Here is a 98,120-nt window from a genome sequence, read left to right as displayed (position 1 = left end):
TTGCAATGCTTGAAGAGTAAACATGGGGAGGGGGCTGCGTGCGGGAGGGGCTGCTGCGAGGAGGCGCGCGGGTTGGCTGCGCAGCCAGGGCTATGGGTCCTGTCCCGGGGCGGCCGCCCGCGGGGTGGTAATCTGCTGTCGAAACTGTGTTCGAGGGGGCGGCGGTGATCTTCCACGGTACTCCGGCGGCCCGGCCCGCGGATGGCGGCGACGGTGCGTCGGCCCAGGCGACGGGTTTTCCCTCGCCGGCGCGGGACTATTACCACGGCGGCATCGACCTGAACCGGCACCTGATCCGGGACCGCACCAGCACCTTCATCATGCGGGTGGCCGGGAACTCGATGGCGGCGGCCGGGATCGCGGACGGGGACGAGATCATCGTGGACCGCTCGCTGGTGCCCCGGGACGGGAACGTCGTCGTGGCCGTGCTCGACGGCGAACTGGTGATCCGGCGCCTGCGCCTGACCGGCCGCGGGGTCGTGCTGCAGGCCGACAGCGCGGGGCAGCCGGACGCCGAGGTGCCGGAGCTGGCGGATCTGACCGTCTGGGGCGTGGTCACCCGGTGCCTGCACCATGTCTGAGGACGGGGCCGGACCGGGCGGCCGCATTGCCCTGGTCGACGTGAACAACTTCTATGTCTCCTGCGAGCGGGTCTTCGACCCGTCGCTGGAAGGCCGCCCCGTCGTTGTGCTCTCCAACAACGACGGCAGCGTGGTGTCCCGTTCCGCGGAGGCCAAGCGGCTGGGGATCAAGACCGGCACTCCGTGGTTCCAGCTCGCGCCCTCGGCCCCGCGCTGGGGCCTGGTGGCGCGCTCAAGCAACTACGAACTGTATGGGGACCTGAGCGCCCGGGTGATGGAACTGCTCGCGCGGTTCGGCACCTGGCAGGAGGTCTATTCGATCGACGAGTGTTTCCTCGGACTGGCCGGGGACGAGGCGCAGCTGCGCGAGGCGGCCGGCCGGATCCGCAGCGCCGTCGGCCGGCACGTGGGCGTGCCGGTGTGCGTGGGGGTGGCGGCGACCAAGACGCTGGCCAAGTTCGCCAACCATGTGGCCAAGCGGAACCCGCATCTGCGCGGGGTGTGCTCGCTGGGTTCGATGCCGCCGGGGGAAGCGGAGCACATCCAGTCCCGGGTGCCGGTCACCGGGCTCTGGGGTGTGGGGGCCAGGACCGGCAAGCGTCTGAACGCCATCGGGATCGAGACCATTGCGGACCTGAAGGCCGCCGACCCGCTGCTGATCCGCAAGCGGTTCTCCGTGGTGCTGCAGCGCACCGTGCTGGAGCTGAACGGGACCGCCTGCATCCCGCCGGTGGACGAGCGCGCGGACCGGCAGCAGGTCATGTTCTCGCGCAGCTTTTCCACGCCGGTCTCGACGGCGGAGCAGCTGGACGAGGTGATGGCCGTCTACGCCCAGAAGGCGGCCTCGCGGCTGGCGGCCGAGGGGCTGCGGGCCTCGGTGCTGACCGTTTCCGCCGGGACGAGCAGGTTTTCCGGCGAGGCGGCCTTCCCCGCCGCCACCGTGCGCCTGCCGGCGCCGACCCAGGATCCGATCGCGCTGACCAAGGCGGCGGTGGCCGCGATGCGCGGGTGCATGGTCCCCGGCACGGCATATGTGCGGGCAGGCGTGGTGCTCACCGGACTGGAGCCGGCGGACGGCCAGGAGACGCTGGAGCCCTTCGCCGGGCCGCAGGAACAGCGGCAGCTGGGCGGGCTGCTCGGCAGCGTACGGGCGAAATTCGGGGAATCGGCCATCGGGCTGGGCGCCGGCGGCCTGGCCGCGCCGGCAGCCTGGTCCATGAAGCGGGAATTCTCTTCGCCGCGGTACACCGGCGAGTGGGCCGAGCTGCCGGTGGTGCGCGCCTAGGAGCGCTGGGGGTCACGTCCCCTGCGGCCGCTGCACCACCTCGGCCAGGGCGGCGGCGATCTTCTGGTGGCCGGCGGCGTTGGGATGGTCGCCGTCGGCGGCCAGGTAATGGGTTTCGTCGTAGCTGTAGTCGGGGCCTTTGAACGCCGCGCGCAGGTCGACGTACGCCGACCCGGTCTGCGCTGCGATGTCCTTGATCACCGTATTGACCTCGTCGGTGACGGTAGCCGCTGCGTCGACGTAGGCCTGACCCTGCTGGCTTGCGTACTGGCCGCCAAGCCAGACGCTCCAGTAGTCCAGCAGCACCACGTTCACCGCATGGCCGGCGGTGAGCTCGTGTACGCGGTCCACGATGTCGTGCAGGTTGGTCCTCAGATCCGTCAGCTTGGGCAGGTAGCAGGCCACCTCGGTGCCGCACGAGCTGGAATACGCCACGTCGTTCGCGCCCACTTCGATCTCCACCAGGCGCGCGGCCTTGACCGAGTCGATCGCGGCACTTGCGTCGGTGAGCTGGTGAAGCACGTCGACGGTGGTGAACCCGCCGACCGCCTCGTTTGCGGCCTTGACCGCCGGACCGTCCGGCGATGACAAGTCCGAGGCACTCAACTGCGGGTACGGCGTGCAATCACAGGCGACGCCCGCCGGCACGGAATCACCCAATGCGGCCAGCGACCACGCCCCGGTGGGCGTGGGGGACGAGCCACCGGTCGGCGAGGCACAACCCGCCAGCACGGCCGCAAGGAATCCCAGGGTGAGCAGCGCCAGCCATCGGGCCATCTGGTGCCGGCGCACGCCGCGCGTTGGTGCGGGGAGCCGGCGCCGGGAACGAAGCGAAGGCGGGCGAGCCGCAGTACCGGCCACAACACGAGTCTACGCGTGCGGCGGGTCCGCCTAGAAGGTAGTGGGGGGTGGGTGCCCACAAGCCGCCAGGTTATCCACAGCGGGCCATGGACGGCGTTCCGGAGAATCTGCACTACGTCCGGCAGCTGGCCAGGCTGGCCGATGGACTGGCCGGCTTTAACCCGCCGGACGAGCCGCTGGTCCGCGACCTCGCGCCGGTCTGCCGGCTGCGGGATAGGCTGGCCCCGGCAGCCTGGGGAACAGATCATGGCCGGGCGCGGCGTGAACTGGACCGGCTGGCACGCGACTACGCCGTCGCCCCTGCACTCGGGGAGGCGGGCCCGCTCCACTATGTTTCCGGGCTCGGGGCTTCGCGCCGGCATTGGCAGCACGGCTGGTGCCCGCGGCCATGCAGTTGCATGCCGGCGGCTTGGTCCGCCGGGCGCGCTGCTGCGCGGCGCCTGGCTGCCCGGCGTCCTTCATTGACACGACCAAGCGGGGACAGCGGCGGTACTGCTCCGGCGCGTGCTCGGCGCGGCTCAGGATGCACCGGAGGCGCAGCTCAGGCATCGGCGGCGCCGGTCCGGATCCTCTTCCGCTGCCCGGGAATCGGGCCTAGACTCGATTCACTTCAGCAACCCCCGGACAGGGGCGGGCGGACGCCCGCACGAGGAAGAACACCGACATGCGACTCGTCGTCGACCTCACCAAGTGCCAGGGCTACGGGCAGTGTGCCTTCCTCGCCCCGGACGTCTTCGCCATGCAGGGGGACGAGGCCCTGGTCTACGACCCGGAACCGGCGGACGGCCAGCGCCGCAGGATCCTGCGGGCCGCCGCCGCGTGCCCGGTGCAGGCCATCAGGCTCGACGGCGCGGACTGGGCGCCCGCGAGTACCGACGGGCAGACCGGCGCGGCGGTCGCCGCAACCGCGCACGACGACGCCGGCAGCTTCCGGCGGACCGGCCGGATCGTCATCGTCGGTGCCTCGCTGGCCGGGCTGCGGGCCGCGGAACAGCTGCGCGCGGAAGGCTTCGCCGGATCCCTGATCCTGGTCGGCGACGAACTGCACGAGCCCTACGACCGGGTGCCGCTGTCCAAGCAGGTGCAGTCGGGGTGGGTGCGGCCGGACCGCACCGCGCTGCCCCGCCGGCACGGGATCGATGCGCAGTGGCGGCTGGGCGTCGCGGCGGCCGGCCTGGACGTGGCCGGCCGGCAGGTGCACCTGGCGGACGGGACCCGGCTCGGGTTCGACCGGCTGCTGATCGCCACCGGCCTGCGGGCCCGGCCCTGGCCGGATCCGGCGGAGGCGGCGCTCGCGGGCGTCCTGACCCTGCGCACCCGCCAGGACGCCGCGCAGCTGCGGCGCCGGCTCGCGGCCAGCCCCGCCCGGGTCCTGGTGGTCGGCGCCGGCTTCATCGGCTCGGAGATCGCCTCGGTGTGCCGGGAACTCGGCCTGCCGGTGACCGTCGCCGAAGCCGGTCCGGCACCGCTGCGTGCCGCGCTGGGCACCACCATCGGCGCCATCGCGGGGGAGATCCAGCGGGACAACGGTGTGGACCTGCGCTGCGGGACCCGGGTTGCCGCCCTGGAAGGGGACGGCCGCGGCCGGCTGCGCCGCGCCCGGTTCGCCGACGGCACGGTGCTCGAGGCGGACATCGCCGTCGTCGCGCTCGGCGGCACCCCCAACGTCGAATGGCTGGCGGGCTCCGGGCTGGCCAGTGGTCCCTGGGGAGTGGCCTGCGATGCCGGCGGCCGCGTGCTGGACACGGACGGGCAGGTGGTCGAGGGCATCTTCGCCGCCGGGGATGTCTCCTGCGCCGCGCAGCCGCTGTTCGGCAACCGGTTCCTGATGCTGGAGCACTGGGGCGACGCCGTGTCCCAGGCCGGGACCGCGGCACACAACATGGCCGGCAGCGCGGCCGGGCTGCAGCAGCATCTGGCCGTGCCCAAGTTCTGGTCCGTGCAGTTCGGCCACGAAATCAAGAGCGTCGGGGTGCCCGCGCTGGCCGACGAAGTGGCGATCGCCCAAGGCTCGGTGCCGCAGCGCCGGTTCCTGGCGGTCTACGGCTGCCAGGGCCGGATCGTGGCGGCCGTGGCCTTCAACCAGAACAAGTGGCTGGACTTCTACGAGCCGCTGATTGCGCAGGGGGCGGCGTTCCCGCCGTCCTTCAGCCAGATCGACGGGCCGGCGCAGCTGCAGCCGGTCCCGGCGGGGTTCCGGCCCGCCGCCATCGTCCCACCCATCAAGGAGCCGCCGCCATGGCCGAGCCCACCGTCTGGGAACAGGTCCTGGACCCCGCCCACCGGGCCGATCCCTACCCGCTCTACGCCGAGCTCCGCCGCACCCCGGTGAGCCGCCAGGCGGACGGATCCTACCTGGTCAGCACCTACCCGGAGGTCCTTGCGCTGCTGCACGATCCGCGGCTGAGCTCGGACCCGAGCCACAACCCGCAGTTCGCCGCCGCCATGGCCGAGCAGCCCGAGGACAGGCCGCCGAGCTTCCTGCTGATGGACCCGCCCGAGCATGACCGGCAGCGCCGGCTCGCGATGCGGCACTTCGGGCCGCCGCAGGCCCCCCGGCGGGTCGCGGGCATGGAGCCCCGGATGCTGGAGATCGTCACCGGGCTGATCGACGAGATGGCGGGCAAGACCCGGATCGACGTGGTGGACGAGCTGGCGTATCCGTTCCCGGTTTCGGTGATCTGCGAGCTGCTCGGGGTTCCGGTCGAGGACCGGCCGCGGTTCCGGAAATGGGTGGACATGGCACTGGAGGCCATCAACCCCGGCGTGGATCCGCAGGTCCAGCAGCAGAAGCGGGAAGAGGCCGGCAACGAGCTGTTCAACTTCATCAGCGAACTGGTGGAACGGCACCGGCAGGCTCCCGGCGACGACCTGCTCTCGGCGATGGCCGCCGACGACGGTCCGGAGGGGAGGCTGTCCACCGAGCAGCTGGCGAGCACCGGCCTGCTGCTGCTGATCGCCGGGCACGAGACCACCGTCAACCTGATCTCGAACGGCGTCCTGACCCTGCTGCGCCATCCGGACGTGCTTGAGCGGCTGCGCCGCGACCCGGACCTGGTCATTCCGATGACCGAGGAACTGCTGCGCTACGAGCCGCCGGTACACTTCATCCCGATCCGGACCGCGCTGGACGACATCGAGGCCGCAGGCACCACCATTCCCGCCGGGTCCCCGGTCACGCTGCTGCTCGCCGCCGCCAACCGCGACCCGCAGCACGTGGCCGAGCCGGACCGCTTCATCCCGGACCGGCCGGACAACCAGCACCTCGGGTTCGGCAGCGGCATCCACCTGTGCTTCGGGGCGCCGCTGGCCCGGCTGGAGACGCAGGTGGCCTTGACCGAATTCGCCCGCCGGTTCCGCAACCCCCGGCTGGCCGAGGACCCGCCGCCGTACCGGCCCAGCCCGATCCTGCGCGGCCCGCGGCACCTGGCGGTCGACGTCGACGCTGGCTAGGGGATCAGCCCCGCTCCTCGAGCCCGCACCAGCTGGCGATGAACAGCGCGATGCTCTTGGTGATCCGGCGGACCGACTCCACCGAGACGCGCTCGTCGAACCCGTGGATCGCCTCCGAGACCGGGCCGTAGACCAGCGTCGGGGTGTCCGCGTAGAGGGTGAAGACCCGGCCGTCCAGATAGCCGGGGGTGGTGAAGCTTTCCAGCCCGGTGCCGAACACCTGCTCGTGGGTGCGTTCCAGCAGGGTCTCAGCGGCGCTGCCCGGTTCGAGCACGTAGCCTTCGGCGAAGAAGCCGGTCCGGGTGGCAACGGCATGGATCGGGTTCCCGCCGCGGGCGAGGCCGGCCAGGCAGTCCTGCAGTTCGGCCCAGGCCGCCTCGGCGCTGATGCCCGGGTAGATCGCCGCGCGCACGTCGAACTCGCACCAGGCCGGCACGCTCGAGGGCCAGTCGCCGCCGGCGATGCCGCCGAAGTTGAAGTTGATCGGGTGGTCCAGGTCCTCGAAGTAGCGGTGCTCCGTCCGGGCCACGTTCCACTTCGCTTCCACCTCGCGCAGCGCCGCCATCGTGGTGTAGGCGGCGTCGATGGCGTTGAAGCCGGAGCCCATTTCCCGCGGGTGCGTGGGGCTGCCGGTGACCCGCACCTTGAACCAGAGCACGCCCACGTTGGCGCGCACCAGCATGTCCTCCTCGGGCTCCGGGATGATCACGGCGTCGGCCCGGTAGCCGCGCAGCAGCGCGGCCAGCGAGCCGTTGCCGGTGCATTCCTCCTCGACCACGGACTGGAAGTGGATGCGTCCGGCCGGCTCGAAGCCGGCGGCGCGGACGGCGTCGAACGCGAAGAGGTTCGCCGCCAGCCCGGCCTTCATGTCGCCGGCGCCGCGGCCGTACAGCCAGCCGTCGATGATCGGCGCATCCCACGGGGAACGGGACCAGGCCTCGACCGGGCCTTCGGGCACGACGTCGACATGGCCGTTGAGGATCAGGGACCGGCCCCGCTCCGCGGCCGGCCGGTAGGTGCCGACGACATTGGTCACGTTCTGGTAGGACACCGTCACCGGGCCGAAGCCTTCGTGTGCGGCAAGCTCCGCGGGATCCAGCTCCCACCGGTCCAGCTCCAGGCCGCGTCCGGCCATCGCCGCGTAGAGCAGGTCCTGGGCGCTGCCCTCCCGGGTGCGCAGCGACGGATGTTTGACCAGTTCCTGGGTGAAGGCCAGCTGGGCGTCGAAAGCGGCGTCGACGGCGTCGAGGATCCTGCGGGACTGTGCGTCGGTGGTCATGATCTTCTCCGGAGACGGCGTGGGGGAGCCGTCCTGCGGGACGGCTCCCCCACGCAGATGGTTGAGCGGCTGGTGCCTGGCGGCACCGAGCGGGGCGCGGGGCCCCGGGCTTTAGGCGTCGGCGACGAGCTGCTTGTCCCGGACACGCATGCGTCCGCCGAGGAAACCGCCGACGGCGGTGAGCAGCGCGATGATGGCCAGGATCAGCGCCGCGCCCCAGGACGCGTTGCCGGAGACGCCCAGCATGGCAGTGGCGACCATCGGCATGAAGCCGCTGGTGGCGCCGGCGATGTTGTAGCCCAGGGCCACGCCGGAGTAGCGCAGCTTCGGCGGGAACAGCTCGGTCAGCAGGGCGCCGTTGACGGCGTACGCGACGGCGATGAGCATGATGCCGATGGTGATGGCCAGCGTGATCATCAGCGGGGACTTCGTGTCGATCATGGCGAACAGCGGGAAGGCCAGGACCGCGGTGGCGATGCCGCCCCACATGGTGACCTTGCCCGGGCCGACCTTCTCGGCCAGCCGGCCCATCAGGATGGTGACGATGATCTGGGCGACGGCGGCGACCAGGGTGGCGTTGACCATCACACTGCGTTCGACGCCGAGGGTGTTGGCGCCGTAGCTGACCACGAAGGTGGTGATCATGTAGAAACCGCCGACGCCGAGCAGGGCGGCGAGCACGGCCACGACGAGGCGGCCGCCGGCGTGGCGGAACACCTCAAGCGCAGGAACCTTGACGGTCTCTTCCTGGGCGAGCAGATCCTTGAAGATCGGGGACTCCTCGACCTTGAGGCGGATCCAGAGCGCGACGAGCAGCATCGGAATGGCCAGCAGGAACGGAATGCGCCAGCCCCAGGCGTCGAAGGCCTCGGACGGCAGGAGCAGCACCAGCGTGAACGCGCCGGAGGCAAGCAGGGTGGCGACCGGCGAGCCGATCTGGACCATCGCGGCGTACCGGCCGCGCTTTTCGGCCGGAGCGTGCTCGACCGCCATGGTCACGGCACCGCCCCATTCGCCGCCGACGGCCAGGCCCTGGACCAGGCGCAGCACCGCGAGCAGGATCGGTGCGGCCAGGCCGATGCTGGCGAAGTCCGGCAGCGCGCCGATCAGGGCGGTGGCGATGCCGATCATCACGATCGTGGTCAGCAGCGCCGGGCGGCGTCCGTACCGGTCGCCGATGTAGCCGAAGACGACGGCGCCGATCGGGCGGGCGGCGAAGCCGACGCCGAAGGTGGCGAAGGAGGCCAGCAGGGCCGCCGTCGGGTTCAGTTCGGTGAAGAAGAGCCGGTTGAAGACCAGGGCCGCGGCGGTGCCGAAGAGGTAGTAGTCGTACCATTCGAGGGCTGTTCCGACAAAGGCGGCGCGGGCGATCTTGCCGGCATCCTTGCCGGAGACGACCGGCGGGGCGCTCTTGGCGCCATGGAGCGTGGGCGACGTGGTCAAGGAGTGGGCCTTTCAAATTTGAGGAGGTCTGCAGCGCGGATTCCCGTGGCGGTCGTGGGGCCAGGGCCTGCGCCCCCTCCGGGGCACGTGCCGGAGGGAGATCACGCGAGCAGAACAGTAGTGCTCTATCAAGGGTAAGCGAGTGCTAATTCCCCGAACAATGACAATATCCACAGACTTGAGCGGAAAAACTTGGGCAAATCAATAATCTAGCCCTGCTTGGCTGCATAGCGGCTGAGCGCCACCAGCGCCCGGGCCGCCTGGGCCGGGACGGTCAGGTCCAGCCCGATCACCTCCTGGAGGCTGTGCAGCCGGTTGACCACGGTGTTCCGGTGGCAGTACAGCTCCTCGGAGGTTTCCTTGATCGAGCCGGTCCGCGCATAGCTGCGGGCCACCTGCAGCAGGCGCTCGCGCTCGTGCGGCGTGCACCGGTCCAGCGCCCGGTGTACCGGATCGGAGAAGCCCGGCAGGGTCTGCTCGAGCAGGCTGCCGGCGATCCCCATCCAGGTGTCGTCCACGGTGGCCAGCGTTGTCCCGGGGCCGCGGTGCCGGGCCAGCACCAGTGCCGACGCGGCCGCGGCCGGCACGGCCGCCAGCCCCGCTGCCCCGGGCACGTAGCCGGCGGCGAAACCGGGTGCCTCCTGGCGCCAGCTGCGTGCCTTGCGCTGCGGCCGGAACAGATAGAGGGCCCCGGTGTTCTCATAGGCGTACACGCCGGCCTCGGATCCGTACCGGGACTGGGCCTGGTGCACGGCGTCGTCGACCACCGCCAGCACCTCGAAGGTGTCCAGGGGCTGGATCCCGAGGGCCGCGGCAATCTCCTGCACCTCGGCGGGGTCCGCGGCGCCGGGATGGAAGAGCCGGGAGAGCAGGCGCTGCCGGTAGAGCTGCTTGTTGCGCGCCAGCAGGGCTTCCTCCTCGGCGAAAGCCTGCTGGATGCTGCTGACGTAGCCTTCGACGATGTCCAGGATACGGTCCATATTGGCGACCAGGATGCCGATGCCGTCCGGCCGGGCCACCCGCTCCAGCCCCTTCCACAGGACGCGGAAGTCGTTGCGCACCGCCTCCAGGAACGCCTCCAGGGGAACGCCCTGGCGGACCCGGCGCACGGCGACCTCCCGGGGCAGCGACCGCAGGTCGGGTGGCAGGTCCAGGCCGGCCATCTGGAACAGGAACATCTCCATGGTGTCCACCGCCGTCTGGTAGACGTCCTGCTCCGGGACCCGGGCCTCGCCATAGGACACGGCGGCGAACCGCTGCAGGAAGTCGCTCACCAGCAGGTCCCGCTCCTGCCACAGCCGCTCGATCAGCCGTGCCCACTCGGGCTCGGAGGAGGGCCCCGCCCGGAAGGCTCTGGGCTGTGCCGGCAGCCGTCCCGCGGCGTCTCCATGCTCTGCAGTCATGGACCCATATTATGCAAACGCCTAAGTCTTCGAGTTGAATCGGCGGCTTTTGTCCATTGAACGCGTCATTGTTCCAGCGTTGAATGGTCTGCAAGGCTGCCGTTCCCCCCAAAACGGTGGTTCTTACTCCCGGCGCCGGGAGACGCTATAACTTAGAAGGATTTATGCTCGTCGATCTGTTCATCCACCATGCCCGCATTCTGACCCAGGACCCGTCGTATCCGGTGGCCGGCAGCCTGCTTATCCACGACGGCAAGGTCCTGGCGGTGGATCCGGACCCGGACCTGGCCATGCGCGCGGCCCAGACCATCGACGCGCACGGAGCCACCTTGGTGCCCGGCTTCAACGACATCCACGCCCACAGCGTGTGGTTCGGCCTCGGGCTGCTGGAAGCCAACCTGGGCGCGGCGCGGAGCCTGGACGAGGTGTACCGCATCATCGCCGAGGCGGCGGCGCCGCTGGCTGCCGACGAATGGGTCATCGCCTCCGGCTACAGCCCGCTGCTGCTCGGCGGCCAGCAGCCGGACCGCGACCGCCTGGATGAGGCCGCCGGGGGCCGCCCGGTCTGGATCAAGCACTCCTCCGGACACGCCTGCACCCTCAACGGTGCGGCCCTGGACCGCGTCGCGGCCGGTGCCGACCTGTCCGCGCCGATCGACGGCGGCCTCGTCGCCACCGGCGACGACGGCCGGCCCACCGGGCTGCTGGAGGAAAACGCCATGCGGCTGGTCCAGGACATCATGCTGCCCTACCCGCTGGAGACCATCGAGCGGGCGCTGGATCTGGCCACCACCCACTATCTGTCCGAAGGCATTACCAGCGTCACCGACGCGGGCATCGCCGGCGGCTGGATCGGTTATTCGCCGCGCGAGTTCGCCGCCTACCAGAGCGCGCGCGACAAGGGGCTGCTCAGCGTCCGGATGCAGCCGATGATGGTCCTGGACGCCCTGCACGAGGTGCCGGGCCACGCCGCGGATCCGGCCTCCCGGGGCCTGGACGCCGGCATCCGCACCGGTCTGGGCGATGACTGGCTCCGGCTGGGGTCGGTGAAGATCTTCAGCGACGGGTCGCTGCTGGGCAGCACCGCCTATGTGACCGAGGAATACGTCGGCTGCACCCACAACCACGGCTACCTGCAGATGGATGCGGACAAGCTGCGGGAATCGGCGCTCGAGGCGTACCGGGCCGGCTGGGCGATCGCGATGCATGCGATCGGCGACCATGCCATCGACCACGCGATCGACATCATCACCGAGGCCCAGGACACCTACGGCCGCAACGCGCTGCCCAACCGGATCGAACACGGCGGGGTGGTCCGTCCCGAGCAGCTGGACCGGATTGCCGAGGCCGGCATCGTGCTGGTCCCGCAGCCGCACTTCATCACCGAGTTCGGCGACGGCATGGCCCGGCTGCTCGGCCCGAAGCGCACTGCCCTGTCCTATCCGGCCAAGAGCCTGCTGGCGCGCGGCGCCGTCCTGCCCGGCAGTTCCGACCGGCCGGTGTCCAACGGCCGGCCGCTGGACGTCATGCAGTCCTTCGTGGAGCGCCTGACCCCGTCCGGCGAGGTCTACGGTCCCGGCGAGCGGATCACCGCCGCCGAGGCGCTGGCCGCCTACACCACCGGCTCGGCCGCCGCCACGGGAGCTGCCGACCGCAAAGGCCGGCTGGTGCCGGGTTACCTGGCCGACCTGGTGTTCCTGGACCAGGACCCCACCGCGGTCCAGCCGGCGCGCATCGGTGCGACCGAGGTCCTGGCCACCATGGTGGGCGGGCAGCTGCGTTTCGGCGCCGACAAGTTCCCGGCCCGGGCGGCCGTTGCGGACCGGGCCGCAGTTTCGATCCACGAAGAAGTTAGAGAAGATGCCAAATGAGCACCACCAACACTGAGTTCCTGGCGGACTTCGCTGCGATGTCCGGCTTCGGTGCCACGCCCGGCGGCGGCGTGGACCGGCAGGCCGGCACGCCCGCCGACCACGCCACCCGGCAGTGGTTCGGCGGCTGGCTGGCGCAGCACGGCTACACCGAGACGGTGGACGAGGCCGGCAACCAGTTCGGCACGATCGAGCTGCTTCCCGGTGCCCCGTACGTGCTGATCGGTTCCCACCTGGATTCGCAGCCCCTGGCCGGCCGCTACGACGGCGCCTACGGGGTGCTGGCCGCGGCGCACGCCGGTGCCCGTGTGGCCGCCGAGCTCCGGGCCGGCACGGTGGAGCCGGCCTGCAACCTGGCCGTGGTCAACTGGTTCAACGAGGAAGGCAGCCGCTTCACGCCCAGCATGATGGGCAGCTCCGTGTTCACCGGCAAGCTGCCGCTGATGGACGCGCTGGCCACCACCGACCCGGCCGGAGTGAGTGTGGCCCAGGCCCTCGCCGCCGGCCACCGGGCCGCCGACGCCGGTGCGCCGGTGCTGGCGCACATCGCCCGCTACGCCGAAATCCACATCGAGCAGGGCCGGAACCTGGAGGAAAGCGGCACCCAGGTGGGGATCGTGGACCGTACCTGGGCCGCCAGCAAGTACCGGGTCACCGTGGACGGCGCACAGTCGCATACCGGGGCGACCCGGATGCAGGACCGCCGGGACGCCCTCTACGGGGCCGCGCTGGTGATTGCCGCGGCGCGGGACCTGGCCGCCGAGTTCGAGCCGGGACTGCTGCACACCTCGGTGTCCGAACTGTACGTGCTGCCCAACTCCCCGGTGACCATCGCCCGCCAGGCGGTCATGAACCTGGACCTGCGTTCGCCGGACGAAAGCGTGCTGGCCCGGGCCATGGAGCTGCTGGGCAAGGCGGTTGCCGACGCCGAGGCACGGTCCCGCACCGAGATCGGCCTGGAGCTGACGCACCGCTGGGGGCTGGTGGCCTACCAGCCCGAGGGTGTGGCGCTGGGCATCGCCAGCGCCGAGCGGCTCGGGTTCAGCCACACGGAGATCATGACGGTGGCCGGGCACGACTCGACGAACCTGAAGGACGTGGTGCCGACGGTGATGCTGTTCGTGCCCAGCGTCGAGGGTATCTCGCACAACGAGGCCGAATACACCCGCGACGAGGACGCGGTGCGCGGCGTGGAGCTGCTCACCGAGGTGGTCCGCCGGCTGGTCCGCGGGGAGCTTGCGGCCGGGTAGCGGCCGGGCGTTGTCCGCCGGGCCGCAGCCGGCTACTGGCTCAGGCCGGTCAGGAACGCGCCGAGGACGCGGTCGAACTCCTCGGGCTGCTCGAGGCTGGGGGTGTGGCCGGCGCCGTCGATCCGGGCGAAGCTGCTGTGCGGCATGAGCTCGTGCATCCGGGCCGCCGCGCCGCCGTCGAACGCGTCATCCGTGCCGGCGATAACGAGGGCCGGCACCTGCACGGCCCGCAGGGTGTCCGCGAAGCCGCGGCGTTCGGCCCGGCCGCGCATCGCGGCCGCGGCGCCGGCGGCGGGGGAGCGGCGGATCATCTGCAGCACCATCCCGGCGACCTCGGGCAGTTTGTCCACGTTGTAGCCGGCGATCATCACGCCCAGGACATCGGCGGCGTAGTCCTGCATGCCCTCGGCGATCAGGCGGTCCGCGGTGGTGTGGCGGCGGCGCCGGCCGGCGGCGTCCTCGGCCTGCGGGACCGTGTCCACGATGGCCAGGGCACGCACGCGCTGCGGGTAGGAGTGCTGGATTTCCATCGCGACCTGGCCGCCCATCGAGTAGCCGAGCACGACCGCCTTGTCGATCCCCAGCAGGTCGAGCAGCCCGACGGCGTCCGCGGCGAACTCCTCGGTGTAGACGATGCCGGCGGTCACCTCGGACTCGCCGAAGCCGCGCAGGTCAGGGGCGATGACCCGCCAGCCGTCGGCCGCGAAGCGCCGGACCTGGCCGTCCCACATGCTGCGGTCGAAGGCATGGCCGTGCAGGAGCAGCAGCACGTTGCCGGTCCCGCCGTCCGGATCTGAGTCGGTGTAGGCAATCAGGGCGTCGTTGATGGTGGCGGTGGGCATGGGCGGGCCTTTCTGATATTGCGGAGCGGTTGGGTTTATTCTTCCGTGCCGCGCTGCCGCCGGGCCAGTCGGAGGCAGTGGGCGGCGCTGACAGCAGCCGTGCCTAGGATGGAAGCGTGTCCGCCCCCGACCTTGAACTGACCGGCCCCGTCCCGTCCCCGGCCCACCGGCCGCTCCACCAGGAACTCGTCGTCACGCTTTACGGCCTGTACGGCGCCGGCGGTATGCTGCCGGTTTCGGCGCTGGTGGCCATGCTCGCCGACCTGGGCGTCGACGGGCAGGCGGCGCGGTCCACTATCTCGCGGCTGAAGGCCAAGGGCATCCTGCGCAGCCGGAAGCACGACGGCGTGGCCGGCTATACGCTGTCGCCGGACGTGCTGGACCTCTTCCGCGCCGACGACCAGCGCATCTTTGCCCCCGAACGCTCGAAGCCGGGGGATCCGTGGTCGCTGGTGGTTTTCTCGGTGCCGGAGGCCGAACGCAACCGCCGGTATGAGCTCAAGGCCGAGCTGACCAGCCTGGGCTTCGGCTTCGTGGCCGCCGGCGTGGCGATTGCGCCCAGCACGGTGATGGGCCAGGCGATGGGGCGGCTGGCCGAACGCGGGTTGGACGGCTACGCCGAGTATTTTTCCGGCGACTATCTGAAGTCCGGGGACATCCGGGCGCTGGTGCCGCAGTGGTGGGACCTGGGTTCCCTGGACCGGCAGTACGAGGACTTCCTCGAGGACTATGCCGGCCTGGCGGACTACTGGGAGCGCCGGACGGCCGGGGGCGGCCCGCTGCCGGCCTCCGAACACCGGCTGGCCTTCGCCACCTACGTGCCGCTGCTGACGCTGTGGCGGAAGTTCCCCTACCGGGATCCGAACCTGCCGCTGGAGTACCTGCCGGAGGGGTGGAAGGCGCCCCGGGCCAAGCAGGCTTTCCTGACCCTGCACCGGATCCTGTGCGATCCGGCTGCCACCTATGCCGGGGAACTGCTGGACGCCCGGAACTGATCCGCGGTCGTCTCCAGCCAGTGCCGCACCCGTTCCCAGGTGGGGGTGGCAGGATCGATAGCGGCCAGGTGATCCAGTTCGTGCGGTGAATAGAAGTCCACCTGGTCCCCCGCCCCGCGCGCGGCCACGAGGTAATCCTGCGAGTGCTCCACCGGGACGCGCTGGTCGGAGGCGCCGTGGACCACCAGCAAGGGCACGCCGACGGGCAGTTGCCAGACCGGTGAGGCTGCCTCATAGGTTGCCGGGTCCTGTCCGGGGGAGCTGCCAAAGAACTCCGCGGCGGCATTTTCGCCCAGGCCTTCGCGCCAGGTGCGGGCCGCATCGGTGACCGGGGCGAGGGCGACGACGGCGTCCAGGCGGCCGGCGGCCAGCAGCACCAACTGCCCGCCGACGGAGTGTCCGATACCGAGCAGCGGGCCACTCCAGCCGGCGCGCCACGGCGTGGCGGCCACGGCGTCGACGGCGGCCTGCACGTCTTCGAGGGTGGCAGGCCAGCCGCCGCCGTTGCCGCCGCGGCGGTATTCGACATTGGCCACCGCCCAGCCGTGCGCGGTGAGGTCGCGGACCAGCGGCTCCATCAGCGAGGCATCGAACCGTGCACGCCAGTAGCCTCCGTGCACCAGGACCGCGGCGCCGTGGCACGGCTGTCCCGGGTCCGGGTCCCAGCACTCGATGGTCTGGGGGGCGTGCGGCCCATACTGCAAGGTCAGCGCGGGCCGGGGGGCGGTGGTGTGCATGGGAATTCCTCTTACTGGGTCGGGCAGGCGCCCGGCCTCGGATGCCGGGCGCCCCACTGTCAGGCGCCGGGAACGGTGCCCGGCGGGAGGAAGTCGACGTCGTGCAGGGCCGAGCGGCGGACCACTTCCTCCGGGTCCTCCAGGTTGTGCAGCTGGTCGAAGAGCTGGGCCAGGCGGCCGGCGGGGCTGACCCAGAACAGTGCCTTGCCCGGGGTCTCGCCCTTGTTGTAGTAGGCGTGCGGCAGGTCCTTGGGCATCCGGACGGTGTCGCCGGGGCCGGCGGTGGTCCACTCGCCGTCCAGGTAGAGCGTGTAGACGCCCTCCATCACGTAGATGTGTTCGTCCTGGGTCGGGTGCACGTGCGGCGGCACGCCGGTGCCGGTCGGGTCGAGCGAGAGCCAGGCGAAGCTGGTGGCGCTTTCGACCTTGGCCAGGTACGTGTGGCCGAGCACGTTCCAGGTCTTGTTGCCCATCGCCTCGCTGGCGAGCGTGATGCCCTTCGGCAGGGCGCCGAGCACGATTTCCTGTTCCTGCTGCATGGGAAGTCCTTTCAGTGGTGTTCCGGGAGCTTGCGGTGCGGCCAGCATGGCAGAGCCGGAACAGATATGCAACACCTCTTGCGATCGCAAAAACTACTGCATATGATGTGGGTCACGTCCGGCCGATCGGTGCCGGTTGCGTCCATCCAGCCCGCTCCGCTTCTCTTCCGGCGCGGGTGTGTTTTGCCCATCCATCGAGGAAACGAGGGCCACAGCCATGAGCCATCCCCACCGGGGCATGTCCGTCCATACGCTGGGAACGGGAGGCGGTCCGATCGTCTCCAGCAGCCGTGCCGGCACCAGCACCGCCGTCAGGGTCGACGGCGCCACGTACGTCGTCGACTGCGGTATGGGAAGCATCCGCAACTACCGCTCCAGCTGCGCCTGGTCCGAGCTGCGCGGCATCTTCCTGACCCACCACCACTCCGACCACATCTATGACCTGGGCTCCTTCCTGGTCACCGGCTGGCAGGTGCCGGGCGAATCCTTCAGCCGCCCGATCCAGATCTTCGGCCCGGGCCGGCCGCCGCGCGTTCCGGCCCTCGACGCCGAGCATGCCGCCCAGGTGGACGCGCGGATCGGGAAGCGGGCCATGGCCGGAACCACCGAGGTGGTCGGCGCGCTGCTGGACCGCGTGTTCGCCTCCGATATCTGCATCCGGATGGCCGACGAGGGCCGCAGCGAGCCGCACGAATGGGTGACGGCGCACGACATCGGGATTCCGGTGGAGGCCGGGGCCGACCCGGTGGCTGCCCGGCATCCGCAGATGGAGCCGTTTGAGGTCTACCGCGACGAACTGGTGACGGTCACCGCCATCCTGGTGGACCACCGGCTGTGCTATCCGGCCTTCGCCTTCCGCTTCGATTCCGCCTACGGGTCCGTGGTGGTTTCCGGCGACACCGCCTATTCGGAGAACTGCATCCGGCTCGCCCGCGGGGCCGACCTGCTGCTGCACGAGGTGATGGATCTGGAAGCCATCCTGGCCACCTTCCCGGACGGGCCCACGCGCGACGGGATCGAGATCCACCTGCGCGAGTCCCACACCTCCTTCGACGAGGTCGGCAAGGTGGCCCGGGCCGCCGGCGTCGGACGCCTGGTGCTGCACCACATCGTGCCCAACACGCCGGGAACCGCTGACCTGCAGAAGATGGAAAAGGCCGCCCGCCGGGACTTCGGCGGTCCGGTGCAGGTGGCCGAGGACAATGACTGTTTCGTGGTCGGTGCCGGCACGGACCATGCCGGCCGCCGCGAGGAAGCGCAGGTGGGAGCATGACGACGCAGCAGCAGATCCCGCCGCACACCCTGCGGGCGGCCATCGCGACCGGCCGGATGAACCGGCGGGCCTGGCTGGTGACCGGCGCGCTGGTGGTGTTCCAGATCATCAACTTCGCGGACAAGGCCGTGCTCGGCCTGGTGGCCGATTCGGCCATCCGGGAGCTGGGCCTGACCGCCGGCCAGTTCGGCTTCATCGGCAGCGCCTTCTTCTTCCTCTTCGCCGTCACCGCCGTCGCGGTGGGTTTCCTGGCCGGGAATGTGTCCACCCGCTGGATCATCCTCACCATGGGGATCAGCTGGGCCGTGCTGCAGTTCCCCATGCTGTTCGGCGGCGGGGCCGCGGTGCTGCTGGTCTCGCGCATCCTGCTCGGGGCGGCCGAAGGCCCGGCGACGCCGATCACCCTGCAGCACGTCCACGGCTGGTTCGCGCCGAAGGAGCGCGGACTGCCCAGCAGCCTGGTCGCCATCGGCTCCACGCTCGGACCGATCATTGCCGCCCCGGTGCTGGCCTGGATCATTGCCAACCCCGCGCTGGGCTGGCGCTGGGCCTTCGGTTTCCTCGGCATCGTCGGCCTGGTCTGGTCGCTGTGCTGGCTGCTGGTCGGCCGCGACGGACCGTACAGCCACACCGCGACGAAGCGCGGTGCGGCGGAAGCTGCCGAGGGCGACGGCGGCCCGGCTGCCGGCGCAGCCGGCGCCGGTGGGGTGGAAGGCGGCCGGGGCAGCATCGCCGAGCGGGCGGACCTGCTCCAGCTCGTGCCGATCCGCCGCGTGCTGGGCTCGAGGATGTTCCTGGTGGCGGTGCTGGCCGGAGCCGGCTGCTTCTGGGCGCAGGGCTTTTTGACCACTTGGTCGCCGAAGTACCTGGCCTCGGTGGTGGCCCTGCCGCCGGAGATGATCGGCCTGGTCTCCACATTCCCGTGGCTGCTCGGCGCCGGCGCGCTGCTGGTGCTGGGCTACCTCTCGCGCTTCCTGATGCGCCGCGGGGTGACCGTGCGCTGGGCGCTGGGCGCCCTGTTCGGCGCAACCCTGCTCTGCTCGGGGCTGTGCTTCCTGATCCTGCCGCAGATGGACGGCCCCGCGGCCGTGGTGTTCGTGACCCTCGGCGCCGGCTTGGCCATGATCTACCCGCTGGCGCCTACCGCCGTCGCCTTCTGCGTCTGCTCCAAGCAGCGCGCAGCCGTGATGGCCACGCTGACCGGTCTGGCCTCGCTCGGCGGCGTGGTGGCTCCGGCCATGGTCGGCACGTTGATGGACCGGGCCGGCTACGTCCCGGCGCCCAAGGGCGTGCACGAGACGGCCGAGATGGCGGCCCGGCTGGCCGAAGGCATGAACTCGGCGTTCTGGATGATCGGGATCTACCTGGTGCTGGTGGGGGCGGCGAGCGTGCTGCTGCTGAACCCGGACCGCACCGCGTCCCGGCTGCAGGAGCGGTTCGCGTTCAACGGCTGACCGGGATATCTGCCGCATCCAGGGAATGCGGGCCGGCGGCGCCGGGCTGGTCGATGGACCGGTCCGGCGCCGTCTGGCCCCGCATTTATTGACTGATGTATACGCCCGTCATTTAAGCGGCATATCATGGAGTCGACAGCCTGCGGCGGCTACAAGGTCTGCAGGCGGAGAGGAAAGCCATGGACAGCCACGACACCCCGCAACTCCCGGGTGCCAGCATCGAACGGACCGTCGAATGGGTGGACACGGACGCGGCCGGCCATCAGCACAATTCGGCCATCATGCGCTGGGTGGAGGCTGCCGAGGCCGAGCTGTTCCGCCGGCTGGACCTGCCGGACTACTTTCCCTGCGCCCCGCGCGTGCAGCAGGTGATCAACTACCGGAACAAGCTGTGGTTCGGCCAGCGCATCACCGCCACCGTCACGGTGCAGAAGATCGGCCGGACGTCGCTGACCTTCGGTTTCGAGGTCCATGGCCAGCCACACGAAAAGTCCGGCGGCGGCCTCGCCGCCCACGGCACCTTCACCACCGCCTACGTTCCCGCGGGAGCCGAAGCCGCCCACCCCTGGCCGGAGCATATCCGCAGCGCCCTCAGTGCCGGCGTCGTGCCGGTCTGAGCCCGCCGTCCTGCCACCCACCCGGGCGGCTGCCTATGATGATCGGAGCCGTACCGCCATGCCCACAGTAGAAACGGGAGTCCAGCGGATGATCACCGTCCCTACGCCGCCGCTGCGGCACCAGCAGCTCATCCTGACCATCTACGGGCTGTACGGCCGGCGCGGCGGCGGTGCGCTGCCGGTTTCGGTGCTGATCGAAATGCTCGGCGCCCTGGGCCATGACGCCCCTGGCGTGCGCTCGGCCGTCTCGCGGCTGAAGGCCAAGGGGGTGCTCAACAGCGTCAGGAACGGCGGCGCAGCCAAGTACGAACTCTCGCCGCGTTGGCTGGAAATGGTCAATGAGGGCGACGAGCGCATCTTCGCCCCGCACCGGGATGCCCCCGGCAGTCCGTGGGTGCTGGCGATCTTCTCGGTGCCCGAATCGATGCGGGAACGCCGCCACCAGCTGCGCACCGAACTGACCCGGCTGGGCTTCGGGTCCATGGCGGCCGGTGTGTGGATTGCGCCCTCCGGGGTGCGCGAGGGCGCCAAGCGCCGGCTGGCCAACCGGGGACTGGCCGAATACGTCGAGTTCTTCACCGGCGACTATGAGCCCGAGGGGGACATGCGGGCCCGGGTGGCGCAGTGGTGGGACCTGGAGGCGCTGCAGGTCCAGATCTCGGAGTTCATGCAGTACTACGGCAGTTCGCTCGCGGACTGGACCGCGGAAGTGGGCGGCGACCCGGCGGCCGCCCTGGCTGCCTCCGGCCCGGAGCTGCGCCGCGACGCGTTCCGCTACTACGTGCCGATGCTGACCCTGTGGCGGCGCCTGCCCTACAGCGACCCGGGGCTGCCCCTGGACTACCTGCCCGAGGGCTGGCAGGGGCCCGAGGCCCGGCGGATCTTCTTCGGTGTGCATGAGCTGATCGCCCCCATGGCCGAGGCCCATGCCCGGTCCCTGGTGGACGACGCCGAGGCGGCCTGAGGCTGCTTTAAGACCGTGCGGGCCGGCCGGGAGATCCTCCCGGCCGGCCCGCACGCGCTCGGCGCTCCGAGGTGGCTATGCCTCCTGGATGACCGCGATGCCCTGGATTTCGATCATCGCTTCCTTCTGCCACAGCCGGGAGACGCCGATGCCGGCCATCGCCGGGTATTCGGAGCCGGCCATCTCGCGCCAGATGCGCCCGATCTCCCGGCCGTGGGCCATGTAGTCGTCCACGTCCGTGAGGTAGATGGTCACGCTGACCAGGTCCTGCGGCCGGCCGCCGGCCTCTTCCAGCGTGGTGAGCACATTGGAAAAGGCCTGCCGGAACTGCTCCACGATCCCGCCCGGGACGATGTTCATGTCCTGGTCCAGGGCGGTCTGGCCGCCGAGGAACACGGTGTTGCCGGCCAGGATGCCGTGCGCATAGCCGGAGGGCTTCGGCAGCGAGGCTGGGTTGATGGTGCGGTTGCCGGTTGCTGTCTGGTTGGTCATTGTGCCTCCTTGGCATCGCCGGTGCGTAAGAAACCGATGTTTTGGAAAACCCTGTTGCAGATCAGTGTGATCGTGCTAACTTGAGCATATGTGACGGCCGTAAAAAAGTCGATACATTCGAAACGAGAAGGGAACCCGAGGCATGAGACTGGCCACCCTGCGCACCGGCGCACAGACCACGACGGCGGCACTTGCCGTGGGCGCCGACGCCTACCTGCCGCTGCCGGCGCGGGACGCCGGTGCGCTGCTGCGCAACCCGGAGTGGCGTTCCGCGGCCCGGGATGCCGCCGCCCATGCATCCACCTCCGACGTCGTCCACGGCGCCACCCTGGCGCCGCTGCTGCCGCAGGCAGGCAAGGTCATCTGCTGCGGCTTGAACTACGGTGACCACATCCAGGAGATGGGCCGGGAGCTGCCCGAGTACCCGACGCTCTTCGCCAAGTTTGCCGACACCCTGGCCGGTGCCGCGGACGAGATCGAGGTGCAGGGCAGCGAGCGCGTGGACTGGGAAGCCGAGCTCGCCGTCGTCGTCGGCGCCACGCTCACCCGGGCGGACGAGGCCGAAGCGCAGGCGGGCATCGCCGGCTACACCGTGGCCAACGACGTCTCCATGCGCGACTGGCAGAACCGGACCCTGCAGTGGTTCCAGGGCAAGGCCTTCGACGCCACCACGCCGGTGGGCCCGGTGATGGCCACGCCGGACGAGGTGGACGGCGGCGACGTCGAGGTCCGCGGCTATGTCAACGGCGAACTGGTGCAGCGCGGCCATACCCGGACGCTGGTGTTCGGGCCGGCCCGGCTGCTGTCCTACATTTCCCAGTTCACCACGCTGCGTCCCGGGGACCTGGTCCTGACCGGCACGCCGGGGGGAGTGGGCATGGGGATGCAGCCGCCGCGCTTTCTGGCCGACGGCGACATCATCACCACCGAGATCGACGGCATCGGGCGCCTGGCGAACCGGGTGTCCATCCGCCAGCCGGCCCGGCACCACCAGCCCGTCCACTCCGCATAATCCAACACCGCTAATCCAGCTAATCCAGAGGAGCAGACCATGAGCGACACCACCGTTGATTCCCGTACCGAATACCGCACCGAGGGCGACAACGCCATCTACGCCGGCCCCGATGGCAAGGTGGTCCCCGTGGTCACCCGCGCCGGGACCGAGGACACCAACACCGCCCAGTCCGGGGACTGCGTCCGGGTCTCGGGCGTGAGCATCCAGCACACCCCGGCCACCAAGATCTGGTTCGGCCAGGTCTCCAACGTGCCCGGCTACCGCTCGCTGCCGCACCACCACGGCGAGGCGGAGACCGGCGGCTACGTGCTGCGCGGCCACGGCCGGATCTACTTCGGCGAGAACTACGCCGACTTCATCGACATGACGGCCGGGGACTGGGTCTTCGTCCCGCCGTTCATGCCGCACGTGGAGGCCAACATGTCCGTGACCGAGGAGCTGGTCTGGCTGACCGCCCGCACCCCGGAGAACATCGTGGTCAACCTCCCGGACGTGGCCGACGGGAGCCTGGAAGGATACCGCCGGGCATGAGCGCCGTGACGCAGCCGCTGGCCGGCGCCCTGACCGCACAGACGTTCCTGCGCGCCGTCGACCTGTCGCCGGTCGAACCGCAGGTCCACGACGAAGCCTACGAGGCCACCACCCAGTACGTACCCTGGCCCAAGGCCTACGGCGGGGATATGGTGGCCCAGGCCGCCGCGGCCATGATGCGCTCGGTGGACGCGGACCGGTGCCTGCACTCGATGCACAGCTACTTCATGCGTCCGGTGGATATCGGTGCGGCCGTCCGCTACGAGGTCGAGCGGCTGCGCGACGGGCGCGGCTACTCCACCCGCAGCGTCCGAGGCTACCAAGGCGGCAAGGTGGTCTACGCGGCCATGGGTTCCTTCCAGGTGCCCGAAGAAGGCCCGGAATTCCAGCCGGCGATGCCGGCCGCGGTGGATCCCGAGTCGCTGCGCAGCGCCGCCGAGGCGCTCGAGGGGGTCGAGGGGCCGGCCGCGGAGTACTGGTCCGCCGGGCGCAGCTTCGACATGCGCCACGTCCCGGGCCCGGTGTACGTGCAGGTCGAGGGCGAACGGGTGCCGCAGCAGGCGGTCTGGGTCAGGGCCTTCGACCGGCTGCCCGACCTGGCCGACGCGCGCAGCACCGCGGACCTGCACCGCACGGCCCTGGCGTACGTGTGCGACTACACCATCCTGGAGCCCATCCTGCGGGTGCACGGGCTGGCCTGGGCCGACGAGGGCCTGGCCACCGCCAGCCTGGACCACGCCATGTGGTTCCACCGCGACGGCCGGGCCGATGACTGGGTGCTCTACGCCCAGGAAGCGGTTTCCGGACAGCGCAACCGCGGCCTGGCCCTGGGCCGGTTCTTCGACCGCTCCGGCCGGCTCCTGGCCACCGTGGCCCAGGAAGGCATGATCCGTGCCGGCCGCGCCCACTAGCACCCATCCAGCCATCGAAAGGAACGCCATGGAACTGTCCCCTTCGGCCCACGTGGACTCCTTCACCCGCGACCACCTGCCGCCGGCCGAGACGTGGCCGGTGCTCGAATTCACCCTGCCCGACCTGCAGTACCCGGACCGCCTCAATGCCGCGGCGGTGCTGGTCGACGACGCCGTGGCCGCTTTCGGCCCGGACCGGCCCGCGCTGCGCACCCCGGACGGGGCGGTGTGGAGCTACGGCGACCTGCAGACCCGGGCCAACCAGGTGGCGCAGGTGCTCACCGAGGACCTCGGCGTGGTCCCGGGCAACCGGGTGCTGCTGCGCGGCCCGAACAACCCGTGGCTGGTGGCCGCCTGGCTGGGCGTGCTCAAGGCCGGCGCCGTGGTGGTCACCACCATGCCGGTGCTGCGGGCCAGCGAGGTGGCCAAGATCGCCGAGCTGACCCGGCCGGCGGTGGCCATCACCGACCACCGCTTCGCCGAGGGGGTCGCCGCAGCGGTCGGTGACGGCACCGCCGTCGTCAGCTACGGCGCCGACGACGCCGGGGACCTCACCGCCCGCTGTGCCGCCAAGAGCGGGACGTTCGAGGCCGTGGCCACCGCGGCCGACGACGTCGCGCTGCTGGGCCCGACCTCCGGCACCACCGGCACGCCGAAGATCACCATGCACTTCCACCGCGACATCCTGGCCAACGCGGACACCTTCGCCCGGCACATCCTGGCGCCCACCACCGAGGACGTGTTCGCCGGGTCCCCGCCGCTGGCCTTCACCTTCGGCCTCGGCGGCCTGGTGGTCTTCCCGCTGCGCTTCGGCGCCTCGGTGCTGCTGACCGAGCGCGCCACCCCGGTGGAGCTGGCCCGGCACGCCGCCGCCGCGGGCGCGACCATCCTGTTCACCGCCCCGACCGCCTACCGGGCCATCCTCAAGGAAGGCGAGGGCGGGCTGCTGTCGGGCCTGCGGGTGGCGGTCTCGGCCGGCGAGCACCTGCCGAAGGAAACCTGGGAGGCGGTGCATGAGGCCACCGGGCTGCGCCTGGTCAACGGCATCGGCGCCACCGAGATGCTGCACGTGTTCATCTCCGCCGCCGGCGCGGACATCCGCCCGGGCGCGGTCGGCGTGCCGGTGCCCGGCTTCCGGGCCAGGGTCATCGACGCGGACGGCAACGAGGCCGCCCCGGGCGAGCCCGGACGCCTGGCCGTGATCGGGCCCACCGGCTGCCGCTACCTGAACGACGCCCGGCAGGCTGCCTACGTGCACCATGGCTGGAACATCACCGGGGACACGTTCCTGCGCGACGAGGACGGCTACTTCTACTACCAGGCCCGCTCGGACAACATGATCATCTCCTCCGGCTACAACATCGGCGCCCCGGAGGTCGAATCGGCCATCGACCAGCACCCGGACGTGGTGGAGAACGCGGTCATCGGCCGGCCCGATCCCGAACGCGGCAGCGTGGTCTGCGCCTTCATCGTCCTGCGCGCGGGCGTCGAGCCCAGCGCCGCCAAGCGCAAGGAAATCCAGGACTTCGTCAAGGCCACCATCGCCCCCTACAAGTACCCGCGGGACGTCCGGTTCGTCACCGAACTGCCCCGCAACCCCAGCGGCAAGCTGCAGCACTTCAAGCTGCGCGAGGGACTCCAGGAAGAAACCGCAGAAACCACAGAATTAGCCGGCGCAACGCAGGGCCGGGGCTGAAAGGAACACACCATGAAGATCGCAATCGTAGGCGGCGGACCGGGCGGCCTGTACTTCGCGGCATTGATGAAGCAGCTGGACTCCGCGCACGAGATCACGCTCTGGGAACGCAACGCGGCCAGCGACACGTTCGGTTTCGGCGTCGTCTTCTCCGACGAGACCCTGGGCGGGATCGGCAACGCCGACCCGGTCGTGGCCGATTACATGAGCCGGCGCTTCGCCCGCTGGTCCGACATCGACATCCACTTCAAGGGCCAGACCGCCACCGTCGGCGGCCAGGGCTTCGCGGCGATGAGCCGCAAGGAGCTGCTGGAACTGCTGCAGCGCCGCTGCGCCGAGCTCGGGGTGGACCTGCGCTTCTCCACGCTGGCCCCGCCGGTGGAGGAGCTGGAAGCGGAGTACGACCTGGTGCTGGCCGCGGACGGGGTGAACTCGCAGATCCGCGCCAAGTACGCCGAGGATTTCGGCCCGGACCTGGATGTGCGGGGCAACAAGTACATGTGGCTGGGCACCGACCAGGTCTTCGAGGCGTTCAAGTTCTTCGTCAAGGAGACCGAGTACGGGGTCATGCAGATCCACGGCTACCCCTTCTCCGACGAGGGCTCCACCTTCATCGTCGAGATGCACGAGGACGTCTGGCGCGCCGCCGGCTTCGACGAGACCGCCGGCGCGGTCTTCGCCCCGGGCGTCTCGGACGAGCAGGCGATCGCCAGGATCCGGGAGATCTTCGCCGACGAGCTGGACGGCTACCGGGTGCTGGCCAACAACTCCAAGTGGCTGAACTTCACCACCGTGCGCAACCGCAGCTGGCGGCACGGCAACGTGGTGCTGATCGGCGATGCCGCGCACACCGCACACTTCTCCATCGGCTCCGGCACCAAGCTGGCGATGGAGGACGCCCTGGCCCTGGCCGCCTGCCTGCACGAGCACCCCGGCCTCGATCAGGCTTTGGAGGCCTACGAGACCGAGCGGCGGCCCGTGGTCGAGTCCACCCAGCGTGCCGCGCAGGCCTCGCTGGAATGGTTCGAGCGGATCGGGCAGTACAAGGACCAGGACCCCACCCAGTTCGCCTTCAACCTGCTTACCCGCAGCCGCCGCATCACGCAGGAGAACCTGCGCCTGCGCGATCCGGAGTTCGCCCAGACGGTGGACCGGCACTTCGCCGAGTCCCAGGGCCTGGCGCAGGCAGCCCCGGCGATGTTCCAGCCCTACCGGATCGGCGGGCTTCAGCTGAAGAACCGCATCATCGTCTCGCCGATGGACATGTACTCGGCCGTGGACGGGGTGCCCGGCGACTTCCACAAGGTGCACCTGGGCAGCAAGGCCCTGGGCGGGGCCGGCCTGGTGATGACCGAGATGGTGTGCGTGTCCGCGGAAGGGCGGATCACCCCCGGCTGCACCGGCCTGTACACCGACGCACAGCGGGATAGCTGGAAGGGCATCGTCGACTTTGTCCACGGCCAGTCCAGTGCCAAGATCGGCGCCCAGCTCGGCCACGCCGGCCGCAAGGCCTCCACCCGGGTGATGTGGGAGGGCATCGACGAGCCGCTTCAGGCCGGCAACTGGGAAGCCGTCGGCCCCTCGGCGCTGCCCTACGGGCCGGGCAGCCAGACCCCGCGCGAAATCGACCGGGCCGGGATGGACAAGGTGGTCGCGGACTTCGTCGCCGCTGCCCGCCGCGCCGACGAGGCCGGCTTCGACCTGCTCGAGGTGCACGCCGCGCACGGCTACCTGCTCTCCGCCTTCCTGTCCCCGGTGGCCAACCAGCGCACCGACGAATACGGCGGGCCGCTGCAGAACCGGCTGCGCTTCCCGCTCGAGGTGTTCGACGCCGTGCGGGCGGCCTGGCCGGCCGCCAAGCCGCTGACCGTGCGGATCTCGGCCACCGACTGGATCGACGGCGGCAACACCGCCGACGACGCCGTCGAAATCGCCCGCGCCTTCGCCGCCCACGGCGCGGACGGGATCGACGTCTCCACCGGCCAGGTGGGCAAGGAAGAGAAGCCGGCCTACGGGCGCAGCTACCAGACTCCGTTCGCGGACCGGATCCGCCAGGAGGTGCCCGGCGTCGCCATCATCGCGGTCGGCGCCATCTCCTCCTACGATGACGCGAACTCGATCCTGCTCGCCGGGCGCGCGGACCTGATCGCGCTGGGCCGGACCCACCTGTACAACCCGCAGTGGACCCTGCACGCCGCGGCCGAGCAGGACTACCGCGGCCCCGGCGCCGAGTGGATCGCGCCCTTCCGGGCCGGCCGGCGCAAGCCGCCGAGCTCGCGCACGGACGCGGTGCGGCCCCGGCTGTCCCTGCTGCGGGAGGCCGACGTCGACCAGGCCCCGGCGCACCTGCGCTGGCAGCCGGCCACGGTGCCGGCACGTTCCAGCGAGCCGGTGCTGGCCCGCTAACCGGTTGGACTGGCCGCTCCTGGTAATAGGCGGCCTGGCGGCGGGCGGCGCGTCCTCGGACGTGCCGCCCGCTGTTGCCGTGCTGGCTGCCCGGGAACTGCCTACGCTGCCTGGTCCACTCTTGGCCCGGCAGGCGCAGCACGCGACCCACGGGTAGGCGGGCCGTCCCGGTCCGTGCCAGGCCAACGGGCTACGGCAGCCGGGTGGGCCGGAGCAGGACGGGCGCGCCGGCCCGGCAGGGGTCCAGCGGCACCGGGCTGTGCAGCACGGCCGGCCCGCGGTGCAGGACACCGTCCGAGAGCGGCTGGCAGCGCAGCCCGCCCCGCCCGCGCATCGCGGCATGGGCTCCGGGAGCGAGCATCCGGTCCATCCAGGCGCAGGGATGGGCGGGCCGTCCGCCCCGCAGCCTGATCAGGCCGCGGCGGGATTCCAAGGCGAACTCCTCACCCACCAGCGGAGCCAGTTCGGCGCCCCGCAGGATGACATTGCGCCGGGTCAGGAGCGGATTGAAGTCCGCCACGCCCAGCTCCGCGGCGATGGACTCGAGGGCCTCGACGGCCATCAGGGTCACCGCCGCATCCAGGTGCGCGGCCTTGCCGAAGAACCTGTCCCCGACGATGCCCTTGCCCGCTACCAGCTCCACCTGCCCGGCATCCGTTGTGGGCACGTCCGCGGCGCCGTCGCGGGAACGGCCGAAGTAGGCATGCCCGGGCGAGACGAGCAGGTGCAGGACCTGGACGGGATATTTGTAGGTTTCCGCCACGCCATCAGGCCTTTCGTCATGGGGATGCCTCGGGGACCGATATGGTAACAAAGCTTACTATTTCCGCAATGATGCGGTTTCTTGAGCTTTACCCAGGGATGAACCAACGTGAGGAGCGCGACGAGTGGCTGGTCATTTTGAGGTGGTTGACGCACTGAGTGGCGGGTACCAGATCCGGATGCTGGACGGCGACGGTGCGCTGGCGGCCGTGTCCGTCACCTACCCGACCCTCGACGCCGTCCGGGAGGGCATTGCACTGGCCCGCGAAATTGCCGGGACCGGCCTGGTCATGGACCGCACCCGCCCAATCCGGATCGTGCCGTCGGGGGAGCGGGCGGAAGCAGTCCCCGCTCCCGCTGCCGCAGTGCTGCCCGCGTTCGGACGGGCCAGCTGACCAGGTATACCGCGGCGGGGCGCCCGGCGGCGGGTGCAAAGTAGGCTCGAGCGCATGACGGCGGCACGCACGCTCCTGTTGACGGTCGGCCACGGAGCTGCCGGCGAGGACGACTTCCGGCGCCTGCTGCAGGCGGCGGAAGTCGCCGCCGTCGTCGACGTGCGGATCGGGCCGGGCAGCCGGAAGCACCCGCACTTCGGCAAGGCCCGGCTGCAGGAGTGGCTGCCGGCGGCCGGGATCGCCTACCGCTGGGAACAACGGCTGGGCGGCTTCCGCAAGCTCCCCGCGGATTCGCCCGACACCGCTCTGCGGAACGAGTCCTTCCGCGCCTACGCCGCGTACATGCGCACGCCGGACTTCGCCGCGGCGCTCGCCGGAGTGCTCGCGGAGGCGGCGGTGCGGCGCACCGCGGTGATGTGCAGCGAAACGGTGTGGTGGCGCTGCCACCGGCGGCTGATCGCCGACCACGCGCTGCTGATCGAGGGCGCGCAGCCGGTGCACCTGATGCCGCCCGGCCGGACGACGCCGCATCAGCCCACCGCGGGCGTGCGGGTGGCCGGGGATGAGCTGGTTTACGACGTGGCACCCGGCTGATCGTTGATCCCCGCGGCGATCAACTCCTGCAGGCCCTGCCGGAACTTGGCCTTGCCCCCGTGGGCCGGGTGCCGCACCCTGGGCGCGGTCCGTCCGCTGGTGCGGATGCTGCATGCGGCCACATTTCCCACGGCCACCACGGCCTGCACACCGGACAGCTGCTCCGAGGCCTGCCAAAAGGGCCGCCCGGCGGCGGTTTCGGTGGCCGTCGGGGTGCGGTTGGTCAGCGACAGGCCAGGACGGCGACGAATTCATCAACGGACTGCGGCGCGCTCCCGGTGGTTCCCATGGGGCCGAGCTTTGCACACCGGGCGGGCATCGTTCCGGGTAGGGTAGGCCCATGGAACTGCGCCTCGAGGTTGTCCAGGTACCGGTATCCGATGTGGACCGGGCCAAGAAGTTCTACACAGAGCAAATGGGATTCACGCTGGACCACGATGTCGAGCACATCCCCGGGATGCGGGTTGTCCAGCTCACTCCTCCCGGTTCTCCGACCTCGATCGTCATCGGCACGGGCATGCACGGGATGGCTCCCGGCAGCCTGGAAGGACTGCAGCTGGTGGTGCCGGACATGGCCGCGGCCCGGAACGAACTGCTCCGCCGCGGAGCCGATATCAGCGAACCCCACGACACCGGCGGATTCGCCTTCGCCTTTTTCGCCGACCCGGACGGCAATCGGTGGGTCATCCAGGAAATCCGCCGCGACGCACCGTCCGGATCATCATGACCTGCGGCACGTAACCGGGACTGTGAAGCGGCCGGCACAGCCGGGTGGGGCCGCAGCGCTGGAGGGCTTCGAAGCTGATCCCGGGTTTGGTGCTTGTGCCGGCGAACTGTCCGCTGATGGGGATGGCGGTTAACGTTTGTGCTCATGTTTTCGTGCGGCTGTCGGTGCATGTGGCATACGGACCGCCCGGAACGCACGGAACGGCACCCCGCCGCCGGTCAGGCCGGCGGAGGGGTGCCCGTCCATCCGGGGACGCTGCCCGGCCCTCGTGCTTATGATCGGCTGGGGCCGGCCTACGACCCAGGACCTCGTTCCGATATGGCGGCATTGGCCGCCAGTGCGTCAGGGATCTCGCCGGCAAAGTCGTCCGCAGGGGACAGCGCGGCTCCGGCGGCCGGCTCCGGCACCTGCCGGGTGGCTGCCGAAGCGTCGGTGCGGGCGGAGCCCGACGACGGATGGGCGGAGACGGCCGCGGCGTGCTCGGCCAGCACACCGGTCTGGTGGCGGATCTTCAGGCGGTAGAGGAGCGCGCCGCCAACCACGACGGCGCCGACGAACAGCACGCCGCCCCACTGCAGGTACCACTCGAACGGCGGAACGGAGTTGTAGATCTCCTGCCGCGGCCAGATGAGGTTCAGGGTCATGGCCCCGCCCCAGAGCACGGCCAGGATGTTCACCGGCAGGCCCCACTTGCCCAGGCTGAACCCGGCCGTGCCGGCCGCTTCCTCCTTGAGCGGCCACTTGCGCAGGAGCCTGTTCCGCAGCATGGGCACGGTGACCAGCAGGTAGGACAGGTAGATCAGGACGATGCTGATGCTGGACATGATGGTGAAAATGGCCGGCTGCATCACGTTGACGATCAGCGGGATCACTGCGATGACACCGATGACGATGGCTGCCACGGTGGGAGTCCTGCGGACGGGATGCACCTTGCTGAGCTGCCGGCTGAACGGCAGGTTGTTGTCCCGGGCCATGGCGAACATCATCCGGATGGCGGCGGCGTGGACCGCCAGGGTGCAGACGACCACGGCCACGACGATGCACACCAGGAAGGCCTTGCCGAACGGTCCGCCCAGCACGGAGAGCACGATGTGCTGCAGGCCGCCGTCGGCAGATCCGATTTTCGGATCGTTCAGGTCGGGAGCTGCCAGCAGCCCGCCGAGCAGAATCAGGCCGCCCAGCACGAAGGAGGCGGTGACGGCGCGCAGGATGGCCTTGGGTGCGGTGCGCTTAGGGTCCTTCGTTTCCTCGCCGAGGGAGCTGGCGGTGTCGAAGCCGTACATGACGTAGCCGGAGGCCATGGCGCCGATCAGGAAGACGCCGAAGAAGCCCAGCGGGTGCCCTTGGCCGTAGCCCGCGGTGTCGAAGAGGACTTCGGGACCGCGGACCGCATGCCAGAGCAGCGCCAGGACCAGCAGCACGGCCGCAACCAGTTCCACGAACACGCCGACGCTGTTGATCAGGGTCATCAGCTTCACGCCGAACGCGTTGATCAGCGTGGAGATGCCGATCATGATGCTGGCCAGCAGCACCCCGTTGACCGCAAAGTCGTACGGGCCGGTGCCGTCGCCGATGAGCTGGAAGCCGGACCAGATCTGCGGCAGTGTGATCTGCAGGGCCAGCGCGACGGCTCCCAGGGCCATCATCGAGGAAATCAGCAGGAGCCAGCCGGCCAGCCAGGCGTAGGTGCCCGAGGAGAGCCGCTTGGCCCAGTTGTAAACGGATCCGGCCACCGGATAGCGGCCGGCGAGTTCGGCGAAACAGAGTGCGACCATCAGCTGGCCGACGAAAACCATGGGCCAGGACCACGCGTAGGCGGGTCCGGCCATGGAAAAACCAAAGTAGAAGAGCTGGAATACACCGGTGAGGATGGAGATGTAGCTGACTCCGGCGGCGAAGCTGGCGAATTTGCCGATGCTGCGGTCCAGGGTCTGGGCGTAGCCGAATTCGTCCATACCGCCTGAGTCAGCCTTGGTGGGTTCCGACATTTGAGCTCCTAGTCGAATAGCACGATGGTTCCCGCGCGGGCGCGGGCGCTGGCTCCGGCAGGGCTCCGGCGGCGGGCGACGCTGCCCGCTGCCGGAGCCCTGCCGGTTTCCCCCTGTGTTGGTGCTGAGTTGTGTTGGCGTTGAGTCGGTACTGCTCGTCCTAGCCTTGGACCGATGAGCCAAACCAGCGGCTGGGGCCGGGCCGGGTGTTCTGCCAGATGTGCTTGGTTTCCCGGTACTCGGCCAGGCCGAGTGCTCCCAGTTCCCGTCCGTTTCCGGACTGCCCGAAACCTCCCCATTCGGCCTGCGGCACGTAGGGGTGGTAGTCGTTGATCCACACCGTGCCGTGCCGCAGCGCCTGGGCGACGCGCTGCGCGCGGGAAGCGTCCGCCGTCCACACGGCGCCGGCCAGGCCGTACACGGTGTCGTTGGCGAGCCTGACGGCTTCGTCCTCGGTCCGGAAGGTTTCCACCGTGAGGACCGGGCCGAAGGATTCCTCCTGGACCACTCTCATGGAACTGCTGCAGCCGTCCAGGACGGTGGGCGGGTAGAAGCTGCCGCCGGCCAGGTGCGGCTCCTGCGGAATGGTTCCGCCACAGACGAGCCGGGCGCCTTCGGCCACGCCGGCCTGGACATAGGCGTGGACCTTGTCACGGTGGGCGAAGGAGATGAGCGGGCCGGTCTCCGCCTGTTCGTCGAAGGGCCCGCCGAGCCTGATCTGCTGCGCTTTGGCTGCCACTTCCGCGACGAAGCGGTCGTGGATTTCCTCCTCCACGAGCAGCCGCGCGCCGGCCGAGCAGACCTGGCCGGAGTGCAGGAACACCGCGGTCAGGGCCATGTCGACGGCGGCGTCCCAGTCGGCGTCGGCGAAGACAACGTTGGGGTTCTTCCCGCCCAGCTCCAGCGCTACCCGCTTGACCGTCCCGGCGGCCGCGGCCATGATCCGCTTGCCGGTGGCCAGCCCTCCGGTGAAGGAGACCAGGTCCACGCGGGGGTCGGTGCTGAGCACGGCACCCACCTCAGGACCGGTGCCCGTGACGAGGTTGGCGACCCCGACGGGCACTCCCGCTTCGCGCAGGGTCTCCATCAGCAGCACCGCGGTGGAGGGCGTGAGTTCGCTGGGTTTGAGCACGAAAGTGTTGCCCGCCAGAAGCGCCGGGGCCACTTTCCAGGACACCTGGAGCAGGGGATAGTTCCACGGCGTGATGAGCCCGCAGACGCCCACCGGCATGTGGACGATCCGGCTGATCGCGTCGGGGTTGCCGGTGTCGATCACCCGGCCTGCGTCGGTGCCGGCGATGCCCGCGTAGTAGCGGAAGCAGGAGACGACGTCGTCGATGTCGTACTCCGCCTCGACCAGGCGCTTGCCGGTGTCCAGCGCCTCGGCCCGGGCGTACCGGGCCTTGTCGCGCTCCAGCAGTTCGGCGATGCGCTGCAGGACCCGGCCGCGTTCCTTTTCGGGCGTCCGGGGCCAGCCGCCGTCGTCGAATGCCTTGCGGGCGCTGGCGATGGCCGCCTCCGCGTCCGCGGTGGTGCCCTCGACGACGACGGCGACCTCCTTCCCGTCGGCAGGGCAGCTGATGCTGCGGGTCCGCTCCCCGGACGACGGCGACCAGGCACCGTCGAGGTAGAGGCCGGGGACCAGGGACAGTTGGGTATCCAAGCTCATGCGCTGCCCTAGCCCTTCGCCGCGGCGGTCTCGGATTCGGCGGCGCGGCGCCCTGCCTGAAGTCCTTCACGCCCGCCCCGCTCTAGCGGGCTGGTCCCGTGCCGGTAGAACTCGGCATGCAGGGGCGGCAGGGGCGTCCGGCCGGCGATCAGGTCGGCGGCCTTCTCGGCGAGCATCATGACCGGGGCGTAGATGTTGCCGTTGGTCACGTAGGGCATCGCCGAGGCATCTACGACCCGCAGGCCGCTGGTGCCGTGGACCGACATGTCCGAGGGGTCCACCACGGCCATCGGGTCCGAGTCCGGCCCCATCTTCGCGGTACAGGACGGGTGCAGCGCCGTCTCGGCGTCGCGGGCCACCCAGTCGAGGATCTCGGCGTCGGTGCGGACGTCGCGTCCCGGGGACAGCTCGCCGGCGTTGAACGGCGCCAGGGCGGACTGGCCGAGGATATCCCGCGCGATGTGGATGGCTTCGATCCATTCCCGGCGGTCCTGGTCGGTGGAGAGGTAGTTGAACAGCATGGACGGGTGGACGGTCGGATCCGTGGACTTGATCTTCAGGGTTCCGCGGGCGTCGGAGTACATCGGGCCGATGTGCACCTGATAGCCGTGCTTCGCATCGGCCTTCTGTCCGTCGTAGCGCACCGCCACCGGCAGGAAGTGGAACATCAGGTTCGGGTAGGCGACGTCCTCGTTGGACCGGACGAAGCCACCGCCTTCGAAGTGGTTGGTGGCCGCCGGGCCCTGGCGCCCGAGGAGCCACTGCAGGCCGATCAGCGGGTACCGCCACAGGTCCAGGTTCGGCTGCATGGACACCGGCTGGCTGCAGGCATGCTGGATGTACACCTCCAGGTGGTCCTGCAGGTTTTCGCCGACGCCGGGAAGGTCCACCACCGGCCGGATGCCCAGCGTCTTCAAGTGCCCGGCGTCGCCCACCCCGCTGAGCTGGAGCAGCTGCGGAGTGTTGATGGCTCCGCCGGACAGAATGACTTCACCGGCGTTGACGACGTGGGTCCTGCCGTTGCGGCGGAAGGTGACGCCGGTGGCCACGTTGCCCCTGAAGTTGACCTTGGTCACCAGGGCGCGGGTGAGGACGGTGAGGTTGCGGCGGTTCCTGTTCGGGCGCAGGTGGGCGCGGGAGGCCGAGAGCCGCTGGCCCTTGTGGACGTTGCGGTCGAAGGCGGCGAAGCCCTCCTGGCGGTAGCCGTTGACGTCGTCGGTCAGCGGGTATCCGGCCTCCTGGGCCGCCTTGAAGAAGGCCTGGAACAGGGGGTTGGTGGCAGGTCCGCGCTCCAGCACCAGCGGACCGTCGTGGCCCCGGAGTTCGTCGTCGGGGTCCGCGGCCAGGACGGTTTCCATCCGGTTGAAGTAGGGCAGGCAGTGGGCGAAGTCCCAGTTTTCCATGCCCGGGTCGGCACCCCAGCGCTCGTAGTCGAGCGGATTGCCGCGCTGGAAGATCATGCCGTTGATGGAGCTGGAACCGCCCAGCACCTTGCCGCGGGCGTGGGCGATCCTGCGGCCGTGCATGAAAGGCTCCGGATCGGACTCGTAGCGCCAGTCGTAGAAGGGGTTGCCGCTGGGGAAGGTCAGGGCGGCAGGCATCTGGATGAAGAGATCCCAGGGGTAGTCGCTGCGTCCGGCCTCGAGGACCAGGACGCTGCGGGTCCCTGACTCGCTCAGCCGGTTGGCGAGCACGGAGCCGGCACTTCCGCCGCCCACGATGACGTAGTCGTAGTTCATGTCTGTCATGCTGAAAACTCTCCTTCTGCCTGGTAAGGATCGGCCGTCGGGGCTCCTGGCCGTCCTACTTCCGCAAGCTGGCGGGACGCCGCGATGTCTTGGGAAGCTCCCGTGAATTGCGTACTGCGCAACGTGGTTCGCAATGTGACGTGAGTCATACGAAGGAGAGTAGTGGAGGTTGAACAAGTGTTCAAGACTTGTGGTTGAACAGATGTTCAAGAATAATGGCGCTCGCTGGCACCGGGGGAGGCTGGCCCCAGGACTTCTGAGGTTCGATGCCGGGTCTGTCCTGAAATCGTCCGGCAGGTTGGGCGCTGCTGCCCGCCGTCATCCGCTAAGCGGCGAAGGCGATTTCTTCCGTGCGGGCGATGCTTCTCTGGATGGCTGCCTTGTCTATGCCGAGGAGCGCTGTGAGCCACATGCCGTTTTGTACGACGACAATGTCGGCTGCCCGTTCCCGGCATTCAACCGGGGAAAGCCCGGGCTTCGCATTCCCTATCAGCGTCGCGAGCCCGTCAAGATACCGATCGAATGCCGCCGCATTGATCAGCCCAAAGTCTTCATCGGCCTGCGCGAGCGCCCAAAGGTGCAGACGCAGGGCCAGATAGTCTGTGGTCAGGAATTCCGGGCCGGCAACGCGCCGCAGGGCCTTGCGGAGCTGTTCGTCCGGGGGCGACGCCGGGTCGGGTGCGACCAGCATAAGGTCGTGCTCGTCGATCCGGTGCAGGGCTGCACGGATCAGGCTCGACTTATCTTCGTAGTAGTAGTTCACAAGTCCCAGTGCGACGCCGGCTTCGCGCGCTACGGCGCGCATGCTGACCCCTGAGATGCCGTGGCGCGAGAGCAGTTCCAGTGCCGCTTCGAGGATGCGCGACTGCCTGTCAACCTGTTCGCCGGAGTTCACGGTGCTTGTATCCACGCGGCCAGCCTATCGGCTCCCAGACACTTGGCGGTGTTCCCCGCGAAAAAGGGGAGCACCGGCCTCGATGGTTGCCGCTTGCCCCACGCCCGCCGGCGTGCACCGTTTGTGCTTCCTCCGCTGGGCAAGGCATCGGCGTCTCAGTCCGTTTCGGGGCGCCGGTAGGTGTTGACCAGGACTCCGGAGGACAGGGCGCGGGTTTCGGCCAGGGTGAGTCTGGCAGGTGTGAACCCGTCGGAGAACAACTTCTTGCCGGTGCCCAGCACCAGCGGATAGACGACGAGCCGGTACTCGTCGACCAGGCCGTGGCCGGCCAGCGTCCTGATCAGCTGGGTGCTGCCCCAGACGCGGATCTCACCGCCGGGCTGCGCCCGCAGCTCCTGCACCGCGGCCGGCACATCGGGGCCCAGGAGCTGCGAGTTCTGCCAGCCGAGCCCGGTCAGCGTGCGCGAGGCAACGTACTTGGGGATGCGGTTGTACCTCCTGGTCAGCTCCCCTTGGAAGCCCCCGGCATGCTCGTCCCACACGCCCCAGGAGCCGGCGAAGATCTCGTATGTCCGGCGGCCCAGCAGCAGCGCCTCGGTCCGGCTCTCCCACTCCCGGACGATCTGCCCGTCCTCCGCGGCCCCGTATGCGGCGTCGTAGTTGGCCGCCCAGCCGCCGTGCTCGAAGCCTCCGTCGCGGTCCTCGTCCGGGCCGCCGCCGCCTTGGACGACGCCGTCGAGGGTGATGAATGCCTGCACCACGATTGTGCCCATCTTGGCTTCTCCCTGGTCTGGTTCGGACTGTTGCCTTCTCCGCGGACGGCCTGGACCGAGTCGATACGGGAACCGGTGCGATGTCAAGGGTGGAGCCGCTCACGCACGGTGGGTGGACGGGGATCGTTCGCGCTGGTCAACGCATCCCCCCGCGTGCGGGACGGCCTGCGGCGCAGCCCGCATTAATCATTCAGTTTTACTAAACTATATCTGCAGTAGAATGCAATTGATCTAAAGCCCTAATGTCGCCATTATTGCTGCTGTAACTACCGGTTCGTGTACAGGGGAGATGGAATGCTGGCGGCGGTTCTGGGCTGGTTGGGAACGGTCGGAACTTTTATGGCGTACGCCATGGTGTTGCGCGGCTGGCTCACCTCGGCGTCGCGTGCCTATGCGGCTCTCAACGCCGCCGGCGGCCTGATGGCCGGGACTGCCTGCGTGATCTACGGAGCCTGGCCGAGTGCGGCGTCCAATTTGGCCTGGGCTGCCCTGGGTGTTCATTCCATGGTCGGCATGTACCGCCGGCGCCGCCTGGAGCTCCGGGGGAACGGGAGCCCGGATCCTGCATCCGCGGCATGCCCGCCGGCCACGGTCCTCGGGGCTGCCCAGGCGGCCGGTGTTCCCCTTGGCCGGGCCGTGCCTGCCCAGGCTGTGGCCGAGCCGCACCGCAGTCCTGGCTGCATGGTCCCGCAGCTCCCCTGATTTGCCGGATCCGCCACGCCGCGGCAGTCCGCGGCAGCGGCCCGGTGCGCGGCGGCGGCGGTCAGGACGGTGCCCGGCGCTCAGGGTGCGCCGGAGCCACGGGCCGCGGCGCCACGGCCAGCGTATCGAACGCCGAAACGGATTCCCGGAGCAGGCGGGCGACGGTGTCCACCGGCCCGTTGGCTGAGTTTCGCCGGTCGAACCGCCGCAGCACGATGCGCCGCGTGCCGAGGCCAGGCACGTCCAGGACGTCGACGCCGTCCTGGACGACGCCGCTGAGCGCCAGGGCGGGGACGACGGCGACACCTTCCCCGGCGGCCACCAGGGCGAGGGCGGTGAGCGTCTCCTGGTACTGGTGGACCGTCTCCACCCGGGCGCCGGTCGACCGGCGGAGCCGGCCGATTACCGCGGCGTTGGCGGCCGACGGCTCGACACCGAGCCACGGAAGCGGCAGCCGGGCAAGGTCGACGTTCTCGGTGCCGAGCAGGGCCTCGGAGGGGACCACCAGCTTCCATGGCTCGTCCAGCAGGGGTTCCTCGAGCATGCCGGTCGGCAGCGAGCGTTGCTCGGCCGTGGCCGAGTCGAGTTCGACCACCACGGCGTCCAGCTCGCGCTGGCGGAGCAGCCGCATCAGCGCCGGAAGGTCGTCCTCAACGATTCGGATCTGCAGCTGCGGATACTGGCTGCGCCATTCGGGCAGGCGCGGGATCACGATCGTCCTCAGGAAGCTGGTGAATCCGCCCACCCGCACGACTCCGGCCAGCTCCGCCCCGCTTTCCATGCGCGCGCGGGCGGCGTTGAGCGCGCGTTCGATCTCCTCGGCGGCCTCTGCCATCGCCAGGCCGGCGGGCGTCAGCAGCGATCCCTTCGGCGTCCGCACGACCAAGGCATGCCCTGATTCGTCCTCCAACTTGTTCAGCTGCTGGGAGACGGCCGACGGCGTGAGCCGCAGCTCGTCGGCGGCGGCCAGCACTCCGCCCGTGCGGGCAATGGCCAGCAGCACGCGCAGCCGGCGCGGGTCGATTTCCATGTTTAGTATTCATAAACCATGTCTGTAGCACTACGCAATGGATCTAAAGGCCGGGCTGCCTAGCATGGTGGGGAAATGGAACTTCGGACACCAAGGCAGGCAACGGCTTCGCTGGCGGGGCCTCCGTCGGAACCTCGGAAACGCAACGTTTTCAGGCGGCTTTGGTGGTTCGGAGGAACAGCGGGGAAACCTGGCTCATGATCCTCTTGAACAACGTGTTCCGGCGCTGTGACCAGCCCTTTGACCATTGAGACGTACATCGTCGCGGCGGGCACCAGGCCAGGAAGTTTCCCGGGAACGGGGAGGACAACTACCCTGATGGAGGCTTCGAAGCGAGGCCTGTTGCGTCGTCCGTGGCCTACGCCTGACTGCCCGGAACGGTGGCCGAGGGCGACACGGTGCGGATCGAGTACTTCTGCCGGCGGATCAATGCCACCACGGTCCCCGAGCCTTGATGGATCCGGAAATGAAGAAGAGTCGAGCCTAGGGTGAAGCTACCGGGTGGGCGGCCGGGAAGCTGTTCGTGGCACCGCTCGTAATTTTTAGATGAGCGCGCGGCGAAGTGACCGGGGCAGCACGGCAGTCCGGGCCGGGCGACATGGACCGGGAGCCGCAGTTGCGTTGCCTTCAAGCTTCCACGGAGCCGATAGCCATCGTGTAGCAGACCGCTGTCCCTTCCAACGCGACGACGCCGTCGTCGCGCACGACCTGGGTTCTGATCTTGGTGACCGGTTTGTCCGGGTGAACCTCGGTGACTTCGACGATGCCTGTGATGACGTCACCGGGTCGGACGGGCGCCTTGAAGTCCCAGTTGACGTTCAGGAAAACGGTGCCCGGGCCGGGCAGTTCCTCCGCAACGACCGCGTTGAGGATCGCGCTGGTGACGCCGCCCTGCACGACGATTTCACCGAAACGCGATGCGCGGGCCGCATCCAGGTCGTAGTGCAGGGGGTTGCGGTCGCCGCTGATGTCGGTGAACCGGCTGATGTCGGCGGTGGTGACGGTGCGTGACAGTTGTGCCGTCTGCCCAACGGACAGATTCAAGGCGGGAGCGGTGGTTGTCATTGGACTTCCTTTCGGTAATTCGGTGGACCGCAGTGAGGGTTGGCAGGGCGGGCACACCCGGAACAGGGCCGGGCCGCAGGACCACGTGGTGCCATTCGACAGCGTTGGCGAAGAGGGGACGAATTGAATGGAATAGCGGTAAGGACCCGACGGCGGTTTGCGTCGTCAAGGCTGTGCTCGCGAAGCGTCGGTGGACGCTGTCGCTTGGGGATGTCGGGGAGACCCCGGAACCGGCAATCCCCGAGGCGCGACGGGGCACCAGTCTGCGCTGATGGTGAGCGCGCCCGCCGCCGACCCGATTGGCCGCCCACCCTCCGGCAAAAGCCGCAAGACGCCGTCGGTGACCATCGTCGCGAAAACGTCAGGTCGATGTCAACGCCCCGACCGGCACCGACGCTCTTGTGACTGGGAGGCAGAACGACGGGAAGCCAGGTGCAGAGCGCAGACAGTTCGCATCCGTACAACGAATTTATGCCAAGGGATAGCCAACCAGCGGTCATAAAACTAGGGTGTAAATAAACACCCTAAATAAACTTCCATGTTGAAGGTAGCGCTTTCCAGGCCTCTTTCAAGCAGACATTTGCACCCCCGTCCGCGTCCATTAAGCCGGAGGGAGTCCGCCGGCCATCCGCACTTCCCAAACAACAGCAAGGTAGGTTTCATGAGACGAGCAAAGATCGTGGCGACTTTCGGCCCCTCGGTGGCTAGTTACGACAACACGCTGGCGGTTATCGAGGCTGGCGTGGATGTGGTGCGTATGAACATGAGCCACGGCGACCACGCCGTACACGACAACACGTACATCAACGTCCGCAAGGCCGCGGCCGAGCTGGGCCGCACCGTCGCCGTGATGGCGGACCTGCAGGGCCCGAAGATCCGGCTGGGACGTTTCGCGGAAGGCCCGCACATCCTCTCAGCCGGGGATACCTTCACCATCACGACGGACGATGTGGAGGGCACCGCGCAGTTGTGCTCCACGACCCACAAGGGCCTGCCCCAGGACGTCCGCCCCGGGGACACCCTGCTGATCGACGACGGCAAGGTGGCCCTGCGCGCCATTGAGGTCACCGCTACTGATGTCGTCGCCGAGGTGACGGTGGCCGGGACCGTGTCGAACAACAAGGGCATCAATCTTCCCGGCGTGGCCGTCAATGTGCCGGCCCTGAGCGTGAAGGATGAAGAGGACCTGCGCTGGGCCATCCGCCGCGGCGCGGACTTCATCGCCCTGTCCTTCGTGCGAAGTGCCGCCGACGTCACCCGGGTGCACGAGATCATGGAGGAGGAGGGCCGCCGGGCTCCGGTAATCGCGAAGATCGAGAAGCCGCAGGGCGTGGATGCGCTGGAGGAAATCGTCGATGCCTTCGACGGGATCATGGTGGCCCGGGGTGACTTGGGCGTGGAGCTGCCTCTCGAGGACGTGCCCGTGGTCCAGAAGCGCGCGGTCGAATTGGCCCGCCGGTGGGCCAAGCCGGTGATCGTTGCCACCCAGGTGCTCGAATCCATGATCGAGAACCCGAGGCCTACCCGCGCCGAGGCTTCCGACTGTGCCAACGCTGTGCTCGACGGCGCGGACGCCGTTATGCTCTCGGGCGAAACGAGCGTGGGCAGGTACCCCGTGGAGACCGTGCGGACCATGGCCCGGATCATGGAATCCACTGAGGAGCACGGACTCGACCGGATCCCGCCCCTGGGTAGCGAGCCCAGGACGCGTGCCGGTGCGATTACCCGCGCTGCCGTGGAGATCGCGTCCCAGCTGGAGGCCCGGACCATCTGCGCCTTCACCCAGTCCGGCGATACCGCCCGGCGGCTCTCCCGGCTCCGGCCAACCCGCCCGGTCCTGGCCTTCTCGCCCACCGAGCAGGTCCGCAACCAGTTGGCACTGGTGTGGGGCATCCAGCCGATGCTGGCCGAAGAGGCTGCCCACACCGATGAGATGACCCGCCAGGTGGACCGTGTGCTGCTGGAGAAGGAACTGGCGCTGCCCGGCGAACTCGTGGTGATCGCCGCCGGATCCCCGCCCGGCGTGGCCGGATCCACGAACCTTGTCAAAGCCCATAAAGTCGGCGACCTCGGAGATGCCGGCCTGGTTCGCTGAACTCTACCTGGTTGCCCCAGGCCGTCCCGTCACTTTCGGGGCGGGTCCGCAGCATGCCCGAGGCCCTCCGGGCGCCCTCATCTGCTTAGCTGAGCAGATGGGAGAGGGCGGTCACGACGCCGTGTTCCTCGTTTGTCGGTGCGATGTAGCGGGCGCGGGAACGCACGAGCGGGTGCGCGTTGCCCATGGCGAACGACAGGTCGGCGTGGTCGAGCATTTCGAGGTCGTTCAGGTAGTCGCCGAACACGGCCGTTTGTGCGGCCGTCACGCCCAGAGCCTGTTGGAGTTGCTGCACGGCGCGTCCCTTGTTGGCACCCTGGGGCATGATATCGATCCAATGCTTACCGGAGACGGCGATCTGATGGCTGGCCTCCAGCGGAGCGAAGATGCTTCTCGTGGTGGACTCGACACCGGCGAGGTCGTAGATCGCGAGCTTGAGGACATCATCGGTGACCGTGGTCAGGTCCCCGACCGCGGTGAGCTGGGCGTAGTATCTTTCTGCCTCGGTGATAAATTCCGTGTCGCGTCGTTCGATATAGGCGCTGCGGCGGCCGCAGACGACCAGGCCAAGATCGCGGGCCGGTTCCGTTGCGTCGCGTACCTTGTGGATGACGTCCTTGACTGTGGGCACATCGATGCAGGTGGCGCAGAGCACGTCCCCGTCGCGGACAACGAGGGTGCCGTTCTCGGCGATGAAGGGGGTTCCTGCCGGTGCTTGGGCGAACATCCGGGCCAAGGTGGCGTACTGGCGGCCGCTGGCGGGCACGAATGTGATGCCGCGGGCGTTCATCCGCTCCAGCAGTGGCCAGAATGTCGCCGGAACGGCACCGTCACCGGCCAGCAGCGTGCCGTCCAGATCGGAGACCACCAGCCGCACATCGTGAGACGTGCGGGGGATCGAGGACCAAAAACGGGCGGTCATCACCCACCCCGCTTCGCTGGGCGAGCGGCCGTGCGATCGGCAATGCCCTGCGGGCCCGCCGCCGGACGAGGACGGCGGTGACCGCGGCCGAAGGTAACCGGCAACGTCACCACCGAGAGGCCTGGCCTGCGATCAACTCCAGTCATCGTGGATGCTCCCAGGCCAAGGCAGCCTTTGCCGCTGAGTCTTACGCTACACATGGTCCTTATCGTGACACATCGGAGTGAAGCCTTATCGGAGCGGCCCCCGTTAGTTCCATGAAGCAGATGCTGAAATACCACCTAAAAGTGTAGGTTCCACTGCCTTATGGAGGAGTTTTTCCCAGCCCATGCGGCTGTAAGAGTGGATGTGGCGGGCTTTTCCAAGACCGGGACCTATGTGGGGAGCACACCCGGTAGCCGCCTGGGGTACGGACCCGTTCAGCGCAAGTGCCCCGACCATCGCCAACACGTCGGTAATTTCCGTCCCGGGGGGACGGCTCGGGAGGACTCAAACCAAGATGGGAACACTCACCTACGCTGCCAGCGGTGCCGCGAAGCACGCGATCGCTCAGCACATCACCAGCCTGGTCGATGACAAGGTCGCCACGAGGATTTTCGCCAAGGATTACACGTTGTGGGGCGCTGAGGCTGAGCCTGAGTCGGCGATCCGTCTCGGCTGGGTGGAGGCTCCGGCTATGTCCCGACCGCTAATTGGGGACATCCTGGAACTTCGCGATGCGCTGCGCGCCGAAGGTGTCTCCCGCATCGTCCTTTGTGGCATGGGGGGTCCTCTTTGGCGCCCGAGGTCATTGCCGCAACCGCCGGCGTCCAGTTGACCGTGCTGGACAGCACCGATCCTGAACAGGTCGGCGCTGCCCTGTCGGTCCGGCTGGCGGAGACGGCAATCGTCGTATCCTCCAAGTCCGGCGCTACCGTTGAGACAGATTCCCACCGCCGGGTGTTCGAGAAGGCGTTTAGCGACGCAGGCATCGATCCCAAGCGCCGCATAATAACCGTCACCGATCCGGGCACTCCCCTGGACGTGGCTTCCCGGGAAGCAGGCTACCGCGCGGTCTTCAACGCCGACCCCAACGTCGGTGGCCGGTTCTCCGCGCTGACAGCGTACGGCCTGGTCCCATGCGGCCTCGCCGGCGTCGATATCAAGGCATTCCTGGACGAGGCCGAGGAAGCGGCCAGGATCCTCAACCAGGATTCGGCCGAAAACATCGGTCTCGCCTTAGGCCTGGCCTTTGGGCGCACCATCCCGTTGCGCAACAAGGTCGTCATCGTTGAGGACGGCTCGGGCATGGTGGGCTTCCCCGCTTGGGCCGAGCAGCTTATCGCAGAATCCACGGGCAAACTTGGCACGGGCGTCCTGCCGGTGGCCGCCGGTCCAAATGCTCCGGAAATCACCTCCGGCGCTGAGGACCTGCTCGTGGTCCGGCTCGTGAGCCCGGATGCCGACGTTGCATTGGGGGAGAACGAGGTCGCCATCGCCGGCGGCCTCGCCAACCAGATGATGGTGTGGGAATTCGCCACCGCTGTGGCCGGCCGCCTGCTGGGCATCAACCCCTTCGACCAGCCCGACGTCGAAGCCGCGAAAGCGGCTGCCCGCGGGTTGTTGGACGCGCACCACGGGTTCACTGCCCCGACCTTTACCGATGGCGCCGTGGAAGTCCGCGGTGGCGACTGGCTCGGTCCGGTCGCTACGGTCACCGACGCAGTGCAGGCCCTTCTGGCCAGGCTGGGCCCGGATGGCTACCTGAGCGTGCAGGCCTACCTGGACCGCCTCTCTTACGCTCCCTTGGAGGGAATCCGGGCTGAGCTCGCCGCGGCGAGCAGCCGGCCGGTGACTTTCGGCTGGGGCCCACGGTTCCTTCACTCCACCGGCCAGTTCCACAAGGGCGGCCCGGCGATCGGCGTGTTCCTGCAGATCACGGCGGTTGCGAACCTGGACGTTGCTATCCCCGGACGCCCATTCACCTTCGGTGAGCTAATCGCTGCGCAGGCTGCCGGCGACGCGAAGGTGCTGGGCGAACATGGCCGTCCCGTCCTGCGCCTGCACCTGACGGACCGGGCAGCAGGCATTGACCAACTCCGATCCGTTTTCTCGTCCCTGCCCCATCTGGCGGCATCCGTTACCGGAAGCTAAGGCAATGCCAGGCACGCTAACCGACAGGAGGCCGGAAGATTGTGGTGATGGCCTGTCGGAGCGCTTGCGCTTCTTCGCGCGCTCATCCGGACAGTCCGGGGCGGAAATGCCCGCCCCGCCCGAAAGTGTAGTCAGAACCGTCAGAAAACAGTGTTATCCCTACCCGTTTGGTTCGGGATTATGGATATCAACCAGAAGCATCCGCGCGGCCTATACCGGCCGATGACCGACTTGAAGGGGATAATGTGAATCCGACAGCAAATGCGACGCAGACCTTGTCCAGCGCGACACGTGCAGTGTCAAATCCCGAAGCAGCGACATTGGACTGGACGTCCGAGGACCGGCGTGCCGTGGACACAATCCGTGTGTTGGCCGCCGATGCGGTGGAGAAGGTCGGCAACGGCCATCCCGGCACCGCCATGAGCCTGGCCCCGGCCGCGTATCTGCTCTTCCAGAAGCTGATGCGCCACGACCCCCGGGACCCGGACTGGCTGGGACGCGACCGCTTCATCCTGTCGCCGGGCCACTCGTCGCTGACCCTCTACATCCAGCTGTTCCTCTCCGGCTACGGCCTGGAGCTCAAGGATCTCGAGGCGCTGCGCACGTGGGGTTCATTGACGCCGGGCCACCCGGAATACAAGCACACCCCGGGTGTGGAAATCACCACCGGTCCGCTGGGCCAGGGACTTGCGTCGTCGGTCGGGTTCGCATACTCCCAGCGCCGGATGCGCGGCCTGTTCGACTCCGCTGCTGCTGCCGGCACGTCCCCGTTTGACCACACCATCTGGGTCATTGCGTCCGACGGCGACATCCAGGAAGGCGTCACGTCCGAAGCTTCCTCACTGGCCGGACACCAGGAACTGGGCAACCTCGTGGTGGTCTACGATGAGAACCACATCTCCATTGAGGACGACACGGACATCGCCTTCACCGAAGATGTCCTGAAGCGCTACGAGTCCTACGGCTGGCACACCCAGCGCGTGGACTGGACCAAGACCGGCGAATACGTCGAAGACGTCCACGAGCTCTACTCCGCACTGCTGGCGGCGAAGGCCGAGACGTCCAAGCCGTCCATCATCTCGCTGCGCACCATCATCGGCTACCCCTCGCCGAAGAAGCAGAACACCGGCAAGATCCACGGCTCGGCCCTGGGCGCCGAAGAAGTCGTGGCCCTGAAGGAGGTGCTGGGCTTCGACCCGGCCAAGTCCTTCGACGTGGACCAGGAAGTGCTGGCCCACGCCCGCAAGGTCCTGGACCGCGGTGCGGCTGCCCGTAAGGAATGGGAAGAATCCTTCGCCGCCTGGCAGTTGGCCAACCCCGAGGGTGCCGCGTTGCTGGAGCGGATCGAAGCCAAGCAGCTTCCGGCCGGACTCGATGCCGTCCTGCCGTCCTTCGAAGCGGGCAAGGATGTCTCCACCCGCGCCGCGTCCGGCAAGGTCCTGAACGCGATCGGCCCGGTCATGCCCGAGCTGTGGGGCGGTTCGGCCGACCTCGCCGAGTCCAACAACACCACGATCGAGGGATCGCCGTCGTTCATTCCGGCCTCCCGTTCCACGGAGGCGTGGAAGGGCAATCCATACGGCCGGGTCCTGCACTTCGGTATCCGCGAGCACGCGGCTGCATCGATCGTGAACGGCATCTCGCTGCATGGGCGGACCCGCGCGTTCTCCGGCACGTTCCTGATCTTCAGCGACTACCAGCGCCCGGCCATCCGCCTCTCCGCCCTCATGGGCGTCCCGTCCATCTATGTGTGGTCGCACGATTCCATCGGCCTGGGCGAGGATGGACCCACCCACCAGCCGGTGGAGCAGCTTTCCACCCTGCGTGCGATCCCCGGCCTGGACGTCGTCCGTCCGGGCGATGCCAACGAGGTCGGCGTCGCGTGGAAGACCATGCTGGAGAACCATGAGAACCCGGCAGGCCTCGTGCTGACCCGCCAGAACATCCCGACCTTCGCCCGCGGCGAGGGAACAGCCGAGGGTGATACCTTCGCTTCCCCGGCCGGTGTGGCCAAGGGCGGCTACGTGCTGGCCGAGGCATCCAGGGACGGCGCCACCGTTCCGGCCGACGTCATCCTGATTGCCACCGGCTCCGAGGTCCAGCTGGCCGTGGCGGCCCGTGAAGCCTTGCAGGCGGACGGGATCGCCACCCGTGTCGTCTCCATGCCGTGCGTCGAGTGGTTCAACAAGCAGGACGCTGCCTACCGCGAGTCCGTGCTTCCCGTCGCAGTGAAGGCCCGTGTCTCCGTCGAGGCCGGCCTGGCCTTGGGCTGGAAGGAATTCGTTGGCGACGCCGGCCGTTCCGTCAGCCTTGAGCACTTCGGCGCCTCGGCAGATTACAAGCGCCTGTTCCAGGAGTTCGGCATCACCGCAGAAGCAGTCACTGCCGCAGCCAGGGACTCCCTCGCCGCTGCAGGCAACTAATCCTTCAGCTGCACGCGGCCGGCGCCGCGGGACGGCCCTGCGGGCGTCCGGCGCCGGCCGCGTGTCCACTGTCCACCATTTCCGAAGGAAGAAGCAGAGCCATGACCAATGCAACACCCACCGCCCAGCTTTCCGACGCCGGTGTGTCCATCTGGCTGGACGACCTCTCCCGCGAACGGCTCGCCAGCGGCAGCCTGCAGAAGCTCATCGACGAAAAGAACGTCGTCGGCGTGACCACCAACCCGTCCATCTTCCAGGCCGCCATCACTTCCGGCACGGACTATGCATCAAAGATCGCCGGCCTCGCCGCGCAGGGCGCCAGTGTCGAGGACACTATCTTCGAGATCACCACCACCGACGTCGCGGACGCCTGCGACCTGTTCGCCCCGGTAGCCGCCGCCACCAAGGGCGTCGACGGCCGGGTCTCCATCGAGGTCGACCCGCGCCTGGCGTGGGACACCGAAGGCACGATTGCCGAGGCCAAGCGCCTCTACAAGAAGGTCGACAAGGACAATGTCCTGATTAAGATCCCGGCAACGCTCGAAGGCCTTGAAGCCATTACCGCTGTGCTGGCTGAAGGCATCAGCGTGAACGTGACCCTGATCTTCTCGTTGGAGCGCTACCGGGCCGTCATCAACGCCTTCCAGGCCGGTCTGGAGCAGGCCCGGGAAAACGGCCACGACCTGTCCAGAATCCACTCGGTGGCCTCGTTCTTCGTCTCACGCGTCGACACCGAGATCGACAAGCGGCTGGACGCCAACGGCAGCGACGAAGCCAAGGCACTCAAGGGCAAGGCAGGCGTCGCCAATGCCCGCCTTGCCTATCAGGTTTACGAGGGGATGTTCTCCACCGAGCGCTGGGCAGCCCTGGCCGAAGCCGGCGCACTCCCGCAGCGTCCCCTGTGGGCCTCCACCGGCGTGAAGGACCCGGCCTACCCGGACACCCTGTACGTCACCGGACTCGTCGCCGCCGACGTCGTGAACACGATGCCCGAAAAGACCCTTGACGCCACCTTCGACCACGGCGTCGTCACCGGTGACACGATCACCGGCACCTACGAGGAAGCGAACAGTGTGCTCAACGCCCTCGAACGCCTCGGCGTTTCCTACAACGAGGTCGTCGCACTCCTCGAATCCGAAGGTCTGGAGAAGTTCGTGACCAGCTGGAAGGAACTCCTCGCCGACGTCGAAAGCGCCCTTGCCACCGCACGGAAGGCCCCCTGACCCACACGGCGCATCTGGACCACGCTGCGGGGTCCTGATGCCGAATCCGCCCTCCGTGCCGGCCAGGCGTGGAGATCCTTGGGATCTCCACGCCTGGCCGCCGGGACCACCGCTACTGAAAGACAGACACCATGCCCGTTTCACCCCTGAAGTGCTGCATTAACCCCAGCATCCTCTCGGCCGACTTCGTCAACCTCGAGGCCGAACTGGCCCGGGTCAGCAACGCCGATGCCGTGCACGTGGATGTCATGGACAACCACTTTGTGCCGAACCTGACCATCGGCCTGCCCGTCGTGGAACGGCTGCAAAAGGTCAGCCCCGTGCCGTTGGACGCCCACCTGATGATTGCCAACGTGGACCGCTGGGCGCCGCAGTTCGCCGGCGCCGGCCTGAGCTCGGTGACCTTCCACGTCGAGGCCTCCGACGCCCCAATCAAGCTCGCCCGCGAGCTTCGCGCCCGCGGGGCCAAGGCGGGCATGGCCCTGCGTCCGGCCACCCCGGTGGAACCGTACCTGGACATGCTCCCCGAACTGGACATGCTGTTGATCATGACGGTTGAGCCGGGCTTCGGCGGCCAGGCATTCCTGGACGTCATGCTGCCCAAGATCCGCCGTGCCCGCGCGGCGGTCGAGGGTTCCGGAGTGGACGTGGCTATCCAAGTCGACGGCGGCATCACGGAGGAAACCATCACCCGCGCCGCGGAGGCCGGAGCCAACGTCTTCGTGGCCGGATCGGCCGTGTACGGCAAGCCGTCGCCGTCCGACGCCATCGAGTCACTGCGCGCGAACGGCCAGCTCGCCTTCGCCCACAACACCGCACCCCAACCAGCCTGAAGGACCACTTATGCGCGTTCACATCGCAACCGACCATGCCGGCATGGAGCTCAGCGCCCACCTCATCGCAGCACTGTCCGCAAAGGGCTACCAGATGGTGGACCACGGGCCTGCAGCCTACGACGCCGAGGACGACTACCCGTCATTCTGCATCAAGGCGGCTTCAGCCGTCGTGACCGACCAGGCCGCGGGCGTGGAGGCCCTCGGAATAGTGCTGGGCGGCTCGGGCAACGGCGAGCAGATCGCCGCTAACAAGGTCGCAGGCGTGCGGGCAGCCCTGGCCTGGAACCTCGACACGGCCAAGCTGGCCCGTGAGCACAACAATGCCAACGTGGTGGCAGTGGGCGGCCGCCAGCACACCGTTGAGGAAGCCACCGAACTGATCGAGGCATTCCTGACAGAACCGTTCAGCAATGCCGAGCGCCATAATCGCCGCATCGGCAAGATCGCCACCTATGAAACCACCGGCGAGATTGTCGAGTAATTTGGCGCTTCACCGCACCGGCCTTGCTGGCTCGAATCCCGAGCCACGGCCCTTGGACCTGCGAGGACCCGACTCGTCCCGGTAAGCGGGGCCATAGACGAAACCCAGCATAGGAGTCAGCATGCCCATTGCAACCCCGGAGATCTACACCGAGATGATCGACCGCGCAAAGGCGGGCGGCTTCGCGTTTCCGGCCGTGAACGTGACATCCTCGCAGACGCTGAACGCCACCCTCCGTGGCTTCGCCGAAGCCGAGTCCGACGGCATCGTCCAGGTCTCCACCGGCGGCGCGGCCTACTGGTCGGGCGCCTCCACCAAGGACATGGTTGCAGGTTCCCTCGGCTTCGCCGCCTTCGCCCGCGAAGTAGCCGGGAACTACAACGTCAACATCGCCCTGCATACCGACCACTGCCCCAAGGACAAGCTGGACGGCTTCGTCCTGCCCCTGCTGGCGGCCTCCGAAGCCGAGGTCAAGGCCGGCCGCGACCCCCTGTTCAACTCGCACATGTGGGACGGTTCCGCCGAGACCCTGCAGGAAAACCTGCGCATCGCCCGCGCGCTGCTGGAGCGCACGGCCGCCGCCAAGATGATCCTTGAGGTCGAAATCGGCACCGTGGGCGGCGAAGAGGACGGCGTTGAGAACGAGATCAACGACAAGCTCTACACCACAGTCGAAGACGCCTTGGCCACAGTCGAAGCCTTGGGCGCCGGCGAGAACGGCCGATACATCACGGCCCTGACCTTCGGCAATGTCCACGGCGTCTACAAGCCCGGCGGCGTGAAGCTGCGCCCGGAGATCCTCAAGGACATCCAGGCCCAGGTGGGTGCCGAGCTCGGTAAGGACAGGCCGTTCGACCTCGTGTTCCATGGCGGGTCCGGCTCCTCGGACCAGGAGATCGCCGACGCCGTCGCCTACGGCGTGATCAAGATGAACATCGACACGGACACCCAGTATGCCTACACGCGTGCGGTTGCGGACCATATGTTCCGCAACTACGACGGCGTGCTGAAGGTCGACGGCGAAGTGGGCAACAAGAAGACCTACGATCCCCGTGTCTGGGGGGCGTCCGCCGAAGCCGGCCTGGCTGCCCGGGTCGTCGAGGCCGCCAGGCAGCTTGGTTCAGCCGGAAAGACCTTCTAAGTTCCGGTAAGTGAAGGCCCGAAAGCCACCTGCTCCTGCCTGCTGCGGAACCGTGTCCGCCGGGGGTGGAGAAGCCGGTGGCATGCACCGCGGTTCGACGCGCTGCGTCGCAGAGGAGAAAACCGGGCACTTTTCCGCCGATGACCCGTATCACAATTCGGTCCGTTGGTCCTACGGCAGTCCCGTCCTTACCGAACCTTGTTGTAACGGAGTAGGGTTTTTCTTCGTCGTGAAATTTCCATCGCGCAGCGGATAACCCAGGCCAGGGTAAATGGGGGAGTGGTGGGCCATCCCTGAGGCGCTTTGCAGCCTGGGACGGGCCCCAGGGGTCAGCCGAACAGGACCGCGGCTTCGTCGTAGCGCTGCTGCGGAACAACCTTCAGTTGGCCCAGGGCCTCCTGGAAGCCCACGTGTTCCCGACTTGGCTCATTTAGTGCCTATGGTGTTGGCGGGCGGCCGTGATGATGGCGCCGATCTCCGGGGGTGCCGGGTCTTCGGCGGTGACGGTCTGGTTGCCGACCTGGATCTGGATGGTCCGGTAGCGGCGCAGGGTCTTCACGAGCCGGCGGATGGACCAGCCGGTGGCGGCTTCGAGCCAGCGGCTGACGGCGAGGGCGGCGAACACGATGGTCAGGTGCGCGTCGATCGACTCGCGGGTGTGGTGGTAGATGGGCCGGGCCGCGAGGTCGCTCTTGGACATGCGGAACGATTTCCCGGCCTGGTAGAGCCGGTGGTAGGCGGCGATGACCTGCCCGGCCGGCCAGTCGACCAGGTTCGTCACGTACCCCTTGATTCCGGCCAGGGCCCGCGCCTTGGCCTCCAGGTCGCGGTTCACGGCCCGGTCGCCGCCGGTCAGCTTCACGAACCGGTTCCGCTTCACGGACGTCTTCCCGGCGACGGCCGCCTCGGCCTTGGCGATCTGCTGGTCGATGCCGTGCAGGGTGCGGCGGGCGTTGTCGGCGGAGTACCGGTAGTAGAACACGTGGTCCCAGCGCTTGTCGGTGGGGCCGGCCGGCCACGGCTGGGCGAACACGTGCCCGTCCGGGAAGTCCCGGCCCGGGTGCTCCTTGCGCCACCGGTCGATCACGTACGGGACTGCCGGGATCTTCGCGCCCAGGATGAAGGAGAGCCCTTCGGCTTCGAGCAGCTTCTTGTTGGCGTCGGAGACCATGCCCGCGTCGGCGACCACGACCACGTCGGTGAGCCGGTGCGCGGCCATGAACGAGCGGATCACCGGCAGCATCGTGGCGGTCTCGGCCTTGTTGCCCTCGAATGCCTCGATCATCAACGGGAACCCGTCCGCGTCGGCGAGGAGGCCGACGGTGATCTGCGGCTCCAGCCGGCGCTCCTTCGAGAACCCCGGTTCGCGGAACCCGTCTCCTTCATGCGCTTCGAAATACAGGGTCGTGACATCGTAGAGGACCACCGTGGCCGGCCCCAGCCCCACGTGGTCCGCGTTCACGGCGGCGATCTTCTGTCGAAACTCCGGCTTCGCGTAGGCCGGCAGCCGGCGTTTGACCGTCGGATACGACGGCGCCGGAATCCCTGCCTCCTCCAGCACCCGGGCGGCCTCGAGCTTGCTGGTCGGCTCGATGATCCGGGCCAGCACAAGCCGGCGGAACACATCCCCGTCCTCCTCACCGGCCACGGCCGCGAACCCGAGCCGGTGGTAGGCCAGTTCCAGCAGGTCCCACAGCACGCCCATCCGGGACGCGGTGATTGGCACGGCCGCAGCCGGGTCTTCCAGGCCCAGGTCCAGCTGCGGCTGCCGCGCGGCAAGCTTCTGCTCCGCCGCGGCCAGCAGCAGCTCGTACTCGGCGTCCGTGTGCGCGGATCCGACATGCCCGGATCCCGCTGCCCGCGCCGGTGCGAGTACACGATCTGCACCGCCCGCGCCCCCGACGCGGTCTTCACGGTACGGATGTGAGGCGCCATCACCCCAGAATACGGCCCGCTTAGTGCACAAATTCCGCGCCGACAGCCACCAAAACCCCACGTCACAGACCCTCAAGCCGCCAGAGGCCACCTTTGTGAGCCAAGTCAGGTCACAATTCGGTCCGTTGGTCCTACGGCAGTCCCGTCCTTACCGAACCTTGTTGTAACGGAGTAGGGTTTTTCTTCGTCGTGAAATTTCCATCGCGCAGCGGATAACCCAGGACAGGGTAAATGGGGGAGTGGTGGGCCATCCCTGAGGCGCTTTGCAGCCTGGGACGGGCCCCAGGGGTCAGCCGAACAGGACCGCGGCTTCGTCGTAGCGCTGCTGCGGAACAACCTTCAGTTGGCCCAGGGCCTCCTGGAAGCCCACGTGTTCGATGTGCGTTCCCTTCAGCGCCACCATGGTGCCCCAGAAACCCTCCACCACCGAGTCGATGGCGGCCATGCCCAGACGGGTGGCCAGGACCCGGTCAAACGCCGACGGCACGCCGCCGCGCTGGATGTGACCCAGGATGGTGGTGCGCGTTTCGATGCCGGTGCGGGCTTCCAGCTCCGGGGCCAACTGATCCGCGATACCGCCCAGCCGGGGACGGCCAAAGGTGTCCAGGCCGCGCTCGGAGTGCGGGGTTTCCATGTGCTCCGGAACAAACCCTTCGGCCACCACTACCAGCGGTGCGCGCCCGCGGGCGTGGGCCTCCTTCACCCACTGGGTGATCTGGTCGATGCTGACCTTCTGTTCCGGAATGAGGATGGCCTGGGCGCCGGCCGCCATGCCCGCGTGCAGCGCGATCCAGCCCACGTGCCGGCCCATTACTTCGGCGATCATGCACCGGTGGTGGGATTCTGCAGTGGTGCGCAGCCGGTCGATGGCTTCCGTGGCGATCTGCACGGCGGTGTCGAAGCCGAAGGTGTAATCCGTCGCGTCAAGATCGTTGTCCACAGTCTTGGGAACACCCACGATTTTTAGCCCTGCGTCCGTCAGCCGTTTGGCCGCGGCGAGGGTTCCCTCACCGCCGATCGCGATGATGGCGTCGATGCCCAGCCGGTCCATGTGGTCCTTGATGACCTCGAGGCCGCCGCCGTTTTCAAAGGGGTTGGTGCGGGACGTGCCAAGAATGGTGCCGCCCTGCTTGGCGATCCCCCGGACCATGCTGCGGGGGAGGTCGATGATGTCGCCCTCGACGACGCCACGCCAGCCATCAAGGAAACCCACGAATTCGTGACCGTGGATGGCAATGCCTTTGAGGACGGCGCCGCGGATCACCGCGTTCAGTCCGGGGCAGTCGCCTCCGCTGGTGAGAATTCCAATTTTCATGTTTCGGCTCAATCCTGGGGAGAAGGTGTACAGGCAAAGCGTCAGGCTGAGCTTACCTAAATGTGTGGTGGGAGGTGTGGAGTATGTCACAAACCAGTGGATGCTAGGCCGAGCCCAAGGCGGCAAGCACCGACATGGCCTCCTCAACGACACCCGCCGGGGGGAAGGACGGCCGCTTCACGCCGGCCATCTCTTCCAAGACGCGGACCACCTGGCAGCTGTAACCGAACTCGTTGTCATACCAGACGTAGAGGACCAGGTTCTTGTCCGTGGCAACGGTCGCGAAGCCGTCTACGATGCCGGTACGGCGGGAACCGACGAAGTCGGTGGAGACCACCTCGGGTGAGTCAACGTAGTCGATCTGCTTGCGCAGGTCCGAGTGCAGCGACATCTCCCGCAGGAAGTTATTGACCTCGTCCTTGGTGGTCCCGTTTTCCAGCCTGAGGTTCAGGATGGCCAGGGAAACGTCCGGGGTGGGGACCCGGATGGAGCTGCCGGTGAGCCTGCCCAGCAGTTCGGGCAGGGCCTTGGCTACCGCCTTGGCGGCACCGGTTTCGGTAATCACCATGTTCAGCGCGGCGGAGCGGCCGCGCCGGTCGCCCTTGTGGAAGTTGTCGATCAGGTTCTGGTCGTTGGTGAACGAGTGGACAGTTTCCACGTGGCCGTGGATTACGCCGAACCTGTCGTTGATGGCCTTCAGCACCGGTGTGATGGCATTCGTGGTGCAGGACGCCGCGGATACGATCCGGTCCGAGTCCTTGATGGTGCCGTGGTTGATGCCGTGGACGATGTTCTTCAATTCGCCCTTGCCTGGAGCGGTCAGCAGCACCCGTGCCACACCCTTGCTCCGCAGATGCTGGGACAGGCCTTCCGCATCACGCCAGCGGCCGGTGTTGTCCACTACCAGGGCATTGTTGATGCCGTAGGCCGTGTAGTCGATGGTGGCAGGGTCGTCCGCGTAGATGACCTGCACCCGGACACCGTTGGCCGTGATGGTGTTGGCATCCTCGTTGATCTGGATGGAGCCTTCGAAGGAACCGTGAACCGAGTCGCGGCGCAGGAGGCTTGCGCGCTTGGACAGGTCGTTATCGGATCCGCGGCGGACGACAATGGCTCGCAGGCGCAGCCCGTGGCCACCACCGGCCTTTTCGATCAGGAGGCGGGCCAGCAGCCGGCCGATCCGGCCGAAGCCGTAGAGCACGACGTCGGTGCTGGTACGGTCGTTGTCGCCGCGTTTGCCCACGATCCCGGCGAGCTCGGCACGAAGGAACTCCTCCAGAGTGGCCCCGTTTCCCTCTTCCTTGAACTTCTGGTTCAGGCGCGCGAGATCGATCGCGGCCGCACCGAGCTCCAGCCGTGCCAAAGCGTTCAGCAGCGGGGCAGTCTCCTCCGGGCGCAATTCGTCCTTACTGATCCGCCGCGCGAAACGGTGCGCCTTGAGGATGTTCATGGTGGACTTGTTGACCAGGCTCCGGCCATGGATGCTGGTCACCACGTTATTTTCGCGGTACAGCCGACCGATCACCGGAATCATGGCCTCGGCGAGGGCCTGCCGGCCCATCCACGTATCAAGACTGGAATCTGAGGTGTGTAGCATCGCGCTGCCTTTCCAAAAAAGGGTCTCAACCTCCAGAGGTGGGGCTGACATCCATCGTCCTGTCATTTGCGGGTGGGGGAAACGCTGATTTGGGGTGGTTTAAGCTACCCGTTTTGATAGGCCGACGCTGCATGGATAGTCCCGGACGCCGGCGGGATGAATGAGCCCGCTGCATCCGTTCCCTCCGCAGCGGCGACCGAACCAGGACTGCGACGGCGGCACCTTCATCCCCTTGCCGGTATCCCGCTGGCTCCAGGTTGCCTTACGCGCCAGGTATGTGGGGGCCGGCGTTTTCGCGCCGCCACATACCGCCTTCGGCGGTTCCGTCATCGATAAGCCGCGTGATGATTTTCCCGCGTCCCCCCGGCACCGGAAGGAACGATTTAAAGGCGCCCGGCACCTGGCGGGCTCGAAAGCGAGTAATTGGCCCCCTGTTCTTCACGGAGGCAGCCGCCCAAGCCTGCTTGCACAGCCCAGTGGCGCACGCGAGCAACGTCGTCCTGGATCTGGTCCACGAGCTCAGCCGTACCAGCGAATTTGCGTTGAGGACGGATAAGGGTGCGCAGCGTCACCACAACGGTCTGTCCGTAAAGGTCGCCGCTGAAGTCCAAAAGGTTTGCCTCCAGCAAGCTCTGGCCTCTGGCGTAGTAGGTGGGCCGCTCGCCGATTGATACTGCGGCAACATGGAGCGAGCGGCGATTTCGCGGGCCGAGATTAACCGTGCCAGCCCAGACGCCATTGTGCACACCACTATGCGGTATGGCGATATTGGCCGTGGGAAAGCCCAGCAGCCGCCCACGTTCGTCTCCATGGTCAACCACGCCAGTGATCTGGAAATAGCTGTGGTCCTGATGTCTTGAAGACTGCGGGGTGCGCGAAGGGGGAGAATTCCATTCTGTTCGGTTCTTTTTCACTTGAAACTCCTAAACGGATGACTATGTATTAGCTCGACGACGTAATCCTGAATAGCATTGCTGTGTATAAAGAACTCATGCCAGGTTCCTTCAGACCTCCCATCGCACGCTGCAGCGTCTGCGCCTCTGGCGATCAAGAAGCGCCACGAGAATTCAGTAATGGATATCTCCCTCAGCAGCTCCCCGTAGATCAGATGAGTTGGAAATCTGCAAAGGCATCATCAGGATGCCAATCTTTTACCCGCAACCTGCGCAGATTCCAGGTCCAGATCGCACATCGCAGCATGACGAGGCATCGCGAGTTTCGCGTATGCGGCGCGCGCATCTTCCAGATACTTCTTTGCCCGGTCGGACGAATCTTCTTCACCAGTTTGAAGAAGCATTTTTCCGTGAAACCTCAAGGTGTGGGCGCGCTCCACGACATGGGGCATGCTCTCGGCATCGTGGCGGGCCTCACGAAAGTACCGTTCCGCGTGAATCCAATCGCCGGCAGCCGCAGCGGCAATTGCGGCTGAACGCTTGACCAGGCGGCCGCCTCGGAATTCGATGCACACGACCCCGGTGCGCTGAATACATTGTTCGATGGCAGGGAGCAATTCGGCGGCCTGCTCCAGCTCTCCCAAAACCACTAGACCGTCTACTGCTGTAAGCGCCGCCACCCATGAGCCACACGTGTTGGCCTGATCCAGCTGCGGCAAGGTGTGACGATTCTTCTCGAACAAGTCCATTGCAGCCTGAGAGTCACCCATATAGGCAAGCACCTCAAACAGGGCTGACCATCCCCAGCCCACCATGGCCGTGCTCGCCTCTGCATCAAGAGCAGCTAAGCATGCGTGTTTGGCTTCCTCCCATTCCCCCGCGACAAATTTGGCTAATCCAAGCCAACCATGAGAATGTTCGAACACTCCAAGCCCGACGGCATCAGAGAATGCGAGGTCCCTTCGGGCAAATTTCTCGAGGGCGGCCGGATTTCCGTCTTGAAAGAACTCGATCATGGCCTTCATCCGGATGTGCTGTTGCAGCGCGGCGTAGTTGCCTACGCGAACCGCGATTGGGTCAAGTTCTGCACCTACCGCGCGGGCTTCCTCCAGCCGACCTAAACCAACAAGGGTGTAGTTCAGGAAGCCCAGCATGCTTGTCAATGTCCACACGTCGTCCGACTGGCGCAGTATCTCCAGAGCTTCGTATCCCGCCGACACCGCCTCGCTGTGCTCGAGGAAGGCGGGAAGCTGCATAGCCCGCATGGCCAGTCCGTGTCCTCGAAGCTCAGTGTCCCCGAGCCGGGAGGCAATATCCAACTCTTCCTGGATGTTGCCCACACTTGCGCCATGCTCGCCGTTCCATGCCTGGGCAAATGACAACGCACCAAGAAGCCTGCCCCGCTCCGCGCCGTCGTAACTCTCAAGCATCTTGAGCCCATAAAATGCGAAATCGCAGGCTTCGCGCATCCGGAAGGACCAAAACATGGTGAGAGTAGCCGCATAAGCCGTGCGGGAAATGGCATTAAGATCGCCCACTCCCGCATAAATGTCCAAGGCATTGCGCAACGCTGCTACCGAATCCGGCCAACGACCTAATGTACGCAAGGCCAGGCCACGCTGGAACCACAGTTCCGCACGGTCAGCGGCCGGGGCCGTATCCATAAACGCCATGGCCTGATCCAGAAAGCGAAGTCCCTCTTCTGCCGCGGAACTATCCAGTGCGGCCCTGCCGGCCATCGTCAGATAACGCACAACATTCTGGCGATCTGTGATCGGACCTGCTTGAACCAAGTGCCGTGCGATCTCATCTGCCCGCTCTTCCAGTGCGTGGGGAAACGACTGCTCCAAGGCGACAGCCGCTGCGGCGTGAATTCGACGCGTCCGGGCCGGCGATATGGTTTCAATTATTGCCTTGCGCACAACGGCGTGCACAAATTCATAACGTTCCACGGCATCTGGGGAAATCCCCGTGACATCGTACAAGAGCTTCGCATGCGTCGCTTCCTCCACTCCTTCCAAAAGAGTGTGATCATCAACTTTGGCGAGTCGTTGCAACACGTTTAGATCAAATTCCTGACCCAGTACGGCGGCCATTCCCAACAGGGCCTGCGTTTCCTGTTTGAGCCGCCGAACGCGTGCAGCAACGATGTCCTTGACTCCGTGAGGTACATCTGCACTGCCTGCTGTTCTCGGGCCGCTAACCTCGCCCAGGCTGCGGATCAGTTCGGCGGCATACAGTGGGTTTCCGCGAGTTTCCGAGAAGATGTCGTAGGCCAGGCTTTCAGAGAATATGTCATCTCGCGACAGGGGCGATCCACCGTTTGCGCCCAACAGCTGCGCTACCTCGACCCGGTGCAATCCACTCAACTGGATTTGAACCGGCATGGCGTCGCGGCGCAACTCGCCCAGGAAACCGATGACGGCGTCTGAGACATTACCCGGGCGTAAAGTGCAGACTATTAGCGTCCGCTCAAGCACCTCCGCCTGCACAAGGTGCTTGAGCAATAGGAGTGTTGGCTCTGGAGCCCAGTGCAGATCGTCAACTGCGAGCAGGATCGGAGACGACATCGTTGCCTGGCGGAGCACGCGGGTGACGGCATCGAACAGCCGCAAACGGGTAATGTGGGGATCTGATTGCATTGCATCCACGGGAACCTTGGGCAGGCCGATGCCGGAACCTGGAATGATCCTGCTCAGTTCCGGGGCCAGGTCATCAAGTTCCGCCGCTAAACGGCTTGGATTGCAGGCGCGGACAAATGGCGCAAGGGCGTGACCGACTGCTTCAAAAGGGCCTGACACGTCTTCATCGCAGCGTCCATGCAGCACTAGTGGATCGTCACTGACTGCTATCTGCCGCGTGAACTCCGCAACCAGCCGGCTCTTTCCGATGCCGGCATCGCCCGATACGAGCACAAGACGCTGTGCGCCGCCCTTTACCTTCTCCCACTCATTGTGCAGTTGCTGGAGTTCCGGAACACGGCCGACAAACTCACCCGCGTTGGCCATCCGCAGCAATGAAGGCGGAGCCTCAATCCGCACCGGACCACTGTCCTCGTGAGCCCGCACAGCAGCCACCAACCCGGCACGGTCAGAGACTTCGAACTTCGTCAAGAGATTTGAGACATGACTCTCCACCGTGCGTACGCTGATCCCTAAGGCCGCAGCGATCTCGGCGTTGGCCAGATGGTTAACGACTGCCTGAAGCACCTCCCACTCCCTGGAGGTGATACCCCGGTCCTGGAACGTTCCAGATTTCGATTGCCTGTAGTCTGTCGGCATTGAATGGATTCCTCTCTGAACCCCCGAGTGTCGCAACGCAACTTCACGATCAACCGGACGCCTTCAGCCGGTCTCCTGCGTAGTTCGATATGGTCGGATCAATTTACGATCGACGTGCAGCCTCTGACAACATTGTTGCGACAAGCACATTGCGGCCGGTGTTGGGACTCACTGCGCCAGCGGACCCTGAAGATCAGGCCGGTGACTGAGTGGCGGCCGCCGATGTGCCAATTGGGGCCGCCACTCAGTTCATCGGTAACTTGCCGGTCTCAGATGGTTCAACGGACTAGGGAACCTGAGACCTCGGCACCCAGTTTGGCGCCGACGTGCTCCACAGGGAGCCGGGAGTCGCCTGTGATACGTTCGCGCAACGTCATGGCTCCGTCCGCGCCCGGGTCCTGCGGGACATGACCTCGCCTGCGCAGTTCGGGAACGACCAACTCGACGAAGTCCTCCATCGTCCCGGGGGCAATAACCCGGCCAAGGTTGAAGCCGTCAACATCCGCGATCTCCATCCACCGTTCCATCTCGTCGACGATGGTGGTCGGCGATCCAACGATCGAAGAGCTGAATCCGCCGATGCACAGCCACTTGGCAAGGCGTTCCTTGGTCCAGACAACGTCGCTGTCAACCCGGGTCAGCATTTCCATCATTGCCCGGATAGCATTGCTCTCCATGCTCTCCAGGGGCTGGTCTGCAGGCGCTGAAGACAGGTCAACACCCGTCCATCCACCGAAGAGGGTCAGGGCCGCGTCGGTGTCCGCGTACTTGTAGAAGTCCTCAAGCTTGGCCTGGGCCTCCTCGTCCGTCGGTGCCGTGACCGGGGTCAACATCACGATGACCTTCACGCTCCGGGGGTCCCTGCCGGCCTCGGCGGCCGCTTGGCGAACCTTGTCCACGGTCGGCCGCAACTCTTCGGGACTCGTGCCGATGACGAACACAGCCTCGGCATGCTTCCCCGCGAACGCCGTGCCTGCCTTCGATGTGCCCGCTTGGAACAGGAAGGGAGTGCGCTGCGGACTCGGCTGGCCGAGGTGGGCCCCGGGAACCTTGTAGTACTTGCCCTCGTGCTTGATGTCATGGACCTTGGACGGATCCGTGAAGACGCGGTTCTCCTTGTCGATAACCACTGCGTCGTCTTCCCACGAGCCTTCCCAAAGCTTGTAGCAAACCTCCATGAACTCGTCTGCCACGTTGTACCGCTCATCGTGTGGGATCTGATCATCGAGCCCCAGGTTCTGGGCCGCGCTGGCCTGGTACGACGTCACGATATTCCAAGCGACCCGGCCCTTGGTGATGTGGTCCAGGGTCGTCATGGTCTTGGCGAAAGAGTACGGAAGCTCGTAAGTCAGTGACTTCGTGACCCCGAAGCCCAGCCTTTCCGTCACAGCTGCCATTGCTGAGACCGGGATGGCCGGATCACCGACAGGGGCCTGGGCCGCGGTGCGAAGTGCGGTCTCGCGTGATCCGCCGTAAACATCGTAGAAGCCCAGGACATCTGCGATGAAGAGGCAGTCGAATCCGCCACGCTCGAGGAGCTTTGCCAAGTCGGTCCAGTAGTCGAGGTCCTTGTAGCGGTGGGTTTGATCGTCAGGATGAGACCACATCCCGGGGTTCTGGTGCCCCACGCAGTTCATATCGAACGCATTCAGGATCATGCGCTTCTTGGACTTCTGCTGATTTGTCATTCTTACATCCTTCTATTTTGAATGGAAATGTCGCTGAAGAACGATTTCAAGATCCGAAGATTTACTTGAAGGCCAGGACCTCCACAGGTTGAATCTCCGGCGGCGAGGCGAGAAGCTCATCCGCCTTCGCTCCAAGGGCTGTAGCAACCTTCCCGGCGAGATGTGCCTTACGGCCTTCCTCGTGGGGAAACGTGTCATAGATTCCGAAATGATTAGCGTCGATCCTGATGGCATACCAGGTGGATGTGTCAGGCTCCGCCACAACAAGATCCAGAGCAGCCTTTAGGAACTCGGCCAGTTCCTTCTCCTTGCCTGATTTCGCCTCAAGCCGTACTAACAACCCGACAGAGCTTGACATGATCTACCTCCATTGCGATCTGCGTCACAATAACGTTGGTCGGTGCCCCCCAACGTATGTTCAACCGGCGCTGCCCGACATCCGTGCTCAACACTGAATTCACCACGGGGATTCACCCCTACTCCATGGGTGGTGTCCCACCAACAGGCAAGGCCGGCGGCAAAAAGGCCGTGCCGGTAACGGCGCACTCGGCTCGGCACGCCGGCGGCTCAGGCATGTTTCGTCCAAGCGTGGGCACCGCCGGGGCCGGCCTGTTGTCCCGCGGCGTCATGACCTTCTCTGAGGCCGGGAAGGAAGGAGACTGCCGCAAACCCGGCTTTTCCATGGAGCGCCGCGCCGAGCCGCAGAGCGTTCTCGGCCGGCCGGCTGACCACACCGGTTTCGCGCTGGAGATGCACCCGTTTGAAGGCAACATGGCAGAATCCACACCACACCATCGCGCCGGACCCTGAGGCTTTCCAGGTGCGCCGCCGGTTCGCCGGCGCGGCAGCCGCCACGAGAGAGGGAAACCGTGGACAAGGTCACCGTGGGTACGCTCCGGGCCCGACAGCGGATGGGCTGTGATGACCACCGCGACGTCAACAGATGTGTTGGCGGGAAACGCGTAGTCCAGTAGTCCGCCGTAGCCACGCGCTTTCGTGATCAAGATGCGCGCATGCCTCTCCACCACGCCGGCGTGTGTGTCCGTTGGGCTGCGGGCAGGGCCGGAAGATAAACCGCGGTGGAGACGCGTTCCCTAACGGGATGAGCGTGGTCACCATCCCAGGGGCAGAGGGGCAGAGGGGCTGACGCCAACAGCGCCGGATGGCCGGCCCCTCCTGGCCTCGCAGGGGAGCTGGTCAGCTGGCCAGCAGATGCCGGTGTCCTTCTTGGGCAACTCGCCCCTGCGTCCTCGATGCATGCTCGACCGCGACGTGTCCCGCACAAAATCACGGTTGTACGTATGCAGGCCAATCCGTACCGGTCCCCGTGGAGAAATCCGTGATGATCACGGATGCACAGAGATAGTGATGCAACCCACACTGAGGGGGAGGTGTTGTTGATCCTCAATCTGGAACTGCTGGAGGCTCTGATGAACACCCGCAACCTCGGATAGCCGTCAATTTCGTTCAACCCTGAGTTATTCAGCGACTGACATCGACGCGCTTGGCGGCACCGTTGACAACACCCCTCATGGGTTGGTTGCCCATCACTCGATAAATGGGCAGCTGCGTGGGGCCCGTCCTTACCCAATTCATTGAAAGGAAGAACCATGACTACACAAGTTGCTATGGAAACCCGGCGCCTCCGTGACGCTCTCGCTCAGTTTCCTGCAGGCGTGGTAGCCCTGTCGGCGAGGGTTCAGGATGAACGGCAGGTTCTCGTCGCTTCGTCATTCTCTGTCGGAATCTCGGAAGAACCGCCGCTCGTTCTGTTCTCCGTCCAGAAATCCTCATCCACGTGGCCCAAGATCAAGGACGCTCCTCTCATCGGTGTGTCGGTTATGGGTGAAGATCACAACCCAGTCTGCCGGCAACTTGCGTCACGCAATCCGGACGAGCGTTTCAAAGGAATAGAGACTACTTCCGGCGAGCGGGATGACCTCTATATTTCCGGGTCGCCTCTTTGGCTTACTTGCTCCATCTACCGTGAGGTCGATGCCGGCGATCACATTCTCATTCTGCTGCAGATTGAAGACCTCCAAGCCCACAGTTCGCACATGCCCCTGGTGTTCCATCGTTCGTCATTTAGCCGGTTGGACCCCCGCTAGCGCCTGCGGGCAAGAGCAAAGTGATGAACGCACAGGCCATAGTGTCTGACCAAGGCCGGCGCAGCCGGCCTGCTGGTCAGCTATCGACGCAAGTTGGCGGCTCGAAGACGAGCGTATGGCAGCTCGATATTCTGCTCACTTGGAGGGGCCGTGTGGGCCTCTTCAAGAAGACCGGGCATAGTTCATCCGCGAGCATGCCGTGGCAACTCTTGTCAGCGACCCGGACGGACAGTTGTTCCGCCTTGGAAGATGGATTGCTGCAATGCATTCATCTGCTCCACCGAGGAGCCGGCCTGACGGTTCGTGACATCCTCACGATTCAGCCTGGTCCGGCTGTCGAGGTATTCCGTGGTCCGCAATCTACGGCGCACTCCGTTTATGTTGTCGAGACCGATCACCGTCGGTTGGCACTTGGACCAGGGTTCTCGATGCATAGGTGGGTCAAGCTGCCGAAGATCGGACGATTCGACGGTCGCGTTGATTGGCTCGATCCGATACTGGATGCCGTCGCTTCCAGTTCGTTGAGGCCGCTGCAAAAAGTAACCAGGGCCGGCATGCCGGGCAGCTCGAAAGTCCAACCCGCGCTGGCCGGTGATGAGCAGGCAGCCGCCTAACCCTCCTGCTAAGGCTGCACATCCGATGATGCTCGATGCAAGTACAGGACGGGTTATGAGCAGCAGTCCCGGAGTGGGCAAACATCACCACGCTCCGGGAGCCACCTAAACGGTTGCATTCGATGTCCGTGAATTAGAGCTGGCGGCAGGTAACAGTGTGCCTGCGCGGCATGCGGTAGTTGCGGCACTGATGCCTGTTCAAGGACGAACAGTTTTAGCACCCTGACGGGATCTGAAAGCCCAGGCGCAAGTCTCCCGTCGAATGACTAAAGGATCCGAATGACACTCAAATATGGATCACCGCCGATTACACGAGGGCGGACCAGATCAATTGGCCTGATCCTGCTTTGCCAGGTCCTGACCTTGTCTGTCTGGTTTGCCTCGACTGCGGCGTTGCCGAGCATCGCGGTCCTCGAACACATTTCCGGCACACGAATGGCTGCGATGACCAGCGCGCTACAGGTCGGTTTCGTGATTGGCGCTCTGCTCAGTGCATTACTCAATTTGGCGGACAGATTTGATCCCAGGAAGTTATTTGCCGCATCGGCGGTGTCGGCGGCTGCTACGACGGCAGCCCTGCTTGTGGTGTCTCCAGCGGGGAACGAAGCACTGATTTTCAGGTTCGTTACGGGAATGGCCTTGGCAGGGATTTACCCCGTGGGTATGCGCATGGTGGCCAGTTGGGCTGCCAATGACCTGGGGAAACTTGTCGGTCTACTGGTGGGAGCACTCACAGTTGGATCTGCCCTACCCCACCTCTTCACCATTGGTGAAGCCTGGAACTGGAAACTTGTCTATGCCGTCTCAGCGGCTGCTGCACTGTCGGCAGCGGCCGTGGTCGGATTTGTAAAGCTGGGGCCGGCGTTTACGCGGGCGCAAGAGTTCGACCCGCGCGTGCTGAAAGCCGCTTTGGCCAAACGACCGGTGCGCCTGGCGAACCTAGGGTATCTGGGCCATATGTGGGAATTGTATGCAATGTGGGCCTGGATTGGGATGTTCTTCCGGGCGTCCTTCGACGCCCGGGGAGTCGACCAACCAGGGCTTGCACCTGCAGCCACATTCCTTGTGATTGCCGCGGGCGCCCTGGGTGCACTGTTCGGTGGGCGTTTGGCCGACCGACATGGTCGTACGGCTGTCACCATTTGGTCAATGGCCATCAGTGGCACATGCGCGCTTTCGATTGGATGGCTCTTTGGCGGGCCGCCTCTGCTCATACTCATCGTGGCCGTGGTTTGGGGTATATCGATCATTGCGGATTCTGCCCAGTTCTCAGCATGCGTGGTAGAGCTGTCACCTGCAGAGTCGGTGGGCACAATGCTGACCACCCAAATCTGCATGGGCTTCGCATTAACCTTTGTCACAATCCAATCCATGGACTTCGTGGTCAGCCATTTGGGGTGGGGTATCGGGTTCTCGATGCTCGCGGTGGGCCCACTGTTTGGGTGCCTTGCCATGTGGCTGCTGAGACGCGACCCTGCGTCGCATCTGCTCGCGGGCGGGCGCAAATGATGCGGAGAAGCCGGGCCGACGCTACCCCTGTATTCGTGAGAGGTACTTCTCATAGCCACGACAGGTAATGAGGCGTCCGGCCTCGCCGGCGCCGCCGCTGTGGACAAAGAAGCTGAACCGTACCTTCAGAGGAAGCGCTCCATGATGAAGACCAACATGAAATCGGAGACCCGGATCCAGGGACACGGGTCGTTAAGCAACCCGGTGACGAAGACTGAACCGACGTTGATAGATGGCTACGACGCCCTGCTCTGCGACCTGGACGGGGTGGTTTATGTCGGCGCTGGTGCCATAGAAGGGGCGACTGAGGCCCTCGACAGGTTGCCGGCTGCCGGTATCAGACTGGGCTACGTCACCAACAACGCGTCCCGGTCTTCCGAACAGGTTGCAGCCCATCTTCGGGAACTGGGCGCCCCGGCCTGCGCCGACCAGGTGTTTGGCTCCGCCCGTGCCGGCGCTGCGCTGTTGGCACGCCACGTGGCGCCGGGGGCCAAGGTCCTAGTAACCGGCAGCCGGACATTGGTCGAGGAGGTCGAACTCCTGGGTTTTGTGCCCGTCGACTCCGCAGACCAGCGGCCCGACGCTGTTATCCAGGGGTTTGATCCTGGGTTGGGCTGGCAGGATTTGGCTCAGGCATCATATGCGATAGCAGCAGGTGCATTCTGGGTGGCCACCAATACCGACATGACCTTGCCCCGCCCCGAGGGGAAAGCGCCGGGAAACGGCTCACTGGTGGCAGCTGTCCAAGCAGCCACGGGGGCGACCCCGCTGGTGGCGGGCAAGCCCGAGGCCGCGCTCTTTACGACGGCGGCGCAGAGCCTGCAGGCGGAAAATCCACTTGTCGTCGGAGACCGTCTCGACACGGACATCCTTGGCGGCAACAATGCCGGTATGGACACCGCCGTGGTGCTGACCGGCGTCGATACCGTGGAGTCGATCCTGGCCGCCCGGACAGCCGAACGGCCGCGCTACCTCCTCGCTAAGCTGGGCGATTTGTACAAGCCGTATCCGCAGGTAACTTCTGTCGGCGGAACTTACGCCTGCGGCCGCTCGAGCGCTACGGTCGAAAACGGCACAGTCCTTTATGCCGGTGACCGCAGCGATCTCGACACCTGGCGGGCGGCCTGCGCTGCCTGGTGGGGCGCCCACCCCGAAGCGCCCGCCGCCTTCATGCCGGAGCTTGCCGAGCACGCGTCGATAGGCTGAAGTTGCGAACTACCCCGTGATGGAGATGAGTAAGCAGTTCAGGACATGGATGCAGTAGGAGGAGCTGTCCAGCCAAGCCCGTCCTACCTGGCGGGTCGGGGCGGGCCAGCGTGGCATGTGATGCCCCCCTTTGCCATCCACCTCTCGATGCGTTGGTAGGGCACAGCGGCCGGAAACCATACTCGGTCGGCCAGGATGCCATCCTGGCCGTTGTGGATCCGAATCTGTCTGCTTGCGATTCCTACGGACGGCACGGCGTCGATGACACTTTTATTGAAGGGGCGTCAGAAGGACGGCTGGCTCGGCTGAAGCCGCCCCTTCCTCATCTGGATTCGCCTGCCGGTACCTTCCCTGCGTTAAGGTTCTGGGATCGTATGTTGGCCCCGGTTAAGCCTCGTTGGCAGGCTTGACCAAGCGGAAGGCATCAACGGATACGGCGGCGCGCGGCAGCCACATTGCGCACCGCCTTGCGAAACGCGGCTGACCGGTCGATTGCGACCACCTGCACCCCAGGACGCCAGGCCAGCGGACGCTGAAACATCTAGTCGCCGACCCGGTGCCGTCCCGGCCGGAAGCGGTCTTCGCTGATGCCGGGCGTCCTAAACCAGCCACCAGGGAGACCCCGTACGCCCAAGCGGCCTCGACCACCCTGCCGGAGTGATGGCCGCGGACAGCCGTTCACTGCTGCATCCGCATGATTGAGCGCGCGAAGCACGGCGCCTGCGCCGGATTCTTGCTGAAGGATTTGCGGACGCAGGGCACCCCTGTCAGGGAACCAGCGCAGCCTGGTCCGGACCAGCTCGACGGCACCGGCCCTTGCGCCGGGACGTGACCGCCCCGCACACGGGGGCGCCGGCGGGTACGCCGATTCGACGGCGATCCGTCGCAGTCCTGCCAGCATCAGGGTGTGATGGGCGCGAAAATCGGGCCGGTTGAAGATCATGCTGGCAGCATCAGGTGCCGCCGAAACAGCCCGGACCGTTTCGGCGTCTGCGCCACCATGTCGTTTCCCCGCAAACCTTGAAGAGCCGGTGTCGGCGGCTGGGCGGGTTTGTCCGGACTGACGGCCGTTTTGTCCTGCAGGTACGGCCGCGGTCAGGACGGGGAACACGATCCCCGGCGCGCATGCCGGTCCGGGATGGTACCGCGGCCCGGGTGCCCGTGGTGGCCGTGTCCACGGTCTGGCCGTCCCAGGAGAAGCACGCGGCCGGATCCTTGGGAGCTTTGGCCCGCCGGCGCACCGGGGCGTCCGTGGAGGGAATGCATGCGGTGAACCGGCGGGAGGCCAGGCCGTCGGTGGCCCGGCAGCACCGGATTGCATGGCCGCCCGAGCCGGATCCTGGCCTGAAACCCCACCCCGTCAGACTCTGCGAAGGCGCCTCCAGCGAGTGGAAAGGGCGCAGGTTTTCAACCTCGCATCACCCTGATGGGAGCCTGTACCGTGGCTGGTGCCAAGGGAATGCTCCGCCGGGCGGAGGCTGCCCGTCATGCGGAAAGACCACGGAAAGACCACGGGAAGCCCACGGCGGCGCGGGAAACGCCGCCGTGGGCTTCCAACCCCCGGGAGCCTTCGTGAGAAGCCGGCCCGTAAGGCCGGAAGGAGCGCCGAAGGCAACCTGTCACGGACGGTCACGTGCGCCCCGGCACGGTTCTGCTGCCTGCCGTTTAGGGGTTGGCTGCACCGTCACGAGACCATCGCTGCCTGAGGCTCTTGGGTTAGCGACGAAGACGAGAACCTGAAGAGCGCGCGAATGGCAAAGGGTGTCAACACTGTCGCAACGATGACCGGCCACACGGGCAGGTCGGCCCACAGCCCAAGCATCTGAAGGATGGCGGGAACCGTGCACGTCCACACGGACATGACGATTGCTGCCGAGCCTGCAGCCAGGCCGTGATTTGCCCGGCCGCGAGCCAGCACGCTCCAAAAGAGTCCCCAGAGGACACCCCAGTTGAGCCAGATAATGGCCTGTTTGGGATCGTCGAAGTGAAAAAGTGACACAGCGGAGAAGACGACGGTGATGGCCGCTACCCATATGCAGTACCAGCCAAATCCGGTTGCGTCATGTCCGGTGAGGTTGGTAATTCCTGCCCAGAGGTAGGTCAGCCCAAACAGAAACACGGGGCTGACGCCGAGAATGTCATCAGGTCCGCTGGCCGTCGCCACGAGGTAGAAGGGAATGGCCGTCGTCAAGAGGCCAACAAAGATGTTGATGATCGCTGAGTTTCGAGGATCGGCGTGCCCTAGGAAGGCCATGCCGTTAACAAAGAGCACTGCGCCGATGAGCAGCAAACCTGCACTTACCATCTATTCAGTTCCTTTCTGGTTGGGCTTCAGACCGTGCCGGATTAAAGCCCTGTTGTTTGAGGTCTGGTTAAGGGACCGTGTCTGATTAGGGTGTGGTTAAGGTCTGGTTGGGTAGGCGTCCAGCCGGACTGGCTGGTCACGTAACATCGCCCATGACAGCGAGTGCTTCAATTTCCACGAGAGCTCCAGGTGCAAGCCCGGCACCTAGAGCTACAACACTTCCCTCTCAATGGGGGTTGCGTCACCGATGTCTTAGTGTGGGGTGCGTCACTGAGGCTGTGCATCCGTAATCGTCACGGATTTCTCTACGGAGGCTAATACGGATTGACCTGCATGCGTACACCCGTCATTCTGTAGGGAAACTGGCCCCAATCTGGACTGCTTCAGCAGTCCGCCAGGGCCCGTCCATGACAGGCACTGTCCCCCGTCCCTCCGGACCAGATCGCACCCGGTCCCGGACGTATCTCTGAGATTCTCTCTGCCCGGCACAGCCTCCAGGAACGTGGGTCAGCAGCCGGCCGGGAGCCTAAGACACCGCACGAATTGTCGGGCGGTGGTCCAGGTGGCTGGGAGAAGCGGGGAAACACACGCAGACTGACCTGCGGAGCAGGTATGTGCTTAGGTAGATCCATGCGGCCGCCCATTGAGGACTATGCGCTCCTGTCGGACCTCTCCACCGGACCTCTCATTTCGCGGCGGGGCAGTGTTGATTGGCTTTGCCTGCCCCGCTTTGATTCACCGTCCATCTTTGCCTCGCTGCTCGGCGCGGAGGATCACGGCCGGTGGTTGCTGGCTCCCGTCCAGGCAGACGCCGTCGTTGTCAGCCGCAGGTATGCCGAGTCAACGTTCATCCTCGAAACGGTTTGGCAGGATCCGGGCGGCGGGCAGATCCTCGTCACGGACTTCATGCCCGTCGCTCCCGGCCGGTCATCCCTGCTTCGGCGGGTCACTGGACTCAGCGGGACGGTGGCCGTGCGTCAGGAACTGATCATCCGCCCCCAGTACGGGGCGCTCACACCGTGGATGAGCCGCACCCGCAGCAGCGATCCGCGCGGTGGGGGCGAAGCACTGCTGGCCATGGCCGGACCTGACGCCTGGGTGCTGCACGGGCGTCATCTTCCTCAGCCCCACGGCGACAGGTACGAAGGGGAATTCGTGGTTTCGGCCGGTGGACAGGAGGACTTCGCCCTGACGTGGTTTCCGTCCTACCGCACGGCCCCGCCGCCGCCCGACGTTGATGCTGCCTTGGCCGAAGCCGCGGAGTACTGGACCCGCTGGGGCAGCCACTGCCGCCAGGACGGAATTTACGGGGCTGCCGTCAAGCGCTCCCTGCTGGTGCTTCGCGGACTGACGCACTATGAGACCGGCGGCATCGTGGCCGCACCGACGACCTCACTGCCGGAGGCCTTCGGCGGCTCGCGCAATTGGGATTACCGTTTTTGCTGGCTTCGTGATGCCGCGCTGACGCTGGAGTCGATGTTGACGCACGGCTATGGGACGGAGGCGCTCAAATGGCGTGACTGGCTGCTGCGGGCCATCGCCGGGGACCCGAAGGACATCCAGATCATGTACGGGGTGGCCGGCGAACGTGAGCTGCCGGAGCGGGTGCTTGAACATCTTCCCGGTTACCAGGGCGCCCGGCCGGTGCGGATCGGCAACGCCGCCGCCGTGCAGTATCAGGCAGACGTGGTGGGCGAGGTGATGGTGGCACTGGAACGGCTGCGCCTGGCCGGGGGCAAGGAGGACCCGTTCTCCTGGGCTCTCCAGCGGGCCCTGCTGGGATTTGTAGAGGAGCACCTCGAGGACAAGGACTTTGGCCTGTGGGAGATCCGCGGCCAGGCCCAATACTTTACGCATTCAAGGGTGATGATGTGAGCCGCCTTCGACTGCGGCGTCCGGGCGGTCCGCGACCATGGGCTTGCGGGCCCGGCCGGGCACTGGACGCAGGTGCGGGACCGGTTGCGGGCGGAAATCCTGGACCGAGGCTTCAACACCGAGCTGAACTCCTTCACCCAGACCTACGGGGGGCGGCAGGTGGACGCCGCATTGCTCGCGATACCGCAGGTCGGTTTTCTCGCCTATGACGATGAAGGGATGCTGTCAACGGTGGCGCAGCTGGAGCGCGAGTTGCTGACCGACGAAGGCCTGTTGCTGCGCTACCGGACGGAAACCGGTATCGACGGACTGGAACCGGGCGAACATCCGTTCCTTGCCTGCTCGTTTTGGCTCGTCGAGCAGTACGCCCGCACCAACCGCCGGGACGATGCCGGGGCCCTCATGGATAAGCTCATCGGCTTCTCCAATGAACTGGGCCTGCTGAGCGAGGAATTCGCGCTGGAGGAACAGCGGATGGCCGGCAACTTCCCCCAAGCCTTTTCCCATCTAGCCTTGGTCCGGGCCGCTGACGCAATGCACGGCGTGGACCGGCTGAGCCTGGCGGTCACGCCGTCGTCACAGGAACCGACCTGAGGCCAGGATACGGTTCTGCGTTCCGGTGCAAGCCCGCGTCAGCCCCGATGCGCAACGGGTGGTTTTGCATGCTCAGCCGGATAGGGCCGTCCGTCGGGAAAACGGGGCAGACCATCCTGCCGGCCATGGCGCGGGGAACCGCTTCCGGCTCTGCGCCGCGGCCCTCAATGGGCGGCAGCCAGCATGGGCGCACCGCCGAACGCCGGCTGTGTGACCGGCACAAATGGAATGATCAGCCATTCACCGCAGTAGAACTCGACATATGAGTCGGCGGGGCAATTTGCGTAGGCTTCTTCGCGGGTCATCTCAGTACTCCTTCCGGGAACCCCTGCGGTTCGAGGCTCGGCGTGCCCCTTCCACGAGGGCCAAGGCGCAGGCTGGGCACCTGGGGCTACAACACTTCCCTTCCAGTGTGAATTGCGTCACTGGCACTGTGCATCCGTGGTCATCACGGATTTCTCTACGGGAGCCAGTACGGATTGACCTGCCTGCATAACAACGTGATTCTGTTGGGACACCTCACTCCCAATCCGGACTGCTTGAGAGCACGCTTCAGATCACGGAGTTCAAGAGGCAGGGAGAAGTTCACGAGGAAGACGAGAGAGGAGAGGAAGGACCATGCAAAGAAGCTCAGTTCTTCTCCATAGTCCGGTTCAGCGGGTGTTCCGCGAGAGAGTTCCGGGTCGGATTCGCGGGGGCGCCACCAACCAGCCCCTGAAGGAGTCCGCCACGTCGCTTCCGGACCTGCCCGGGCCGCTCTTGCAGGCCGTGGCAGCATTGGCCGATGCACCCTTGCCCCAAATAGCGGAGCGGCTACGTGATGCCATGCTTCCCTACATGGGAAGCAGTGCGCTGGTCATCTTCACCGAAGACTGCACGGGGCGGCCGCAGAAGACGGCGGGCGACGAGGAAATCACCTCCCGGGTCTCCATCGCCGAGCTTGACACGATCCGTGCTGCCCTTTCGGAAGCGACGTTCTGGTCCGGGGAAGCCGAGTTCGCCGGCCGGTCCCGCTCCGTACTCGCCCTGAAACACTTCTCCAGTCATGCCCTGCTCGTTCTCACGGATCCTCACCCGGCCACCCCGGGGCACGATGCCGGGCTCGACATGGTGACGTATCTGTGGGGCATTGCTGCCCGACGGATCCAGGAGAAAGTGGCCGATGCACCGCCGTCGTACCTGCTGGAATCGCGGGCGGCATCAGCCGAACGCGTTCGTGTGACAGCGGAACTGACCGATTTGCACTCGACGACCCTGGAGACCCTGCTGGCAGCCCTGCGCTCATCCTCCCTGGACGATGCATTAGCCCGCTCAACCGTCACTGACCTTACCGCCAAGGCACTGGTCGGGCTCCGCACCCTCAGCGACCGCACGGCGGACCTGGCCGAAGAACCCGTCGCCAAAGCCTTCGAACGGCTGAGGGAGGACCTGCGGCCGCTGACGCGCTTCGGCGGCCTGGAGATCGAGTTCATCGAGCCGCCGTTGAATGGAAGGGGCCTCCCCGGCGAAGTTGCCCACGCGGCCCGGGCCATCGTCCGTGGACTTGTGCTGGCCATGATGGAACAGCCCGGCGTCAGCAGGGTCCGGACGCAGTGGGACTGCGACGGCGAAAACCTGCTGATCAACGTACGCGACAACGGCCCCGGCACACTGGCCACCGACGCACCGAGCATCGGTCGCCTGGACCGCCGGGTCCAGGCGCTCACCGGAAACCTGCAGATCGACGTCATGCCAGGCTGGGGTGTAGACGTCGTCGTCACCCTCCCCTTGGACCTGCAGGCACGCCCGACCGGGGAGGTCGCCGAATGGAACCTTGCCGCCCGGGAGCTCGAAGTGCTCCAGCACCTTGTCGCTGGACAAAGCAACCGCGCTATCGCCCTAAAACTGGGCATCAGCGAGAATACGGTCAAGTTCCATGTGCGGAACCTGTTCAGGAAGCTCGACGTCGGCTCACGCACCGAGGCCATCGCCCTGGCACACAGCCACGGACTGCGGTGACGGGGTAAAGGCGGGGCTGCACCGGGACAGTCCGTGTCCCTTCGAGCGACAGCATCAGCACGCCCTCGAGCCGCCGGCTGGCTCGGGAATGGAACCGGCGGCTGACCGACCGGCATCGCAAGAACGGCCCGCCTCCTTTCGGAAGCGGGCCGTTTTGCTGTTCGTTCTAGACGTCAGTGGCAGCCTCAAGGAGGGACGCGGATTCAACCCCCAACTCTGTTTCACCCGTGCGTGGCTCGAAGCGGACGAACATGGCCTTGAAGCCGGGGGTGTTGGACACGCGGGCGACGTTCTCCTTGTGCACCAAGGCGTTGGCTTCCGGGAAGTAGGCGGCGGCGCAACCCTTTGCCGTGGGGTAGGCCACCAGACGGAACTTTTCGGCTCGGCGGTCATTTCCTTGGAAGGTGCTCACCACGTCCACCAGGTCCCGGTCTGCGAAGCCAAGCTCCGCCAGGTCCCCGGGATGGACCGGGATCACGCGGCGGCCGCCGGAGATGCCGCGGTAGCGGTCGTCCAGCCCGTAGAAGGTGGTGTTGTACTGGTCGTGGCTGCGCATGGTCTGGAGCACCAGATGGCCGGGCGGCGGGGTGAGGTATTCCAGCGGGCTGACGGTGAAGCGCCCCTTGCCGATGTCCGTGGCGAAGGAGCGGGTGTCGCGCGGCGGGTTGGGCAGCACGAAGCCGTTCTTGTGCCGGATCCGCTCGTTGAAGTTCTCGAACCCGGGCAGGACCCTGGAGATGTGATCGCGGACCACGTCGTAGTCCCCGGCCATGGCCTTCCAGTCCACCGGGTAGTCCGGCCCAAGAGCGGCCGCGGCCATGCGGGCCACGATCACCGGTTCGGCCAGCAGGTGGTCGGAGACCGGGGCCAGCCGGCCCTGCGTGGAATGGACTACCGACATGGAGTCCTCCACGGAGAGGAACTGCGCACCCCCGGGGTGCTTGTCGTCCTTGTCCGTGCGGCCCAGCGTGGGCAGGATCAATGAGGTGCGGCCGTGGACGATGTGGGAGCGGTTGGGCTTGGTGGAGATGTGCACGGTCAGGCCGATCCGCTGCATGCCGGCTTCCAGCGCTTCGGTGTCCGAGCAGGCCAGCGCGAAGTTGCCGCCCATCGAGACGAAGACGTCCACCTCGTTGCGTTCGAACGCATCCATGGACTCCACCGCGTCGTAGCCGTGGTGCCGGGGGGATTGGATGCCGAACTCACCGTCGAGGGCCTCCAGCAGCCATTCCTGCGGTTTCTCCCAGATCCCCATGGTGCGGTCGCCCTGGACATTGGAGTGCCCGCGGACCGGGCAGGCCCCGGCGCCGGGCTTGCCGAAGTTGCCCTGCAGCAGCAGGACGTTGACCATTTCCTTGATGGTGTCCACGGAGTGCGGCTGCTGGGTGACGCCCAGCGCCCAGCAGAAGATGGTGGCCTTCGACCGGATCAGCATCCCGGCAACGTCCTCGATCTGTCGCCGGGACAGGCCGGTGGCCTTTTCGGTTTCGTCCCAGTCCAGTTCCTTGCGCGACTGCTGGTAGGCCGCGAACCCGTCGGTTTGCGCGTTGATGAAATCATGGTCGACGACGGTGCCTGGGTTTTGTTCTTCGGCTGCCAGCAGCAGGTGGCCCAGGGCCTGGAACAGGGCCAGGTCGCCGCCGACCTTGATCTGCAGGAACTCGTCGGCCAGCGGTGTGCCGTTTCCGACCAAACCGGAGACGGTCTGGGGGTCCTTGAAGTTGAAGAGGCCTGCTTCAGGGAGCGGATTGACCGCCACCACTTTGCCGCCCTTGTCCTTGCATTCGGCCAGCGCCGAGAGCATCCGCGGGTGGTTGGTGCCCGGGTTCTGGCCGATGACGAAGATGAGCTCGGCGTCGTGGATGTCGTCCAGCGAGACGGTGCCCTTGCCGATGCCGATGGTCGGGTTCAGCGCCGAGCCGGAGGACTCATGGCACATATTCGAGCAGTCCGGCAGATTGTTGGTGCCGACGGAGCGGGCGAACAGCTGGTACATAAAGGCCGTTTCATTGGCGGTGCGTCCGGAGGTGTAGAACACGCAGCGGTCCGGGGTGGTGGCCCGGATGTGCTCGCCGATCAGATCGAAGGCGCCCGCCCAGGAAATCGGCGAATAGTGCGTTTCACCCTCGCGGATGACCACCGGTTCACTGAGCCGGCCCTGATTGCCCAGCCAGTACTCGGTCTTTTCGGCGAGCTCCGCGATGGAATGCCTGGCCCAGAACTCTGCCCCCACGGTCCGCAGGGTGTTTTCCTCCGCCACCGACATGGCGCCGTTTTCGCAGAACTCGGCCGCCTTGCGTTTCTTGTCTGATTCCGGCCAGGCGCAGCCGGGGCAGTCAAAGCCGCCCCGCTGGTTGAGCCGCAGCAGCGACCGGGCCGTGCGGTTAACGCCTGCCTGGGCCACCGCACGCTCCAGGGCCACCGTGACGGCTTTGAGCCCGGCCGCCTCGGTCTTGGGCTTGTGGACGGAGAGCTTGTCCTCGTTGATGTCCGTGACGGGGGCGGGCTGCTTCCCGAACTTCATTGGTCCAACTTCCTTAGCGGCACGCGTCCTGCGTGCTTGATTCGCCGGCAAAGGCGCGCCAGGGGTCCTGGCGCGCCTTTGCCGGACATTCTGTCTATCGGCTGAGCCTGCTTCTGGTCCTGCTACTGCGATATGTTCGCCAGTGTTTCCTGCTCGGCCCCGATGGTGGTGTTGTCGCCGTGGCCGCCGTTGAAGAGCGTGTCGCCGGTGAATACCGTGTCCTCGCCTTCCAGGTAGAAGCAGGTGGAGCCGGGGGAGTGACCGGGCGTGTGGATTGCCCGCAGTGTGGCCCCGCCGACCTGGAACTCGTCGCCGTCGGCATGGTGCCGGTCCGGGCCCGCGTCGGGGTAAACCTGCTCCCAGAGGACCAGGTCCTCTGGGTTCAGGTAAATCGGCGCTTCCACGGCCTTGGCGACTTCGCGGGCAGCACCAATGTGGTCGTTGTGCGCGTGCGTCAGCAGGATTGCCAGGACTTTCCGCCCTCTGACCTGGCCGATGATCGCGGCCGCGTCGTGCGGGGAGTCGATGATCACGCATTCATCGTCGTCGCCCACGATCCAGACGTTGTTGTTTACGTCCCAGGTGCCGCCGTCGAGCGAAAACGTGCCCGAAGTAACCAGGTTCTCGATCCTGACGCCCATCAGGAGGTCACCAGCGATGGGAGGTCAACAACCGAAGCTCCGGGAGCGCGGACAGCATGGCCGCCGAACTGGTTACGCAGGGCCGAGACCATTTTCATGGCAGGGGAGTCGTCCTGGCGCGAAACGAACCTGGCGAAGATGGAGGCGGTAATGGCGGGTGCAGGGACGGCGTTGGCGATGGCTTCTTCCACCGTCCAGCGGCCTTCGCCCGAATCCTCGACGTATCCGGCGATCTGGCTTAGGCCCGGATCTTCTTCAAGCGCCTTGACCATGAGATCGAGCAGCCACGAACGGACGACAGTGCCCTTCTGCCAGGCTTGGAACGTCCCGTGGACATCCTTGATGATGTCTTTGGCTTCGAGCAGTTCGTATCCCTCGGCATAGGCCTGCATCAAGGCGTATTCGACGCCGTTGTGCACCATTTTTGCGTAGTGGCCGGCACCGACGTCGCCGACATGAACGAAGCTTTCTTCCCGCGGACCTTCGGGACGCAGTGCATCGAACAGTGGCATGGCGGCCTGGATGCGGCCCGGCTTTCCCCCGACCATCAATCCATAACCATTGGCCAGACCCCACACACCTCCAGAGACGCCGACGTCGACAAAACCGATGTTCTTCGCGGCGAGCAGTACCTCATGTTTCTGGTCCTCCGTGAACTTGGAGTTCCCGCCGTCGATCACCAGGTCTCCGGCTGCGAGCCTTCCGGACAGTTCCGTGATCACCGCATCCGTGATTTCCCCTGCAGGAACCATCACCCAGATAATCCGCGGTGCCGGAACTGCCGCTACCAACGCTTCGATCGACTCGACGTCCGTCAACTCGGGATTGCGGTCGTAGCCGGTAACCTCGATGCCCGCATTACGCAGGCGCTGGCGCATATTGAAGCCCATTTTCCCAAGTCCAATGAGGCCGATGTGCATAACGTTCACTCTTTCCTGGTTTGATTGAGACTAATGGCATGGTTCTGAACTGAGGCGCTTGCTGCTTTCTGCCTGTTGGTTTGGCAACGGTGCCGGCATCAGCAGGTGAAGGTGACGGTAATTTCATCTCCGGACAAGGTGCCCGCTGCTTTCAAAACCGACCAGTGCACCGTCGTCCGATAGCGCAACAGCGATCGGTGACACACGGTCCCGGTTACGTCCCGGCTCCTCAATGCCGGTCAACGGCATGCGGGTTTCCAGTCTGGAAGTACCAAGGCTGCGAACGGTTTCACCGAAGACCTCATCGGGATCCAGCCGGCGCAGTTCCTCCGCCAGGCAGTCCTGCAGGGTGCGGCGCGGCAGGGAGATCCGCTGCAGCGGCTGCCCGGGTTGAGTCAGCTCAGCAACGGTAAATGCGGGCCGGAACAGCCGGATGTCACCGGAGGCCAGAGACAGCCGGACGCCCCGGATGCCGGTCCCGGCGGTGTCCGTGACGACGGTGACGGGCGCGTCCAAGGTCCGGTTCAGCCAGGCCGCCAACAGGACCGTACTGGGGGAGTCGGAGGCGCCTTCGACGGTGACGGCGGTGACCGGTGAGCAGCTCGCCTGGTCCAGGGCCGTGGCCAGCTGGATCCGCCAGTTAGTCAGGCGGGTCCAAGCCAGATCGGTGTCGCCTGCTTTGTACGTGCGGCGGATATTGTCCAAGGCCGCCTGCGGGTCCGGTTCGTTGGCGGAGTCGGTGATCCGGCGGTGCGCGATGCGGCCAACGGAGGTTTCGGAGGCGTTTTTTGGGGCTGCATGGGGCCACCAGGCCACGATGGGTGCGTCCGGCAGCAGCAGCGCGGCCACGAGGGATTCGCTTTCGTGCGCGAGCTGGCCGTAGCCGCGCAGCACGATGACCTCGGACGCGCCGGCGTCTCCGCCCACGCGGATCTGGGCGTCCAGCCGGTCCGGGGCGTCGGCTCCGGCGTTGGCCAGCACGATGATCCGGCAGGGATGTTCCCGGCTGGCCTCGTTGGCTGCCTCGATGGCTTCTTCCTCGAGCCCGGATTTGGTGACCACCACGAGGGTGAGGACCCGGCTCAAGGCGATCACGCCACCCTGCTCGCGCAGGGCCATGAGCTTTTTGGAAACATTGGAGGTGGTGGTGTCCGGTAGATCTACAATCATGGCCTTCTCCAGGTTCGTCCGTCGCGGGCCAGCAGCTCATCGGCCGAGGCCGGGCCCCAGCTTCCTGGGGCGTAGGGTTCGGGCTGTTCTGTCAGCTGCGCCCAGTATTTTTCGAATGGGTCAAGGATTTTCCAGGACAGCTCCACTTCCTGGTGGCGCGGGAACAGCGGCGGCTCGCCCAGCAGCACGTCCAGGATCAGCCGCTCGTAGGCCTCCGGGCTGGATTCGGTAAAGGCATGGCCGTAGCCGAAGTCCATGGTCACGTCCCGGACCTCCATCTGGGTGCCCGGCACCTTGGAGCCGAACCGGATGGTCGCCCCCTCGTCCGGCTGGACCCGGATCACGACGGCGTTCTGCCCGGCCTCATCGTCCCCATGGTCGCGGAAGAGCAGGTTGGGTGCGCGCTTGAGCACGACGGCGATCTCCGTCACCCGGCGTCCGAGCCGCTTGCCGGCCCGCAGGTAGAACGGCACCCCGGCCCAGCGCCGGGTATGGATGTCCAGACGGATCGCGGCGAACGTTTCGGTGGTGGAATCGGCCGGGATGCCCTCTTCCTCCAGGTAGCCCTTGACCTTTTCCCCGCCCTGCCAGCCGCCGGTGAACTGCCCGCGCGCCGAATGGGTGGACAAATCCTCGGGGAGTTTGACGGCGGCCAGCACCTTCTCCTTCTCGGCCCTCAGGTCCTCGGCGTTGAAGGAGATCGGCTCCTCCATCGCGGTCAGGGCCAGCAGCTGCAGCAGATGGTTCTGGATCACGTCCCGGGCCGCACCGACGCCGTCGTAATACCCGGCCCGCCCGCCGGTGCCGATGTCCTCGGCCATGGTGATCTGCACATGGTCCACGTAATTGGCATTCCACAACGGCTCGAACAGCTGGTTCGCGAAGCGCAGGGCCAGGATGTTCTGCACCGTCTCCTTGCCCAGGTAATGGTCGATGCGGAATACCGCGTCCGCGGGGAACACCGACTCCACGATTTCGTTCAGCTGCCTGGCGGACTCAAGGTCGTGCCCGAACGGCTTCTCGATCACCACCCGCCGCCACTTGTCCCCCTCGGCCTGTGCCAGGCCGTGCTTGGACAGCTGCCGGCAGACCTGCTCGAAGGCCTTGGGCGGAATGGACAGGTAGAAGGCATGGTTGCCCTGGGTGCCGCGCTGTTCGTCCAGTTCGTCGATAATCTGCTTGAGCTGGGCGAAGGCCTGGTCGTCGCCGAATTCGCCCTGCACAAAGCGGATGCCCTGGGAGAGCTGCTCCCACACTTCCTCGCGGAACGGGGTGCGGGCATACTGCATGACCGAGGCCTTGACCTCGGCGGCAAAATCCTCGTCCTCCCAACGTCGCCGGGCGAAGCCGACCAAGGCGAAGCTCGGCGGCAGCAGGCCGCGGTTGGCCAGGTCATACACGGCGGGCATAAGCTTCTTGCGCGAGAGATCCCCGGTGACGCCGAACAGGACCATGGATGACGGGCCCGCTACCCGGGACAGCCGGCGGTCGCGCGGATCCCGGAGCGGATTATTCCCGGACCTCACACTCGCATCAACGTAAGTAACAGACATCGTTGCCTTCTAACTTTCGACCGGCGGTGCGGCCATCGATCGACGGGCGGTGCGGCCGTCCGCCGACGGGTACGAGAGTATCCGCTCGTGGGTTTCCCCAAAGGGGACCGTTCCGCTGAGCGCAAGCGTGTACCGGCCAGGATTATGGCGGGTGACCAGGATGCCAGCAGACCGTTGGGTCATGGCTACCCGCCGGAGCGCGGTCTCTGCATCGTCAAGCAATTCGTAAAGCCGGGTAGGGTCGTTAACGAGGACTTCCAAATGCTCGGTTGTCTGAGTCGGCATGGTGAACAGCTTCCTTTCCCGGGGATTAGGCCAGCGCGGCAACGCCAGTAGCGAAACAATTCAGGGCTGAATGAAATTCACGGTTATCTAGGGTTGCGGTATTCATAAAAGCCTCCGACAGTTTCAGATTCAGGATCTACAACGCTTCCCTCTCAGTGTGGATTGCGTCACTTGCACTGTGCATCGGTGGTCATCACGGATTTCTCCACGGGATCCACTACGGACCCAAAGAATCGAGTCGAGATACCCAGCGGGGCTTTGCCGAAGAATCACTTAATGGCGCCCGGATCGCCGGTTTGGCTGACGATCCTTGTGGTGTGGTGATCAGAGTCAGCAGTTCTACGGTGGGAGCCCGGCAGCGACTGACTTCGTCACCGCGCCGTAGGAGGAGGTCCCGCCACCGCGGCGAGCACGTTTCCGTTCGTATTCCGCTTCACCCAGACGATGGCCCGTCCGCTGGCAGCCGCCGTGCCGGGGAACGATTCGGTTGCCGTGCAGGCACCGGTGGCAGCGTCGACGAGCGCGGAGGTATGGGTCCTGGCATGGGTGTGGACGCCGATACATGGCCGCATTTGTCTGCATTGATGACCACTGCGGGCCTTTCGAGGCAGCTCTCCAGTGAGGTACAGATGGCTTCCTGGCGACCTTCTGCCGGGGCATCGAAGGAGGACCGGCCGAGCCAGCCCCACCGAACGGACAGGTTATTAAGAGACCTGTCCGTGGCCATGACAAACTGCCCACGGCAGGTATTTTCCCGCCGACGGTCAGGTTTCCTGCCCGCATGGTTAGCTTTGGACGCATGGCTGCCGAAGACCGGGGAATGGATCGAGGCCTCCGGGGCCGGATCCGCGCCGACGTCGGCGACAGCCCGCCGGTCGACCGGCACAGCGCCGTTTTGTCCGCGGTCCGGCCGGCGTGCCGACCTACCTGCTCACCGATATGGAGAAAACCCTTGCCGTCCACCATGTTGCCGGGGCGCTGGCGCGGAGATCATGGACCTGGTCAGCACCCGCGAACACCGGGTGACCCGCTGCCCGGATGCGATGCTGTCCGAGGGACAGGGCGCCCCGCACCCGGTGCCGCGCATAGCGTCGCGCCCGGGGCCGGGGACCGGAGAACACGCCGGGAATGATATTCGAAAACGCCCGGACCTTGGTGGCGTCCCGCTTGCCCGGGGAGAGGCGTTCGTCCAGTTCCACGGCATGGACGGCCTGGGCCGTGGCCAAGATCGCCGGCACCGGGCCGGTTGACCAGGCCCGGTACGCGGAGCCGGCCATGGCCGGAGGGCGGCGTTCAGGACAACCGGACGCACCGTCCGGCGTCAGAAGAGCCGTGGGCCAGATCGGCCGCCGGAATAGTGAGCCGTCGAATCCTGCTGGCCGTCCTCATGAATCGAATTAACGCCGATTTGTGCCTGGTCAGCGGAATCCCGCATCGGCATCTTATGCGAAGGAGAGAGCAAAGGCGGCGCATATTGGCATTGTGGCCGAGAAGAGGGCGGGAAGTCCGCGTTTTCCGCCCCCACATCAAGGGGGCGTGCTTACCAATGGGACATGCCGTGCCTTACATCGAATACAGCGTGACGGGATCGTCGCGAACGAAAAGATGACGGCAGCCTATGCCGTTCTCGATGACCCATATCAGTCGGTCGTCGTCGGAACGGTCATCCACATAGGCGGCGTAGAGGAACGAATCGAGGGACCAGACTTCAACGCAGTCCCCCGGCTGGAGGGAAGCCCACTGCCGGACCAGCCGCTGGTCGAGGGTCTTGCGGTTTTCCCTGGACGGTCCCGGTACTTGTTGATGCATGTGTTATTCCTCCAGGCCCAAGCAGGAAAATCCACGAGTGCCGGCTCGCCGAAGTTGCAGGGGCTGGACCCCGGAAGTGGCGCCCCGCGGCCTTGAAGGCTGCAGGACGCCACTTCCGGCAATCGGAGGCCTAGACGATGGCGTCGCGGAGCTCCTTGGCGGCCAGCGCCGGGTCGGCTGCGCTGTAGATGGCACCGCCGGCCACGGCGACGTCGGCGCCGGCCTTCTGCACGTCGGCGATGGTGGCGACCTTCACGCCGCCTGCCACGGAGAACGGAACCCGGGCTTCTGCACCGGCGCGCAGCAGCCCGTTCAGGTCGAAGCCGGGCTTGGCCTGCTCGTCCAGGCCGGCGTGCATCTCGACGAACTTCGCACCCAGCGCGCGGGCTTCCTTGGCACGGGTGACCTTGTCTTCCACCCCGATGAGGTCGACGACGATGCCCTTGTTGTGGGCCTTGGCGGCCTTGACGGCGCCGGCAATGGTGGAGTCGTCGGCGGTGCCGAGCACGGTGATCAGGTCGGCGCCGGCCTTGAAAGCGATGTCGGCTTCGAGTTCTCCGGCGTCCATGGTCTTCATGTCGGCGAAAACGATCTTGTCCGGGTGGGCTTCCTTGATGGCGGTGACGGCGGAGAGCCCGGCGGCCTTGATCAGCGGGGTGCCGAGTTCGAGGATGTCGACGTACTCGGCGACCTTGCCGGCCAGTTCGAGGGCGTCTTCAACCGTGAGGAGGTCCATGGCTACCTGGAGTTTCATGATGTTTCTTCTTTCTGTAGGGATTTCTCTTGGGAACTGCGGTGGATGGGAAAGTGGTTATTCGAGGTTGGCGTGGCGCAGCCACAACTCCTCCGCCGGCTGCGGGTCGTTGTCCCACAGCGACTGGAAGATGGCCTCGGTGGCGAGGAAAAGCACCTGTTCGAACAGGGACCCGGCGTACTGGCGGGAGACGCTGGAGCCATGGTCTGTCTTCTGGGCGGCGGGAATGGTCACCACCGCGTCGGCGAGTCCACCGAGCGGCGAATCCGGGTTGGTGGTGAACGCGGCGATACGCGCTCCGGCCTTTGCCGCTGTTTCCGCTGCCTTGACTACTCCCGAGGTCGTTCCCGATCCGGAGGCCACCAGGAGCAAGTCGCCGGAACTAATCGCGGGAGTGGTGGTGTCACCGGCGACGTGGACGGTCATGCCCAGGTGCATCAGCCTCATCGCGGCCATCCTCAACACCAGGCCGCTGCGGCCGGCACCAGCGACGAACACCCGGCCGGGCTGGTTGAGGTGGCGTGCAACGTCGGCCACCTGCTGCTCGTCGATTTTGGCCGCGGTGCCTGCGATCTCCTCGTTGACGAGGGACAGATTGCGGGCAATGTCATCTGCGGTGCTATGCGCGGTCAGCGTCGCATTTGCTGTCGGATTCACGGTTTTCCCCTTTCGAGTCGGTCCTCGGCCGGTAGCGGCCCAAAGGATGCTTGCCGGTTGATATCCATAATCTCGAAGCAGGGGGATAGGGGTAACACTGTTTTTTGACGGTTCTGCCTACCCTTTAGGATGGGCGGCTGTTCCCGATCCGGTAAATCGTCCGGAAGGGCGCAGCTTCAGGTTGCGACTAAGCGTGTGAAACCCGCCCGAAAAACCGCAGAATCGATTCGCGGGCTTGTGATAACTGAAATGGACGAAATCCGGGCAAAGCGGCTCCACTACAGTTGTCGCGGCCCACGCCAGCCGGGAGCGGGTGTTTCGCAAGTTCCGGGTCGTTGGCTGTCCCAACGGCCGCGGCTGCCCCCACCGCCGGTTAGTCCCGCAGCGGCTGCTGCTCGGCGGCGGTCCAGCCCGTGCCGTCGGTGCTTTCCCGGCACGGCTTCAGTGCGACATCGGCCGTGGAGCGCACCGCATCCCGGGCCTGTTGTTTCCCGTTCGTCGCGCGGAGTCCGGCCGCGAAGCCGAGCCGCAGCGCGGTGATCAGTCCGGTGGCCGGGGAGAGGTGCTGCGCAGTCTGCTCGGTGAGTCCGCGGACCAGGTCCTGGTTGAGTTGGCAGTCCAGGAGCTGCAGGACAGGGGTGGTTGGCGGACCGGTGAACCGGGCCTTGCTGCTCGTCCTCAGGCCGGGTCACGGCTGCTCCTTGGCACAGCGGATCAGCCCGCATCCGGCGGCGCCGGGGCAGGTGCGGCGTCCGGGCGCGGCTGTTTCTGCCAGGGCCAGCGCCCGGTGATTTCCAGTTCGAGGGAGAAACTGAGGAAGGTCCGGATCAGCACGATGATGGCCAGCACAATCACGGATTCGAAGGTGGGAGTGACCGCGACGGTGCGGATGATGTCGGCCGCCACCAGCAGTTCCAGTCCCAGCAGGATCGAGCGGCCCAGCCGCCGGCGGTAGGTTTCATACACCTGGTTCTTCGGCCCACGGAGCGTGCCTGTGACCGCCAGCAGCGAGGCGGCGGCCGCGCCGACAACGATGGCGATGACACCGGCGGCGTCGACCGCCCGGCCGAAGGCCTCCATGACTTCCTGGAATTCCATCTGCCGCGTCCCTTCCGGTTGTGGCGGCACCCCGAAGGCCATCACATGCCATCGGGCGGCACAGGTCAAGGGCAGCCGGCCCGTGCCGGCGCCATCGGCACCGGTACGGGCCGGCTAACCGCGGTACGGGTTCACATCCGGGCCGCCGCGGCGGGCATGGTCATAGCCCTCCTGCCAGGCATCCCGCACGGAGGCCACCAGCCCGGCCAGCAACTCATACGAGGGATGGTCCGGGCCGACGAAGATCATCTCCTCTTCGGCCCGGACCAGCAGGTCCCGGATGCGCTTGTCCATGGTTAATGGTGCCTCCGGATCCGCCGTCCGCGCGCCGCCGCCCGGCTACCGGTGCCCGAAGCTCAGGCCCAGCCGCTTCTCGCTCAGGTACAGGCTCAGCCCGATGCCGAGTACGGCAAAGGTGCAGGTCATCCACCAGGTGGACTGCCAGCCGCCGGTGGTGGTGGCCAGCCAGGCCACCAGCGCCGGCCCGGTGAAGTTGCCGACGTTGAAGATCTGCTGCATCAGGCCCATTGCGGCCGGGGCGGAGCCGCCGGGCGGGGCCAGGTCCACTGCCATCCGGGTCAGCGTGGCCGGAATGACGGCGCCGATTAGGGAGAAGGCGGCGACGCAGGCGAACTGCGCCGCGCTGCCGCCGGGCAGTTGCGTCCAGTCCACCGCGAAGGTGAGCAGCGACGTCGTGCCCATCAGCACGAAGGCCGGGATCAGCAGCCGGCGCGCGGGCACCCCGCGCTGCAGCAGCGGGGCGGTGCCGACGGCGCCGACGGCGTTCAGCCCGCCGACGACGGCGCTGAGGATGCCGGGCCAGATTCCGGCCACACCGTTGTGTTCGTAGACGGTGGGCAGGAAGCCGACCACCGCCATCCACTGGACGGTATAGCAGCCGAAGACGACGCCGGCGATCCACGGCTTGGCGGAGCGGACGGCGACCCCGATGCGCCGGGCGGCCGCGGGCAGGCCGGCCCCGTCCCGGGGCGGATCGGCCGGCACGAACTTCAGCACCAGCGGGATCGGCACCAGCGTGAGGGCCGCCATGAGCCACCACCAGACCTGCCAGCCGGCCACCTGCAGGACCAGGGCGCTGGCCACCAGCCCGGCGAACGTGGCACAGCCCTGGTAGGCGCTCCAGAAGCCCACGGCCGTGTTGACCCGGCGCAGCGGGGTGTTGGCCCGGATCAGTCCCGGCGCCACCACCGTGGTGAGCAGGAAGCCGGCGCCCTCCAGCGCCCGGCAGGCCATGAGCACCCCGGCGTCCGGGGCGAACCCACCGGCCACGGAGCCGGCGACGAGCAGCCAGAGCCCGGCCAGCAGGCAGCGGCGCGCCCCGATGGTCTCGGCGAACAGCGAGACGGCCAGCCCGCCGGCCATGCCGGCCACCTGCACCAGCCCCAGCAGCACCCCGGCCTGGACCAGGGACATGCCCAGTTCGGCCTGGATCTGCGGGATGGCGGCGGGCAGTTTCCAGATGTGCATGGCCGCCGTGATGCCGGCGAGCACGACGACGATCCAGGCCGCGTCGGTCTGCCGGCGCGTCAGGACGGGGGCGGACATGGCTCTCCCTGCACTTTCTGTCGGAAAATTGCGTGTAGTCAGATTATCGGCATACGCACATCCGGTCATGCCCCCACTCGCAACTTGGGCGGGATAGATGCTCTTATCCGGTGTGATAACAGCATCTATCCCGCCCAAGTTTTGTGGGGGTGTGGGGGTGTGGGGGTGTGGGGGTGTGGGGGTGGGGGGTGGGGACAGGATGGGGGTGGGCTTTTAGGCTGCCTGGCGGGCGGCGAGTTCCTGGCTGGTGAGGATCTGGCACATCGGTGCCAGCAGGCCGAGCAGGGACAGGGTCTGGGTTTGGGCCTCGTCGCTGACGGCGGCGCAGGCGTCGGAGACGACCGTGACGAACCGGCCGGCGTCGACGGCGGCGAGCGCCGTGGCCAGCACGCAGCAGTCGGTGGCGACCCCGGCGAGGAGCAGCTCGCCGCCCTCGGGGACCAGGGCGGCCAGTTCCGGTCCCCACTTGCCGAAGGTGGGCTTGTCGATCACGGGTGCCTCCGCCGGGACATCCATGGTGATGTCCCAGTGGTCGGAGCCGGCGGGGAACCGCATCTCGTGCCAGCGGCGGTAGTAGGCGTCCCAGGACCCGGTTTCGGCCTCGTCCCGGACGAACCGGGTGAAGACCGGCGGCTCGCTGGCGGCGGCGGCCAGCCGCTCGATCACCGGGACGATCTGGGCGTAGCGGGGGACCTGCCACTGGCCGGCCTCTTCGAATGCCCGCTGCATGTCGATCACGACGAGCCGGCGCACCGGGGCGGTCACACCGTCTCCTGGCCTGCCGGTGCGGCCACGGCCTTTCCCCGGGCCAGCCGGGGCAGCCGGCGGGTGGCGAAGTAGACGCCGACCGCAATGGCCGCTCCGACGTAGTAGGAGAGGTCGCCGACCTGCGGGAAGGCGGCGGCGATGGGGCCGGTGTAGATCGACGACATCCAGAAGGGGGAGGAAGCTGCGACGCCCACGGCCCAGGCCACGAAGCCCCACTCGAACTTCCGGCTCTTGTCGAAGACCTCGCGCAGGCCCCGGTCGGTGCGCCGGCCGCCGAACAGGTAGTCGCACACGAGGACCGCAACGTACGGGGCGATGCAGTAGGCGGTCAGGTTGAGGAAGGCGGTGAAGCCCTCGTTGAAGCCGCCCTGGCCCCACAGTGCCACCAGGTAGGAGGCGACGCAGATGAAGATGACACCGGTGTGGCGCTTGACCGGCAGGCCCATGGTCTGGATGGAGATCGCGCCGCCGTACACGTTCAGGAAGTTCTGCGTGAAGGAGGACAGCGCCACGATGCCCAGGCCGATGGGTGCCCACGGGCCCATGACGTCCTTGAGGGCGCCGATGCTGTCGCTCGCGGTGGTCACCGACCCGAGGACCGTGCCGAGAATGCCCATCCAGGCCAGGGTGATGAAGTTCCCGAGCATTGTCGCCCAGCCGGCGCCCCGCCGGTTGCCGGGGGTGTTGGGCAGGTAACGGGAGTAGTCCGAGGCGAAGGGCATCCAGGCGACGATGAAGGAGAAGAACCAGCCAAAGAAGATGATCCAGCCGCCGACGCCGTTGAAGCCTTCGGCCGCCGTGTTCGCGGTGTTGACGACGCGTCCGTTGGCTGCCGCGACGATCGTGATGAAGACGAAGCCGACCACCAGGACGAAGGAGAGGATGCGCTGGAGGAAGTGGATCAGGTTGTACCCGATGACGGCCACGCCGAGCTGGATGCCCATGAGGATCAGCGCCGAGAGCCAGAACGGCACATCGGTCAGCAGCGCGATGGCCTGGCCGCCGAGGATGACGGTCACGGCGGCCCAGCCCACGCCGGCGAAGACGTTCACGTAGGCCACCGGGAAGAGGTTGCCGATGAAGCCCAGCGGTCCGCGGCCCTGCATCTGCTGGGGGATGCCCAGCCGGACGCCCATGGCGGACAGGTATCCCATGCCGGCCGCGGAGGTCACCCCGGCGAGCAGGATGGCCAGCACCGCGGCCCAGAAGGGGAGGCCGAAGTAGGCGGCGCTGAAGCCCAGGACCACGATGGGGAAGTTCATGCCGGCGGCGAACCAGAGGAAGAACTGGGAACGCGGCCGGCCGTGGCGTTCGACGTCGGGGATGTGCTCGATGCCGTAGGGCTCGATCTTGGTCAGGCTGTTGCGGTAACCGCGGTCTTCGGCGATGCTGTCTTCGGAGGCGGCACTCATGGTGTCAAAGCTCATTGTTGTCCTAATCTGGGAAGCGCACCTCGGTGCGCTGCTTGAGGGCAGATTGGCCGGTGCGGCCGGGTTCCTGTGCGAGGTGCCGGCCGTGCCGGCGCTTTAGAGCGGGGACAGCTTTTCGCTGTCGTAGAACCGTCCGGCCTTGTAGACCATGGGCTCGGTGTCACTGACCTCAGCGTGCCGGACACGGCAGATGAAGATCGTGTGGGTCTTGGCCTGGAAGCGCTCGCGGATCTCGGCCTCGAGGGCCGCGGACGAGCCGTCGATCAGCGGGCTGCCGTTCGGACCCTGATGCCAGGCGATCTCCGCGAACTTGTCTGCGGATTTCGAGGCGAAGGTGGAAACGGTCCCCTTCTGCTGGTTGCTCAGGATGTTGATGCCCAGGTGGGTTGAGGCGAACAGCGCCGGGTAGGTCGAGGACGTCTTCTGCACGCAGACCATGACCAGCGGCGGTTCGAGCGAGACGGAGGAGTAGGCGTTGACCGCCAGGCCCTTCGGTGCGCCGTTTTCCTGCGTCGTCACGACGGTGACGCCGGTGACGAACTGGCGGTTGAACCCCTTCATGATTTCCGGGTCGGGTTCGCCGGACAAGGTGTCGACGACGACTTCCTCCGGCGCGGGGACGGCCGCATCGCCCAGGGACCTGATGCCCAGGGAGCAAAGCAGTTCGCTGCCGTCCCAGGTGACGGTCTCCCGGGCGATCCTGCCCTCCCGCAGCACGAGAATGTTCGAGCCCCTGGTCTCCACCGGCCGGTTGGTTGGCGGGACCCCGTGGAAGGGGCGGGTGTGGGTGCCCCGCGAAGTCCAGAAGATCGCCGCGGTATCGCCGTCGAGTACGACGTTGTCGATGGTGGTGGTCAGGTCGGGGAAGCCCTCGCGTACGGCCAGGATTTCCTCTTTCAGGTCAGCCAGGCCGGCTTGCTTGCCGCTTGCCTTGCTGATGCGCACGTAGTCCTCGGTGACCAGGGAGTCCAGGGACTGGACCTCTCCGCGGTCCCAAGCGGCTGCCCAGACAGTGGTAATGAACGAGTCTATGGTTTGTTGCATGGTAGAGACTGTAAGACGTATCACAAGGAGAGGTCAATACTTTGGGGAAAAACCCGATCTATTCAGCAAGTTCCGCGCCGTTCAGGCAATTGTGCGGAGCCTCTTGACCTGAGTGATGCATGCAACATAAGCTCTGTTGTATGCAAGAGACGATGAACACCGTTCCCGGCAGGACTACCGAGAAAGCTGCCGGGAAGACGGTCGAGGAAACCGCCCTGCTGGACCGGGTCAGGAAACTGGTCCTCGGCGGGGACTTTCCTCCGGGTGCTCCGTTGTCGGAGGTCTTCCTGGCCCAGGAGTTCGAGGTCAGCCGCACCCCCATCCGGGAGGCGCTGAAGCAGCTGCAGCACGAGGGGCTGGTCGAGATCCGGCCCAAGGTCGGCACCTTCGTGCGGGAACCCACGCGGCGCGAAATCGTGGAGCTGTTCCAGCTCAAGGAAAGCTTCGAGGGCCTGGCGGCATCCCTGCTGGCCCGCCGCGGCTACGTCCCCGAACTGGAAATCCTGGAGCGCAACGTGGCTGAGTCCGAGCGCGCGGCCGAGGACCAGGACGCCGACGGCTACGCCCGGCTGGTCCACGAGTTCCACTGGACCATCATCCGCGGCGCCGACAACCGCAAGCTGGCCGAGCACTACGAGCGGCTGATGAACCAGCTGGCCTACCACCGGCTCGTGGTGCGGACCGTGGAGCATCCGGGCCGCATCCTGGCCTCGACCGGCGAGCACCGGGCCGTGCTGACGATGATCCAGAACAAGGATCCCTTCGGCGCCGAGTCCGCCATGCGCAACCACGTCTATGCATCGTCCAAGGAAGCCCTCAGTGACAACCGTCCGCGCTACGGCGGATCCACCAACTGACTTGCCGCCGGCTGATTTGTCCGGAAGCAACAGGCCTGAAAGGACAACCATGCTTTTTTCGATCGTCCATGGCCTCGGCGCCCCCGGGGACCTGGCCAACCCGGAGCTGTTCTCCGAGAAAGTGATGCCGCATTTTGTTTAGTTCCAACCCCTCACCCGAAGCACGCGCCGCCGGCATCCGCAAGATCGTCTACCTGCAGGAAGAGGTCCTGCTGGAGAACGGCACCGCTCCCGCCGTGCCGGCCCTGAAGGCCACCGCGGCCGCCGTCGTCGCCAATCCCTGGCTGGGCACCGGCCCGGACACCGATCTGTCCGAACAAGCCAAGCTCATCGCCCCGCAGATTGCCCGGGAGCTCACCGGCCGGCTGCTGGCCGGGCTCGGCGGGGCGGAGGCGATCGAGGCCTTCGGCAAGGCCGCCATCGTCGGCACCGCCGGCGAGATCGAGCACGCCGGGGCCCTGATCCACACCCCGTACTTCGGCAACCTGGTCCGCGAATTCCTCGACGGCACCTCGATCATCTGCTTCGCCGACGACCGGGCCGAGGCCGGGCAGCCGCTGGTCGTCCCGCTCTGGCACAAGACGCAGGCCGCCACCCGCAGCCACTACCAGACCGCCACCGCGCGCGTGGCCGACGGGCCGCTGCCGCACGAAATCGTGGTCATCGCCGCGGCCTCGACCGGCCCGAGGCCGCATGCCCGGATCGGCGACCGCACTACCGACCGTCCCGTTACCGCCAAAATCCTCGCAGGAGCAACCGCATGAACGTCCGCAAAATCATCACCCTGGTGGAAGATACCCTGACCGAGGGCGGCCGCGCCGTCGATCCCGCCGCGCGGGTCGCCGTCGTCGCCGCGGTCATCGAGAACCCCTGGCACGGCCAGGGCTTCGTCGAGGACCTCGCCCCCGGCATCGACGCCACCGCCTCCGATCTGGGCAAGCTGCTGGCCCCCCGCGTGGTGGAGGCGCTCGGCGCCCCGGTCGAGGCCTACGGCAAGGCCGCCATCGTGGGCCTGGACGGCGAGGTAGAGCACGGCTCGGCCCTGATCCACACGCTGAAGTTCGGCGACCACTTCCGGATCGCCGCCGAGGCGACCACGCTGCTGCCGGCGGTGGAGAAGCGCGCCGCCGCCGGGACCGTCTTCGACATCCCGCTCAAGCACAAGACGGACGCCACGATCCGTTCCCACCACCAGAGCATCGAGGTGCGCCTGGCCGATGCCCCGCACCCGGGGGAGATCGTCATCGCCCTGGCTGCGGCAGCCCAGGGCCGGCCGCAGCAGCGCCTGGCCTCCCTGTCCACCGAGCAGTAACCGTGGCAGCAACCGCCAAGCTGCCCGTCGTCCTGCTCCACGGCGTCGGACTCGACCACACCATGTGGGACGCGTTCCGTGCCGCGGGGCAGGACAGCCTCGGCCGGCCCGTGGCCGCGCTGGACCTGCCCGGGCACGGGGCGCGGCCGCCGCTGACCGCGCCGGCGGCGCTGGCGGAGCTGGCCGACGACGTCGCCGCCCGGCTGCCCGGGCGCGTCCACCTGGTCGGGTTCTCCCTCGGGGCCCTGATTGCCCAGCACCTGGCCCGGTACCGTCCGGAGCTGGTGGCCAGCCTGACCAGCGTCAGCTCGGTCTGCCGGCGCACCCCGGCCGAGGCCGCCGCCGTCGCTGCCCGCCTGGCCGCGGCGTCGGAAGACTTCCCCGCCAGCGTCGAGGCCTCGATCACCCGCTGGTATCCGGCCGGCAGCACCGTCCCGGACGGGGAGGTGGCCCGCACCCGGTCCGTGCTGCTGGCCAACAATGTGCCGTCCTACCTGCACGCCTACCGTGTGTTCGCCACCGGCGACGCCGAGATCGGGCCGGAGCTGGGCGCCATCGGCGTCCCGTCGCTGGCGGTGACCGGGGAGCTGGACCCGGGCTCGACGCCGGAGATGACCCGGCGCCTGGGCGCCGCGGTTCCCGGCGCGCGCACCGCCGTCGTCCCGGACACCCGCCACATGCTCCCGGTGGAGCGGCCGGCGGAACTGGCGGCCATCATTACCGAATTCATCGACGAAGCGAGCCAAAACTGCCATGACTGACCACTACGAGCACTTCATCGGCGGGGCCTGGGTGCCTCCGGCCGAAGGCGCCTATTTCGAGAGCACCAATCCGGCGACCCTGGAGGTCCTCTACGCCGCCGCCCGCGGGACCCAGCCCGACGTCGACGCCGCGGTGAAAGCGGCGCGCACCGCCTTCGAGGATCCGCGCTGGCGGGACCTGAGCGCCACCCGGCGCGGGCACCTGCTCCGCAAGCTCGGCGACCTGGTCGGCGAGCACGCCGAGGAGCTGGCCCGGGCCGAGACCGAGGACAACGGCAAGCTGCTGCGCGAGATGCGCGGCCAGCTGGCCACCCTGCCGGAATACCTCTACTACTACGCCGGCCTGGCCGACAAGGTTCAGGGCAGCCAGATCCCCACCATGAACCCCGCAATCCTGAACTACACCCAGCGCGAACCGCTGGGCGTGGTCGGGGCGATCACCCCGTGGAATTCGCCGCTGACCCTGACCACCTCCAAGCTGGCTCCGGCCCTGGCCGCCGGCAACACGCTGGTGATCAAGCCCTCCGAATACACCTCGCGCACCGTCCTGCGGCTGGCCGAGCTCGCCGCCGAGGCGGGCTTCCCGGACGGGGTGGTCAACGTGGTCACCGGCTTCGGCGCCGAGGCCGGCGCGGCGCTGGTGGACCACCGGGACCTCGCGAAGATCTCCTTCACCGGCTCCACCGCCACCGGCTCGGCGATCGCCGCCTCCGCCGCCTCGCGCTTTATCGGCTGCACGCTGGAGCTGGGCGGCAAGAGCCCGAACATCGTCTTCGAGGACGCGGACGTCTCCAACGCCGCCATGGGCGTGGTGGCCGGGATCTTCGCCGCCGCCGGTCAGACCTGCATCGCCGGCAGCCGGGTGTTCGCCCACCGCGCCGTCTACGACGAGCTGCTGGAGAAGGTGGCGGCCCGGGCGAAGAGCATCGTCATCGGCGACCCGCGCCAGGACACCACCGAGCTCGGCCCGCTGGCCTTCGCCGCCCAGCAGGAGAAGGTCGGATCCTACGTCGAGCTCGGCGTCTCCGAGGGCGCCACGGTGCTCACCGGCGGCGGCCGGCCGGACATCGACCTGCCCGGCTACTTCTACGCACCCACGGTGCTCACCGGCGTCGACAATTCCATGCGCGTGGTGCGCGAGGAAATCTTCGGTCCGGTCGCTGCCGTGATGCCGTTCGAGACCGAGGAGGAAGTGCTGCGCCTGGCCAACGACACCAGCTACGGCCTGGCCGCCGGTGTCTGGACGCAGAACCTGGCCCGGGCGCACCGGATGGCGCGCCGGCTCGAGGCCGGGACCGTGTGGGTGAACACCTACCGGGCGATGTCCCCGATGTCCCCGCGGCAGGGCTTCAAGAACAGCGGCGTGGGCATCGAGCACGGGCTGGAGTCGATGCACGAGTACACCCGGCTGAAGAGCGTGTGGATCAACACCGACGAAGGCCCGGTGGCGGACCCCTTCGTCATGCGCGGATAGGAAAAGAAGATGCCGCTGATCGACGTCTCGATCGCCGAAGGTCGCACACCCCAGCAGCTGCGGGCCCTGGTCTCGGCGCTGCACCGGGCCGCCGAGGAATCGGTGGGGGCGCTGCCGGAGAACACCACCGTGATCATCCGGGAAGTGCCCGCCACGCACTGGTCCAAGGCGGACCAGACCATCGCCGAGCGCACCGCCGCGCAGGCAACCGAACTTACCCGCGGCCCGTCGATCCAAACCGCCGCAGAATAAAGGAGTCACCAATGCGCTTTTCCCTCTTCGTCCACATGGAGCGCTGGGACGAGAGCGTCTCACATCGCGAATGCTTCGAAAACCTGACGGAACTCGCGCTCATCGCCGAGGCAGGAGGCTTCAGCACCGTCTGGATTGGCGAGCACCACTCGATGGAGTACACCATCTCGCCCAGTCCCATGCCCCAGCTCGCCTACCTCGCAGCCCGCACGTCGACCATCCGCTTGGGGGCCGGAACGATTATCGCGCCCTTCTGGAACCCGATCCGCGTGGCCGGCGAGACAGCGCTGCTGGACGTCATCAGCAACGGCCGGATGGAAGTGGGACTGGCACGGGGCGCCTACCAGTTCGAGTTCGACCGCCTCATGGGCGGCATGTCCGCGGTCGACGGCGGCAAGCACCTGCGCGAAATGGTGCCGGCCGTGCGCGCGCTCTGGGAAGGCGACTATGCGCACGACGGCGAGGTCTGGCAGTTCCCGACGTCGACGAGCGTCCCGAAGCCCCTGCAGAAGCCGACGCCGCCCATGTGGATCGCCGCCCGCGACATTTCCTCGCATGAGTTCGCGGTCGCCAACGGCTGCAACGTGATGGTGACGCCGCTGATGAAGGGCGACGAGGAGGTCGAGGACCTCGCGCGCAAATTCGACACGGCTGTCGCGAACAACCCCGGCATCGACCGCCCGGACCTCATGGTGCTCCGGCACACGCACGTCCACCCCGCCGACGAGCCCGAGGGATGGCGCCGCCCGGCCGAGGGCATCCAAAAGTTCTACCGGACGTTTGATGCCTGGTTTGGCAACAAGACCACGCCGAAGAACGGCTTCCTCGAGCCCAGCCCCGCCGAGAAGTTTGCCGAGCGGCCCGAGTTCACGCCGGAGTCGCTCCACAAGACGGCGATGATCGGAACGCCTGAGGAAATCATCGAGCGCCTGCGCCACTACGAAGCACTCGGCGTCAGCGAGTTCAGCCTCTGGTCCGACAACAGCTTGACCCATGAGGAGAAGAAGCGCTCCCTCGAGCTCTTCATCGAGCATGTCGTGCCGGCGTTCCAGGGGCAGCCCGCGTCTGCGGCACATTGATGTCCGCCGGCCGCTACCCGGCGGATGCTCCTGCTCCCGGAACCCGTTGGTGAGGAGAGACTAATGCTGGAACGGGCCGGTGCCCACGGTTTTTCATACGGGCTGCACGGCGGTCCGCCGATCCGGATGCAGTGGCATTTCTACGGGCAGTCCGAACTGCCGGTGGCCGTGCAGACCTGGGAACTGCCGCCCGGCGGATTCGAAGGGATGCACTCGCACGCCGGGCCCGACGGCGCCCTGGAGGAAATCTACGTGGTCCTCGAGGGCACCGGCCGGATGGAGATCGACGGCGAGACCTTCGAGATCGGGGTGGGAGACTCGGTGCTCGCCCGCCCCGGCACCGCACACGACCTGCGCAATACCGGCGGCGGGGCGCTGAAGGTGCTGACCATCTGGGGACCGCCCGGGCCGGCGGATTTCTCGGGCTTCGGATCGGCCCGGCGGGCGGCCGCGGCCCGGGCCGAAGAAGCCCGGTAGCCGGCCGGCAATAGACGGTGGTGTCCGCCCCCGGGAAGGGCGGGCACCGCCGTCGTCATCCTGCAGGGACCCGGCCGTGTGTGCCGCTGCCTGTCCCCTCAGCGGAACACGCCGCTGTAGGCGTTCAGCGCCAGCTGGCCGCCCAGGTGGGCGAACAGCACGTTGCTGTCCGCCGGGATCTCCCGGCTGGAGACCAGCTCGATCAGGCCGGCCAGGGACTTGCCCTCATAGACCGGGTCCGTGATCATCGCCTCCAGCGAGGCGCCGAGCCGGAGGGCCTCGAGGGTGGAGTCCACCGGGATACCGTACCGATCGCCGGCCCAGCCCTCCAGCACGGTGACCTCGTCCTCGCGCAGCTCCCGCTCCAGGCCGATGAGCTTGGCGGTATTGCAGGCGATCCGGCCCACCTGCTCGCGGGTCTTCTCCAGCGTGGCCGAGGCATCGATCCCGATCACCCGGCGCGGGCGGCCGCCGGCGTCCTCGAGCGCGGCGAAGCCGGCGATCATGCCCGCATGGGTGGAGCCGGTGACGGTGCACACCACGATCGTGTCGAAGAAGACGCCCAGTTCCTTCTCCTGCTGCTCCACCTCGCAGGCCCAGTTGGCGAAGCCAAGGCCGCCGAGCCGGTGGTCCGAGCCCCCGGCGGGGATGGCGTAGGGTCTGCCGCCGGCGGCCTCAACCTCGGCGATGGCATCCTGCCAGGAATCCCGGAAGCCGATGTCGAACCCGGCGGCATCCAGCCGCACGTCGGCACCCATCAGGCGGGAAAGCAGGATGTTGCCCACCCGGTCGCTCAGCGGGTCCGGCCAGTCCACCCAGTTTTCCTGCACCAGGCGGGCCTTCAGCCCCAGCTTCGCGGCCAGCGCGGCGACCTGCCGGGTGTGGTTGGACTGGTATCCGCCGATGGAGACCAGGGTGTCCGCGCCCGAGGCGAGGATCTCGGGAACGAAGTATTCGAGCTTGCGGGTCTTGTTCCCGCCGAAGGCCAGCCCGGAGTTCACGTCCTCGCGCTTGGCCCAGACCTGCGCACCGCCCAGGTGCTTGCTCAGCCGCGGCAGCGGGTGGAGCGGGCTGGGGCCGAAGGTGAGCGGGTGGCGTTCGAAGTCGCTGATGGCCATGGGCGGTCCTGTCTCTGGGTCTGGCACGGGCAAACGCAACTGTATGCAATATATTGCACCGGGCCAAGGGGTGCGTATCGAGACGCCCCGTGCCGCCCCGCCCAGTTTCGGGCCGCCGCCCCCATCTTTATCCTTCAAGCAATGCGCTGGCCT

Annotated in this window: 81 protein-coding genes and 4 pseudogenes; 43 read left to right on the top strand and 42 right to left on the bottom strand. The window is 66.9% G+C overall.

The genetic code is table 11. The features are described from left to right. Nucleotides 1-167: 167 nt before the first annotated feature. Both LVY72_RS18875 and LVY72_RS18870 read left to right on the top strand, forming a co-directional pair. A complete protein-coding gene (locus LVY72_RS18875; RefSeq protein ID WP_237824838.1) occupies nt 168-581 on the top strand; it encodes a LexA family protein in 414 nt (137 codons plus the stop codon). After that, nucleotides 574-1,866, top strand: coding sequence for a Y-family DNA polymerase (locus LVY72_RS18870; RefSeq protein ID WP_237824816.1), 1,293 nt, complete (start codon nt 574-576; stop codon nt 1,864-1,866). Before LVY72_RS18875 ends, LVY72_RS18870 begins: the two co-directional genes overlap by 8 nt. Before the next feature lie 12 nt (nt 1,867-1,878). Here the strand turns inward: LVY72_RS18870 and LVY72_RS18865 are convergent, their stop codons facing one another. Beyond that, a complete protein-coding gene (locus tag LVY72_RS18865) occupies nt 1,879-2,643 on the bottom strand; it encodes an SGNH/GDSL hydrolase family protein (protein WP_237824836.1) in 765 nt (254 codons plus the stop codon). Nucleotides 2,644-3,115: 472 nt separating this feature from the next. Between LVY72_RS18865 and LVY72_RS24950 the strand changes: the two genes are divergently transcribed. The 3 genes from LVY72_RS24950 (at nt 3,116) to LVY72_RS18855 (ending at nt 6,180) form a co-directional block, all read left to right on the top strand. Further along, nucleotides 3,116-3,325 carry a CGNR zinc finger domain-containing protein gene (locus LVY72_RS24950; RefSeq protein WP_372463734.1) on the top strand — a complete coding sequence of 70 codons (210 nt, stop codon included), beginning with the start codon at nt 3,116-3,118 and terminating at the stop codon, nt 3,323-3,325. 66 nt (nt 3,326-3,391) lie between these two features. Continuing rightward, nucleotides 3,392-5,059 carry an FAD-dependent oxidoreductase gene (locus tag LVY72_RS18860; protein ID WP_237824814.1) on the top strand — a complete coding sequence of 556 codons (1,668 nt, stop codon included), beginning with the start codon at nt 3,392-3,394 and terminating at the stop codon, nt 5,057-5,059. Continuing rightward, on the top strand, nt 4,966-6,180 hold the full coding sequence (locus LVY72_RS18855; protein ID WP_237824805.1) for a cytochrome P450: 1,215 nt from the start codon (nt 4,966-4,968) through the stop codon (nt 6,178-6,180). The genes LVY72_RS18860 and LVY72_RS18855 overlap by 94 nt, the downstream gene beginning before the upstream one ends. A 4-nt stretch (nt 6,181-6,184) precedes the next feature. On the opposite strand, the gene LVY72_RS18850 is transcribed toward LVY72_RS18855, so the two are convergent. The 3 genes from LVY72_RS18850 to LVY72_RS24460 form a co-directional block, all read right to left on the bottom strand. Then, the gene (locus LVY72_RS18850) at nt 6,185-7,459 is read right to left on the bottom strand and encodes an ArgE/DapE family deacylase (RefSeq protein ID WP_237824797.1); all 1,275 of its coding nucleotides are present in this window, start codon (nt 7,457-7,459) and stop codon (nt 6,185-6,187) included. Nucleotides 7,460-7,570: 111 nt separating this feature from the next. Beyond that, nucleotides 7,571-8,902: an MFS transporter gene (locus LVY72_RS18845; RefSeq protein WP_237824795.1), complete on the bottom strand. Its 1,332-nt coding sequence runs from the start codon at nt 8,900-8,902 to the stop codon at nt 7,571-7,573. Between the two features lie 209 nt (nt 8,903-9,111). Beyond that, complete coding sequence (locus tag LVY72_RS24460) at nt 9,112-10,305, bottom strand: helix-turn-helix domain-containing protein (RefSeq protein ID WP_269092689.1); 1,194 nt, start codon at nt 10,303-10,305, stop codon at nt 9,112-9,114. A gap of 164 nt (nt 10,306-10,469) precedes the next feature. Between LVY72_RS24460 and LVY72_RS18835 the strand changes: the two genes are divergently transcribed. Both LVY72_RS18835 and LVY72_RS18830 read left to right on the top strand, forming a co-directional pair. After that, nucleotides 10,470-12,176 (top strand): amidohydrolase, encoded by a 1,707-nt coding sequence (locus LVY72_RS18835; RefSeq protein WP_237824793.1) that lies wholly within the window; start codon nt 10,470-10,472, stop codon nt 12,174-12,176. Beyond that, nucleotides 12,173-13,426 carry a M20 family metallo-hydrolase gene (locus LVY72_RS18830; protein ID WP_237824791.1) on the top strand — a complete coding sequence of 418 codons (1,254 nt, stop codon included), beginning with the start codon at nt 12,173-12,175 and terminating at the stop codon, nt 13,424-13,426. The genes LVY72_RS18835 and LVY72_RS18830 overlap by 4 nt, the downstream gene beginning before the upstream one ends. Before the next feature lie 32 nt (nt 13,427-13,458). Here the strand turns inward: LVY72_RS18830 and LVY72_RS18825 are convergent, their stop codons facing one another. Then, nucleotides 13,459-14,268, bottom strand: a complete 810-nt coding sequence (locus LVY72_RS18825) for an alpha/beta fold hydrolase (protein WP_237824783.1) — start codon at nt 14,266-14,268, stop codon at nt 13,459-13,461. 116 nt (nt 14,269-14,384) lie between these two features. Here LVY72_RS18825 and LVY72_RS18820 point away from each other — a divergent pair, with 116 nt between their 5' ends. Further along, nucleotides 14,385-15,263, top strand: a complete 879-nt coding sequence (locus tag LVY72_RS18820) for a PaaX family transcriptional regulator (protein ID WP_237824781.1) — start codon at nt 14,385-14,387, stop codon at nt 15,261-15,263. Here LVY72_RS18820 and LVY72_RS18815 read toward each other — a convergent pair. Both LVY72_RS18815 and LVY72_RS18810 read right to left on the bottom strand, forming a co-directional pair. Beyond that, nucleotides 15,230-16,000: an alpha/beta hydrolase family protein gene (locus tag LVY72_RS18815; protein ID WP_237824779.1), complete on the bottom strand. Its 771-nt coding sequence runs from the start codon at nt 15,998-16,000 to the stop codon at nt 15,230-15,232. The genes LVY72_RS18820 and LVY72_RS18815 overlap by 34 nt on opposite strands. Nucleotides 16,001-16,059: 59 nt before the next feature. Then, nucleotides 16,060-16,539: a cupin domain-containing protein gene (locus LVY72_RS18810; protein ID WP_237824771.1), complete on the bottom strand. Its 480-nt coding sequence runs from the start codon at nt 16,537-16,539 to the stop codon at nt 16,060-16,062. Nucleotides 16,540-16,756: 217 nt separating this feature from the next. On the opposite strand from LVY72_RS18810, the gene LVY72_RS18805 reads away from it, so the two are divergent. The 4 genes from LVY72_RS18805 (at nt 16,757) to LVY72_RS18790 (ending at nt 20,847) form a co-directional block, all read left to right on the top strand. Further along, nucleotides 16,757-17,812 carry an MBL fold metallo-hydrolase gene (locus LVY72_RS18805; RefSeq protein WP_237824769.1) on the top strand — a complete coding sequence of 352 codons (1,056 nt, stop codon included), beginning with the start codon at nt 16,757-16,759 and terminating at the stop codon, nt 17,810-17,812. Then, on the top strand, nt 17,809-19,266 hold the full coding sequence (locus LVY72_RS18800) for an MFS transporter (RefSeq protein ID WP_237824766.1): 1,458 nt from the start codon (nt 17,809-17,811) through the stop codon (nt 19,264-19,266). Before LVY72_RS18805 ends, LVY72_RS18800 begins: the two co-directional genes overlap by 4 nt. 179 nt (nt 19,267-19,445) lie before the next feature. Next, nucleotides 19,446-19,883 (top strand): acyl-CoA thioesterase, encoded by a 438-nt coding sequence (locus LVY72_RS18795; protein ID WP_237824764.1) that lies wholly within the window; start codon nt 19,446-19,448, stop codon nt 19,881-19,883. A 58-nt stretch (nt 19,884-19,941) separates the two neighbouring features. After that, on the top strand, nt 19,942-20,847 hold the full coding sequence (locus LVY72_RS18790; RefSeq protein ID WP_237824762.1) for a PaaX family transcriptional regulator: 906 nt from the start codon (nt 19,942-19,944) through the stop codon (nt 20,845-20,847). A gap of 75 nt (nt 20,848-20,922) precedes the next feature. Here the strand turns inward: LVY72_RS18790 and LVY72_RS18785 are convergent, their stop codons facing one another. Then, the gene (locus tag LVY72_RS18785) at nt 20,923-21,339 is read right to left on the bottom strand and encodes a RidA family protein (RefSeq protein WP_237824760.1); all 417 of its coding nucleotides are present in this window, start codon (nt 21,337-21,339) and stop codon (nt 20,923-20,925) included. 142 nt (nt 21,340-21,481) lie between these two features. Here LVY72_RS18785 and LVY72_RS18780 point away from each other — a divergent pair, with 142 nt between their 5' ends. From LVY72_RS18780 to LVY72_RS18760, 5 genes are read left to right on the top strand one after another with little or no spacing between them, the layout of a single operon-like run. Next, nucleotides 21,482-22,351 (top strand): fumarylacetoacetate hydrolase family protein, encoded by an 870-nt coding sequence (locus LVY72_RS18780; protein ID WP_237824758.1) that lies wholly within the window; start codon nt 21,482-21,484, stop codon nt 22,349-22,351. Between the two features lie 39 nt (nt 22,352-22,390). Continuing rightward, nucleotides 22,391-22,885 carry a cupin domain-containing protein gene (locus LVY72_RS18775; protein ID WP_237824756.1) on the top strand — a complete coding sequence of 165 codons (495 nt, stop codon included), beginning with the start codon at nt 22,391-22,393 and terminating at the stop codon, nt 22,883-22,885. After that, a complete protein-coding gene (locus LVY72_RS18770; RefSeq protein ID WP_237824753.1) occupies nt 22,882-23,796 on the top strand; it encodes an acyl-CoA thioesterase in 915 nt (304 codons plus the stop codon). Before LVY72_RS18775 ends, LVY72_RS18770 begins: the two co-directional genes overlap by 4 nt. A 28-nt stretch (nt 23,797-23,824) precedes the next feature. Beyond that, complete coding sequence (locus LVY72_RS18765) at nt 23,825-25,492, top strand: AMP-binding protein (RefSeq protein WP_237824746.1); 1,668 nt, start codon at nt 23,825-23,827, stop codon at nt 25,490-25,492. A 12-nt stretch (nt 25,493-25,504) separates the two neighbouring features. Beyond that, entirely contained in the window at nt 25,505-27,898 is a 2,394-nt protein-coding gene (locus tag LVY72_RS18760; RefSeq protein ID WP_237824739.1) for a bifunctional salicylyl-CoA 5-hydroxylase/oxidoreductase, read from the top strand. A gap of 190 nt (nt 27,899-28,088) precedes the next feature. On the opposite strand, the gene LVY72_RS18755 is transcribed toward LVY72_RS18760, so the two are convergent. Then, nucleotides 28,089-28,661: an MOSC domain-containing protein gene (locus LVY72_RS18755; protein ID WP_237824731.1), complete on the bottom strand. Its 573-nt coding sequence runs from the start codon at nt 28,659-28,661 to the stop codon at nt 28,089-28,091. A gap of 124 nt (nt 28,662-28,785) precedes the next feature. Here LVY72_RS18755 and LVY72_RS18750 point away from each other — a divergent pair, with 124 nt between their 5' ends. The 3 genes from LVY72_RS18750 (at nt 28,786) to LVY72_RS18740 (ending at nt 30,376) form a co-directional block, all read left to right on the top strand. Beyond that, nucleotides 28,786-29,055, top strand: a complete 270-nt coding sequence (locus LVY72_RS18750) for a YegP family protein (protein ID WP_237824728.1) — start codon at nt 28,786-28,788, stop codon at nt 29,053-29,055. 54 nt (nt 29,056-29,109) lie between these two features. Beyond that, nucleotides 29,110-29,649 carry a DUF488 domain-containing protein gene (locus tag LVY72_RS18745; protein ID WP_237824726.1) on the top strand — a complete coding sequence of 180 codons (540 nt, stop codon included), beginning with the start codon at nt 29,110-29,112 and terminating at the stop codon, nt 29,647-29,649. A gap of 340 nt (nt 29,650-29,989) precedes the next feature. Further along, nucleotides 29,990-30,376, top strand: a complete 387-nt coding sequence (locus LVY72_RS18740; RefSeq protein ID WP_237824724.1) for a VOC family protein — start codon at nt 29,990-29,992, stop codon at nt 30,374-30,376. A gap of 293 nt (nt 30,377-30,669) precedes the next feature. Here LVY72_RS18740 and LVY72_RS18735 read toward each other — a convergent pair whose 3' ends face one another. The 5 genes from LVY72_RS18735 to LVY72_RS18715 all read right to left on the bottom strand — a co-directional run bounded on the left by LVY72_RS18735 (nt 30,670) and on the right by LVY72_RS18715 (nt 37,449). Continuing rightward, nucleotides 30,670-32,364, bottom strand: a complete 1,695-nt coding sequence (locus LVY72_RS18735; protein WP_237824716.1) for an APC family permease — start codon at nt 32,362-32,364, stop codon at nt 30,670-30,672. A gap of 160 nt (nt 32,365-32,524) precedes the next feature. Continuing rightward, nucleotides 32,525-34,033 (bottom strand): aldehyde dehydrogenase family protein, encoded by a 1,509-nt coding sequence (locus tag LVY72_RS18730; protein ID WP_237824709.1) that lies wholly within the window; start codon nt 34,031-34,033, stop codon nt 32,525-32,527. A gap of 8 nt (nt 34,034-34,041) precedes the next feature. Further along, the gene (betA, locus tag LVY72_RS18725; protein WP_237824700.1) at nt 34,042-35,781 is read right to left on the bottom strand and encodes a choline dehydrogenase; all 1,740 of its coding nucleotides are present in this window, start codon (nt 35,779-35,781) and stop codon (nt 34,042-34,044) included. Nucleotides 35,782-36,106: 325 nt separating this feature from the next. Further along, nucleotides 36,107-36,691, bottom strand: coding sequence for a TetR/AcrR family transcriptional regulator (locus LVY72_RS18720; RefSeq protein WP_237824690.1), 585 nt, complete (start codon nt 36,689-36,691; stop codon nt 36,107-36,109). A 140-nt stretch (nt 36,692-36,831) separates the two neighbouring features. Beyond that, the gene (locus LVY72_RS18715; protein ID WP_237824687.1) at nt 36,832-37,449 is read right to left on the bottom strand and encodes a dihydrofolate reductase family protein; all 618 of its coding nucleotides are present in this window, start codon (nt 37,447-37,449) and stop codon (nt 36,832-36,834) included. A gap of 294 nt (nt 37,450-37,743) precedes the next feature. Here LVY72_RS18715 and LVY72_RS18710 point away from each other — a divergent pair, with 294 nt between their 5' ends. Then, entirely contained in the window at nt 37,744-38,151 is a 408-nt protein-coding gene (locus LVY72_RS18710) for a CBU_0592 family membrane protein (RefSeq protein WP_504863507.1), read from the top strand. Nucleotides 38,152-38,212: 61 nt separating this feature from the next. On the opposite strand, the gene LVY72_RS18705 is transcribed toward LVY72_RS18710, so the two are convergent. Together LVY72_RS18705 and LVY72_RS18700 are read right to left on the bottom strand one after the other, a co-directional pair. Beyond that, a complete protein-coding gene (locus LVY72_RS18705; protein ID WP_237824683.1) occupies nt 38,213-39,181 on the bottom strand; it encodes a LysR family transcriptional regulator in 969 nt (322 codons plus the stop codon). A gap of 627 nt (nt 39,182-39,808) precedes the next feature. After that, complete coding sequence (locus LVY72_RS18700; RefSeq protein ID WP_237824681.1) at nt 39,809-40,246, bottom strand: MaoC family dehydratase; 438 nt, start codon at nt 40,244-40,246, stop codon at nt 39,809-39,811. A 661-nt stretch (nt 40,247-40,907) separates the two neighbouring features. Between LVY72_RS18700 and pyk the strand changes: the two genes are divergently transcribed. After that, nucleotides 40,908-42,341 carry a pyruvate kinase gene (gene pyk, locus LVY72_RS18695; protein ID WP_237824678.1) on the top strand — a complete coding sequence of 478 codons (1,434 nt, stop codon included), beginning with the start codon at nt 40,908-40,910 and terminating at the stop codon, nt 42,339-42,341. A gap of 85 nt (nt 42,342-42,426) precedes the next feature. On the opposite strand, the gene LVY72_RS18690 is transcribed toward pyk, so the two are convergent. Next, entirely contained in the window at nt 42,427-43,263 is an 837-nt protein-coding gene (locus LVY72_RS18690; protein WP_237824670.1) for an HAD family hydrolase, read from the bottom strand. A gap of 499 nt (nt 43,264-43,762) precedes the next feature. Between LVY72_RS18690 and LVY72_RS18685 the strand changes: the two are divergent. The 6 genes and pseudogenes from LVY72_RS18685 (at nt 43,763) to fbaA (ending at nt 51,500) form a co-directional block, all read left to right on the top strand. After that, a pseudogene (locus LVY72_RS18685) lies at nt 43,763-45,396 on the top strand (glucose-6-phosphate isomerase). A gap of 296 nt (nt 45,397-45,692) precedes the next feature. Then, nucleotides 45,693-47,819, top strand: a complete 2,127-nt coding sequence (gene tkt / locus LVY72_RS18680) for a transketolase (RefSeq protein WP_237824668.1) — start codon at nt 45,693-45,695, stop codon at nt 47,817-47,819. Between the two features lie 101 nt (nt 47,820-47,920). After that, on the top strand, nt 47,921-49,042 hold the full coding sequence (tal, locus tag LVY72_RS18675) for a transaldolase (protein ID WP_237824666.1): 1,122 nt from the start codon (nt 47,921-47,923) through the stop codon (nt 49,040-49,042). Nucleotides 49,043-49,173: 131 nt separating this feature from the next. Next, entirely contained in the window at nt 49,174-49,875 is a 702-nt protein-coding gene (rpe, locus tag LVY72_RS18670) for a ribulose-phosphate 3-epimerase (RefSeq protein ID WP_237824664.1), read from the top strand. A 10-nt stretch (nt 49,876-49,885) separates the two neighbouring features. Further along, nucleotides 49,886-50,359 carry a ribose-5-phosphate isomerase gene (locus LVY72_RS18665; RefSeq protein ID WP_237824655.1) on the top strand — a complete coding sequence of 158 codons (474 nt, stop codon included), beginning with the start codon at nt 49,886-49,888 and terminating at the stop codon, nt 50,357-50,359. Nucleotides 50,360-50,480: 121 nt separating this feature from the next. After that, on the top strand, nt 50,481-51,500 hold the full coding sequence (gene fbaA, locus LVY72_RS18660; RefSeq protein WP_237824642.1) for a class II fructose-bisphosphate aldolase: 1,020 nt from the start codon (nt 50,481-50,483) through the stop codon (nt 51,498-51,500). A 430-nt stretch (nt 51,501-51,930) separates the two neighbouring features. Here fbaA and LVY72_RS18655 read toward each other — a convergent pair. From LVY72_RS18655 to LVY72_RS18625, 7 genes and pseudogenes are all read right to left on the bottom strand, one after another. Next, nucleotides 51,931-53,435: pseudogene (locus LVY72_RS18655) on the bottom strand (IS1634 family transposase). A 289-nt stretch (nt 53,436-53,724) separates the two neighbouring features. After that, nucleotides 53,725-54,750 (bottom strand): 6-phosphofructokinase, encoded by a 1,026-nt coding sequence (locus LVY72_RS18650; RefSeq protein ID WP_237824640.1) that lies wholly within the window; start codon nt 54,748-54,750, stop codon nt 53,725-53,727. Nucleotides 54,751-54,853: 103 nt separating this feature from the next. After that, on the bottom strand, nt 54,854-56,347 hold the full coding sequence (locus LVY72_RS18645; protein WP_269092686.1) for a glyceraldehyde-3-phosphate dehydrogenase: 1,494 nt from the start codon (nt 56,345-56,347) through the stop codon (nt 54,854-54,856). 383 nt (nt 56,348-56,730) lie between these two features. Further along, nucleotides 56,731-57,261 (bottom strand): riboflavin kinase, encoded by a 531-nt coding sequence (locus tag LVY72_RS18640; RefSeq protein WP_237824638.1) that lies wholly within the window; start codon nt 57,259-57,261, stop codon nt 56,731-56,733. A gap of 221 nt (nt 57,262-57,482) precedes the next feature. Next, nucleotides 57,483-60,521, bottom strand: coding sequence for an ATP-binding protein (locus LVY72_RS18635; RefSeq protein ID WP_237824636.1), 3,039 nt, complete (start codon nt 60,519-60,521; stop codon nt 57,483-57,485). 278 nt (nt 60,522-60,799) lie between these two features. Continuing rightward, nucleotides 60,800-62,209, bottom strand: coding sequence for an LLM class flavin-dependent oxidoreductase (locus LVY72_RS18630; RefSeq protein WP_237824634.1), 1,410 nt, complete (start codon nt 62,207-62,209; stop codon nt 60,800-60,802). Between the two features lie 61 nt (nt 62,210-62,270). Continuing rightward, nucleotides 62,271-62,567 (bottom strand): putative quinol monooxygenase, encoded by a 297-nt coding sequence (locus LVY72_RS18625; protein ID WP_237824632.1) that lies wholly within the window; start codon nt 62,565-62,567, stop codon nt 62,271-62,273. An 83-nt stretch (nt 62,568-62,650) separates the two neighbouring features. Here LVY72_RS18625 and LVY72_RS18620 point away from each other — a divergent pair, with 83 nt between their 5' ends. The 5 genes from LVY72_RS18620 (at nt 62,651) to LVY72_RS18600 (ending at nt 67,646) form a co-directional block, all read left to right on the top strand. Further along, nucleotides 62,651-63,019 (top strand): hypothetical protein, encoded by a 369-nt coding sequence (locus LVY72_RS18620; RefSeq protein WP_237824630.1) that lies wholly within the window; start codon nt 62,651-62,653, stop codon nt 63,017-63,019. Nucleotides 63,020-63,819: 800 nt separating this feature from the next. Then, the gene (locus tag LVY72_RS18615; RefSeq protein WP_237824621.1) at nt 63,820-64,317 is read left to right on the top strand and encodes a flavin reductase family protein; all 498 of its coding nucleotides are present in this window, start codon (nt 63,820-63,822) and stop codon (nt 64,315-64,317) included. Nucleotides 64,318-64,469: 152 nt separating this feature from the next. Beyond that, nucleotides 64,470-64,931, top strand: coding sequence for a hypothetical protein (locus LVY72_RS18610; protein WP_237824619.1), 462 nt, complete (start codon nt 64,470-64,472; stop codon nt 64,929-64,931). Between the two features lie 279 nt (nt 64,932-65,210). Continuing rightward, nucleotides 65,211-66,440: an MFS transporter gene (locus LVY72_RS18605; protein ID WP_237824617.1), complete on the top strand. Its 1,230-nt coding sequence runs from the start codon at nt 65,211-65,213 to the stop codon at nt 66,438-66,440. A gap of 156 nt (nt 66,441-66,596) precedes the next feature. Further along, on the top strand, nt 66,597-67,646 hold the full coding sequence (locus tag LVY72_RS18600; protein ID WP_237824824.1) for an HAD-IIA family hydrolase: 1,050 nt from the start codon (nt 66,597-66,599) through the stop codon (nt 67,644-67,646). Between the two features lie 1,684 nt (nt 67,647-69,330). Here the strand turns inward: LVY72_RS18600 and LVY72_RS18595 are convergent. After that, nucleotides 69,331-69,951 carry an AmiS/UreI family transporter gene (locus LVY72_RS18595; RefSeq protein WP_237824615.1) on the bottom strand — a complete coding sequence of 207 codons (621 nt, stop codon included), beginning with the start codon at nt 69,949-69,951 and terminating at the stop codon, nt 69,331-69,333. A 630-nt stretch (nt 69,952-70,581) separates the two neighbouring features. Between LVY72_RS18595 and LVY72_RS18590 the strand changes: the two are divergent. Then, nucleotides 70,582-72,420 (top strand): annotated as a pseudogene (locus LVY72_RS18590) (glycoside hydrolase family 15 protein). 164 nt (nt 72,421-72,584) lie between these two features. Here the strand turns inward: LVY72_RS18590 and LVY72_RS18585 are convergent. Next, a complete protein-coding gene (locus tag LVY72_RS18585; RefSeq protein ID WP_237824613.1) occupies nt 72,585-72,725 on the bottom strand; it encodes a hypothetical protein in 141 nt (46 codons plus the stop codon). Between the two features lie 532 nt (nt 72,726-73,257). On the opposite strand from LVY72_RS18585, the gene LVY72_RS18580 reads away from it, so the two are divergent. Beyond that, nucleotides 73,258-74,418 (top strand): helix-turn-helix transcriptional regulator, encoded by a 1,161-nt coding sequence (locus LVY72_RS18580; RefSeq protein ID WP_237824611.1) that lies wholly within the window; start codon nt 73,258-73,260, stop codon nt 74,416-74,418. Nucleotides 74,419-74,584: 166 nt separating this feature from the next. Here LVY72_RS18580 and LVY72_RS18575 read toward each other — a convergent pair whose 3' ends face one another. From LVY72_RS18575 to LVY72_RS18505, 15 genes and pseudogenes are all read right to left on the bottom strand, one after another. Then, nucleotides 74,585-76,942, bottom strand: coding sequence for an FdhF/YdeP family oxidoreductase (locus tag LVY72_RS18575; RefSeq protein WP_237824609.1), 2,358 nt, complete (start codon nt 76,940-76,942; stop codon nt 74,585-74,587). Nucleotides 76,943-77,064: 122 nt separating this feature from the next. Beyond that, nucleotides 77,065-77,583, bottom strand: coding sequence for an MBL fold metallo-hydrolase (locus tag LVY72_RS18570; RefSeq protein ID WP_237824600.1), 519 nt, complete (start codon nt 77,581-77,583; stop codon nt 77,065-77,067). Then, a complete protein-coding gene (gene gnd, locus LVY72_RS18565; RefSeq protein WP_237824592.1) occupies nt 77,583-78,503 on the bottom strand; it encodes a phosphogluconate dehydrogenase (NAD(+)-dependent, decarboxylating) in 921 nt (306 codons plus the stop codon). The genes LVY72_RS18570 and gnd overlap by 1 nt, the downstream gene beginning before the upstream one ends. A 249-nt stretch (nt 78,504-78,752) precedes the next feature. Continuing rightward, nucleotides 78,753-79,673: pseudogene (locus tag LVY72_RS18560) on the bottom strand (glucose-6-phosphate dehydrogenase assembly protein OpcA); the annotation flags it as partial. After that, complete coding sequence (gene zwf, locus LVY72_RS18555) at nt 79,670-81,226, bottom strand: glucose-6-phosphate dehydrogenase (RefSeq protein WP_237824581.1); 1,557 nt, start codon at nt 81,224-81,226, stop codon at nt 79,670-79,672. The pseudogene LVY72_RS18560 and the gene zwf, both read right to left, overlap by 4 nt. A 1,208-nt stretch (nt 81,227-82,434) precedes the next feature. After that, the gene (locus tag LVY72_RS18550) at nt 82,435-82,788 is read right to left on the bottom strand and encodes a hypothetical protein (RefSeq protein WP_237824572.1); all 354 of its coding nucleotides are present in this window, start codon (nt 82,786-82,788) and stop codon (nt 82,435-82,437) included. A gap of 286 nt (nt 82,789-83,074) precedes the next feature. Continuing rightward, nucleotides 83,075-83,320, bottom strand: a complete 246-nt coding sequence (locus LVY72_RS18545; protein WP_237824565.1) for a hypothetical protein — start codon at nt 83,318-83,320, stop codon at nt 83,075-83,077. Between the two features lie 130 nt (nt 83,321-83,450). Next, nucleotides 83,451-84,074, bottom strand: a complete 624-nt coding sequence (gene hxlA, locus LVY72_RS18540) for a 3-hexulose-6-phosphate synthase (RefSeq protein WP_237824557.1) — start codon at nt 84,072-84,074, stop codon at nt 83,451-83,453. 57 nt (nt 84,075-84,131) lie between these two features. Continuing rightward, complete coding sequence (hxlB, locus tag LVY72_RS18535; RefSeq protein ID WP_237824547.1) at nt 84,132-84,731, bottom strand: 6-phospho-3-hexuloisomerase; 600 nt, start codon at nt 84,729-84,731, stop codon at nt 84,132-84,134. 714 nt (nt 84,732-85,445) lie between these two features. Then, nucleotides 85,446-85,829: a DUF1622 domain-containing protein gene (locus tag LVY72_RS18530; RefSeq protein ID WP_237824546.1), complete on the bottom strand. Its 384-nt coding sequence runs from the start codon at nt 85,827-85,829 to the stop codon at nt 85,446-85,448. Nucleotides 85,830-85,943: 114 nt separating this feature from the next. After that, nucleotides 85,944-86,123, bottom strand: coding sequence for a hypothetical protein (locus LVY72_RS18525; protein WP_237824543.1), 180 nt, complete (start codon nt 86,121-86,123; stop codon nt 85,944-85,946). Between the two features lie 45 nt (nt 86,124-86,168). Further along, entirely contained in the window at nt 86,169-87,395 is a 1,227-nt protein-coding gene (locus LVY72_RS18520) for an MFS transporter (protein ID WP_237824541.1), read from the bottom strand. Between the two features lie 213 nt (nt 87,396-87,608). Beyond that, nucleotides 87,609-88,160, bottom strand: coding sequence for a cysteine hydrolase family protein (locus LVY72_RS18515; protein WP_237824539.1), 552 nt, complete (start codon nt 88,158-88,160; stop codon nt 87,609-87,611). Then, nucleotides 88,157-89,590 (bottom strand): purine-cytosine permease family protein, encoded by a 1,434-nt coding sequence (locus LVY72_RS18510; RefSeq protein ID WP_237824537.1) that lies wholly within the window; start codon nt 89,588-89,590, stop codon nt 88,157-88,159. Before LVY72_RS18510 ends, LVY72_RS18515 begins: the two co-directional genes overlap by 4 nt. Before the next feature lie 99 nt (nt 89,591-89,689). Further along, nucleotides 89,690-90,637 (bottom strand): flavin reductase, encoded by a 948-nt coding sequence (locus LVY72_RS18505; RefSeq protein WP_237824528.1) that lies wholly within the window; start codon nt 90,635-90,637, stop codon nt 89,690-89,692. 140 nt (nt 90,638-90,777) lie between these two features. On the opposite strand from LVY72_RS18505, the gene LVY72_RS18500 reads away from it, so the two are divergent. The 8 genes from LVY72_RS18500 (at nt 90,778) to LVY72_RS18465 (ending at nt 96,849) form a co-directional block, all read left to right on the top strand. Then, nucleotides 90,778-91,494: a GntR family transcriptional regulator gene (locus tag LVY72_RS18500; protein ID WP_237824520.1), complete on the top strand. Its 717-nt coding sequence runs from the start codon at nt 90,778-90,780 to the stop codon at nt 91,492-91,494. Between the two features lie 134 nt (nt 91,495-91,628). Beyond that, on the top strand, nt 91,629-92,258 hold the full coding sequence (locus LVY72_RS18495) for an amino acid synthesis family protein (protein WP_237824518.1): 630 nt from the start codon (nt 91,629-91,631) through the stop codon (nt 92,256-92,258). After that, nucleotides 92,255-92,806, top strand: a complete 552-nt coding sequence (locus LVY72_RS18490; protein ID WP_237824516.1) for an amino acid synthesis family protein — start codon at nt 92,255-92,257, stop codon at nt 92,804-92,806. The genes LVY72_RS18495 and LVY72_RS18490 overlap by 4 nt, the downstream gene beginning before the upstream one ends. Before the next feature lie 2 nt (nt 92,807-92,808). Beyond that, complete coding sequence (locus tag LVY72_RS18485; RefSeq protein ID WP_237824514.1) at nt 92,809-93,567, top strand: alpha/beta fold hydrolase; 759 nt, start codon at nt 92,809-92,811, stop codon at nt 93,565-93,567. Further along, the gene (locus tag LVY72_RS18480) at nt 93,560-95,041 is read left to right on the top strand and encodes an aldehyde dehydrogenase (RefSeq protein WP_237824506.1); all 1,482 of its coding nucleotides are present in this window, start codon (nt 93,560-93,562) and stop codon (nt 95,039-95,041) included. Before LVY72_RS18485 ends, LVY72_RS18480 begins: the two co-directional genes overlap by 8 nt. Nucleotides 95,042-95,050: 9 nt before the next feature. Beyond that, nucleotides 95,051-95,293, top strand: a complete 243-nt coding sequence (locus LVY72_RS18475; RefSeq protein ID WP_237824505.1) for a tautomerase family protein — start codon at nt 95,051-95,053, stop codon at nt 95,291-95,293. A gap of 11 nt (nt 95,294-95,304) precedes the next feature. After that, nucleotides 95,305-96,372, top strand: coding sequence for an LLM class flavin-dependent oxidoreductase (locus LVY72_RS18470; protein ID WP_237824503.1), 1,068 nt, complete (start codon nt 95,305-95,307; stop codon nt 96,370-96,372). A 63-nt stretch (nt 96,373-96,435) separates the two neighbouring features. Then, on the top strand, nt 96,436-96,849 hold the full coding sequence (locus tag LVY72_RS18465) for a cupin domain-containing protein (RefSeq protein ID WP_237824495.1): 414 nt from the start codon (nt 96,436-96,438) through the stop codon (nt 96,847-96,849). Nucleotides 96,850-96,947: 98 nt separating this feature from the next. Here LVY72_RS18465 and LVY72_RS18460 read toward each other — a convergent pair whose 3' ends face one another. Further along, complete coding sequence (locus tag LVY72_RS18460) at nt 96,948-97,967, bottom strand: 1-aminocyclopropane-1-carboxylate deaminase (protein ID WP_237824493.1); 1,020 nt, start codon at nt 97,965-97,967, stop codon at nt 96,948-96,950. Between the last annotated feature and the right edge of the window lie 153 nt (nt 97,968-98,120).

The sequence above is a fragment of the Arthrobacter hankyongi genome, from assembly GCF_022012395.1.
Classification (GTDB): Bacteria; Actinomycetota; Actinomycetes; order Actinomycetales; family Micrococcaceae; genus Crystallibacter; species Crystallibacter hankyongi.
This window is presented reverse-complemented; position numbering and strand designations above follow the sequence as displayed.

What these genes read in the sequence shown, in the direction of transcription:
- LVY72_RS18870 (WP_237824816.1), top strand. Translation starts at nt 574, where the DNA reads ATGTCTGAGGACGGGGCCGGACCGGGCGGCCGCATTGCCCTGGTCGAC.
- LVY72_RS18865 (WP_237824836.1), bottom strand. Translation starts at nt 2,643, where the DNA reads ATGGCCCGATGGCTGGCGCTGCTCACCCTGGGATTCCTTGCGGCCGTG.
- LVY72_RS24950 (WP_372463734.1), top strand. Translation starts at nt 3,116, where the DNA reads ATGCAGTTGCATGCCGGCGGCTTGGTCCGCCGGGCGCGCTGCTGCGCG.
- LVY72_RS18860 (WP_237824814.1), top strand. Translation starts at nt 3,392, where the DNA reads ATGCGACTCGTCGTCGACCTCACCAAGTGCCAGGGCTACGGGCAGTGT.
- LVY72_RS18855 (WP_237824805.1), top strand. Translation starts at nt 4,966, where the DNA reads ATGGCCGAGCCCACCGTCTGGGAACAGGTCCTGGACCCCGCCCACCGG.
- LVY72_RS18850 (WP_237824797.1), bottom strand. Translation starts at nt 7,459, where the DNA reads ATGACCACCGACGCACAGTCCCGCAGGATCCTCGACGCCGTCGACGCC.
- LVY72_RS24460 (WP_269092689.1), bottom strand. Translation starts at nt 10,305, where the DNA reads ATGACTGCAGAGCATGGAGACGCCGCGGGACGGCTGCCGGCACAGCCC.
- LVY72_RS18835 (WP_237824793.1), top strand. Translation starts at nt 10,470, where the DNA reads ATGCTCGTCGATCTGTTCATCCACCATGCCCGCATTCTGACCCAGGAC.
- LVY72_RS18830 (WP_237824791.1), top strand. Translation starts at nt 12,173, where the DNA reads ATGAGCACCACCAACACTGAGTTCCTGGCGGACTTCGCTGCGATGTCC.
- LVY72_RS18825 (WP_237824783.1), bottom strand. Translation starts at nt 14,268, where the DNA reads ATGCCCACCGCCACCATCAACGACGCCCTGATTGCCTACACCGACTCA.
- LVY72_RS18815 (WP_237824779.1), bottom strand. Translation starts at nt 16,000, where the DNA reads ATGCACACCACCGCCCCCCGGCCCGCGCTGACCTTGCAGTATGGGCCG.
- LVY72_RS18810 (WP_237824771.1), bottom strand. Translation starts at nt 16,539, where the DNA reads ATGCAGCAGGAACAGGAAATCGTGCTCGGCGCCCTGCCGAAGGGCATC.
- LVY72_RS18805 (WP_237824769.1), top strand. Translation starts at nt 16,757, where the DNA reads ATGAGCCATCCCCACCGGGGCATGTCCGTCCATACGCTGGGAACGGGA.
- LVY72_RS18800 (WP_237824766.1), top strand. Translation starts at nt 17,809, where the DNA reads ATGACGACGCAGCAGCAGATCCCGCCGCACACCCTGCGGGCGGCCATC.
- LVY72_RS18795 (WP_237824764.1), top strand. Translation starts at nt 19,446, where the DNA reads ATGGACAGCCACGACACCCCGCAACTCCCGGGTGCCAGCATCGAACGG.
- LVY72_RS18790 (WP_237824762.1), top strand. Translation starts at nt 19,942, where the DNA reads ATGCCCACAGTAGAAACGGGAGTCCAGCGGATGATCACCGTCCCTACG.
- LVY72_RS18785 (WP_237824760.1), bottom strand. Translation starts at nt 21,339, where the DNA reads ATGACCAACCAGACAGCAACCGGCAACCGCACCATCAACCCAGCCTCG.
- LVY72_RS18780 (WP_237824758.1), top strand. Translation starts at nt 21,482, where the DNA reads ATGAGACTGGCCACCCTGCGCACCGGCGCACAGACCACGACGGCGGCA.
- LVY72_RS18775 (WP_237824756.1), top strand. Translation starts at nt 22,391, where the DNA reads ATGAGCGACACCACCGTTGATTCCCGTACCGAATACCGCACCGAGGGC.
- LVY72_RS18770 (WP_237824753.1), top strand. Translation starts at nt 22,882, where the DNA reads ATGAGCGCCGTGACGCAGCCGCTGGCCGGCGCCCTGACCGCACAGACG.
- LVY72_RS18765 (WP_237824746.1), top strand. Translation starts at nt 23,825, where the DNA reads ATGGAACTGTCCCCTTCGGCCCACGTGGACTCCTTCACCCGCGACCAC.
- LVY72_RS18760 (WP_237824739.1), top strand. Translation starts at nt 25,505, where the DNA reads ATGAAGATCGCAATCGTAGGCGGCGGACCGGGCGGCCTGTACTTCGCG.
- LVY72_RS18745 (WP_237824726.1), top strand. Translation starts at nt 29,110, where the DNA reads ATGACGGCGGCACGCACGCTCCTGTTGACGGTCGGCCACGGAGCTGCC.
- LVY72_RS18740 (WP_237824724.1), top strand. Translation starts at nt 29,990, where the DNA reads ATGGAACTGCGCCTCGAGGTTGTCCAGGTACCGGTATCCGATGTGGAC.
- LVY72_RS18735 (WP_237824716.1), bottom strand. Translation starts at nt 32,364, where the DNA reads ATGTCGGAACCCACCAAGGCTGACTCAGGCGGTATGGACGAATTCGGC.
- LVY72_RS18730 (WP_237824709.1), bottom strand. Translation starts at nt 34,033, where the DNA reads ATGAGCTTGGATACCCAACTGTCCCTGGTCCCCGGCCTCTACCTCGAC.
- betA (WP_237824700.1), bottom strand. Translation starts at nt 35,781, where the DNA reads ATGACAGACATGAACTACGACTACGTCATCGTGGGCGGCGGAAGTGCC.
- LVY72_RS18715 (WP_237824687.1), bottom strand. Translation starts at nt 37,449, where the DNA reads ATGGGCACAATCGTGGTGCAGGCATTCATCACCCTCGACGGCGTCGTC.
- LVY72_RS18710 (WP_504863507.1), top strand. Translation starts at nt 37,744, where the DNA reads ATGCTGGCGGCGGTTCTGGGCTGGTTGGGAACGGTCGGAACTTTTATG.
- LVY72_RS18705 (WP_237824683.1), bottom strand. Translation starts at nt 39,181, where the DNA reads ATGGAAATCGACCCGCGCCGGCTGCGCGTGCTGCTGGCCATTGCCCGC.
- LVY72_RS18700 (WP_237824681.1), bottom strand. Translation starts at nt 40,246, where the DNA reads ATGACAACCACCGCTCCCGCCTTGAATCTGTCCGTTGGGCAGACGGCA.
- pyk (WP_237824678.1), top strand. Translation starts at nt 40,908, where the DNA reads ATGAGACGAGCAAAGATCGTGGCGACTTTCGGCCCCTCGGTGGCTAGT.
- LVY72_RS18690 (WP_237824670.1), bottom strand. Translation starts at nt 43,263, where the DNA reads ATGACCGCCCGTTTTTGGTCCTCGATCCCCCGCACGTCTCACGATGTG.
- tal (WP_237824666.1), top strand. Translation starts at nt 47,921, where the DNA reads ATGACCAATGCAACACCCACCGCCCAGCTTTCCGACGCCGGTGTGTCC.
- rpe (WP_237824664.1), top strand. Translation starts at nt 49,174, where the DNA reads ATGCCCGTTTCACCCCTGAAGTGCTGCATTAACCCCAGCATCCTCTCG.
- LVY72_RS18665 (WP_237824655.1), top strand. Translation starts at nt 49,886, where the DNA reads ATGCGCGTTCACATCGCAACCGACCATGCCGGCATGGAGCTCAGCGCC.
- fbaA (WP_237824642.1), top strand. Translation starts at nt 50,481, where the DNA reads ATGCCCATTGCAACCCCGGAGATCTACACCGAGATGATCGACCGCGCA.
- LVY72_RS18650 (WP_237824640.1), bottom strand. Translation starts at nt 54,750, where the DNA reads ATGAAAATTGGAATTCTCACCAGCGGAGGCGACTGCCCCGGACTGAAC.
- LVY72_RS18645 (WP_269092686.1), bottom strand. Translation starts at nt 56,347, where the DNA reads ATGCTACACACCTCAGATTCCAGTCTTGATACGTGGATGGGCCGGCAG.
- LVY72_RS18635 (WP_237824636.1), bottom strand. Translation starts at nt 60,521, where the DNA reads ATGCCGACAGACTACAGGCAATCGAAATCTGGAACGTTCCAGGACCGG.
- LVY72_RS18630 (WP_237824634.1), bottom strand. Translation starts at nt 62,209, where the DNA reads ATGACAAATCAGCAGAAGTCCAAGAAGCGCATGATCCTGAATGCGTTC.
- LVY72_RS18625 (WP_237824632.1), bottom strand. Translation starts at nt 62,567, where the DNA reads ATGTCAAGCTCTGTCGGGTTGTTAGTACGGCTTGAGGCGAAATCAGGC.
- LVY72_RS18615 (WP_237824621.1), top strand. Translation starts at nt 63,820, where the DNA reads ATGACTACACAAGTTGCTATGGAAACCCGGCGCCTCCGTGACGCTCTC.
- LVY72_RS18605 (WP_237824617.1), top strand. Translation starts at nt 65,211, where the DNA reads ATGACACTCAAATATGGATCACCGCCGATTACACGAGGGCGGACCAGA.
- LVY72_RS18600 (WP_237824824.1), top strand. Translation starts at nt 66,597, where the DNA reads ATGAAATCGGAGACCCGGATCCAGGGACACGGGTCGTTAAGCAACCCG.
- LVY72_RS18595 (WP_237824615.1), bottom strand. Translation starts at nt 69,951, where the DNA reads ATGGTAAGTGCAGGTTTGCTGCTCATCGGCGCAGTGCTCTTTGTTAAC.
- LVY72_RS18585 (WP_237824613.1), bottom strand. Translation starts at nt 72,725, where the DNA reads ATGACCCGCGAAGAAGCCTACGCAAATTGCCCCGCCGACTCATATGTC.
- LVY72_RS18580 (WP_237824611.1), top strand. Translation starts at nt 73,258, where the DNA reads ATGGGAAGCAGTGCGCTGGTCATCTTCACCGAAGACTGCACGGGGCGG.
- LVY72_RS18575 (WP_237824609.1), bottom strand. Translation starts at nt 76,942, where the DNA reads ATGAAGTTCGGGAAGCAGCCCGCCCCCGTCACGGACATCAACGAGGAC.
- LVY72_RS18570 (WP_237824600.1), bottom strand. Translation starts at nt 77,583, where the DNA reads ATGGGCGTCAGGATCGAGAACCTGGTTACTTCGGGCACGTTTTCGCTC.
- gnd (WP_237824592.1), bottom strand. Translation starts at nt 78,503, where the DNA reads ATGCACATCGGCCTCATTGGACTTGGGAAAATGGGCTTCAATATGCGC.
- zwf (WP_237824581.1), bottom strand. Translation starts at nt 81,226, where the DNA reads ATGTCTGTTACTTACGTTGATGCGAGTGTGAGGTCCGGGAATAATCCG.
- LVY72_RS18550 (WP_237824572.1), bottom strand. Translation starts at nt 82,788, where the DNA reads ATGGCCGGCTCCGCGTACCGGGCCTGGTCAACCGGCCCGGTGCCGGCG.
- LVY72_RS18545 (WP_237824565.1), bottom strand. Translation starts at nt 83,320, where the DNA reads ATGCATCAACAAGTACCGGGACCGTCCAGGGAAAACCGCAAGACCCTC.
- hxlA (WP_237824557.1), bottom strand. Translation starts at nt 84,074, where the DNA reads ATGAAACTCCAGGTAGCCATGGACCTCCTCACGGTTGAAGACGCCCTC.
- LVY72_RS18530 (WP_237824546.1), bottom strand. Translation starts at nt 85,829, where the DNA reads ATGGAATTCCAGGAAGTCATGGAGGCCTTCGGCCGGGCGGTCGACGCC.
- LVY72_RS18525 (WP_237824543.1), bottom strand. Translation starts at nt 86,123, where the DNA reads ATGGACAAGCGCATCCGGGACCTGCTGGTCCGGGCCGAAGAGGAGATG.
- LVY72_RS18520 (WP_237824541.1), bottom strand. Translation starts at nt 87,395, where the DNA reads ATGTCCGCCCCCGTCCTGACGCGCCGGCAGACCGACGCGGCCTGGATC.
- LVY72_RS18510 (WP_237824537.1), bottom strand. Translation starts at nt 89,590, where the DNA reads ATGAGCTTTGACACCATGAGTGCCGCCTCCGAAGACAGCATCGCCGAA.
- LVY72_RS18505 (WP_237824528.1), bottom strand. Translation starts at nt 90,637, where the DNA reads ATGCAACAAACCATAGACTCGTTCATTACCACTGTCTGGGCAGCCGCT.
- LVY72_RS18500 (WP_237824520.1), top strand. Translation starts at nt 90,778, where the DNA reads ATGCAAGAGACGATGAACACCGTTCCCGGCAGGACTACCGAGAAAGCT.
- LVY72_RS18490 (WP_237824516.1), top strand. Translation starts at nt 92,255, where the DNA reads ATGAACGTCCGCAAAATCATCACCCTGGTGGAAGATACCCTGACCGAG.
- LVY72_RS18480 (WP_237824506.1), top strand. Translation starts at nt 93,560, where the DNA reads ATGACTGACCACTACGAGCACTTCATCGGCGGGGCCTGGGTGCCTCCG.
- LVY72_RS18475 (WP_237824505.1), top strand. Translation starts at nt 95,051, where the DNA reads ATGCCGCTGATCGACGTCTCGATCGCCGAAGGTCGCACACCCCAGCAG.
- LVY72_RS18470 (WP_237824503.1), top strand. Translation starts at nt 95,305, where the DNA reads ATGCGCTTTTCCCTCTTCGTCCACATGGAGCGCTGGGACGAGAGCGTC.
- LVY72_RS18465 (WP_237824495.1), top strand. Translation starts at nt 96,436, where the DNA reads ATGCTGGAACGGGCCGGTGCCCACGGTTTTTCATACGGGCTGCACGGC.
- LVY72_RS18460 (WP_237824493.1), bottom strand. Translation starts at nt 97,967, where the DNA reads ATGGCCATCAGCGACTTCGAACGCCACCCGCTCACCTTCGGCCCCAGC.